This window comes from Methylobacterium sp. E-041 (assembly GCF_022829665.1).
GTDB lineage: Bacteria > Pseudomonadota > Alphaproteobacteria > Rhizobiales > Beijerinckiaceae > Methylobacterium.
Map to the genome: position 1 here is coordinate 1 of NZ_JAKSYQ010000299.1, position 115,343 is coordinate 115,343.

95 protein-coding genes, 1 other RNA gene and 2 pseudogenes (1 of these 98 running past the window's edge) are annotated in these 115,343 nt (G+C 70.0%); 74 read left to right on the forward strand and 24 right to left on the reverse strand.

Annotation, left to right across the window (positions count from 1 at the left end; translation table 11 throughout):
* The 6 genes from MKK70_RS28100 to lpxB form a co-directional block, all read left to right on the forward strand.
* On the forward strand, positions 1-493 hold a 493-nt coding region (locus MKK70_RS28100), incomplete at its 5' end, for a BamA/TamA family outer membrane protein (protein WP_243951259.1).
* A 57-nt stretch (positions 494-550) separates the two neighbouring features.
* Positions 551-1,609: a UDP-3-O-(3-hydroxymyristoyl)glucosamine N-acyltransferase gene (gene lpxD / locus MKK70_RS28105; RefSeq protein WP_147728016.1), complete on the forward strand. Its 1,059-nt coding sequence runs from the start codon at positions 551-553 to the stop codon at positions 1,607-1,609.
* A gap of 134 nt (positions 1,610-1,743) precedes the next feature.
* Positions 1,744-2,208 (forward strand): 3-hydroxyacyl-ACP dehydratase FabZ, encoded by a 465-nt coding sequence (gene fabZ, locus MKK70_RS28110; protein WP_147728017.1) that lies wholly within the window; start codon positions 1,744-1,746, stop codon positions 2,206-2,208.
* Complete coding sequence (lpxA, locus tag MKK70_RS28115; protein ID WP_147728018.1) at positions 2,205-3,023, forward strand: acyl-ACP--UDP-N-acetylglucosamine O-acyltransferase; 819 nt, start codon at positions 2,205-2,207, stop codon at positions 3,021-3,023. The genes fabZ and lpxA overlap by 4 nt, the downstream gene beginning before the upstream one ends.
* An 8-nt stretch (positions 3,024-3,031) precedes the next feature.
* The gene (locus MKK70_RS28120; RefSeq protein ID WP_243933110.1) at positions 3,032-3,913 is read left to right on the forward strand and encodes an LpxI family protein; all 882 of its coding nucleotides are present in this window, start codon (positions 3,032-3,034) and stop codon (positions 3,911-3,913) included.
* A complete protein-coding gene (gene lpxB, locus MKK70_RS28125) occupies positions 3,910-5,058 on the forward strand; it encodes a lipid-A-disaccharide synthase (protein ID WP_147728522.1) in 1,149 nt (382 codons plus the stop codon). Before MKK70_RS28120 ends, lpxB begins: the two co-directional genes overlap by 4 nt.
* Before the next feature lie 214 nt (positions 5,059-5,272).
* Here lpxB and gltA read toward each other — a convergent pair whose 3' ends face one another.
* Positions 5,273-6,562 (reverse strand): citrate synthase, encoded by a 1,290-nt coding sequence (gltA, locus tag MKK70_RS28130; RefSeq protein WP_147844312.1) that lies wholly within the window; start codon positions 6,560-6,562, stop codon positions 5,273-5,275.
* 208 nt (positions 6,563-6,770) lie between these two features.
* Positions 6,771-8,198 (reverse strand): glutamate--tRNA ligase, encoded by a 1,428-nt coding sequence (gene gltX / locus MKK70_RS28135; RefSeq protein WP_243951260.1) that lies wholly within the window; start codon positions 8,196-8,198, stop codon positions 6,771-6,773.
* 249 nt (positions 8,199-8,447) lie between these two features.
* On the opposite strand from gltX, the pseudogene MKK70_RS28140 reads away from it, so the two are divergent.
* The 21 genes and pseudogenes from MKK70_RS28140 to MKK70_RS28240 all read left to right on the forward strand — a co-directional run.
* A pseudogene (locus MKK70_RS28140) lies at positions 8,448-9,329 on the forward strand (ComEC/Rec2 family competence protein); the annotation flags it as partial.
* Positions 9,330-9,778: 449 nt separating this feature from the next.
* Entirely contained in the window at positions 9,779-11,269 is a 1,491-nt protein-coding gene (locus tag MKK70_RS28145) for a helix-turn-helix transcriptional regulator (protein ID WP_243951262.1), read from the forward strand.
* A gap of 128 nt (positions 11,270-11,397) precedes the next feature.
* Complete coding sequence (locus MKK70_RS28150; RefSeq protein ID WP_243951263.1) at positions 11,398-11,583, forward strand: hypothetical protein; 186 nt, start codon at positions 11,398-11,400, stop codon at positions 11,581-11,583.
* Between the two features lie 90 nt (positions 11,584-11,673).
* Complete coding sequence (locus MKK70_RS28155; RefSeq protein ID WP_243951265.1) at positions 11,674-11,934, forward strand: GlsB/YeaQ/YmgE family stress response membrane protein; 261 nt, start codon at positions 11,674-11,676, stop codon at positions 11,932-11,934.
* Between the two features lie 53 nt (positions 11,935-11,987).
* A complete protein-coding gene (locus tag MKK70_RS28160) occupies positions 11,988-12,974 on the forward strand; it encodes a PhnA-like protein (RefSeq protein WP_243951267.1) in 987 nt (328 codons plus the stop codon).
* Complete coding sequence (locus tag MKK70_RS28165) at positions 12,971-13,477, forward strand: YsnF/AvaK domain-containing protein (protein WP_243951269.1); 507 nt, start codon at positions 12,971-12,973, stop codon at positions 13,475-13,477. Before MKK70_RS28160 ends, MKK70_RS28165 begins: the two co-directional genes overlap by 4 nt.
* A complete protein-coding gene (locus tag MKK70_RS28170; RefSeq protein WP_243951271.1) occupies positions 13,474-14,406 on the forward strand; it encodes a YsnF/AvaK domain-containing protein in 933 nt (310 codons plus the stop codon). Before MKK70_RS28165 ends, MKK70_RS28170 begins: the two co-directional genes overlap by 4 nt.
* A gap of 51 nt (positions 14,407-14,457) precedes the next feature.
* Positions 14,458-14,760, forward strand: coding sequence for a hypothetical protein (locus MKK70_RS28175; protein WP_243951273.1), 303 nt, complete (start codon positions 14,458-14,460; stop codon positions 14,758-14,760).
* Between the two features lie 51 nt (positions 14,761-14,811).
* Entirely contained in the window at positions 14,812-15,111 is a 300-nt protein-coding gene (locus MKK70_RS28180; protein ID WP_243951275.1) for a hypothetical protein, read from the forward strand.
* Between the two features lie 39 nt (positions 15,112-15,150).
* Positions 15,151-15,651 (forward strand): YidB family protein, encoded by a 501-nt coding sequence (locus tag MKK70_RS28185; RefSeq protein ID WP_243951277.1) that lies wholly within the window; start codon positions 15,151-15,153, stop codon positions 15,649-15,651.
* 97 nt (positions 15,652-15,748) lie between these two features.
* Positions 15,749-15,946, forward strand: coding sequence for a hypothetical protein (locus tag MKK70_RS28190; protein ID WP_243951278.1), 198 nt, complete (start codon positions 15,749-15,751; stop codon positions 15,944-15,946).
* 74 nt (positions 15,947-16,020) lie between these two features.
* Complete coding sequence (locus MKK70_RS28195; protein WP_243951280.1) at positions 16,021-16,383, forward strand: CsbD family protein; 363 nt, start codon at positions 16,021-16,023, stop codon at positions 16,381-16,383.
* 414 nt (positions 16,384-16,797) lie between these two features.
* Positions 16,798-17,970: a chromosome partitioning protein ParA gene (locus MKK70_RS28200; protein ID WP_243951282.1), complete on the forward strand. Its 1,173-nt coding sequence runs from the start codon at positions 16,798-16,800 to the stop codon at positions 17,968-17,970.
* Between the two features lie 292 nt (positions 17,971-18,262).
* Positions 18,263-19,261: an HWE histidine kinase domain-containing protein gene (locus MKK70_RS28205; RefSeq protein ID WP_279603837.1), complete on the forward strand. Its 999-nt coding sequence runs from the start codon at positions 18,263-18,265 to the stop codon at positions 19,259-19,261.
* A gap of 121 nt (positions 19,262-19,382) precedes the next feature.
* A complete protein-coding gene (locus tag MKK70_RS28210) occupies positions 19,383-22,022 on the forward strand; it encodes a PAS domain S-box protein (RefSeq protein ID WP_243951286.1) in 2,640 nt (879 codons plus the stop codon).
* A gap of 140 nt (positions 22,023-22,162) precedes the next feature.
* A complete protein-coding gene (locus MKK70_RS28215; RefSeq protein WP_243951288.1) occupies positions 22,163-22,303 on the forward strand; it encodes a hypothetical protein in 141 nt (46 codons plus the stop codon).
* Between the two features lie 107 nt (positions 22,304-22,410).
* Positions 22,411-22,758, forward strand: coding sequence for a DUF3140 domain-containing protein (locus MKK70_RS28220; protein ID WP_243951290.1), 348 nt, complete (start codon positions 22,411-22,413; stop codon positions 22,756-22,758).
* Positions 22,759-23,193: 435 nt separating this feature from the next.
* On the forward strand, positions 23,194-24,936 hold the full coding sequence (locus MKK70_RS28225; RefSeq protein WP_243951292.1) for an HWE histidine kinase domain-containing protein: 1,743 nt from the start codon (positions 23,194-23,196) through the stop codon (positions 24,934-24,936).
* Between the two features lie 196 nt (positions 24,937-25,132).
* Entirely contained in the window at positions 25,133-27,844 is a 2,712-nt protein-coding gene (locus tag MKK70_RS28230; protein WP_243951294.1) for a PAS domain-containing protein, read from the forward strand.
* 446 nt (positions 27,845-28,290) lie between these two features.
* The gene (locus MKK70_RS28235; protein ID WP_243951296.1) at positions 28,291-29,115 is read left to right on the forward strand and encodes a Crp/Fnr family transcriptional regulator; all 825 of its coding nucleotides are present in this window, start codon (positions 28,291-28,293) and stop codon (positions 29,113-29,115) included.
* Positions 29,112-32,393: a PAS domain S-box protein gene (locus MKK70_RS28240; protein ID WP_243951298.1), complete on the forward strand. Its 3,282-nt coding sequence runs from the start codon at positions 29,112-29,114 to the stop codon at positions 32,391-32,393. The genes MKK70_RS28235 and MKK70_RS28240 overlap by 4 nt, the downstream gene beginning before the upstream one ends.
* Positions 32,394-32,526: 133 nt before the next feature.
* On the opposite strand, the gene MKK70_RS28245 is transcribed toward MKK70_RS28240, so the two are convergent.
* Positions 32,527-34,581, reverse strand: coding sequence for a PAS domain-containing hybrid sensor histidine kinase/response regulator (locus MKK70_RS28245; RefSeq protein WP_243951300.1), 2,055 nt, complete (start codon positions 34,579-34,581; stop codon positions 32,527-32,529).
* Positions 34,578-36,071 carry an ATPase domain-containing protein gene (locus MKK70_RS28250; RefSeq protein WP_243951301.1) on the reverse strand — a complete coding sequence of 498 codons (1,494 nt, stop codon included), beginning with the start codon at positions 36,069-36,071 and terminating at the stop codon, positions 34,578-34,580. The genes MKK70_RS28245 and MKK70_RS28250 overlap by 4 nt, the downstream gene beginning before the upstream one ends.
* A gap of 591 nt (positions 36,072-36,662) precedes the next feature.
* Here MKK70_RS28250 and MKK70_RS28255 point away from each other — a divergent pair.
* On the forward strand, positions 36,663-39,134 hold the full coding sequence (locus MKK70_RS28255; protein ID WP_243951303.1) for a PAS domain-containing protein: 2,472 nt from the start codon (positions 36,663-36,665) through the stop codon (positions 39,132-39,134).
* 37 nt (positions 39,135-39,171) lie between these two features.
* On the opposite strand, the gene MKK70_RS28260 is transcribed toward MKK70_RS28255, so the two are convergent.
* Together MKK70_RS28260 and MKK70_RS28265 are read right to left on the reverse strand one after the other, a co-directional pair.
* A complete protein-coding gene (locus MKK70_RS28260) occupies positions 39,172-40,995 on the reverse strand; it encodes a PAS domain-containing sensor histidine kinase (RefSeq protein ID WP_243951304.1) in 1,824 nt (607 codons plus the stop codon).
* 475 nt (positions 40,996-41,470) lie between these two features.
* Positions 41,471-43,699 carry a CHASE3 domain-containing protein gene (locus tag MKK70_RS28265; RefSeq protein ID WP_243951306.1) on the reverse strand — a complete coding sequence of 743 codons (2,229 nt, stop codon included), beginning with the start codon at positions 43,697-43,699 and terminating at the stop codon, positions 41,471-41,473.
* 422 nt (positions 43,700-44,121) lie between these two features.
* Between MKK70_RS28265 and MKK70_RS28270 the strand changes: the two genes are divergently transcribed.
* The 4 genes from MKK70_RS28270 to MKK70_RS28285 all read left to right on the forward strand — a co-directional run bounded on the left by MKK70_RS28270 (position 44,122) and on the right by MKK70_RS28285 (position 47,572).
* Positions 44,122-45,105, forward strand: coding sequence for an alpha/beta hydrolase family protein (locus MKK70_RS28270; RefSeq protein ID WP_243951308.1), 984 nt, complete (start codon positions 44,122-44,124; stop codon positions 45,103-45,105).
* A 148-nt stretch (positions 45,106-45,253) separates the two neighbouring features.
* Positions 45,254-46,243, forward strand: coding sequence for a GGDEF domain-containing protein (locus MKK70_RS28275; protein WP_243951310.1), 990 nt, complete (start codon positions 45,254-45,256; stop codon positions 46,241-46,243).
* Positions 46,240-47,061 (forward strand): metallophosphoesterase, encoded by an 822-nt coding sequence (locus MKK70_RS28280; protein WP_243951312.1) that lies wholly within the window; start codon positions 46,240-46,242, stop codon positions 47,059-47,061. Before MKK70_RS28275 ends, MKK70_RS28280 begins: the two co-directional genes overlap by 4 nt.
* Positions 47,062-47,197: 136 nt before the next feature.
* Positions 47,198-47,572, forward strand: a complete 375-nt coding sequence (locus tag MKK70_RS28285; protein ID WP_243951313.1) for a toll/interleukin-1 receptor domain-containing protein — start codon at positions 47,198-47,200, stop codon at positions 47,570-47,572.
* A 5-nt stretch (positions 47,573-47,577) separates the two neighbouring features.
* Here MKK70_RS28285 and MKK70_RS28290 read toward each other — a convergent pair whose 3' ends face one another.
* From MKK70_RS28290 to MKK70_RS28300, 3 genes are all read right to left on the reverse strand, one after another.
* Positions 47,578-48,870 (reverse strand): flavin monoamine oxidase family protein, encoded by a 1,293-nt coding sequence (locus tag MKK70_RS28290; RefSeq protein WP_243951315.1) that lies wholly within the window; start codon positions 48,868-48,870, stop codon positions 47,578-47,580.
* A gap of 202 nt (positions 48,871-49,072) precedes the next feature.
* Entirely contained in the window at positions 49,073-49,543 is a 471-nt protein-coding gene (locus MKK70_RS28295; protein WP_243951317.1) for a regulator, read from the reverse strand.
* Positions 49,544-49,812: 269 nt separating this feature from the next.
* Positions 49,813-50,697 carry a LysR family transcriptional regulator gene (locus MKK70_RS28300; protein ID WP_243951319.1) on the reverse strand — a complete coding sequence of 295 codons (885 nt, stop codon included), beginning with the start codon at positions 50,695-50,697 and terminating at the stop codon, positions 49,813-49,815.
* A 138-nt stretch (positions 50,698-50,835) separates the two neighbouring features.
* Between MKK70_RS28300 and MKK70_RS28305 the strand changes: the two genes are divergently transcribed.
* Together MKK70_RS28305 and MKK70_RS28310 are read left to right on the forward strand one after the other, a co-directional pair.
* Entirely contained in the window at positions 50,836-51,588 is a 753-nt protein-coding gene (locus MKK70_RS28305) for an SDR family NAD(P)-dependent oxidoreductase (RefSeq protein WP_243951321.1), read from the forward strand.
* 65 nt (positions 51,589-51,653) lie between these two features.
* Complete coding sequence (locus tag MKK70_RS28310; RefSeq protein ID WP_243951323.1) at positions 51,654-52,643, forward strand: zinc-dependent alcohol dehydrogenase family protein; 990 nt, start codon at positions 51,654-51,656, stop codon at positions 52,641-52,643.
* Positions 52,644-53,027: 384 nt separating this feature from the next.
* On the opposite strand, the gene MKK70_RS28315 is transcribed toward MKK70_RS28310, so the two are convergent.
* Entirely contained in the window at positions 53,028-53,993 is a 966-nt protein-coding gene (locus MKK70_RS28315; protein ID WP_243951325.1) for a hypothetical protein, read from the reverse strand.
* A gap of 161 nt (positions 53,994-54,154) precedes the next feature.
* Here MKK70_RS28315 and MKK70_RS28320 point away from each other — a divergent pair, with 161 nt between their 5' ends.
* Entirely contained in the window at positions 54,155-55,264 is a 1,110-nt protein-coding gene (locus tag MKK70_RS28320; RefSeq protein WP_243951327.1) for a ComEC/Rec2 family competence protein, read from the forward strand.
* On the forward strand, positions 55,261-55,962 hold the full coding sequence (locus MKK70_RS28325) for a hypothetical protein (protein ID WP_243951329.1): 702 nt from the start codon (positions 55,261-55,263) through the stop codon (positions 55,960-55,962). The genes MKK70_RS28320 and MKK70_RS28325 overlap by 4 nt, the downstream gene beginning before the upstream one ends.
* Before the next feature lie 3 nt (positions 55,963-55,965).
* On the opposite strand, the gene MKK70_RS28330 is transcribed toward MKK70_RS28325, so the two are convergent.
* On the reverse strand, positions 55,966-56,661 hold the full coding sequence (locus tag MKK70_RS28330) for a DNA-binding protein (RefSeq protein ID WP_243951331.1): 696 nt from the start codon (positions 56,659-56,661) through the stop codon (positions 55,966-55,968).
* A gap of 285 nt (positions 56,662-56,946) precedes the next feature.
* Here MKK70_RS28330 and MKK70_RS28335 point away from each other — a divergent pair, with 285 nt between their 5' ends.
* From MKK70_RS28335 to MKK70_RS28370, 8 genes are all read left to right on the forward strand, one after another.
* Positions 56,947-57,498, forward strand: coding sequence for a metallophosphoesterase (locus tag MKK70_RS28335; RefSeq protein ID WP_243951333.1), 552 nt, complete (start codon positions 56,947-56,949; stop codon positions 57,496-57,498).
* Positions 57,499-57,638: 140 nt separating this feature from the next.
* Positions 57,639-58,064 carry a hypothetical protein gene (locus MKK70_RS28340; protein ID WP_243951335.1) on the forward strand — a complete coding sequence of 142 codons (426 nt, stop codon included), beginning with the start codon at positions 57,639-57,641 and terminating at the stop codon, positions 58,062-58,064.
* 390 nt (positions 58,065-58,454) lie between these two features.
* Entirely contained in the window at positions 58,455-58,724 is a 270-nt protein-coding gene (locus MKK70_RS28345) for a hypothetical protein (RefSeq protein WP_243951337.1), read from the forward strand.
* A 152-nt stretch (positions 58,725-58,876) separates the two neighbouring features.
* On the forward strand, positions 58,877-60,913 hold the full coding sequence (locus tag MKK70_RS28350) for an AAA family ATPase (protein WP_243951339.1): 2,037 nt from the start codon (positions 58,877-58,879) through the stop codon (positions 60,911-60,913).
* Positions 60,906-61,148, forward strand: coding sequence for a hypothetical protein (locus MKK70_RS28355; RefSeq protein ID WP_243951341.1), 243 nt, complete (start codon positions 60,906-60,908; stop codon positions 61,146-61,148). The genes MKK70_RS28350 and MKK70_RS28355 overlap by 8 nt, the downstream gene beginning before the upstream one ends.
* Complete coding sequence (locus MKK70_RS28360) at positions 61,145-61,399, forward strand: hypothetical protein (protein ID WP_243951343.1); 255 nt, start codon at positions 61,145-61,147, stop codon at positions 61,397-61,399. The genes MKK70_RS28355 and MKK70_RS28360 overlap by 4 nt, the downstream gene beginning before the upstream one ends.
* A 324-nt stretch (positions 61,400-61,723) precedes the next feature.
* Positions 61,724-62,617 carry a recombinase family protein gene (locus tag MKK70_RS28365; RefSeq protein ID WP_243951345.1) on the forward strand — a complete coding sequence of 298 codons (894 nt, stop codon included), beginning with the start codon at positions 61,724-61,726 and terminating at the stop codon, positions 62,615-62,617.
* A 200-nt stretch (positions 62,618-62,817) separates the two neighbouring features.
* On the forward strand, positions 62,818-64,923 hold the full coding sequence (locus MKK70_RS28370) for a recombinase family protein (protein WP_243951347.1): 2,106 nt from the start codon (positions 62,818-62,820) through the stop codon (positions 64,921-64,923).
* On the opposite strand, the gene MKK70_RS28375 is transcribed toward MKK70_RS28370, so the two are convergent.
* Positions 64,901-65,395: a hypothetical protein gene (locus tag MKK70_RS28375; protein ID WP_243951349.1), complete on the reverse strand. Its 495-nt coding sequence runs from the start codon at positions 65,393-65,395 to the stop codon at positions 64,901-64,903. The two genes, MKK70_RS28370 and MKK70_RS28375, sit on opposite strands and share 23 nt — an antisense overlap.
* A gap of 148 nt (positions 65,396-65,543) precedes the next feature.
* Between MKK70_RS28375 and MKK70_RS28380 the strand changes: the two genes are divergently transcribed.
* The gene (locus MKK70_RS28380) at positions 65,544-66,200 is read left to right on the forward strand and encodes a type II toxin-antitoxin system VapC family toxin (RefSeq protein WP_243951350.1); all 657 of its coding nucleotides are present in this window, start codon (positions 65,544-65,546) and stop codon (positions 66,198-66,200) included.
* Between the two features lie 221 nt (positions 66,201-66,421).
* Here the strand turns inward: MKK70_RS28380 and MKK70_RS28385 are convergent, their stop codons facing one another.
* Entirely contained in the window at positions 66,422-66,649 is a 228-nt protein-coding gene (locus MKK70_RS28385) for a hypothetical protein (protein WP_243951352.1), read from the reverse strand.
* Between the two features lie 365 nt (positions 66,650-67,014).
* The gene (locus MKK70_RS28390) at positions 67,015-68,646 is read right to left on the reverse strand and encodes a recombinase family protein (protein ID WP_243951354.1); all 1,632 of its coding nucleotides are present in this window, start codon (positions 68,644-68,646) and stop codon (positions 67,015-67,017) included.
* A 63-nt stretch (positions 68,647-68,709) separates the two neighbouring features.
* On the opposite strand from MKK70_RS28390, the pseudogene MKK70_RS28395 reads away from it, so the two are divergent.
* Positions 68,710-70,182: pseudogene (locus MKK70_RS28395) on the forward strand (ComEC/Rec2 family competence protein); the annotation flags it as partial.
* Here MKK70_RS28395 and lexA read toward each other — a convergent pair.
* On the reverse strand, positions 70,176-70,916 hold the full coding sequence (gene lexA, locus MKK70_RS28400; protein WP_243933128.1) for a transcriptional repressor LexA: 741 nt from the start codon (positions 70,914-70,916) through the stop codon (positions 70,176-70,178). The pseudogene MKK70_RS28395 and the gene lexA sit on opposite strands and share 7 nt — an antisense overlap.
* 171 nt (positions 70,917-71,087) lie before the next feature.
* Positions 71,088-72,026, reverse strand: a complete 939-nt coding sequence (locus tag MKK70_RS28405; RefSeq protein WP_243951356.1) for an NAD(P)-dependent oxidoreductase — start codon at positions 72,024-72,026, stop codon at positions 71,088-71,090.
* Positions 72,027-72,323: 297 nt separating this feature from the next.
* On the opposite strand from MKK70_RS28405, the gene MKK70_RS28410 reads away from it, so the two are divergent.
* The 3 genes from MKK70_RS28410 to MKK70_RS28420 all read left to right on the forward strand — a co-directional run bounded on the left by MKK70_RS28410 (position 72,324) and on the right by MKK70_RS28420 (position 74,122).
* Positions 72,324-72,707 (forward strand): response regulator, encoded by a 384-nt coding sequence (locus MKK70_RS28410; protein ID WP_147729619.1) that lies wholly within the window; start codon positions 72,324-72,326, stop codon positions 72,705-72,707.
* A 38-nt stretch (positions 72,708-72,745) separates the two neighbouring features.
* Positions 72,746-73,270 (forward strand): protein phosphatase CheZ, encoded by a 525-nt coding sequence (locus tag MKK70_RS28415; protein WP_243933132.1) that lies wholly within the window; start codon positions 72,746-72,748, stop codon positions 73,268-73,270.
* Positions 73,271-73,336: 66 nt separating this feature from the next.
* Complete coding sequence (locus MKK70_RS28420; protein ID WP_243951358.1) at positions 73,337-74,122, forward strand: creatininase family protein; 786 nt, start codon at positions 73,337-73,339, stop codon at positions 74,120-74,122.
* A gap of 53 nt (positions 74,123-74,175) precedes the next feature.
* Here MKK70_RS28420 and MKK70_RS28425 read toward each other — a convergent pair whose 3' ends face one another.
* The 6 genes from MKK70_RS28425 to MKK70_RS28455 all read right to left on the reverse strand — a co-directional run bounded on the left by MKK70_RS28425 (position 74,176) and on the right by MKK70_RS28455 (position 84,535).
* Positions 74,176-76,548, reverse strand: coding sequence for a PAS domain-containing sensor histidine kinase (locus MKK70_RS28425; RefSeq protein WP_243933136.1), 2,373 nt, complete (start codon positions 76,546-76,548; stop codon positions 74,176-74,178).
* Between the two features lie 172 nt (positions 76,549-76,720).
* On the reverse strand, positions 76,721-79,336 hold the full coding sequence (pepN, locus tag MKK70_RS28430) for an aminopeptidase N (RefSeq protein WP_243951360.1): 2,616 nt from the start codon (positions 79,334-79,336) through the stop codon (positions 76,721-76,723).
* A gap of 160 nt (positions 79,337-79,496) precedes the next feature.
* Complete coding sequence (locus MKK70_RS28435) at positions 79,497-81,587, reverse strand: family 2A encapsulin nanocompartment cargo protein cysteine desulfurase (protein ID WP_243951361.1); 2,091 nt, start codon at positions 81,585-81,587, stop codon at positions 79,497-79,499.
* Positions 81,574-82,965, reverse strand: coding sequence for a family 2B encapsulin nanocompartment shell protein (locus MKK70_RS30770; RefSeq protein WP_279603838.1), 1,392 nt, complete (start codon positions 82,963-82,965; stop codon positions 81,574-81,576). The genes MKK70_RS28435 and MKK70_RS30770 overlap by 14 nt, the downstream gene beginning before the upstream one ends.
* A 483-nt stretch (positions 82,966-83,448) precedes the next feature.
* Complete coding sequence (cysE, locus tag MKK70_RS28450; protein WP_187274774.1) at positions 83,449-84,309, reverse strand: serine O-acetyltransferase; 861 nt, start codon at positions 84,307-84,309, stop codon at positions 83,449-83,451.
* Between the two features lie 28 nt (positions 84,310-84,337).
* A complete protein-coding gene (locus MKK70_RS28455; protein WP_147727347.1) occupies positions 84,338-84,535 on the reverse strand; it encodes a hypothetical protein in 198 nt (65 codons plus the stop codon).
* Between the two features lie 257 nt (positions 84,536-84,792).
* Between MKK70_RS28455 and MKK70_RS28460 the strand changes: the two genes are divergently transcribed.
* The 11 genes from MKK70_RS28460 to murD all read left to right on the forward strand — a co-directional run bounded on the left by MKK70_RS28460 (position 84,793) and on the right by murD (position 96,715).
* Positions 84,793-85,218, forward strand: a complete 426-nt coding sequence (locus tag MKK70_RS28460; protein ID WP_243951363.1) for a YeeE/YedE family protein — start codon at positions 84,793-84,795, stop codon at positions 85,216-85,218.
* Complete coding sequence (locus MKK70_RS28465) at positions 85,215-85,667, forward strand: DUF6691 family protein (RefSeq protein ID WP_409568337.1); 453 nt, start codon at positions 85,215-85,217, stop codon at positions 85,665-85,667. The genes MKK70_RS28460 and MKK70_RS28465 overlap by 4 nt, the downstream gene beginning before the upstream one ends.
* Before the next feature lie 359 nt (positions 85,668-86,026).
* Positions 86,027-86,467 (forward strand): VOC family protein, encoded by a 441-nt coding sequence (locus MKK70_RS28470; protein ID WP_147727343.1) that lies wholly within the window; start codon positions 86,027-86,029, stop codon positions 86,465-86,467.
* A gap of 44 nt (positions 86,468-86,511) precedes the next feature.
* Positions 86,512-86,920: RNase P RNA component class A (rnpB, locus tag MKK70_RS28475), an RNA gene on the forward strand.
* A gap of 522 nt (positions 86,921-87,442) precedes the next feature.
* Positions 87,443-88,489: a 16S rRNA (cytosine(1402)-N(4))-methyltransferase RsmH gene (rsmH, locus tag MKK70_RS28480; RefSeq protein ID WP_147843480.1), complete on the forward strand. Its 1,047-nt coding sequence runs from the start codon at positions 87,443-87,445 to the stop codon at positions 88,487-88,489.
* Positions 88,486-88,902: a hypothetical protein gene (locus tag MKK70_RS28485; RefSeq protein WP_243951365.1), complete on the forward strand. Its 417-nt coding sequence runs from the start codon at positions 88,486-88,488 to the stop codon at positions 88,900-88,902. Before rsmH ends, MKK70_RS28485 begins: the two co-directional genes overlap by 4 nt.
* A gap of 5 nt (positions 88,903-88,907) precedes the next feature.
* Positions 88,908-90,824: a peptidoglycan D,D-transpeptidase FtsI family protein gene (locus tag MKK70_RS28490; protein WP_409566064.1), complete on the forward strand. Its 1,917-nt coding sequence runs from the start codon at positions 88,908-88,910 to the stop codon at positions 90,822-90,824.
* Complete coding sequence (locus MKK70_RS28495; RefSeq protein WP_243935752.1) at positions 90,821-92,284, forward strand: UDP-N-acetylmuramoyl-L-alanyl-D-glutamate--2,6-diaminopimelate ligase; 1,464 nt, start codon at positions 90,821-90,823, stop codon at positions 92,282-92,284. Before MKK70_RS28490 ends, MKK70_RS28495 begins: the two co-directional genes overlap by 4 nt.
* Before the next feature lie 208 nt (positions 92,285-92,492).
* Positions 92,493-93,959 carry a UDP-N-acetylmuramoylalanyl-D-glutamyl-2,6-diaminopimelate--D-alanyl-D-alanine ligase gene (locus MKK70_RS28500; protein ID WP_147844245.1) on the forward strand — a complete coding sequence of 489 codons (1,467 nt, stop codon included), beginning with the start codon at positions 92,493-92,495 and terminating at the stop codon, positions 93,957-93,959.
* An 89-nt stretch (positions 93,960-94,048) separates the two neighbouring features.
* Complete coding sequence (mraY, locus tag MKK70_RS28505; protein ID WP_147729392.1) at positions 94,049-95,134, forward strand: phospho-N-acetylmuramoyl-pentapeptide-transferase; 1,086 nt, start codon at positions 94,049-94,051, stop codon at positions 95,132-95,134.
* Between the two features lie 204 nt (positions 95,135-95,338).
* On the forward strand, positions 95,339-96,715 hold the full coding sequence (gene murD, locus MKK70_RS28510; protein WP_147844244.1) for a UDP-N-acetylmuramoyl-L-alanine--D-glutamate ligase: 1,377 nt from the start codon (positions 95,339-95,341) through the stop codon (positions 96,713-96,715).
* A 48-nt stretch (positions 96,716-96,763) separates the two neighbouring features.
* On the opposite strand, the gene MKK70_RS28515 is transcribed toward murD, so the two are convergent.
* Positions 96,764-98,239, reverse strand: a complete 1,476-nt coding sequence (locus MKK70_RS28515) for a PAS domain S-box protein (protein ID WP_243951366.1) — start codon at positions 98,237-98,239, stop codon at positions 96,764-96,766.
* 254 nt (positions 98,240-98,493) lie between these two features.
* Here MKK70_RS28515 and MKK70_RS28520 point away from each other — a divergent pair, with 254 nt between their 5' ends.
* The 13 genes from MKK70_RS28520 to MKK70_RS28580 all read left to right on the forward strand — a co-directional run bounded on the left by MKK70_RS28520 (position 98,494) and on the right by MKK70_RS28580 (position 113,685).
* A complete protein-coding gene (locus tag MKK70_RS28520; RefSeq protein ID WP_147727664.1) occupies positions 98,494-99,660 on the forward strand; it encodes an FtsW/RodA/SpoVE family cell cycle protein in 1,167 nt (388 codons plus the stop codon).
* Positions 99,657-100,766: an undecaprenyldiphospho-muramoylpentapeptide beta-N-acetylglucosaminyltransferase gene (gene murG, locus MKK70_RS28525; RefSeq protein ID WP_243951368.1), complete on the forward strand. Its 1,110-nt coding sequence runs from the start codon at positions 99,657-99,659 to the stop codon at positions 100,764-100,766. The genes MKK70_RS28520 and murG overlap by 4 nt, the downstream gene beginning before the upstream one ends.
* A gap of 52 nt (positions 100,767-100,818) precedes the next feature.
* Complete coding sequence (gene murC, locus MKK70_RS28530) at positions 100,819-102,225, forward strand: UDP-N-acetylmuramate--L-alanine ligase (protein WP_147727666.1); 1,407 nt, start codon at positions 100,819-100,821, stop codon at positions 102,223-102,225.
* Between the two features lie 6 nt (positions 102,226-102,231).
* The gene (locus MKK70_RS28535) at positions 102,232-102,771 is read left to right on the forward strand and encodes an endonuclease domain-containing protein (protein ID WP_243951370.1); all 540 of its coding nucleotides are present in this window, start codon (positions 102,232-102,234) and stop codon (positions 102,769-102,771) included.
* A complete protein-coding gene (gene murB, locus MKK70_RS28540) occupies positions 102,768-103,781 on the forward strand; it encodes a UDP-N-acetylmuramate dehydrogenase (RefSeq protein ID WP_243951372.1) in 1,014 nt (337 codons plus the stop codon). The genes MKK70_RS28535 and murB overlap by 4 nt, the downstream gene beginning before the upstream one ends.
* 104 nt (positions 103,782-103,885) lie before the next feature.
* The gene (locus MKK70_RS28545) at positions 103,886-104,809 is read left to right on the forward strand and encodes a D-alanine--D-alanine ligase (protein WP_147843728.1); all 924 of its coding nucleotides are present in this window, start codon (positions 103,886-103,888) and stop codon (positions 104,807-104,809) included.
* The gene (locus MKK70_RS28550) at positions 104,776-105,732 is read left to right on the forward strand and encodes a cell division protein FtsQ/DivIB (RefSeq protein WP_147858990.1); all 957 of its coding nucleotides are present in this window, start codon (positions 104,776-104,778) and stop codon (positions 105,730-105,732) included. Before MKK70_RS28545 ends, MKK70_RS28550 begins: the two co-directional genes overlap by 34 nt.
* Before the next feature lie 58 nt (positions 105,733-105,790).
* Positions 105,791-107,113 carry a cell division protein FtsA gene (gene ftsA / locus MKK70_RS28555; protein WP_147729212.1) on the forward strand — a complete coding sequence of 441 codons (1,323 nt, stop codon included), beginning with the start codon at positions 105,791-105,793 and terminating at the stop codon, positions 107,111-107,113.
* Between the two features lie 103 nt (positions 107,114-107,216).
* On the forward strand, positions 107,217-108,935 hold the full coding sequence (gene ftsZ, locus MKK70_RS28560; RefSeq protein WP_243933164.1) for a cell division protein FtsZ: 1,719 nt from the start codon (positions 107,217-107,219) through the stop codon (positions 108,933-108,935).
* 489 nt (positions 108,936-109,424) lie between these two features.
* Positions 109,425-110,372, forward strand: coding sequence for a UDP-3-O-acyl-N-acetylglucosamine deacetylase (gene lpxC, locus MKK70_RS28565; protein WP_147728110.1), 948 nt, complete (start codon positions 109,425-109,427; stop codon positions 110,370-110,372).
* A gap of 256 nt (positions 110,373-110,628) precedes the next feature.
* Positions 110,629-111,507, forward strand: coding sequence for an outer membrane protein assembly factor BamD (locus MKK70_RS28570; protein ID WP_147728111.1), 879 nt, complete (start codon positions 110,629-110,631; stop codon positions 111,505-111,507).
* A 176-nt stretch (positions 111,508-111,683) separates the two neighbouring features.
* Positions 111,684-113,357, forward strand: coding sequence for a DNA repair protein RecN (recN, locus tag MKK70_RS28575; protein WP_147843379.1), 1,674 nt, complete (start codon positions 111,684-111,686; stop codon positions 113,355-113,357).
* A 133-nt stretch (positions 113,358-113,490) separates the two neighbouring features.
* Positions 113,491-113,685 carry a hypothetical protein gene (locus tag MKK70_RS28580; RefSeq protein WP_147728113.1) on the forward strand — a complete coding sequence of 65 codons (195 nt, stop codon included), beginning with the start codon at positions 113,491-113,493 and terminating at the stop codon, positions 113,683-113,685.
* Positions 113,686-113,796: 111 nt separating this feature from the next.
* On the opposite strand, the gene MKK70_RS28585 is transcribed toward MKK70_RS28580, so the two are convergent.
* Positions 113,797-114,054, reverse strand: a complete 258-nt coding sequence (locus MKK70_RS28585) for a hypothetical protein (protein ID WP_147728114.1) — start codon at positions 114,052-114,054, stop codon at positions 113,797-113,799.
* Between the two features lie 291 nt (positions 114,055-114,345).
* On the opposite strand from MKK70_RS28585, the gene pstS reads away from it, so the two are divergent.
* Positions 114,346-115,343: the 5' portion of a phosphate ABC transporter substrate-binding protein PstS gene (gene pstS / locus MKK70_RS28590; RefSeq protein WP_147728115.1), read on the forward strand. The gene runs 43 nt beyond the window's last position; 998 of the gene's 1,041 nt are visible here — the first part of the coding sequence; the start codon lies at positions 114,346-114,348; its stop codon lies beyond the right edge, outside the window.

Here is a 115,343-nt window from a genome sequence, read left to right on the forward strand (position 1 = left end):
TCCCAACGGCATCGGCCCGCGCGACGTCGGCACCACCGACGCCCGCTCCAACGCCATCGGCGGCTCGACCTACGTCGGCGGCACCCTCGAGATCCAGTTCCCGCTCCCCTACGTGCCGCGCGATCTCGGCCTGAAGGGCGCGGTCTTCGCCGACGCCGGCACGCTGTTCGGCTATCACGGCCGCACCACGTTCGACGTGAACGGCGACAACTTCATCAACGGCACCGCGCCCGGCGGCGCGTGCAACTTCAACGCCTTCAATATCGGCGTCGAGCCGGAATGCGTGAACGTCCGCGACAAGGCCGTCATCCGCTCGTCGGTCGGCGCCTCGATCCTGTGGAACTCGCCGCTCGGCCCGATCCGCTTCGACTACGCCTACGCCCTGAGCAAGGACGAGGGTCTGAAGGTGTTCGTCCCGACGCTCGGCAAGTACGGCCACATCGGCGCGGACCAGACGCAGGCGTTCCGCTTCTCCGGCGGCTCGCGGTTCTGATCCGAGAAAAAAGGTCGCGCGCCGCCTCGGGTTTCCCGGGGAGGCGCGTTGTCGTGCATGCCTGATCCCGTCTTCTTCATCCCGCAGCCCGGTCTCACCCTCGGCCTCGTCGCCGAGGCGGCCGGCCTGCCCGTGCCCGAGGGCTTCGATCCGGCGCACCGGATCGACGGCGCCGCGCCGCTCGAGACCGCGGGGCCGCGCGACCTCGCCTACATGGACAACGCCCGCTACGGCGACGCGCTCGCCGCGACCCGGGCCGGCATCTGCCTCGTCGCCCCGCGCTTTTCCGCGCGCGTGCCCGCCGGCACCGCGAGCCTCGTCCTGCGCGATCCCTACCGCGTCTACGCGGTGCTGCTCGGCCGGCTGCACCCGGATGCGCTTCGCCCGGGCTCGCAGTTCGGCGCCCGCGGCATCGCGCCCGGCGCCCACGTCCACCCCGATGCGCGCCTCGAGGACGGCGTCACGGTCGATCCCGGCGCCGTCGTCGGCCCCGGCGCCGAGATCGGCGCGGGCACGGTGATCGGCCCCGGGGCCGGCATCGGACCCAACGTGCGGATCGGGCGGGACTGCGCGATCGGCGCCGGCGCCACCCTGAGCCATGCGCTCGTCGGCAACCGCGTCATCGTCCATCCCGGCGCCCGGATCGGCCAGGACGGGTTCGGCTTCCACATGGGGGCGACCCACCTCAAGGTGCCGCAGGTCGGCCGCGTCATCGTGCAGGACGACGTCGAGATCGGCGCCAACACCACGGTGGACCGCGGCGCCTCGCGCGACACGGTGATCGGCGAGGGCACCAAGATCGACAACCTCGTGCAGATCGCCCACAACGTGGTGATCGGCCGCCACTGCGTGATCGTCTCGGGCGTCGGCATCTCCGGCTCGACGACGCTCGAGGACTACGTCGTGCTCGGCGGGCAGGTCGGCGTCGTCGGCCATCTGCGCATCGGCCGCGGCTCGCAGATCGCCGGCTCCTCCAACGTCAACCGCGACGTGCCGCCCGGCAGCCGCTGGGGCGGCACGCCGGCCAAGCCGGTCCGCGCCTGGTTCCGCGAGCTGACGACGCTCGCCCGCCTGGCCGAGCGCTCGGGCCGGGACGAGCCGGCGGACAAGGGCTGATCGAAAGGGCCGATCGATCCGGCCCGTGCGCCCGCCGCGCTTGCGTCGGGGCGCCGTTTGGGTCGAAAGGACGGGGATCGGTGACGACGGGCGTGCGCGGATGCGCGGCGTCGAGGCGAGGATCGAAGAGATCGATGAGTGAGACGGCGCGTGAACTCGGCTCGGCCGACATCCAGAAGGTGCTCGAGCTGCTGCCGCACCGCTACCCGTTCCTGATGATCGACCGGATCATCGAGATCGACGGCGACGAGAGCTGCATCGGGATCAAGAACGTCACCGTCAACGAGCCGCAATTCACCGGGCATTTCCCGAACATGCCGGTGTTTCCCGGCGTGCTGCTGATCGAGGGCATGGCCCAGACGGCGGGCGCGATCTGCTGCCGGCACATCATGCAGAGCAACGTGCAGACCAAGCAGGTGTTCTTCATGACGATCGACAAGTGCAAGTTCCGCAAGCCGGTGGTGCCGGGCGACCAGGTCCGCTTCCACATGACGAAGACCAACCATCGCAAGACGATGTGGTGGTTCCGCGGAGAGGCGCGCGTCGACGGCGCCCTCGTGGCGGAGGCCGAGATCGGGGCCATGCTGGTGACGGCGTGAGCGCGCCCGCGATCCATCCGAGCGCGATCGTCGAGGACGGCGCCGAGATCGGCGACGGCTGCCGCATCGGCCCGTTCTGCCATGTCGGCCCGCAGGTGGTGCTCGGCGTCGATTGCGAGCTCGTCAGCCACGCGGTCGTCGCGGGCGACACCCGCATCGGCGCCCGCACCCGGATCTATCCCTTCGCCTCGATCGGCCACCCGCCGCAGGACCTGAAATACAAGGGCGAGCCCTCGACGCTGCGGATCGGCGCCGACTGCCTGATCCGCGAGGGCGTCACCATGAACCCCGGCACCGCGGGCGGCGGCCTGGAGACGGTGGTCGGCGACAAGTGCGCCTTCCTCGCCAACGCCCATGTCGGGCATGATTGCCACGTCGGCAGCGGGGTGATCTTCTCCAACAACGTCATGCTGGCCGGCCATTGCAGCGTCGGCGACTACGCTATTCTCGGCGGCGGCGCGGCGGTGATCCAGTTCGCCCGCGTCGGCGCGCACGCCTTCGTCGGCGGCCTGTCGGGGCTGGAGAACGACTGCATCCCCTACGGCATGGTGCTCGGCAACCGCGCCTACCTCGCCGGCCTCAACATCGTCGGCCTGCAGCGTCGGGGCTTCGCGCGCGAGGACATCCATGCGCTGCGCCGCGCCTACCGCCTGCTCTTCGCCCCCGAGGGGACGCTGATGGAGCGGGTCGAGGACGTGGCCTCGGAATTCGAGAGCCACCCGGCGGTGCGCGAGATCCTCGATTTCATCCGCGCCGGCGGCAAGCGCTCGATCTGCACGCCGCGCGAGACGGCGGCTTCCGGCGGCGGCGCCTGAGGCCGCCGATGTCGGCTCCTCGGCCCGCACGGCCGGACGCCAGGCTGGTGCTGGTCGCGGGCGCCGGGCGTCTGCCCGAGCAGGTCGCCCACTCCCTCGACCGTGCCGGCCGCGCCTTCAAGGTGCTGGCGCTGCGCGGGTTCACCGACCGCCCCTTGCGCGCGCGGGCCGACGCCACCGTCGACCTCCTCGATATCGGCGAGACCCTGCGCATCCTCGCGGGCTGGGGGCCGGCGACCATCGTGCCGGCCGGCGGCGTCGCCCGGCCGAGCCCGGCCGCGATCCTCAACGCTGCTGCCGCGTTCCGCAACCGGGTCGCCCTGCGCAATCTCGCCGATGGCGGCGACGACCGGCTGCTCCGCGGTGCCCTCGCGCTGCTCGAGGAGAACGGCCACACCGTGTGCGGCGTCCACGAGGTCGCCCCGGACCTGCTCAGCCCCGCCGGCCCGATCGGCCGCCACGCGCCGGACGCGGCCGGCGCGGCCTCGATCGCCACCGGCCGCGCGCTGCTGGCCGCCCTCTCGGCCTTCGATGTCGGCCAGGCGGTGGTGGTCGCGGCCGACCGCGTGCTCGCCGTCGAGGGCCCCGAGGGCACCGACCGCATGCTCGCCCGCGCCCGCACCGTCGGGCGCAAGCCGTGGGACCTCAGGCTCTGGGGCCGCGAGCGGGCGCTGCCCGCGACCGTGCTGGTGAAGTGCGCCAAGGACGACCAGGATCTCCGCATCGACCTGCCGGCGATCGGCCCGCGGACGGTCCGCAACGCGTCGGCCGCCGGCTGCGTCGGGCTCGCGGTCGAGGCCGGGCGCACGCTGCTGATCGACCGGGCGGAGACGATCGCCGAGGCCGACCGGCTCGGCCTCTTCCTGATCGGCATAGGGGTCGGCGCATGAAGATCTGGCTCGTCGCGGGCGAGGATTCCGGCGACCAGCTCGGCGCCAAGCTGATGGCGTCGCTGCACGAGGCCGCGGGCCGCCCGGTGACCTTCGGCGGCGTCGGCGGCGAGGCGATGACGGCGCGCGGCCTGACCTCGCTCTTCCCCCTCGATGACGTGGCGGTGATGGGCTACCTGCCGGTGCTGGCGCGGCTGCGCACGCTCCTGCGTCGCATTCGCCAGACGGTGGACGACGTGGTCGCCAACCGCCCGGACGTGCTCGTGATCATCGACAGCCCCGGCTTCACCCACGCGGTCGCCTCGCGGGTGCGCAAGCGTGCGCCCGAGATCCCGATCGTCGACTACGTCTCGCCGAGCGTGTGGGCGTGGCGGCCGTGGCGGGCGGCCTCGATGCGGGGCTTCGTCGACCACGTGCTCGCCCTGCTGCCGTTCGAGCCGGAGGCGCACCTGCGGCTCAACGGGCCGCCCTGCACCTATGTCGGGCATCCGCTGATCGAGCGGTTCTCCGAGCTGCGGCCGGACGCCGCCGACGCGGCGTCGCGGGAGGCCGTGCCGTGGCGCGTGGTGGTGCTGCCGGGCTCGCGCCGATCCGAGATCGAGCGGCTGATGCCGGTCTTCGGCCGCACCTTGGCGCGCATGGCGCGGGACGTCGGGCCGATCGAGGCGGTGCTGCCGGCGGTCACCCGTCATCGCGCCTTGATCGAGCGCATGGCCAAGGCCTGGAGCGCCCCCGTGCGCATCGTCGCGGGCGAGGCCGAGAAGTACGCCGCCTTCCGCCAGGCGCGGGCCGCGCTCGCCGCCTCCGGCACCGTGACGCTGGAGCTGGCGCTCGCCGGCGTGCCGATGGTGGTGGCCTACAAGGTCTCGCGTGTCGAGGAGGCGGTGGCCCGGCGCCTGATCCAGGTGCCGACGATCGTGCTGCCGAACCTGATCCTCGGCGAGAACGCGATGCCGGAATTCGTGCAGGCCGAGTGCACCGAGGACCGCCTCGCCACGGCGCTCGCCCCCCTGGTCACCGGCGGCGCCGCGCGGGACCGCCAGCTCGCGGCCCTGCAGCGCATCGACGGCCTGATGCGGCTGCCGGGCGACGAGGCCCCGAGCCGCAGCGCGGCGCGGGTGGTGCTGGCTGCGATCAGAACCTGAGGCTTCGGATCGTCGGGCTGCCGTCATTCCGGGGCGCCGCAGGCGAGCCCGGAATCCAGAGCCGCCGGCGATGCCTGCCGAAGGGCGGCCTGCGGTTCAGGATCCCGGGCTCTGCCTCGCAGCCCCGCAATGACGGGCGCGGGTCTTTGGCGACCGAGAGGCCCAGTGCGCCGCCGGCAGATCCATCATCTGCCGACGGCGCTCAAAAGGCGCCTCAGCCGCGGTCGTTGATGCCGACGTAGTCGCGCTTGGTCGGGCCGACGTAGAGCTGGCGCGGGCGACCGATCTTCTGCGAGGGGTCCTCGATCATCTCGGCCCACTGCGCGATCCAGCCGACGGTGCGTGCCACCGCGAACAACACCGTGAACATGTCGGTCGGGAAGCCCATCGCCTTGAGGGTGATGCCCGAGTAGAAATCGATGTTTGGGTAGAGCTTCTTCTCGATGAAGTACTCGTCCTTGAGCGCGATCTCCTCGAGCTTCATCGCGACCTCGAGCAGCGGGTCGTCGTGCTTGCCGAGCTCCTTCAGCACCTCGTGGGTGGTCTTCTGCATGATCCGCGCGCGCGGATCGTAGTTCTTGTAGACCCGGTGGCCGAAGCCCATCAGGCGGAAGGGATCGTTCTTGTCCTTGGCCTTGGCGACGTACTGGTCGACGCGGTCCGGCGTGCCGATCTCCATCAGCATCTTCAGCGCCGCCTCGTTGGCGCCGCCATGCGCCGGGCCCCACAGGCAGGCGACGCCGGCCGCGATGCAGGCGAACGGGTTCGCGCCGGAGGAGCCGGCGAGCCGCACCGTCGAGGTCGAGGCGTTCTGCTCGTGGTCGGCGTGCAGGATGAAGATCTTGTCCAGCGCCTTGGCGAAGATCGGGTTGATCTGGTACTCCTCGCACGGGACGGCATAGCACATCCGCAGGAAGTTCGAGGTGTAGTCGAGGTCGTTCTTCGGGTACACGAACGGCTGGCCGATCGAGTACTTGTAGGCCATCGCCGCCAGCGTCGGCATCTTGGCGATCATGCGCATCGACGCGATCATGCGCTGGCTCTCGTCCGTGATGTCGGTCGAGTCGTGGTAGAAGGCCGAGAGCGCGCCGACGGAGGCCACCATCACCGCCATCGGGTGGGCGTCGCGGCGGAAGCCGGTGAAGAACCGGTTCATCTGGTCGTGCACCATGGTGTGGCGCGTGACGCGGTAGTCGAAGTCGGCCTTCTGGCCCGGCGTCGGCAGCTCGCCGAACAACATCAGGTAGCAGGTCTCGAGGAAGTCGCCCTGCTCGGCGAGCTGCTCGATCGGGTAGCCGCGATAGAGCAGAACGCCCTCGTCGCCGTCGATGTAGGTGATCTTCGATTCGCACGAGGCGGTCGAGGTGAAGCCCGGATCGAAGGTGAAGGCGCCGGTCTGGGCGTAGAGCTTGCCGATGTCGACGACGTCGGGGCCGATCGTGCCGCTCTTGACGGGCAGAGAGATCTGCTTGCCGTCCACGGTGATGGTGCTGGCTGCGCTCATGGAACGTGGACCCTTTCCTGGCAACGAATCGAAGCCGGCCCAGGCTGCGCTCCGCGCCGCCCGGGACCCGAAGTCACCGGCATTTTGCTGCAGGTGCTCACAAGCCCATCGGGTTAGCGGATCGGCCGAGCGCCAGCAACGGGGCGGATGACAACCACGTCGAGACGCCAAGCGAAAACCGGGCCGCGCGTGCGCTGCGGCGGCGGTCTCAACCCTTCGTGATGCCGTCGCCGAGACGGGCGAGGCTCTCCGCGCGTCCCAGCACCGCCATCACGTCGAACAGCGGCGGCGAGGTCGTGCGCCCGGTCAGCGCCGCGCGCAGCGGCTGGGCGACCTGCCCGAGCTTCAGGCCGGCGGTCTCCGCGAAGTGCCGCACGGCCGCTTCCGTCGCGGCGGCGTTCCAGTCGGGCAGGGCTTCCAGCGCCGGCAGGATCGCGGCGAGCCGCCCGCGCGCCTCGTCGGTGAGGAGGGCGGAAGCCTTCTCGTCCGGCACCAGCGGCCGCGCGGCGGTGAGATAGTAGGCGCTGTCGAGCAGCTCGATCAGGGTCTTGGCCCGCTCCTTCAGCCCCGGCATCGCCGCGACGAGCTTTTCGCGAAGGGCCGGCGCGAGCGGTGCCGAGAGGCCGCGCTCCGGGCCGACGTTCGGCAGGATGCGCTCGATCGCGTCGACGAGGTCGGCGTCCGCCGCGCCGCGGATGTAGAGGCCGTTGAGGTTCTCGAGCTTGGCGAAGTCGAACCGCGCCGGCGAGCGGCCGATCGCCTTCAGGTCGAAGGCCGCCACCATCTCCTCGGTCGAGAACACCTCCTGGTCGCCGTGGCTCCAGCCGAGGCGGACGAGGTAGTTGCGGAGCGCGGCCGGCAGGTAGCCGAGGTCGCGGTAGGCGTCGACGCCGAGCGCGCCGTGGCGCTTGGACAGCTTGGCCCCGTCCGCCCCGTGGATCAGCGGGATGTGCGCCATCTTCGGCACCTCCCATCCGAGCGCCGAGAAGATCTGGCTCTGGCGCGCGGCGTTGGTGAGGTGGTCGTCGCCGCGGATCACCTGGGTGACGCCCATGTCGTGGTCGTCGACGACGACGGCGAGCATGTAGGTCGGGTTGCCGTCCGAGCGCAGCAGCACGAGGTCGTCGAGGTCGCGGTTGGCCCAGGTGACGCGGCCCTGCACCGCGTCGTCGACGATCGTTTCGCCCTCGCTCGGGGCGCGCAGCCGGATCACCGGCTTCACCCCGGCCGGTGCCTCGGACGGGTCGCGGTCGCGCCAGCGCCCGTCGTAGCGCAGCGGCTTGCCCGCCGCCCGGGCCTGCTCGCGCATCTGCGTCAGCTCCTCCGGCGTGGCGTAGCAGCGATAGGCGTTGCCCGAGGCGAGCAGGCTCTCGGCGACCTCGCGGTGGCGCTCGGCGCGGGCGTACTGGAACACCACGTCGCCGTCCCAATCGAGCCCGAGCCAGCTCATCCCGTCGAGGATCGCGTCGATTGCCCCTTGCGTCGAGCGCTCGCGGTCGGTGTCCTCGATGCGCAGCAGCATCCGGCCGCCCATCCGGCGGGCGTAGAGCCAGTTGAACAGCGCCGTGCGGGCGCCCCCGATATGGAGGTAGCCCGTGGGCGAGGGCGCGAAGCGCGTGACGACGGGTGACGACATCGGACGATGGATCTTCTGGTGACGGGGCTGAAGGAGCACCCTGAACGCGGCCGCGGCACGGATCGGCCGATCCGGTTGCGCGCGTCTAGATCGCTCTGCGACGGAGGGAAAGGCGGTTCGTCGTCCCCGACGACGCACGGAAGCTGGGGACCTGCGCCCGGACCCGGCCCGGACGGCTCTAGCACGCCCTCGCGGATGCGTTAAGAATCGGGTCGGCGCAGCCGTTTCGCGCCGACCGGTGTGCCGATCATGGCGCGGGACATCGCACGATCGACGGGACGGGCCGTCGCCACGTCGGCATCAGGCCGCTCCCTGTCGCCCGCCGTGCTCGGGCCGGCCGTGCGCGGCTGGGTCGTCGGCGGGCTCGCGATCGAGGCCGAGCGGCGGCGGCTGTTTCCCTGGCTCGCGGTCGCCTTCGGCGCCGGCATCCTCGCGTTCTTCACCGCCACCGACGGCATGCCCTCGCTCTGGGCGCCCCTCGTCGCGGCCGGCGCCTGCGCCGCGACCCTGCCGTTCCTCGGTGCCCGGCCCGCGGCGCTGGCCGTCGCCCTCGGGCTGATGGCGGCGCTCCTCGGCTTCGCGGCGAGCGCCCTGCGGGTCGCGCAGGTGGCGGCGCCGGTGCTGACCCGCACCATCATCGCGCCGCTCGAAGGCCTGATCGAATCGCTGGAGGAGCGTGAGGAGGGCGCCCGCCTGGTGGTGCGGGTCGCGAGCCTCGGCACGATGGCGGCGGCCGAGCGGCCGGTCCGGGTGCGCGTCTCGTTCAAGAAGGCGCCGCCGCTGCGGCCGGGCGACTTCATCGCCGCCACCGCCCGCCTGCTGCCGCCCCCCGAGGCGGCCCGCCCCGGCGGCTACGATTTCGCCCGCGACGCCTACTTCCGCGGGATCGGCGCGGTCGGCTCGCTCCTCGGCAAGATCGCGGTGAAGCCGCCGCCCGAGCCGGTGCCGTGGTCGCTCCGGCTCGCGGCCGCCGTGGACGATGCCCGCAACGCGCTGACCCGCAGGATCACCGACGCCAACGGCGGTCAGGCGGTCGCCGTCGCCGCCGCCCTGGTGACCGGCAAGCGCGGGTTGATCGCGCTGGCCACCAACGACACGCTGCGGGCGGCGGGGATCTACCACGTGATCACGAACTTGCGTGTCTGCCGGCATTTAGACGCCGTCAGGGCGATGTGCCACGGGCCAGGGCACGACGGCCTGGCCCGGGCGCGTGGAACTCCACCGCGGTGCCTTTCCGAATAGGCGTTCGTCCAGCTGCGGTCGAGTTCGGATCGGGTATCGGATGACGCTTCCCGCTACCTCGCATCGGAACGACCGCGGCCTCCTGCACCCGCCTGTCCTCGTCCGTCGAGGGCGGACCGTTCGTCATGCCCCAGCGCGAAGCGGTCGAGGGCTGAGTGACGGATCGCAGGGACCCCGGTCCTGGGTCATGCCCGGGGCGGGGGCAACGATCTTCCCGATGACACCGATGATGCCGACCGGCGATGTGCCGGGTATTGCCCGACGCATCGTTTGGGGCGTTGGCACCCATGCGTGGATGCGAGGCGGCCGTCGATGCCCTTCGAACGAGGCGAGCCATCATGACCCAGTTCGAGCAGCGGCAGATGGCGCAGGTCGTGGCAGGCCTCGCCGAGGGCGTGATCCTGATCGAGCCCGACCATACCATCGCCTACGCCAACGCCGCCGCCCTCGCGATGCATGGGGTCACCGAGCTCGGCGAGCTCGGCGCCACCGTCGCCGAGTACCGGACCAACTTCATCCTGCACTACCGCAACCATCGCGAGGTCGGACCGCTGCAGCATCCGGTCGAGCGCATCCTGGCCGGCGAGGCGTTTCGCGACGCGGTGGTCGAGATCCACCACTTCCGGGATCCCGCGAGGACGTGGACGCACCGGATGCGGGGCCTCGTGACGACGGACGATGCAGGCGCGCCGACCGGCCTTGCCCTGCTGATGCAGGACGCCAGCGACCATTACGAGGCCGAGGAGCGGTTCGAGTGCATGTTCGGGGCGAACCCCGCCCCGGCCGTGGTGTGCCGGTTGTCGGACCTGCGTTACGTCAAGGTCAACCAGGGCTTCGTCGAGCTCACCGGCTACGCCCGCGAACAGATCATCGGCCGGACCTTCACCGAGGTCGACCTTCTCGGCCAGGGCGAGCGCCGCGCCTCCGCGGTCGAGCACCTCCATGCCGGAACCACCATCCGCCAGCGGGAGGCGTGCCTCTCGGTGCCGTCCGACGCCGAGAAGTACGTCATCGTCGCCGGCCATCCCATCGAGATGCCGGGCGGCGAGCGCTGCATGCTGTTCACCTTCGCCGACCTGGAGGACCGACGGAAGGCCGAGGCCGAACTGCGGCTGAGCGAGGAGCGCTTCGCCAAGGCGTTCGAGCTCAGCCCGATCCCGACGGCGCTGTTGAGCTCCGACGCGAAGGTCCCGACCAGCGTCAACGAGGCCTACGCCGCAGCCTTCGGGAACGCCGCGGACGCCACTTCCGTGCCCTGGGCCGAGGAGGCGGAACGGACCCGCTTCAAGCGTGAGCTCCAGCGCTACGGCAGGGTCCGCGCCTTCGAGGGGCAGCTACGGACGCGCGACGGCGACGTGCTCGACTGCCTCGTCTCCGCCGAGAAGGTCACCGTCAACGGCGGCGAGGGGCTTCTCTGCGCCGTCCAGGACATCTCGTCGAGGAAACGGACCGAGACCGAACTCATCTCGGCCATCGAATCCGTCATGGCGGACGCGTCGTGGTTCAGCCACGGCGTCATCGAGAAGCTCGCGCTGCTGCGCAACCCTCCCAGGCCGGGCAAGCCGCAGGAGATGGCCGAGAGGCTCACGACCCGCGAGGGCGACATGCTGGAGGGCATCTGCCGCGGAGACACCGACGAGGAGATCTCCAAGGCGCTCGGGGTCTCGCTGAGCACGGTGCGCAACCACGTCGCGAGCCTGTACCGCAAGATCGGGGTCAACCGACGCAGCGCCGTGGTCGTCTGGGCCAGGGAGCGGGGGATCGGCGAGAAGACGTCGATTGAGCACTACGGTAAAAATGCAACGCGAAAACCGGGTCGAAAACACTAAGCGACCTAATCTGAAATACTTTTATGTAAATCTCCGGAACATCGCACCGATAGAAGTATTCGGTGGGTGTAGCTCTGCTCGATCCGGGCATCTCGAAGACGGCTAGGCCGGACGGAGAGGTGTGGGGGATGGACAAGGACCGGAAGGTTCTGTCGAGCGATCATGCCCGTGCTCTGATCAAGCAGGCCATCGGCATGATCTTCGGGGACGCCAAGGTCGAGGCGGAGGCCACGACCGAGATCGTCGCGATCAAGGCGCGGCACGCCACGACGAAGACCAAGGCCAATCAAACCCGCAGACCATCGAGGTCGTAGCGGCCGAACCAACTCGCCTTCGAGACCAATCCCAGCCCGCGCAGGCCCTGCGTCGGGACCCTTCCGCACGCCAAGTTAATGGAGCCCGCCATGTCCCTCCTCGCCTGGATCGTCCTCGGCCTGATCGCCGGCTTCATCGGCAGCAAGATCGTCAACAACACGGGGCAGGGCCTCGTCGTTGACATCCTGCTCGGCATCGTCGGCGCCGTCGTCGGCGGCTTCCTGTTCAACCAGTTCGGACAGCCCGGCGTGTCGGGGCTGAACCTCTACAGCATCCTCGTCGCCATCGTCGGCGCCGTGATCGTGCTGTGGCTCTACCACACCCTCATGGGCCGCCGCCGGGTCCTCTGACCCCGCGCCGCCCTTCGAGCTCCCCTTCCGAACCCAGACCCAGGAAAAGCACCATGGCCACCGTCAACGAGCCCACGCCCGCATCCCCCGGACGCCCGATACCGGACCGCACCGTCGTCGACCGGGACCTGCCCCGGACCACCCTGGTCACGCCGGCCGAGGACATGCGCACGATGATGCTGCACTCCGTCTCCTGGGGGGCGGTCCTGGCCGGAGCCACGGTGGCCCTGATATCGCAGGTCATCCTCAACATGCTCGGCCTCGGCATCGGCCTGTCGACGGTCGATCCGATGGGCGACGGCACCCCGGCGGCGAGCTCGCTCGGGATCGGCGCGGGCCTGTGGTTCGTGATCTCCGGCGTCCTTGCCGCGGCGGCAGGCGGCTACTTCGCCGGCAGGCTCTCGGGCAAGCCGTCGACCTCGACGGCCGGCTACCACGGCCTCCTCGCCTGGGCGGTCTCCACCCTCGTGGTTCTCTACATGCTGTCGTCGGCCGCCAGCGGCGTCGTCAGCGGCGCCCTCGGCACCGCCTCCTCGGCCATCGGTGGCGTCGGCAACGCGATGGGCGGCTCCGTCTCGACCCTGGCGCAGGCGGCAGCCCCGTCGCTGACCAAGGTCACCGACCCGTTCGCGAACATCGAGTCCGGCGTCCGCAACGGCACCGGTTCCGATCCGGCCGCGCTGAAGGACACCGCTGTGACCGCCATGCGCGCCGCCGTCTCGGGTGACGGCGCCCAGCAGGCCGCCGCGCAGGAGAAGGCCGCCGTGGCCCTCTCCAAGGCGCAGAACATCCCGGTCGAGCAGGCCCGGACCCAGGTCGCGCAGTACACCCAGCAGTTCAAGGAGACCGTCGCCTCGGCCAAGGAGCAGTCGAAGCAGATCGCCGACGCCACCGCGCGCCGTGTGTCCCAGGGCGCGCTGTTCGGGGCCCTCGCGCTGATCTTCGGGGCGCTCGCCTCCTTCTTCGCCGGCCGCGGTTCGGCCGTCGATCCGACCGTCACCCGCACCGCCCCGAACACCCTGACGCCGGGTCGGGCATGAGCGTCGGCGACCCCGCCGCGACCGAGCCCCACGGGCTCGGGACGCCCTCAGGCCCCGCGGCGGAGGTCGCCGTCGGCGAGGAGGCGGTCCTCCCGCTGATCGAGGAGACCGCGCGCATCGAAAAGCGTGCGGTCGAGACCGGGCGGGTCCGGGTCTCGACCCGGACCGAGACCATCGACCAGGTCCTGCGCGAGACCCTGCGCAGCGACATGGTCGGGGTGACCCGGGTGCCGGTCAACCGGACCCTCGCCGCGGGCGAGGCGCCCCCGGTGGTCAGGACGGAGGCCGGGGTGACCATCATCCCGGTGCTGGAAGAGATCCTCGTCGTCGAGAAGCGCCTCGTCCTGAAGGAGGAGGTGCACATCCGCCAGACCACGGCTGGCGAGGACGTCGAGATGCCGGTGACGCTGCGCAGGCAGCACGCCGTGATCGAACGCGTGTCCCCCGAGGGGCACGTCACGGAACAGGCCATCACGCACCCGTCACAGGAGCCGACATCATGACCCAGACCATCACCGCCATGTACGACACCCACCCCGAGGCGGTCGCCGCCCAGGGCAAGCTCGTCGCCCTCGGCATTCCCGCCGGCGCGATCAAGCTCATCTCCGGCACCCAGGCCGGCACGACCGGAACCACGACCAAGGCCGACGAAGGCATGTGGGGTTCGATCAAGGACTTCTTCATGCCGGAGGAGGACCGCCACGCCTACGGCGAGGGCCTGCACCGCGGCGGCACGATGCTGAGCGCCGAGGTCGACGACGCGCACGTCCACGCAGCCTCCGATATCCTGGAGGAGCATGGTTCGGTCGATCTCGACGAGCGCGAGGCCGCCTGGCGCAAGGAAGGCTGGAACGGTCGTGCGACCGGTTCCACCACCGGGACCGCCCCGGTTGCCGCCGCAGCCCTCGGCGAGGCTGCGATGTCATCCGGTCACGCCGCCACGACCCGCGACACCGGCCTGCACGCCGCCGGATCGTCCGAGGCCGTCTCCGCCCGCGGCACCGCCACCGGGACCGATTACATCCCCGTGGTCGAGGAGCGCCTCAACGTCGGCAAGCGCATGGTCGACGCCGGCCGGGTCCGGGTTCGGTCCTATGCCGTCGAGAAGGACGTCAGCGAGAACGTCACCCTCCACGACGAGACGGTGAGCGTCGACCGTCGCGTCGTCGACCGCGCCGTCACCCCGGGCGACATGGCTCTGTTCGAGGACAAGGTCATCGAGGCGACCGAGATGCGCGAGCAGGCGGTCGTGTCGAAGGACGCCCGCGTCGTCGGCGAGGTCGGCATCCGCAAGGATGCGGCCCAGCGCGTCGAGACCGTGACCGACAAGGTCCGCCACACCGAGGTCGAGGTCGAGGACGGTCGCGGCACCGTCAGCCGTACCGGAACCGCCGGCACCACCACGGAAACCACCCCGCGCAAGCCTCTCTGAAGCGATCACGTCCGGGACCGGTTCGAGCCGGTCCCGGCTCCGTACGATTCCATGTCCACCCTCAGCGAAAGCCCCGTCGCCGTGTCCAAGCTCAGCCACCTCGTCGCGTTCGCGGCCCTCGCATCGTCATGCGTTCCGCTCGGCGCGCAGGCACGGGAGGTGACCGGCTCCAGGGCATCGCTGAAGCCGTTCTGCTCGGCCGACTACGTCCGTCTCTGCGACGGCCTCGACCTGAACGGACCCGAGGTCGTCGCCTGCTTCCGCAGGAACGCCCGGGAGGTCTCGCCCGGCTGCCGGGCGGCCATCTCCGATTACGCCCAGACGGCACCCGAACGGTCCGCCGCCTCCCGGTAGCGGTTGCCTGCCTTCCCGGTCCGCCCCCGATCCGATCCCGTAGGAAACCCCATGAAGATCCTCACCAACCTGACCGTCGCGACGGCGATGACGCTCCTCGGCGCTGGCGTCGCCTCGGCCAAGCCCTGCGCCGTCGGGACCACCACGGACAGCACCGGCCAGAAGGGCTCGGCCGACGTTTCCTCAAAGGTCGACGGCGACGCGACCGCGAAGGTTTCGCCGGGCGCCAAGGCGGAATCCCCCGGGACGGTCGGGGCGATGAACAACGTCGGCTCGAATGCGGCGCCCTCGGCCAACGAGGCGAAGCCGCCCGAGGGCAAGGTGGTGAAGCCCGGCGACGACGATTGCTGATCGCCCCGACGACCCATCGCACCGGAATGGAGACATCCAATGAGTGACGGCTTCCCCTCGATGACGGCGCTGCTCGGCCTGTTGGCCGTGGCGAGCTTCCAGAACCGGGACAAGATCCAGGAGATGCTCGGCGGAGCCGGCCACGGTGGTCCCGCAAGCGCAGGCGCGCCCGCAGGACAGGGCGGCGCCGCGGGACAGGGTGGTATCGGCGGCCTCCTCGGTAATCTCGGAGGCGCCCTCGGGGGTGCCGGTGCCGGTGGCCTGCTCAGCGGCGGCCTTGGCCAGCTGGTCGACCGCTTCCGCGAGAACGGCCACGGCGAGGCGGCCGACTCCTGGGTGAACCACGGGCCGAACGCCGAGATGAAGCCCGATCACCTGAGGTCGGCCATCGGTCCCGACGTCCTCGATACGCTGTCGCGGCAGACCGGCCTCTCGCACGACGACCTGCTGTCAAGGCTCTCGCGCGAGCTGCCCTCCGCGGTCGACCGCTACACCCCCGACGGCAGGCTGCCGTCCTCGGTCGCCGGCATGCCGGGCTGAGGAACCAACCGGTCGATCCCGCAGGTATCGAAGCCGCGGAACCGACCGGCCACCACGTTCGCATCGGGGCCTGCAAGACCCGTCACGGGAGGGACAGATGTCAGGAAGCGCGCACGCCAGGGCCGCCGAACACCACGAGGCAGCGGCCAAGTCACACCAGAAGGCCGCCCGACACCTCGACGACGGCAATGAGGAGAAGGCCGCCAAGCACGCCTCGAAGGCCGACGACCGGGCGAAGAAGGCCAACCAAAGCTCGATCAAGGCGCGACCCAGGAAGGCCGTGTCGAAGAAGTAGCCAGCCCCATGGTGTCGGCCCGAAGCGCGCTTGCCGCGGGCCGGCCCAACCCTGAACCGAACGGAGATTGACCAATGGACGAGAACCGCATCACCGGCGCCGCCAAGGAACTCGGCGGCAAGGTCCAAGGCGCAGTCGGCGACGTCACCGGCGACCGCGAGACCCAGGCCAAGGGTACGGCCAACGAGGTCAAGGGCGCCGCCGAGAACCTCGTCGGCCAGGCCAAGGACGCCGTGCGCGACGTTGCCGGGCAGGCGGGCGACCTCGCCGACAAGGCGATCAACAGGGGCCGCGACGCATTTCCCGAGGCCGAGCGCGCCTACCGCCAGGGTGGCGATGCAGTCGCGCAGTATGCCAAGGAGTCCCCGCTGATGCTGGCGGCCATGGCCGGAGCCGTCGGATACTTGCTCGCCATGGTGATCCACGGCCGTCGCTGAACGGTCGCCGTCCGGGGCTAGGCTGACGATGGGCGTGGTCACCGACCGGGGACGAGACGATGGGATTCTCCGATGCCACCCCGGCGAACGCTGATCCATGACGGGTCGAACGAGGACCGCTGGTACCTATGCCGCGGCGGCGACCCAACCGATGTGTACGTCTTCCACGAGCCGAACGGGCCATCCGGCGGGAGACCGTCCCGCATCGAGCTCGCGGCTTTCCTCGCCGCGGCGAAGGGATCCCCCGAGCACCGGGCCCTCCTCGGTATGATCGGTTCCCTCGTGGGGACTGGTCGTGCCGATCTCGCATCGGGCAGTCCCACCCCCGAGCCGGGGGCCGCCGGTGCCGAACCGACCCCTGGCGAGGCTGCCTCGCCGATCTGATCCTTTCCCTCCAACGCCCGCGAGACCCCCATGGCCATCGACTACCGTTCCGAACTCCGCAGGCCGATCCCGTTCAGCCTCGCCGTCGTGGCGGCGGTCCTCCTGGTCTGGCTCGTCGTCGCCTCCATCGCCGGTGCCCGGCAGAGGACAGCGAGGGACCACCGCATCCAGGACTTGGAGACGCGGCAGGTCTCGCTGCAATCGGACCTCGATCAGCAAAGGGCGGCGGCGGGTACCCTCGACGGGCTCAAGGCGAGGATCGCATCGGCCCAGCAGCAGGAACGGGACGTCACCCAGGCCGCGGAACAGGCCAAGGCGACAGCCGTGAGCCTGGCGACGGAACAGCAGGCGGCCGAGCGCAAGGCAGGCGAGGCCAAGGCCACCGCGGAAGCCGAGACGACCAAGCTCACCGCGCTGCAGGCTCAGGTCACCCAGGCGGAGCAGAGGCTCGCGCCGATGAAGGAGGCCACCACCGCGGCCGAGCAGGCGGCGACCGCCCGGACCAAGGAACTGGCCGACGTCGGCCGCCGGCTGGAGGAGACGCGCCAGCAGGAGGCGAAGCTGCGGGCCGACATCGCCGCCATGTCCCAGGAGGCGACCGCCAAGACCGCGGACCTCGCCAAGGCCGAGGAGAGCCAGCAGAAGGCCCGCGACGGTTCCGCGGCCGCGCAGAAGGACCTCGCCGATGCCCGCACCGCCACCGAGCAGGCGACGAGGCGGAAGGCCGAACTGGATCAGGCAATCGCCGGCCTGACGGCGAGCCGCGAGAAGCTGACGAGCGACGTCTCCCAGGCCGGCCAACAGGTGCAGCAGGCCAAGGATAGCTTGGCGGCGGCCCAGAAGGAGCTGGCCACGGCGCAGTCCGAGCGGGACCGGGTCATCTCCGAGCGGAGCCAGGCCGAGCAGGCGGTCCAGAAGCTGGCAGCCGACCGCGACGGTGCGGCCTCGGGGGTGGAGGCGCTGCAGAGGAAGCAGGCCGACGCCCAGGCGCAGTTGGCGACCCTGACCGAGACGGTGGCCACCCGGAACAAGGAGATGGCCGCCCTTGAGGACCGTCTCGGGACGACCCGGCAGGAGCTTGCCGCGACCCAGGCCAAGCTCGCCGAGGCGCGACAGCAGCTCTCGGACCAGCCTCCGGCCATGACGGTGCATCCTGCCCAGGTCCAGCCGACGGCTCCTACCGTCGCACCAAAATCGGAGTGAGCTTCCAGATGTCAGCCTGTGTCTGAAGCATCATCGGAGTCTGTCTTCCGCTAGAAGAGTTCGTCCATCACACGGGACTTGGACGGTCCCGTGTGATGGACGATCCCAAGGCATCGAGCGCGCCCGCGCGACCTATCTAGCTGCGGGCCAGGATGGGCGCGACACTTGCGACGGGACTGAAACCGACTCGACCATCGTAGGTTCTCTCCCTGTCGGCGGGATCGAGGATTGCATTCGCTCCGGACGGTGGGTCACCGGATTTCGGTGCCCCCGGGCAAGGGGTGCAACGGCGTTGCGTGACGAAAACGGGTCGGGCGGGATCGACCTGAGGCTGCTGAAGGCCGCCGTGGAGGCGACCGGAGAGGCCATCCTGATCACCACGGCCGAGCTCGACGAGCCTGGACCACGTATCGAGTACGCCAACGCCGCCTTCGTGCGCCTGAGCGGTTACCCGCTGGACGAGGTCATTGGCCGGAGCCCGCGTTTCCTGCAGGGGCCAAGGACCGAACGCAGCGAGCTCGACCGGGCACGTGCATCGCTCGACGCCGGTGAGGCATTCCAAGGCGAGACGCTGAACTACCGTAAGGATGGCTCGACCTACATGGTCGAGTGGCTGATCACGCCCGTCCGGGAGAGCGATGGACGGATCACCCACTGGGTCTCGGCCCAGCGCGACGTCACCGAACGCCGGGCCTTCGAGGACCGCCAGGCGATGATGGTGCGCGAGCTCCACCACCGCGTGAAGAACACCCTGGCGACCGTCCAGGCCGTCCTGAACGCAACCATGCGGTCGTCGGTGACGATGGCGGAGTTCGGCCGGGCCTTCACCGGCCGCATCGTCTCCCTCGCCCGGACCCACGCGCTCATCACCGAGGATCAGGCGCAGGTCGCCTCGTTCGAGGGCCTTCTGAGGGCCGAGCTCGATCCCTACAACGAGAACGGTCGCATCACCCTTCGGGGACCGACGGTGAGGCTGGCGTCCGAGCTCGCCGTGCCAATCGGCATGGCACTGCACGAGCTGACCACCAACGCGCTTCGTCATGGAGCCCTGGCCCATCAGGATGGCCGGGTCACGGTGACGTGGACTGTCGAGGATCGTGCGGACGCCAAGCATCTGTCATGGGTCTGGAACGAGCACGACGGGCCGCCGCCTTCGCTGCCGACCCGTGAAGGCTTCGGCATGAGGCTGATCAACAAAATCCTCGCTGCGCAGACCGGTGCCGAGGTCGATGTCGAGGCGGACGCCGACGGGCTTCGGATCAGCATCGGGATACCGCTGCGGAGCCCCTGATGGTGTTCCACACGGCCGACAGATACAAAAACCTCTATGTGATTGCCCGTGGCAGTGGAATCTTCCTTGACCGGAACGATTCCGGTCGCCTGAGCCTAACCTTCCCATGGATCGCGCAACGATGAGCGACGAGGAGGTCGAACGCCTACACGCCCTCGGCCGCTACCGGCTGCTGGACACGCCGCGAGAGCAGGACTTCGACGAGATCGCCGAGGCCGCCGCCGAACTTTGCGAAACGCCCATCGCGGTGGTCAACCTCGTCGGCGACGGGCGCCAGTTCTTCAAGGCCGAGGTCGGCCTGGGCGTTCGCGAGACGCCACTTGAGACGTCCTTCTGCCGCCAGGCCCTCCTCCACGAGGAATTCCTCGTCGTCCCGGACGCGAGCCGCGACCCGCGCTTCGAGGGCAATCCGCTCGTCACGGGCGATCCCGGCCTACGCTTCTATGCGGGAGCCCTGCTGAGAACCGCCGAGGGCCAGCCCATCGGCACGGTCTGCGTCCTCGACACCAAGCCGCACGACCTGACCGAACGTCAGCGCAGGGGCCTTATGCGCCTCGCCCGACAGACCATGGCGCACATGGAGCTTCGCCGCGCGCTTCGCGAACAGGCCGAGCAGCGCCTCCTCCACGAGCGCATCCTCGACAGCGCCACGGACTACGCCATCGTGGCGACCGATCCCGAGGGACGCGTCACGCGCTGGAACAACGGCGCCGAGCGCATCCTCGGGTGGACGGAAGCCGAGATGCTGGGCCGGCCGGTCGATGCGTTCTTCACGCCCGAGGATCGTACGGGCGGACGGCCAGAGACCGGGATGCGCCTGGCGAGGGAGACCGGCAGCGCCCCCGACGAGCGCTGGCACCTGCGCAAGGACGGCACCCGGTTCTGGGCCAACGGCGAGACGATGCCGTTGAGGTCGGACGGCGGCGAGCTTCTCGGCTTCCTCAAGATCCTCCGGGACCGCACCGGGGAGCGCGAGGCCGGGGCTGCACTGCAGGCCAGCGAATTGCGCTACCGCTCGCTCGTCGAGGTCAGCCCGCAGGTGGTCTGGTTCGCCGACGCCGACGGGGACGTCACCTACTGCAACGCCTACTGGTACGACTACACCGGCCTGCCGGCCGGCGAGACCGGCGAGGCCAGCTGGATGGGCGTGATCCACCCCGACCACCGCGAGGCGACCCGCGAGGCATGGATCGCGGCGGCGGGAAGGGGGAGGCCCTACGAGGTCGAGTTCCCGCTGCGCCGGGCAGACGGCGAGTACCGTTGGTTCCTTTCCCGCGCCCATCCCATCCGGGACGAGGACGGAACCCTTCGCAGCTGGATCGGCACCTCGCTCGACATCCATGACCGCAGGCAGGCGGAAGAGGATTTGCGTCGGGCGCGGGAGCAATTGCGTCTGGCCGTCGACGCGACGGGCACGGGCATCTTCGACTACGACCTCGTCGCCGATGTCCTGAACTGGGATATTCGCACCCGCTCGTTCTTCGGCCTGGGCCCGAACGAGACGGTCAACCTTGAGGTCTACCTCGCCCGTCTGCATCCCGACGACCGCGACCGATGCGACCAGGCCGTCGAGGCCGCGCTCGATCCGACTGGCAGCGGCACCTACGACATCACGTACCGCACCATCGATCCGGAAAGCGGGATCGAGCGCTGGGTGTCCGCCAGGGGCCAGACGCTGTTCGAAGGCGACCGACCGATGCGCCTCATCGGCACGGCGCGCGACGTCACCGAGGGCCGGAAGGCGGAGCAGGTCCTGCGGGAGACCGAGGAACGCTACCGCTTGGCCGCACGCGCGACCAACGATGCGATCTGGGATTGGGACCTGACCACCAATCACGTTCTCTGGAACGAGGCGCTCCAGGTCGCCCACGGGCACCCGCCGGAGACGGTCGAGCCCACCGGCGACTGGTGGATCGACCATATCCATCCCGACGACCGAGCCAGCATCAGTGCCTCGATCCACGCGGTCATCGACCGGATCGGCACGACTTGGACCGACGAGTACCGCTTCCGCCGGGCCGACGGCTCCTACGCCGACATCCTCGACCGCGGCTACGTCATCCGAAACGATCAGGGACGTGCCGTACGGATGATCGGAGCGATGTTCGACATCAGCGAACGCAAGCGTGCCGAGGAGCACCAGCGCCTGCTGACCGGCGAGCTCCAGCACCGGGTCAAGAACACCCTCGCCATGGTCCAGGCGATTGCCAGCCAGACGTTCCGCAACGCCGTCGACATCGAGTCCGCCCGCGAGGCGTTCTCCGCCCGCCTGATCTCGCTCGGGCGGGCGCACGATATCCTGACCCAATCCAGCTGGACCCAGGCACCCATCGCCGACGTCGTGGACGGAGCGCTGACCGTTCACCGGGGAGAGGCGTCGTCGCGCATTCGGTCGAGCGGTCCGAACGTGGCCCTCTCCGCCAAGGCGGCCCTCGCGCTGGCTCTCGCGCTGCACGAGCTCGCCACCAACGCGGCCAAGTATGGCGCACTGTCCAACGAGGTCGGCACGGTCGACCTCCGCTGGCACGTCGTCCACCAGGGCGACGCACCGCGTTTCTGCCTGACCTGGTCCGAGCAGGGCGGTCCGCCGATCCTGGCGCAGCCGACGCGCCGGGGCTTCGGCTCGCGGTTGATCGAACGCAGCTTCGCGGCCGAGGTCGGGGGCGAGGTCAGGCTGACCTATGCGCCGACCGGCCTGACCTGCCGTCTGGAGGCGTCCCTGGCCTCCATGCAGGAAGCGGGCGACGAGGCGGCGGCCTGACTGCAACGGCCGGGGCGGGTTAGGCGTCCGCGCTTCGTTTCCTTCCGCGGCCTCCTCGAAGTCAGATCGCCGCGTCGGGATACTCTTCCGGAACGGGGTAAGACCCAGGGCATTGGCCCGACGATCCGACGGAGGAGACCATGACGGAGAAGAAGGGCCACGGCAGCGAGACGGCCAAGAAGGCCAACGCCAAGGCGAGCCACGAGGGCAAATCGAACCCGCGCACCTCTTCCTCGGCACAGGCCGAATTGGGCAAGAAGGGCGGCAAGTCCAAGTCCTAAGCGCCGCGACGACCGAGCCTGACACAACGTCCGACTGGGCCTGTGCCCGGGGCCAAACTCTACGCTGGTGCAGTTTCCGACACCGCCCATCAACCAGGAGACAAGCGATGGCCAAGGAAGATCACGAGGCGACCTACAAGGAGTTCAAGGAGGTCGTGAACATGACGGCCTCGGCATTGGATAAGTTTCTGAAGGGCGAGGACAGCCAGTCGGTCGGCCAGAAGAAGGACGGCGGCGAGGCCACAGGCCACCAGGAGGGCCGACGCATCGTCGAGATGCTGAACACGAAGAAGTCCGACCTGTCGGACGACGATTACGCACACATGCGCAAGGTCGTCGGCTACGTCCATCGCCATCTCAAGCAAGGCGGTCCGAAGGACAAGGACGAGGTGCGGGAGTCGCCCTGGCGGCTGTCGCTGATGAACTGGGGGCATGACCCGATGAAGGAGGCCTGAGACCCGACGATCAGGCAACGGAACCACCCCCGGGCCGAGCCGTCGGTCCGGTCGTTGTGACCGACAGCGGAGTTTCAGCCCAAAAAGCGGGTAGCTTGGACCCTCACGATAGGAAATTCCTGCCCAAGCGCACATCCCCCAATTTTGGGAGGAAAAGTGACGGCGTCATCGCGGGATGCTTCTCAGTGCGGTGTGACGATCAGCGGGCCGCCCCCACGGTGCGGCTCGCCTGCATTTCGATACTTCCATTCCGGCCTACCTTTGGGCGCTGATTTTTTGGAAATCGAGTGGCGGCAGGAACCGGCGAGATGGACGTAACCTGATGTCCGCCTACGGATCGGGCGGGTCACCGTAGCCGTTCAGAGGAGCCGGCCTAGTTAGGTGACCGTGTCCCGGAGCGCGACGGGGGTAACTAGGCTCAGGACGAAGCCATCGATGTCATTGACGAAGCGGATCGTCGGCCTGGTCGTGCTGGCGTTGATCCCGGCATTGGCCGTCCAGGGCTACAACGAGTACGCGCTTCGTACCGCCCGCGCCGAGGCGGTCCGAAACGAGGCGATGCGTGCGGCCCGGAGCGTGGCCGCCGACCTGGGGCAGTTCGGCCGCGGGGCGCGGCAGGTTCTCGGCATCCTCGCCGGCCTGTCCGAGATACGCGGCAAAGATGCACGGGCCTGTACGGCGTACCTCGCTACCCTCGTCAACCAGGTACCCGGGTCCTTCTTCTTCGGCGTCGCCGACGCGGACGGGCGCATCCGCTGCAACACCCTCGGGACCCCCGTCGGGGCCTACACGGTGGCCGACCGGTCCTACTTCCAGGACGCAATGCGCACCGGCGGGTTCGCCATCGGGACGGTCGTGTCCGGGCGGGTCACCGGCCGGCCGACGATCCAGTTCGCGCAAGCCATCGCGGACGACGACGGCGACGGTCGGCCCGACGGCATCGTGATCACCAGCATCGATCTGTCCTACCTGGCGTCGAGGCAGGCCACCGCCGGGCTACCGCCCGAGGCCGCGCTGACGGTCGCGGACCGACAGGGCACGATCCTGCTCCGGCTACCGGACCATGAAGCCTGGGCGGGCAAGCCGCTTCCCCCAAACCTATGGAAGGGGCTGACGGACCATCGTGGCAAGGTCGCCGACCTGCCCGGCCTGCTCGGCGACACGCGCATCACGGCGGTGACCGGGGCATCGCCCGAGGACCTGGACTCAGTCACGGTGGCGGTGGGCCTGTCTCCCGCCAGGGCGTTCGCCGACATCGACGCTGCGACCCGGCGCGGTGTCGTACTCATCGGCCTCGGTGCGATCCTGGCGGTCGCGGCCGCACTCATGGCCGGACGTGCCTTCATCCGCAGGCCCGTGCGGCGACTGCTCGCGGCAGCCAGCGCATGGCGCGCCGGGGAGTTGGGCGCGCGCACTGGGATCACCGGGACCGGAGAGTTCGGTCAGCTCGGCGAGGCGTTCGACGCCATGGCCGCCTCGCTGCAGAGGCACGAGGGAGAGTTGCGCGACGAGGTCGCCCGCAGCCACGTCATGCAGGAAAGGCAGACGATGATGCTGCACGAGCTGAACCATCGCGTCCGCAACACACTGACCACCGTGCAGTCGCTGGCGCGGCAGACCCGCTGCGACGACGATAGGGGCGAGCGGCTGGAGGGACGCATCCTCTCCCTGTCCAAGACCCACGACCTGCTCTCGCGTGACGACTGGGGCGGCGCCTCGTTGCGCACCGTCCTGGAGAACGAGCTCGCACCCTTCCGGGACGATCAGGCCCATCGCTTCGGCCTGCAGGGTGCCGACATCGACCTGTTGCCGCGCTACGTCCTGGCGCTCGGGATGACGGTGCACGAGCTCACGACCAACGCGGCCAAGTACGGGGCGCTCTCGACCGAGGCGGGGCGGGTGGACGTCGCCTGGAACGTGATCGTCGCCGAGAGCGGCGCGAGGCGGCTCGCGATGGAGTGGCGGGAGAGCGGGGGGCCGGCTGTGCAGGAGCCGAGCAAGCGCGGCTTCGGCACCCGCCTCATCACGGGCGGGGTCAGCCGAGAGCTCGGCGGCAGCGTCCGGCTCGACTTCGCCGCCGAGGGACTGCGCTGCTCCCTCGACGTTCCCCTCGACGGGCCGGACCGCTTCACATCGTTCAGCGAGGTCGCCGGCACGCGACCGTTCGGCACGGCATGAACGACCGAGGGCCTCTCCATCGAGCGGCGACGTCCTGTCGGCAGACCCCGTGAGGCGTCGAGGCGGGACGGACCCCTGGAATACCATTGAAGGCCGAAGCGAATGGGAGCAGACCGCTCCGACGCCGGCACGGACCCGGAATGGCAGCAAGAGGAACGGTGGACGAGGAATGTTCGGACGGGGCGATCAGGTGGAAATGCGTCGGCGGGCCGAACTCGCCAGCTACGCCATCCTCGATACGCCTACCGAATCCGGGTTCGACGACATCGTGAGGGTGGCGTCCGAGGTCTGCGGCATGCCGGTGTCGCTGATCTCGCTCCTCGACGGCGACCGCCAGTGGTTCAAGGCCGAGACCGGCTTCGGGCAGAGCGAGACGCCCCTATCCCAGTCGATCTGCGCCTACGCCGTGCAGCAGGACGATGTCTTCGAGATCGAGGACCTGACGCAGGACGCCCGCACTTCGGACAACGCACTGGTGACCGGAGGCCCCCGGGTCCGCTTCTACGCAGGCGCCCCGTTGAGGACCCCGGACGGCGTGGCCCTCGGTGCGCTGTGCGTCCTCGACACCAAGCCGAACAAGCTCACGCCCTCGCAGGCGTTCGTGCTGCGAACCCTGGCGCACCAGGTTGTGACGACCCTGGAACTGCGGCGTTCGCTCCGGCTGCGCAAGGAGGGCGACCGGCGCAACAAGGCCATTCTGGAGAGCGCGGTCGACTACGCCATCGTCTCGATGGACCTGAACGGCATGGTGACGAGCTGGTCCCCCGGCGCCGAGCTGATCCTCGGCTGGTCCGAGGCCGAGATGCGCGGCCGGCCGGCGCGTGTGTTCTTCACGGACGAGGACGTCGCGAACGGCGTGCCCGAACAGGAGATGGCCTCCGCCCTGATGCAGGGTCGCGGCACCGACGAGCGCTGGCACCTGCGAAGGGACGGCGGCCTGTTCTGGGCCAACGGCGAGATGATGCCGCTGCGGGACGAGGAAGGCCGCCACGAGGGCTTCCTCAAGATCCTTCGGGACCGGACGGAGCAGCGTGACGCCGCCGCGAAGGAGCAGGCCGACGCCGCCTTCATGCGAGGCGTGCTGGCCTCCTCGGCCGACTGCATCAAGGTGCTCGATCCCGACGCCAGGCTGACCTTCATGAACGAGGGCGGTCTCGCCGTGATGGAGGCGGAGGACTTCAACCAGGTCAAGGGCTGCGACTGGACCGGGTTCTGGCATGGGCAGGCTCGGGCCGACGCCAAGTCAGCGTTCTGGGAGGCCCTGTCGGGTGGCACCGGCCACTTCCAGGCCCAGGCCGACACCCTCAAGGGTACGCCGAAGTGGTGGGACGTGCAGGTGACGCCGATCCGGGGGGCCGACGGTCGACCCGAGCGGCTGTTGGTGGTGTCGCGCGACATCACCCGGCAGCGGGCCTCCGAGCAGTTGGTCGCGGACAGCGAGAAGCGCTGGCGCGGCCTGTTCGAGGGCATGCAGGAAGGCTTCTTCAGCGGGGAGATCATCCGCGACGCGGAGGGTCGGCCATTCGATTACCGGTTCGTCGAGATCAACCCGGCCTTCGCCGCGCAGTCTGGCCTACCCGTCGAGACGGTGGGCCGCACGATCCGCGAGTTCATCCCGGACATCCCCAACTGGCCGATAGAGACCTACGCACGGGTGGTGGACACCGGTACGCCCGAGGTGTTCGAGATTTCGGTGTCCGAGCTCGGACGCGTGTTCGAGGTGCGCGCCTACCGCGAGACCGAACGGCGCTTCGCGGCGATGTTCATCGACGTGTCCGACCGCAAGCGCGCCGACATGAGGCGGACGGCCCTCGTCGAACTCGGCGACCGGCTGCGCAATACGAGTGATGCGACGGAGATCGCGCGCGTGGCGGCCGAGATCCTCGGCCGGACGCTGGGCCTGTCCCATGCCGGATACGGGACGGTCGACCATGACAGGGAGACCATCGCCATCGGCGAGGGATGGACCGCCGCGGGGATACCCGGCATCGGCGGGGTGCACGGCTTCCGGGACTACGGCACCTACATCGACGCCCTGAAAAACGGCCATGCCGTGATCATCGACGATGTCGCCGAGGATCGCCGGACCGCCTCGGATGCCGGTGCCCTCGCAGCCATCCACGTGCGTTCGCTGCTCAACCTGCCGCTCATGGAGCACGGTCGGTTCATCGCCCTGCTCTATGCCGTGAAGGATACCCCGTACGTCTGGAAGCCCGAGGAAATCAGCTTCGCCAACAACATCGCTGACCGGACCCGCGCGGCCCTGGCCCGGATCGAGGCGGAGGAGCGGCAACGGACGCTGAACCTCGAACTCAGCCACCGCATGAAGAACATGCTGGCCATGGTTCAGTCCATCGCCACCCAGACCATGCGCACGGCCACCGACCTCGATGCGGCCAAGGAGGTCTTGGCCGGTCGGCTGATCGCGCTGAGCAAGTCGCACGACCTGCTGCTCGGCGGCACGGTCGGCTCCGCACCCATCGGGACCCTGATCGAGAGCGCCCTCCAGTCCCACGAGGAAACTCCGAGTCGCTTCGTCCTGGAAGGACCGACCTTCACCGTCGGGTCCAAGGCGGCGATGTCGCTGTCGCTGATGCTGCACGAGCTCGCGACAAACGCGGCCAAGTACGGGGCCCTCTCGACAGTGGGGGGCAAGGTGTCGGTCGCATGGAAACTCGGTGACCACGGCGGCGAGCCGCATTGCAGCCTGCGATGGTCGGAAACGGGCGGACCCGCCGTGGCACCCCCCACCCGCACCGGATTTGGATCGAGGCTGATCGGGCGCGGCTTGGCCGGCAGCTTCGGGGGCGAGGTCGACCTGTCATACCCAGTCGGAGGCGTGGTCTGCACTATCCAAGCCCCGCTTCGGGGCCTGCAGGCAGAGGACGCGCCGCCGATGGGTCACTGACGCTTCGACGCGGATCTTGGTTCGGCCGAACCCACATCGGGGTCGAGCGAACGCAAGGCAGCTTCGAGGACTTGCGACGGAGGCCGGATGGGCAACGCATCGTACATGGCGCGAAGCATGCGCCCCAGATGTCGCTCGATCACGTTCCGGCCCGTGACGTAGCGCCATGCCCCGTCGGGACGCGCCGCGGATCGTTCGCCTTGACCGTCCGACATGGAGCGTCCTGGATCGTCGCCTATCCAAAAAAACCAATCGAGACGCGTCGACGGCATGGCCGTGTAGAAGCGCCAAGGAGCCGGCAGGTTCCGGCCAGGTTGCGCATCGATGCCACGTCCCGCCGGGGCGGGGGATGTCGCTTTCGGTGGATTGTCGGATTGTGGGTCTAGGCAGGGCGTGCCATTCAGGCATCGAATGAGCGGCGACGTCCGCCGCGGCGTCCCCATCCCATGCCGAGCGAACCCACTCACCCGTACGAGGGCAACCTGCTGCTCGCCGCGCTTGCGCGGGAGGATATCGCGTTGCTTGCGCCCCACCTCGTCCGGCACGAGCACGCCCGTGGCGACGTCCTCTTCCGTGTCGACGAGGACGTCTCCCATGTGACCTTCCCGCTCGACCGGACCGTCACGACGCTGGTCGTGCCACTCGGAGGGGAGCGCACCGTCGAGACCGCCACCGTCGGGCACGAGGGCGCCGTCGGCGGCGTCGTCAGCCACGGGTACCTGCCCGCCTTCACCCAGTGCGTGGTGCTCGTGGGTGGCGCGGTCCTGCGGATGGATGCGGAACGGCTCCGCGAGGCGAAGCGCGCCTCCCCGACGGTGAACGACCTCTTCGTCCGCTACGCCGACTGCCTCCTCGCCCAGGTCCTGCAATCGGTGGCCTGCAACGCCGCCCACCCGATCCAGCAGAGGGTGCTGCGCTGGCTGCTCGGATTGCAGGACCGGATCGGGACGGACGCCCTCCCGGTCACCCAGGTCGCACTCGCCGGCATGCTCGGGATCGGGCGCACCTACATCACGGGCGTGCTGTCCGACCTGCAGGAGCAGGGCCTGATCCATGTCGGCCGCGGCCGCATCCACATGCTCGACCGTGCGCGGACCGAAGCCGCGTGCTGCGGCTGCCATGCCCGGGTCCGCCGGCACTTCCGAACCGTGCTCGGGGCGATCTATGCGCCCGACGGCGAGATCGTCGCCGTCGAGGCGACCGAGCCCGGCACCGAACCCAAGCCCCGGCCGGACGCGATCCAGCCCGACCTGCGCGAGACATCCCGATGAGCGCTCCGGCAACGATTCCGACCGAGGTCGCCGCCACTTCCCGGATCGATGCGCTCGACGCCCTCGGCATCCTCGATACGCCGCCCGAGCGGGGGTTCGACGACATCGTCGCCCTGGCCTGCGAGATGTTCGACGCCCCGGTCGCCCTGGTCAGCCTGGTGTCCGGCGACCGGCAGTGGTTCAAGGCCCGCGTCGGGTTCGAGCCGTGCCAGACGACCCTCGACCAGTCGGTCTGCGCCCATGCGCTCGGTCAGCCCGACATCCTCGTCATCCCCGACCTGACCAGGGACCCCCGCACGCTGGGCAATCCTCTGGTCACCGGGGCGCCGTACCTGCGCTTCTACGCCGGAGCCCCCCTCGAAGGCGCGAACGGCGAGCGAATCGGGACGCTCTGCGTGATCGATCACGCTCCGCGCCCCGAAGGATTGAGCGCACGGCAGCGGAAGAGCCTCAAGCGGCTTGCCGGCCAGGTGATGGCCCAGATCGAGCTTCGCGGCGCCCTCGGCCAACGCGATGCCGTGCTCGCCGCGCAGAGGACGACGGTGACGCAGCACGAGGCACTGCTGGCGTCCCAGGAGGCCGTCGTCGGTTCCGGCGGTGACCTCAACCATGTCCTCGACGCCGTGGTCGCCGGCGCGATGCGGGCGCTCCCCGGGGCCGAGGGCGGCGTCATCGAGATGCGGGAGGGTGACGAGGTCGTCTACCGGAGCGGCGGCGGCAACCTCGCCCGGCACGTCGGCCTGCGTCTTCCCGTCAATGGCAGCCTCGCCGGGGCCTGCCTGTCCTCGGGTCGCGCGAGGGTGGTCCCGGATGTCCTCGACGACCCGGACGTGAGGCGCGACCTGATCGGCCACCTGGCGCTTCGCTCCTGCATCCTCGTGCCGGTGCTGCGCGCAGGTGAGCGCATCGGGGTGCTCAAGCTCCAGTCGAGCAAGGTCGGAGCCTTCACCGAAGGCGACGTCGAGATCCTCCGCCTGTTCGCAGGCACCGTCGCAGCCGGCCTGTCGCAGGTCGGCGAGGCCGACGCACGCCGCGTCGCCCAGGCCAACGAAGGGCGCTACAGGGCCGTCTTCGAGAGCGCCATCGACTACGCCATCGTGGTCATGGATCTCGACGGCCAGGTCACCGACTGGAACGCCGGCGCCAGCCGTATCCTCGGGTGGACGCCCGGCGAGATGTGCGGTCAGCCCGCCGACATGTTCTTCACGCCCGAGGACCGCGAGGCCGACATCCCCGGGCAGGAGATGAGGGCGGCCTTGGAGACCGGCCGCGGCGTCGACGAGCGCTGGCACATCCGCAAGGACGGCGAGCGCTTCTGGGCCAACGGCGAGATGATGGTCCTGCGCGACGATGGCGGCGAGGCCATCGGCTTCGTCAAGATGCTGCGGGACCGGACGGAGCAGCGGCTTTCGGCCGAGGCGCTCCAGACCCAGAGCGACCTGCTGCAAACCATCACCGACCATCTCGGGCAGGCCGTCCTCCAGATGGACGTGGACGGAACGGTGACTTTCGCCAATCCCGCGGCCGAGACGATGTTCGGCTGGGAGGCGGACGACCTCGTCGGGCGCAACCTGCACGAGACCTTGCACCACCACCATCCGGACGGTCGTCCATTTCCCGCGGTGGACTGCGACTTCGTCGATGCCCTGCGGGATGGTCGGAGCATGCGGGACCGCGAAGACGTGTTCTTCCGTCGCGACGGTACGCCCATCCAGGTCCTGGCGACGAACGCGCCCGTGCTCACGGACGGAGCGGTGAAGAGCGCGGTCCTGACGGTGAGCGACATCACGGCACGGAAGGCGGCCGAGCGTGCGTTGGCCGAGAGCGAGGCGCGCTGGCGCGGCCTGTTCGAGGGCATGCAGGAGGGCTTCTTCCTGGGCGAGCTCGTCCGCGACGATACCAGCCGGGCGGTCGATTATCTCTACCTGGAGATCAACCCGGCCTTCGCCGAGCAGTCCGGTCTCCCCCGGGAAGCGGTCGGGCGCACGATCCGAAGCTTCGTCCCCGATATCGACCAGGATGTGATCGACCGTTACGCCCAAGTGGTCGACACCGGCGAGCCCATGCTGTTCGAGGTCGAGGTCCCCGGTCTGAACCGATGCTTCGAGGTCCGGGCGAACAAGGAGACGGGCGACCGCTTCGCCTGCCTCTTCCTCGACGTCACGGCCCGTCACCAGAACGAGGCACGCCAGGCCGCCCTGATCGAGCTCGGCGACCGCCTCAGGGACCTGAGCGACCGCCCCTGCATCGCCGCCGTCGCCGCCGAGATCGCCGGGCGCACCCTCGGGCTCAGCCATGCCGGATACGGCGCCGCGGACGCCGACCGCGAGACCATCACCATCGAGCGCGACTGGTCGGCCCCGGGGCTCGGGGCGATCCCGCGCGAGCATCGCTTCCGCGACTACGGCTCTTACATCGAGGAGCTCAAGCGCGGCGAGACCGTCGTCATCGACGACGTGACCACTGACCCGCGCTCCTCCGGGGAGGCGGCGTCGCTGGTGTCGATCCAGGCCACCTCGCTGGTGAATATCCCGCTGATGGAGCACGGTCGCCTCGTGGCGCTGTTCTTCATGCTATGCGATCACGCCCGGACCTGGAGCGCCGAGGAGATCGGCTTCCTGCGCAACGTCGCCGACCGTACCCGCGCCGCCATCGCCCGGTCCGAGGCGGAGGCCCGACAGGATCTGCTCAACCACGAGCTCAGCCATCGGATGAAGAACCTGCTCGCCATGGTCCAGGCCATCGCGGTGCAGAGTACCCGGGGCGCCAAGGACGTCGAGACCGTGCGCGAGGTGCTCGAAAGCCGGCTGATCGCCCTCGGGCGGGCCCACGAGATCCTGCTCGGCGGCGCCGCCGACCGCGCCGGCATCGCGTCCGTGATCCGGGGTGGCGTCGGCGTCCACGACGCGGGTGGCGGCCGCTTCCGCTACGCCGGTCCGGACGTGGAGATCTCCGGGGACGCGGCCCTCGCCCTGGCGCTGATGCTGCACGAGCTCTCGACCAACGCCGCCAAGTACGGCGCCCTGTCCGTCCCCGAGGGGCATGTCGACCTGTCCTGGTCGCTGTCGGACGGGGGCGACGAGCCCTGCCTGCGCATCGAGTGGCGCGAAATCGAAGGCCCCAAGGTCGTGCCCCCATCGCGGAAGGGGTTCGGGTCGCGGCTGATAGAGCGGGGCATCACCGGGCAGGTCGGGGGCACCCTGACGCTGGACTACGCTCCGAGCGGGGTCACCTGCACCCTCGAAGCGCCGCTCCGGGACTTTCGAAAAGGCATCTGAACCGAAGCTGACATGGGCGCTCCGAGCCCATCGACTGAGCCGGCGGGACGTGCTCATGTCGCCCGGGCCTCGGATAGATGGGTTCGTAACGCCGGGTCCTACGGACGGACGGGAGCGGTCGGGTTCGCCGGGATCAATCCGCCCGCCCGCTCAGCACGAGACGCAGGGAACGGGCGAGTTCGTCGCGTCGATAGGGCTTGTTCAAGACGGTGAGCTCACCCTTTCCGATGACCTGGCCCTCGTCGAGGTTGGCCACGTACCCGGATGTCAGCAGGACCTTCAGGCCCGGACGCAGCCGCTGCGCCTCGACCGCCAATTGCGACCCGTTCATGCCGCCGGGCATCACCACGTCCGAGAACAGGATGTCGATGCGTTCCACGCCCTTGAGGTGCTCAAGCGCCTGCGCGGCGTTGCGGGCGATCACGACCCGGTAGTGGAGTTCCTCCAAGCTTTCGACGGCCATGCCCAGGACCTGCTCGTCGTCCTCGACCAGGAGGACGGTGTCACCGACACCGGCGCGTCGGAGCGGCAACAGGTTCGAGGCGCCCGCCCCCGTCTCCTCGCCGGCTGGATCGGCGGACCGGGGGATGCGGATTCTGAACGTCGTCCCGGCGCCGAGCGTGGAGTCGATGTCGACGTAGCCGCCCGCGCTCCGAGTGAAGCCGTAGACCTGGCTCAGGCCGAGACCGGTGCCCTTGCCGACCTCCTTGGTGGTGAAGAACGGCTCGAACACCCGCGCCAGGGTCTCCGGGGGGATGCCGCTTCCGGTGTCGGAGACGGATATCTCGACGTAGTCGCCCGGCGGCACGCCCCTGTCGGCCACCGATGCGGTATCAAGGCGGACGTTCCGGCTGGTCAGCGCGATGCGGGCGTTGCGGCCGCTGCCTTCCATGGCATCTCGGGCGTTGACCACGAGGTTCAGCACCGCGGCCTCGAACTGGGCCGGATCGATGCGGATCGGGTCAATGGCCGGATCGAGGTCGAAGGCGAACTCGACGGCCCCGCCCGCGGCCCGCTCGGCCAGCGGCTTGAAATCGAGGAGCAGGCGGTTCGGGTTGAGGGTCTGGGGCCGGAGCATCTGCCGCCTGGAGAAGGCGAGAAGCTGCTGGGTGAGTTGTTCGCCGCGCCGGGCGGCCCCCATCGCGGCCTCGGCCAGGCGCTTCACCCGCTCGACGTTGTCCGGCTTGCGGATCATCATGTCCAGGCCGCCGACGATCACGGTCAGCAGGTTGTTGAAATCGTGCGCCACACCTCCGGTCAATTGCCCGATGGCCTCCATCTTCTGGGCCTGGCGCAGGGCGTCCTCGGTCACGCGCTGGTCGGTCCGGTCCAGCACGATGCCGGCCATGCGAACGGGGGAGCCGTCGCCGCCATATTCGGCACGGCCCTTGGCGGCGATCCAGCGGATCGCGCCGTCCGGTCGCCTGATGCGGCATTCGACGTCGAGGATGCCGGTCTTCAGCGCCTGTTCGAAGGCCGCCTCCAAAACAGGGCGATCCTCGGGGATGGTATGGCCAAAGAAGTCGGTTTTGCCCCATGATGGGACTGGTTGGTCGTAACCGAAGATCGCGTCGTGGCGACCGGACCGACGCGCCGTGTCGTGCCTCAGGTCCAGGTCCCACGATCCCATGCCGGCGGAATCGAGGGCGAAGGCCAAGGTCTCGCGTGCGGCCTCGACCTCGCGGGTGCGTTCCTCGACGCGGCGCTCCAGGGTCTCGTTGGCGACCCGGAGTTTCTCCTGCGCCTGCTCCCGTTCGAGGATGTGCCCGCGGGCCTGGTACTGGCGCCGCCGGACCCGGAGCGCCGAAGCGACCGCGCTGGCGAGCGTCTCGGCATTGATGGGCCGTTCGAGCAGGACGACGTTGCCGAGCCGCTCGATGGTGGCCGCGGCGCGAGCCGGCCGACGCCCTGCCTGACGCGTCGCCAGCAGTATGAACGGGAAGTCCGACCATGGCGGCTGCCCGTCGATCCAGGCGTCGAGGGCCGTCGTGTCGGCATCCGCCAGGGCCTCCTCGGTCACGACGGCGGCGGCGGCGCCGTTCGTCAGGTCCGCGATCCAACCGGCGGCATCCGGGCACACCGCGACGGGCGTGCCGGACCGGTCCAGCAATCGCTGGATGACCTCCGCGTCACGCCCACGCGGCGCCAGGACCAGAATGCGGTCCTCGACCTCTAAAGAGGCCGTCACGCCGAAGGCCCGGCGGTCACACTCGCACCGTCCAGCATGGCGACCTTGCCGCCGTAGGCGGGCAACCCGGTGAGCACCCCCTGGAAGTCGTCCAGTGCCTCGCCGACCTGAAGCCCGGCGGTGGATATCCGCAACTCGCGGATGCTGCGCTCGTGCGCGTTGACCCGGCTCTTGACCACCGAGAGGGCGGTCCGCACCGAGCCCTGAGCCTCGAAGTACCGGAACAGCAGGATGCCGTCGCTGAGGTAGCTGAGGTCGATGTCGGACCGTACGTCGCCGATCACGCCGTGCTGCCCCAGCACGAGCAGGGTCGTGGCGCCCTTCTGGTTCAGGTAGCTCAGCAACTCGTGCATTTGAAGGATGAGGTATTGCTCGCCCGGCATCGCGTGGATGTACGCGTTGAGGCTATCGAGGACCACGAAGGTGGAGCGGTGCGTCTCGACCGCCTCCCGGACCTGGCAGGCGAACTCGCCGGGCGCGAGTTCGGCGGGATCGATCTGCTTGATCGTCAGGGAGCCGTTCGCGAGGTGCGGTCGCAGGTCCATGCCCAGCTGGGCCGAGCGCGCGAGCAGCGTCGCCTTGCCCTCGTCGAACAGGAAGTACGTCGCCTTGTCGCCGCGCTCCAGGGCGGTGAGCAGGCAGCGGATGGCGGTGGTGGTCTTGCCGACGCCCGCCGGCCCCATCAGCAGGGTGTTGGTCCCGGGAACGAGGCCGCCACCCGTCAGGAGGTCGAGTTCGGCGGACCCGGTCGATGCGGGCGTCGCGTCGAACTCCGCCCCGTGCTCGGTCGCGACGAGGCGCGGGAACACGTTCATGCCACCGGTGTCGAGGGTCATGTCGTGGAACCCGCCGCGGAACTTCTTGCCGCGCATCTTCACTACTGCGAGGCGTCGACGCTCGGCGCCGAACTCGCGCCTAACCTGTTCCACGACGATGACGCCGTGGGCGATGCTGTGGAGCTGGACGTCTGCAGTGTTGTCGTCGAGCATCAGCACTGTGCAGCGGCGGTTCGCGAAGAACTGCTTCAGGGCAAGGATCTGGCGCCGGTAGCGGAGCGGATTCTGGGCGAGGAGCCTGAGCTCGGACAGGCTGTCGAACACCACGAGGGACGGCTTCAGGGCGTCGACGCGCTCCATGACCTCGCGCACGGTCTCGCCGAGCTCAACCTCGGAGGGATGTAGGATCGACTGTTCGCTCTCGGGATCGAGCCCGAGCTCGTTGACGAGTTCGTAGACCTCGATCCCGTCCAGGCTCCAGCCGTGGGACGCCGCGCCCGCCTGGAGTTCGTCGGCGCTCTCCGACAACGTGACGTAGAGACCTTTCTCCCCGCGGGCGACGCCCTCCAGCAGGAACTGAAGCGACAGGGTGGTCTTGCCGGTCCCGGGCGTCCCCTCGACCAGGTAGAGGCGATGGGGCGTGAGTCCGCCGCCAAGGACGTCGTCGAGGCCGGCGATGCCGGTTGGGACGGGGTTCGGGCTGAGTGCGGACATGGACACCGTGATGCGGGGAAGGCGCATCCGGCGACGGCCCGGAACGGGGTCGGATCAGTGCCCTCGGGAGACGATACGTCTTCCGCCAACGCGGTATCGCCCGGGAGGGTCCGTGGGGATCCACAGCCGTTCGCCCAGGCGAAGAATTTCCACCGGACCGTCGACCATCGGGCAAGTGGCCCGCGCATGGACCATGGGATGATTTCATGGACCCGCGGCGACACCTCGATGGTCGAGCTTCATCGATCTCGGTTCTTTTCGTAGGGCCGAACCTGTGACCTTTCGGCCCAGGTAGATCTGGGGCGGCCGAACGACCCGGGATGTAGGCAGCCTCCCTGACCCGATGTTAATGGCCATCCAAGGGTGCCGTCCCGTAAACGTACGTCCGACAGGGGAATGCCGGATTGAAGCCAACGAACGACGCGTTGCCCGGGCCTGATCTGACCGCTTCTCGGCAGGCCCGGAGCTGGATGCCGCGTTCCAGGTCCCGCCACCCGTCGCCCGAGGCCCGCATGATCACCGCCCTGTCGTCGAGATCTCCGTTACGCCCGATGTCGGGCCTGCCGCTTGCGGCTCTTTGGTCCTGACGCGGTGAGCGACGCCCTGGCCTTCCTGGCGGGCGGCGGTGAGGCCGCCCGCATGATCCGCGAGCGCGACTGGACCGGCCATCCGCTCGGGATGCCCGAAACGTGGTCGGAGGGCTTCCGCATCGCGCTCAGCCTGGTTCTGACCTCGCCGGAGTCGATGATCCTGACATGGGGGCCGGACCTCCACTTCTTCTTCAACGATACCTACTTCCCCCTGCTCGGACCACGCCTGGAATGGGCGATGGGCGAGCGCTTCGACGTGGTCTGGGCCGACGCCTGGGAGCAGGCCAAGCCGATCATCGACGACGCCTTCGCCGGCCGCAGCCGACGCTTCGACGACCTGCCGTGGAAGCTCGGCACGGACCGGGGCGAGGCCGACACCTGGTTCTCGTTCTCCTATTCCCGCGTGCTCGACGGGGCCGGGCGCGTCGCCGGCCTCTTCATCTTCACCAACGAGACCACCGCGCGGGTGCTCGGCGACCGGGCGCTTCGCGAGAGCGAGGAGCACTATCGCCAGACGGTCGAGCTCAACCCGCAGGTGCCATGGACCTGCGACCCAGCCGGCAACATCACGTCGTACTCAAACCGTTGGCTCGAACTGACGGGCCAGGCGCCGGGTGAGCCGGACGGGGCCGGCTGGCTCAAGGCACTGCACCCGGACGACATCCCCGCGACCCTCGACGCGTTCGGCTCGGCGCTGGCCTCCGGCGAGCCCGTGGACGTGGACTATCGCCTGCGCATGGCGGCAACCGGCGAGCATCGCTGGATGCGTGCCCGCGCACGGCCGCGCCGCAACGAGGGCGGCGGCATCGTGCGCTGGTACGGGGTCGTCGAGGACGTCCACGACAGGAAGCTCGCCGAGGCCGCCCTTCGCGAGATGAACGAGACGCTGGAGCGGCGGGTGGAGGAGGCGCTCCTGCAGCGCAAGCTATGGTCCGAGGTGTTCGAGACCACCGACGCCCTTGTCGGCGCACTCGACGCCGACTTCCGGCTCCTGGCCGCCAACCGGGCCTGGATCGAGGGGTTCGAGGCGTTCTCAGGCATCCGGCCCCGGGTCGGCGACCGCATCCTCGACCATCTGGCGCATCGGCCCGGGTTGCTGGATCCCGTGCGGGAGATTTGGGGACGCGCACTGGCCGGCGAGGAGTTCACGCTCGTCGAGGCGTTCGGCGATCCCGACAGCGAGCGTCCGTACTACGAGATCAAGTTCACGACCCTGCGGGATCCGGAGGGACGCCGGATCGGCGCCTTCCAGTACGTCCAGGACGTGACCCAACGGCTGCGCGACCAGGATCGGCTGGCCAAGGCCGAGGAGGCGCTGCGCCAGTCGCAGAAGCTGGAGGCGGTCGGGCAACTGACGGGAGGCGTGGCGCATGACTTCAACAACCTGCTGACCATCATCCGCTCGTCGGTCGACTTCCTGCGCCGTCCCGACCTCTCCGAGGAGCGCCGCACCCGCTACATGGACGCGGTCTCCGACACCGTCGACCGGGCCGCGAAGCTGACGGGGCAGCTCCTCGCCTTCGCGAGGCGCCAGACCCTCAAGCCGCAGGTGTTCGACGTCGGCAGGCAGGTGGCGGCCGTGGCCGACATGCTGGACACCGTCACCGGTGCGCGCATCCGGGTGGTCACCGAGGTGCCGGACGCACCCTGCTACGTGAAGGCCGACCTCAGCCAGTTCGAGACCGCACTGATCAACATGGCGGTCAACGCGCGCGACGCGATGGACAGCGAGGGAACTCTGACGCTGCGCCTGGTCTGCGCCTGCCGGCTTCCGGACATCCGTGGCCATGCCGGGTCCGCCGGACCGTTCGCGGCGGTGTCGCTCACCGACACGGGAAGCGGCATCGCGCCCGATCAGGTCGCGCGCATCTTCGAGCCGTTCTTCACTACTAAGGAGGTCGGCAAGGGCACCGGCCTTGGGCTTAGCCAGGTCTTCGGGTTCGCCAAGCAGTCGGGCGGCGACGTCGACGTGGAAAGCACGCCTGGGCAAGGGACCACCTTCACCCTCTACCTGCCGGAGAGCGAGGCCATCGCGTCCGACGCGCCTGATCCCCAGCGCGGTGACGAGACCTTCCAGACGGGCGACGGCCAACGTGTGCTGGTCGTGGAGGACAACGTCGAGGTCGGGCGCTTCGCCACCCAGATCCTGGAGGATTGCGGCTACCGGACCACGTGGGCGGCCAACGCGGAGGAGGCGCTCGACAGGCTCGGTCCGGACGGTTCCGGGTTCGACGCGGTGTTCTCCGACGTGGTCATGCCGGGCATGGGCGGCATCGCGCTGGCGAGGCTGTTGCAGCGGCGGTTGCCTGGCCTGCCCGTGCTGCTGGCATCGGGCTACAGCCACGTCCTCGCCCAGGACGGGCTGGAGGGATTCGAGTTGCTGCATAAGCCGTACTCGGCCGATCAGCTTTCGCGCATCCTGGGAACGCTCATGGCGCGCCAGGCGGGTGCGCCCGGCATGGGACGGACGTAGGCGCGACCGGGACCCATGGTTGGCCGGAGCGTCGCCCTCAATGGCCCTTGAGGGCGACCCGCAACACGGCTTCCAGGTCCGAGACGCCGAACGGCTTCCTCAGCAGGACGGCCGAGGCGCCGACGGCGTCCTCGATGGCCGCGGTCTCGGAATATCCGCTCGCGAAGATGATCGGGAGGTCAGGTCGCCGTGTCCGGACGATCTCGGCCAGGCGGGCGCCGTTCATCCCCGGCATCGCGAAATCGACCAGCATGAGATCAGGATCGGCCCCATCCAGCACCGCGAGGCCGTGTTCCGCATCCCTCGCGGCCATCACCTCGAAGCCGAGGGTCTCAAGCGAGGTCAACAGGAACAGCCGCACGTCATCGTCGTCGTCGACGACAAGGACCTTCCTGGTGTCATAGACGGCGGCGGGAGCCTGATCGGGCCGGACTGGCTCGACCTCGGTTGCGGTGCGCACGAGCGGCAGCGCCATGACGACGGTCGTGCCGCGGGGTAGGCGTCGCTCGATCCTGGCCGTGCCGCCGGCCTGCGTGGCCATCGCGTAGACTTGGCTGAGCCCGAGACCGGTGCCCTTGCCCACGCCCTTGGTGGTGTAGAACGGCTCGAAGGCGCGTGCCGCGACGTCCGCCGGCATGCCCGTGCCGGTGTCCGAGACGCTGATCTCGACGTAGGCACCCGCCTTCAGGCTCGGATCCGCGCCGACCGTGCGTTCGGCGACCGCGATGGTGAGGTCGCCGCCCTCGGGCATGGCGTCGCGCGCGTTGATGGCCAGGTTCAGCAGCGCCATCTCAAGCTGCGTCGGGTCCGCGATCACGCCGAGGCCCGGGCGAACCTCGTCGACGGCCACGCGGACGAGTGGCCCCGCCGAGCTCAGCAGGATCTCGTGCATCCCGGCGATCAGGCCGGTCATGTCCGTGGGCCGCAGTTCGAGCTTCTGGGCGCGCGAGAAGGCCAGCAGCTGCGCCGTGAGCTTGGCGCCGCGCTCCGTCGCCTGCAGCCCGTTCCGGGCCAGACGTGCGACGCGTTCGGGGTCGTCGGGCCTCCGCAGGATGAGATCGAGGCTGCCGTGGGCGGCCTGGAGCAGGTTGTTGAAATCGTGCGCCAGCCCACCGGTGAGCTGGCCGACCGCCTCCATCTTGTGGCCTTGCCGCAGGACCTCCTCGCGCCGCAGGTCCTCGGTGATGTCCCGCCCGACCGTGTAGAAGCTGCCGCTCGCGGCGTCGGCCTCGGGCACGGCCGACCAGGCGAACGCGATGGGCGTGCCGTCGGCCTTGAGAAGCCTGACGTGGAACTGATGGACGGCCTTGCCGCCCATGATCGCGGCGACGACGTCCCCGGTGGCCGCGAGGTCGTCGGGATGGATGATCTCCGCGAACGGCCGGGCCAGCAGCTCCTCGTTCGAACGCCCGAGTTGGCGCGACCAGGCCGGGTTGATCGAGGTGAGGTAGCCGTCGAAGGTCGCCACGCCGAACAGGTCCCGGCTCATCTCGAACAAACGGTCGCGCTCCCGCTTCGCCTCCACGACCTGTCGTCGCTCGGTGGTTATCCGTGCCGTCGTCTCGGTGCAGGCGCAAAAAAGGCCAGCGACGCCACCGTTCTCGTCGGGCAGCGGCGTGTACGAGAAGGCGAAATGGGTCTCCTCGGGGTAGCCGTTCCGGTGCAGGGTGAGCACGAGGTCATCCATGTGGACAGGTTCGCCTGCGAACACGCGGTCCATGAGCGATCCGACGGCGTCGATCACCTCAGGCCATGTCTCGAAGAACGGCCGCGCGAAACCCGCCGGGTGCCGGGGGCCGAGCATCGCCGAGTATCCGTCGTTGTAGAGCAGGATGCGCTGCGGACCCCAGGCGATGAACATGGGTTGGCCCGAGTTCATCATCACCCGCACGAGGGTCGTCAGGGCCGGGGGGCAACCACCGGTCGGACCCAGCGGGGTACCGGCCCAATCCTGTCCGCGAAGGAGCCTCCCTGTCTCGCCGCCGCCAGGGAAAAGTCCGTGCATCGAGGGTGGCGACGAAGCGCTCATGGAAAGCGTCGCCCGGCGCCGCGCCGGACATGGCACGTGGGATAATGATTCCTGGTTCCGTACTTCCCGAACCTCCCAGTCACGCCACGAAGCCTGTGGTCACCGCTCTGCACTCCGAATCCTCGTGTCCCTCAACCGTGTCCCGGTCGGGTCATCAGCGTCAATCTAGACCGATCCCAACCGTTCCGGCACGGCGATGGCGAAACAAGGGAGCGCTAAGGCACCGCCTCACAAGTCACCTGGTCGTCACACCGATGGACTTCACCAGGGATCCAACCGCCGCGCACCAGGATTTCGTTTCGCCCGTCTAGGCGTCCCGACGCGGTCGCAGTTCCACGACGTTGGGCCCGTCGTTCGCGGACTTCGCCGAGGAGCCGAGAACCTCGGCGACCTTGCGCGCGAGTTGCTCTCGCTTGAACGGCTTGCCGATGAGGTGGACCCCGTCGTCGAGGCGTCCGTGGTGGACGATGGAGTTCTCCGTGTAGCCGGACATGAAGATCACCTTCACCTCCGGGCGGATCGCGGCGATGCTCTCCGATAGATCACGTCCGCGCACCTTGCCGGGCAAAACCACGTCGGTCAGCAGCAGATCGACCTTCGAAGCGTGGAGCCCGAACATCCGCAGGCCCTCCTCGCCGTCGGCCGCCTCCAGTACCCGGTAGCCGAGGTCGGAGAGGATCGCACAGGCGATCTCGCGCACCGCCGCCTCGTCCTCGACCACCAGCACCGTTGCCGATCCTCGCGGCAGGTCGATGGGGGCGGACGTGCGGGTCGCGACAGCCTCGACGGCCTTCATGGCGCGCGGCAGGTAGATCTTCACCGTCGTGCCCTGGCCGGGCTCGGAGTAGACCTTCACGTGCCCACCGGACTGCTTGACGAACCCGAACACCATGGCGAGGCCCAAGCCCGTGCCCTTGCCGTCCGGCTTGGTCGTGAAGAACGGTTCGAACACCCGCGCCACGACCTCGCGCGTCATGCCGTGGCCGGTGTCGGAGACCGCCACCATGGCGTAGTCGCCTGGCGTCACCTCGATATTGTCGCTGGCGTACGCCTCGTCCAGCACCTTGTTGCCGAGCTCGATGGTGAGGCGGCCACCCCCCGGCATCGCGTCGCGGGCGTTCAGGGCGAGGTTGAGGACGGCGCTCTCCAACTGCGCCGGGTCTGCCATTGCGGGCCAGAGCCCTGCAGTCTCGACGTAGCGCACGTCGATGTGCTCGCCGAGCGTGCGGCGCAGGAGCGGCACGAGGTCGGGCATGGTGGCGGCTAGGTCGATGGCGGCCGGGGCCAGCGGCTGCTTCCTGGCGAAGGCCAGAAGCTGGCCGGTCAGCGTCGCCCCGCGCTGGGCCGCCCAGGCCGCGCGCTCGATGCGCTGCTGCAGCTTGGGGTCGTCGCTTATCTTGGCGCGCACGAACTCAAGGTTCCCGACGATGACCTGCAGCAGGTTGTTGAAGTCGTGCGCGATGCCCCCGGTCAACTGCCCGATGGCCTGCATTTTCTGGGCTTCCCGAAGGACGCCCTCGGCCTGGACGCGCTTGGTCATGTCGGAAAGGGTCAGCACGAACCCGCCGTCCGGCATCGGGGTGCGCCGGATCTCAAGGTGGTGGCTGTCGGCGCGCTCGCGCTCGTAGGTGACCGCCTCGCCGGGCCTTTGACTGCCGTGCCGGACCTGGTCCTCGGTTTCCAGAGCCGGTCGGCCCGGCTCTGCCGTGTGCTCGACGAAGGCGGCGTAGGTGGTGCCCGGCCGCACCATCGCCTTAGGCAGGTCGAGAAGGACCTGGAAACAATGATTCCAGTTCTTGAGCTTCTGGTCGGGTCCGAAGACGCCTACGCCCTGGCTGAGGCTGTCGAGGGTGGTGCGCAGGCGCAGGACGAGATCGCCATGGGTGATCTCCGCTTTGTGGGACCGCGACCATGCTTGGTTCAGGAGGCGTGCCGCGGCCAACAGGATGAGGATGGCGAGCCCGGAGCCGCCGATGACCATCCAGCGCACCCATCCGGCGCGGGCGTCGTTCTGGGCGACGCGTTCGGCGAGCAGCTTCTCCTCGTCCGCGAGCATCGCCGCAAGGGATGTCTCCGCATCCCTCATGTACGCCTTGCCGGCATCCGAGTTGACGATGCGCAGGGCCGTCTCCAGACCGGAATCCCGGCGGGCCTGCACTGTCTGGGCGAGCTCCTCCAGCTTGTGCTGGATGACGGGGGCGAGGTCGCGCAATCGTTGCTGCTGGACCGGATTGTCGGCGGTAAGCTTCTGCATCTCGCCCTGAAGCACGCCGATGCTGTCGCGGGCGGCGTCGTAGGGCGCGAGGTATTCGTCCTTGCCGGTCAGGACGTAGCCACGCTGGCCGGTCTCGGCGTCGCGCAGGGCGATGGCGAGGTCTTTCAGCGTGCCGAGGACGTCGTAGCTGTGCTGCGACCACTGCCGCGCGTCACGGGAGGCGTTGAGCCGCTCCCAGGTCATAGCGCCGACGAGGGCGAGGATGGCCAGCAGGACCGCAAGGATCAGGACGTTGGCGCGGGCGACGAGGTGCTTGGTCATGCCGTCCTTCCCCGTTCGCCGCCCATGGCCACCGACAGGGACCCGGACCTCGAACCCGGTCAAATGACCTCGGGGAAGGCGGGCGCTCGGAAGCCTACGCGTCGTTCATAGCACAGGGCCTAGCGATTGGATGGGAATTACGAGCTTGGGAAAACGTCGGGCAATGATGTCTCCGAACTCGCGGGGCTGAGCGTAGACGAACGTTCGATGTCGGTCGCGGACCAAGGCTGCCACCGTAATCGAGAGGCTCGCGCGTCCGCCTACCGGGGGATGCCCAACGATGGACACAAGGCTCCGGCGTGATCGGCTTGCGTTCCGAGATCCGTGAGACGTCCATGACTACCGTCGCCGACGTTACCCCACGCTCGAACGCCCTTCCGGGACCGAGAACCCGTTGCCTCAGCCGGCGCCTGTTCGGTGCGATGGCCCTGGCGGCGGGTGCAGGGGGCTGGCTCCCGTCCGTGCCGGCAGAGGCGCTGCCGGCGTCCGCCGAGGCACGGTTCATCGACTTCGAGTGGGTCGACCCGTCACGTGACCGAAAGGTACCGGCGCGCCTTTACTGGCCGGCCGGCTCGACCCGGGGGCCGGTCCCGCTGATCGTCTTCTCCCATGGCCTCGGCGGCTCGCGGAAGGGCTACAGCTACCTCGGCGAGGGATGGTCGGCGCAAGGAACCGCCAGCCTGCACATCCAGCATGTCGGCAGCGACCAGACGCTGTGGGAGGGCAACCCGATCCTGCTTCTCGACCGCCTCGACGGCGCGGCGGACGAGCGCGAGGCCATCGAGCGGACGCGGGACGTGAGCTTCGGCCTCGACCGCCTGCTCAGTCGCGAGAATCCCTTCCATGCCGCCATCGACCGGAAACGCATCGTCGCGGCCGGTCACTCCTACGGGGCGAACACCACCCTGATCCTCACCGGCGCCCAGGTGATCCGTGACGGGAAGCCAATCGGATACCGGGACCCGCGCTTCACGGCGAGCATCGTGATCTCGGCCCCGCCCTTCTACGGCGAGACCGACCTCGCGGCGGTTCTGGCAATGGTCGACGTTCCCACCCTTCACGTGACCACGACAGAGGACACGATCCGCATTCCCGGCAGGTTCTCGCCGGTCCAGGATCGCATCGACGTCTTCAACGCCATTCCCACGGAGAAAAAGGCCCTCGTCGTGTTCCAGGGCGGTTCGCACAGCGTCTTCACCGACAGGTCCCTCAGGAACGGCGGGCCGCTGAACCCCCTGGTCAAGCGTGCGACGATGGAAGCTGGCTTGGCGTTCCTCGATCTCGTGCATCGCTCCGATCCCGCTCCGATGGATCATTGGAGCGTCACTTGGAAGCCGATCCTGGCCGCGGCACCGGTACCTTTCCTGGTTCCTGCAAGGCATGCGGACCGTCGACGTCGCACCTGATGTCCGTGCTGGGTCCTTCGCCCGTGACCTGGTTGACGTCGCGGCGAGCTATCGTCCGGCCCAGGGTAATCTTAGGAGATAGACCTCACAGTCGCCTTCGGAAGGCAATTCCAACTTGGGATAGGCCAGCCTGAGAGACTTCGGCCTGATGATCCCCTCCATCCATCCACGAGACCTCATCGACCGACTCGACGCCGTTTCGTGCAGGGCGACTTGGACCATACTGGCGGCCTCGTGCTTTGCCTTCGTCGTCTTCGATTGGCTCGTCCCGGAGGTGGGAACGGGGCCCCTGTACATTCCGCTGATCGCACTGGCCGGTTGGCGGCTTGGCGCCAGGGCGGCATGTGCCGTCGCATTCGTCGCCGCCTTCCTCAACATCCTCCCCCTCCATGGGGTCGACGCCGGCATGTCCGCCATCGGGGCGGTGGCGCGGGGCATGGTGCGGCTCGGGGCCTACGCCTTCGTCACGGCCACCGTCTGCGGCCTGCGGCGGGTCCACGACCGTGAGAGGTACGCGGCGCGGCACGATGCGCTGACAGGTGCCCTCAACCGCTTATCGTTCGAGGAGCATGCCCGCCATGTCCTGGAACGATGCGCAGCGGACGGTACGGTGACGGTGCTTGCCCTCGCAGACATCGACGGCTTCAAGTCCGTCAACGACACGTTCGGGCACGCGGAAGGCGACGCAGTCCTTCGCAGGTTCGCCGAGGCCGGCATGGCGGCAATCGGTGAACGCGACCGTTTCGGACGGCTGGGGGGCGACGAATTCGTCCTGCTGCTGCAGGCGAGGACCGTTGCGGCCGCCGAGAGCCGGATCGCGACCGTCCATCGCCGCCTCTGCGACGGGCTGAAGGGATCGCCCCATACCATCGGCGTTAGCCTGGGGGCGCTCGTCGTACGGCTGGGGGCGAACCTGGAATGGCCCGAGGCCGTCCGCGAGGCCGACCGCCTCATGTACGTCGCGAAGCGCGCCGGGACGGGCGGTTTCCAGATCGGGACGTTCGCGGAAACCACCGTGTCGGCGATGCCCTCGTCCCGGGCATCATCCACGTCCACCGAGGGGACCAGCGAGGACCGATCCGCAATTGACCCGATCCGCGCATGGATCCCGGGCCTTGCCTCGGAGACCGCCGCGTGACCGCTCCGATGCCTCGCCTGTGGGTGTTCTCCGACCTGCATCAGGACTGTCCGGAGAACGCCTGGGACCCCGTCGTCCATGCGCCGGCTAGCGGCTTCGACGTAGCCGTCGTCGCCGGGGACGTTCACATGCCGTTGCTGAGGGCCCTGGAATGGCTCAGCGAGCGCCTGCCCGGTTTGCCGTTGGTCTACGTCCCCGGCAACCATGACTTTTGGTGGGACCGCGGGGAGGAGCGCTACACCATCCAGGACCAGATCGAGCGGGGTCGCGAACGGGCGGGAACCCTCGGCATCCACCTGTTGATGGACGATGCCTGCTTGATCGGCGGCGCCCGCTTCCTGGGCGGGACGCTCTGGACGGACTTCCGCCTCGGATCCTTCGGACTCACGCACGCCTTCCGTTCCGCGCAGGGTCGCGACGGCATGGTCGATTACCGCCGCATCCGGACCGGCCGACGTTCCCGTGACCGGATCGAGCCGGATGAGGTGTTCGCCATGTACCGGGCGTCCCACGCCTTCCTCGACGCCGAACTCGCCCGCCCACACGACGGCCCGACCGTGGTCGTGACCCACCATGCGCCGCATCCCGACAGCCTGCCGTCGCGGTATGCCCACCTCGCCTGGTGCGATGCCTCCGACCTGACGGACCTGATCGAGCGGCATGCACCTGGACTCTGGGTCCACGGGCATGTTCACCGCCACGCCGATTACCTGGTCGGACGAACGCGCATCGTCTGCAATGCACGAGGACATATCGACGAGAGTTCCGGTTTCCTGGCCGATATGGTCATCGACCTGCACTGCCCTCCGATTGCGTAGCGATCTAAGGGTGCCGTCACGTCGCGGGGGCATGGCGGCGTCGTGGCTATCCGCCTGTCGTTCCTAGGCTTTCAATGGAACAAAACGGCATCGAGGCGCCTATCCCTGGACCTTGGCCGCCAGTCACGGAGGCTTCATGGCCGCCCGAAATCCCGTTCGATCCGGGAAGCCGCCCGCAGGTCGCCGGACCGCTGCACCCCGCAAGGCCGCCACGCGGCCGTCGACGCTCGCGCGGACAGCCGCCCCGGGCAAGCCCGAGGTGCGGATCTTCGTCTCCTACAGCCATGTCGACGCCAACGAGCGCGCCAGGCTTGAGACCCACCTCGCCCCGCTGAGGCGGGACAACGTCACGACCTGGTTCGATGGCGACCTGAACGCCGGGGACGCGTTGGATGCGAACATCGCCCGTGAACTCAAGAAGGCGCACATCTTCGTCGCCCTGCTGAGCCCGAGCTACCTCAACAGCCACTATTGCTGGTTGCTGGTCAATGCGTTGCGGTACCGGGAATGAGGTCGCTACCCGACCGCTCGCGCTCCCGCCGCGGCGGGTGGGCCTAGCCGTCCGAGGCCAAGCCTGTCCACCAACGCCGCCATCGCCTCGTCGGCGGCCCTCTGCCCGCTATCGTGGGCCCCGTGGGCAGTCGTGAAATCGAACGGGTGCGTCGCCTCGCCCGCGAAGAAGAGGCGATCCTCGAAGGGGCGGGCCAGCTGTGCCCGTGCCTGGGATCGGCCCGGCAAGGCGCAGCTATACGCGCCGCCGATGGACGCCATCCGGCTCCAGGACGTCGCAGCGAGCGGCCGGATCGCCGACGCCACGTCGCTGCCGAACAGGGCGGCCAACTCCGCCGAGACGAAGGCGAACCCGGCTGCCGGGCCCTCTTCCTCGACGATGCGGGCCCCGTCACCCCCGAGGAACGCCTCGATCACCGGCCACCCGTTCGGGCGGATGGAATAGGCGGCGGCCCTTGAGTCGTGGAGGTTGCCGTAGGCATGCGAGTCCGGCTCGAACGCGGCGTCACGCACGATCTCCAGGAACAGCTTCTCGTTGCGGCCGAGCGGCAGGCCGGCGGCAGCCTCGCGCCAGGGTTCGGTCCCAGCGGGAAGACGGATCGCGTCGCCGGCCAGGACCGCGGTCGAGACCGTGAGGATGGCGGCCCCGGCGCGGACGATGCCGGCGCGGGTGGTGACGGCGACGCCGTCCGCCGTCAGGTCGATCCGCTCGGCTGGGGTGGCGAGGCGCAACGTCGTCGAGGACGGCAGGCTGGCGGCGACCAGCGTGCCGTAGCCGAGCGGCAGGTGCCAGTTCCGGCCCGACGACGCATCGTCGTAGGCCAGGTAGTCGGCGGCGGAGATCTGCTCGGGCGCAACGCCGCTCATGAAGCCGGCGATGGCCCGCACGTAGGCGTTAGAGGTGCCGCCTGGCTCAAGGGCATCGCTTGCCCGGTCGCTGCCCGCCGCCACGGCGCGGAGCCGCTCCTCCCAGTCGCCGAACGCTTCCTGCGCCGCTTCCTGGGCGTCCTCGTCCTGGGTAATGCCGGGGTGCGCCTTCGACCACGGCGGCTCGCCGCGGTCGACCGGGAAGCCCGACGCCTCGGCGATGCCGACCCATGCGTTGCGGTCGCCCGAGTGGAGCCATTCGCAGCCGAGGTCGAGCGAATAGCCTCCCAGGTCCTGCGTGTAGGCGCGGCCTCCGAGGCGCGACGACGACTCAAGCAGCAAGGCCGATGCGCCATGGACCGCAAGCCGCCGCGCCGCCCCGATACCGGCGGCGCCTCCCCCTACGATGATGACGTCGAACCCATTGCCCATGGCCCAAAGGTGAGGTCGACCGACATGCCTTCCAAGGTTCGTGCGGCAGTCGCACAGCACCGGAGCCGGATTTGATCTTCGGACATGCCGTACCGACTTTGCGTCTCGGAACCGGCCGGCATTGTGCATCAGTCCGTCCGCCATGACGGTCAGGACCGGGCGAACGCCGGGGATGCCAAACGGCGCGCCGGCATCGCAATATTTAGGCGGCCCTGGCGGTCACCTTCGCGTAGGTCCCCGTCGCGACCTGCTCTTCGAGCTGTGCCTTGAAGTCGGCGATGCCGAGGACCTGGACGGGATCGCCGGAGTCGTCGAGGAACTCGTAGAGCGCGTCCTCGATGTTGCGGTTGCTGAAGAACACGATGGCGTCCTCGTCGCCGCCGCCCTCCATGTGAGGGTCGCCGTTCGCCACGCCCGAGACGTAGCTGCCCGTTGGGCGCGTCTCCTTATGCGTGCCGTCCTCGCGGTAGAAACGGAGCTCGCCCTGCATCACGAGCGTCACGTACGGGCTCTTGTGCCGGTGCAGCATCACCTTCTGGTTCGCCGCGAACTTGAACACGACGTCGACGATGCGGTTCTCCTCGTCGACCTTGTAGACGAAGAACGCGATGTGCGGCAGCCAATCCAGCGTCCGCCAGGTGATGTTGCTCTCGTCGAACATGGGCTTCGGCATCCCGTTTCCTTCCGTTGTCCCCTCCGGCCGCTCATGGGCGGCGCACGGCTTTCCGCCGCATCGGATGGTTTGACCTGGGGGCAACGTCCCGCACGACGGATCGATGCGGCGGCCCTTCCGGTCAAGCGAACCTGCCGCATGAAGTAGTAGGTAAAGGCGGACATTCAGACCGCGTGTCGGATGACCGCCAGCACCGTGACGAGCGTGCCGACCGACCGTCGAAAGCCGACCCTTCTCGGGTCCGCACTCAGCTCAATCCAGCCGTGGCGTCAGATCCTCATGCGGTCGATCAGGACCCTGAGACCGCCGGAGACATGCCTCCGGCTCGGGTAGTAGAGGAACAGGTCGCCCTTCACGGGGCACCACGCCTCCAGGCATAAGCCCAGGGTCCCGGCATCGAGGAACGGCCTGGCGCGATCCTCCCAGACGTAGGCGAGACCGCCTCCCTTGGCGGCGACCTCGATCATCAGTTGCTGGTCGTCGAGGGTGATCGGGCCGTCGACCTCGACCTCGATGGCCTCGCCGTCCCGTTCGAACCGCCAGTTGAACATCTTGCCGCTGGGGAAGCGGTACCGGATGCCGATGTGGCGGGCGAGGTCGCGCGGGTGCTCCGGGCGAGAGTTCCTGCTCAGGTATTCCGGCGAGCCCACCACGACGAGACGCTGCACCGGCCCGATCCGGACGGCGACCATGTCCCGGGACAGCACCTCGCCGAACCGGATGCCGGCATCGAAACCTTCCTCGACGATGTCGACCAGGCTGTCGGTGGCCACGACGTCGAGGTTCAGACCTGGGTTCTCCGCGATCAGCGGGACCATGACGTCGCGCAGCAGGAAAGGGGCAATCGAGGTCGGCAGGTTGATCCTGACGGTGCCGAACGGGGTCTCCCGGAAGGTGTTCAGGCTCTCCTGCGCCCTCGCGATCTGCTCGAAGGCGGGTGCGAGCTCGGCGAGAAAGCGTTCGCCCGCATCGGTCAGGGCGACGGACCGGGTCGTGCGCTGGAGCAGCCGAACGCCGATGCGCTCCTCAAGGCTGCGGATGGCGTGGCTGACCGCGGAGGAAGCGACGCCGCGCTCCGTTGCGGCCTTCCGGAAGCTGCGATGCCTGGCGACCGCCAGGAAGGTCGACATCTCACCGAGTTCGCTCGCGCGCATTGTTCTATCTCATTCAGCACCGCGCGCAGTAACTAACAGCTTATCGCAACAGTCGCCCACCCGTAGGTTCAGGTCAGCAGCCGATCCCCGATCCGTGGGAATGGCATCGGCGATGGCCGGCATCGGCGGGGAACGATCATGGACCTTGGATTGAACGGCAAGACGGCAGTGGTGACCGGCGCGAGCCAAGGGCTGGGAAGGGCCATCGCCAAGACCCTGGCGGCCGAGGGTGTACGGGTGTTCGCGACCGCCCGGGACAAGGACTTGCTGGCGAGCCTCGTCGCGGAGGTGGTGGACGCCGGCGGCATCGCCCCGGTCACCTTCGAGCAGGACTTCGTTGCCTTCGACGGGCCGGGACGGATCGCGGAGGCGGCGCTGTCGGCGCTCGGCCACGTCGACGTCCTCGTCAACAACGCCGGCGGGAGCCGTCCAATGGCCATCGACGCCCCCGAGGAGCAGTGGGTCGAGGGTATGACCCTGAATTTCGACCGTCACCGGCAACTCACCCAGGCCCTCCTGCCGAACTTCCTCAGCCTCAAGGCGGGATCGATCATCAGCATCTCGGGCAACCTGGAGCCGGAGGTGGTGAACGCGGCGATGGTGGCGAAGGCAGGCCTGGTGGTCTGGTCCAAGGGGCTCTCGGAGCAGCTCGGCCCGCACGGCGTGACCGTGAACTGCGTCCAGCCCGGCCTCATCGATACGGCCCAGATCCGCCGGCTCTACCCCGGCGACGAGCGGCGCAAGTTCGCGGAACGGGAGATCGCCCTGCGGGACTTCGGGAAGCCGGAGGACGTGGCCAACGCGGTCACCTTCCTGGCCTCCCCGAAGGCCGGATACGTCACCGGCATCGTCCTCACGGTCGATGGCGGCATGCGGCGGTATTCCTTCTGACACTCCGGCGTCACCCGGACCGCTTCAGGCGGTCGTTCATCCCATCCCAGGACAAGGAACAGCCCATGTCGCGCATCGTACGATTCCATGAGATCGGTGGTCCCGAGGTCCTCAAGGTCGAGGATGTCGAGGTGCCCGCTCCCAAGGCCGGCGAGGTCCAGATCCGGGTGAAGGCCATGGGTCTGAACCGCGCCGAGGTCATGTTCCGGACCGGCCAGTACGTCACCCAGCCGACCTTTCCCGCCACCACCGGCTACGAGGCCGCGGGCCTCGTGGAGAGGATCGGCCCCGGCGTCGAAGGCTTCTCGGTCGGCGACAAGGTCAGCGTCGTGCCCTGCTTCGTGCTGGGCGAATACGGCCTGCACGGCGAGCTGGTGAACGCCCCGGCCTTCGGCGTGGTCAGGCACCCGCAGAGCCTGTCGTGGGAGGACGCCGCCGCGACCTGGATGATGTTCGTCACGGCCTACGGCGCCCTGGTCGACATCGCCAGGATGCAAAAGGGCGACGTGGTGCTGATCCGGGCGGCCTCGTCCAGCGTGGGGCTCGCTGCCATCCAGATCGTCAACATGCTCGGCGGCGTTTCGGTCGCGCTCACGCGGGGTAGCTCGAAGCGGGAGACGCTCCTCGCGGCGGGGGCCCAGCACGTCATCGCCACGTCCGAGCAGGACCTCGTCGCCGAGGTCAGGAGGATCACCGAGGGCAAGGGCGCCCGCATTGCCTTCGACCCGGTCGGCGGGCCCGAGGTCCCGAAGATCCTCGATGCGCTCTCGCACCTCGGCATCTTCTTCCAGTACGGCGCGCTCGACGTCGCCGACGTGCCGGTGCCGGTCCTGTCACTCCTCGGGAAGAACCTCACCATCCGGGGCTACCAGCTTTTCGAGATCACCACGGACCCGGAGCGGCTGGAGCGGGCCAAGGCGTTCATCGTTGAGGGGTTGGCCTCGGGCGCGCTGAGGCCCGTCATCGCGCGGACCTTCAAGCTCGATGAGATCGTGGAGGCGACCCGCTTCATGGAGAGCAACGAGCAGGTCGGGAAGATCGTGGTCACCGTCTGACCGACCGACGCTGAACCAAACAGCGGATACGGCCTCCTACCAGCGAGGCCGTATCGCTCGAAACCCGAACGCCCGGTACGGGTCGTCGTGATCGCCGCCACTCCGTTTCGTGCCAGTTCGCCCAGGCCCGGAAAGGTCCCGGCCCATCGACAAGCACATGGTTTACGAAACGTTGATTCCGACAGCGGGCATAGGGAAGCGCTTCCCGTTGCCCGCTGCCCTCAGAGTCGCGAATCCCCACGATGACAGAACACCTCGGATACAGGCATGACGCCCATCGCAGCCCGGCGGAGCCTTCGCCAACGCTTACCTACCCGACGACTGGGTGGGGTCCGACATAGGCAAGGGAAGCCCTGAGGGCGTGCCGTCCGGGACGTAACCACGTCAGGAGAGGAGGGCGCCGACCCCGGAGACGATACCGCTCGCGATGACGCCGCCGCCGGCGCGCATGCCCAGGTCCTTGATGACCGCGAGCGCCTTTCCGACCTTCTTCCCGTCGGGGTTCGCCTTGCCCGCCTCGGCCTGCGCCTCCGCGACGACCTCACGCATCTCGTCCCTGACCGAGGACGGCAGATGTGCGATCAGGCCACTCGTCTCGGCCAGGAAATCACGGACCTTCCTGACGTCCATGCCGCCGTCGGACGTCTGGTTCGCGGCAATCGTGTTCGTGCCGCCGGAGACGTTGCCGGCGACGCCGATGGACTGGTTCTGGGCGATGAAGTTCTGGGTCACGCTGTAAGCCTCCGTCCGCTCCGATGCGGTGAACATGGTGCCGTCGCCGAGGACGCCGGCGCTCTCAAGCGCAATCGTCCAGTCGAGGATCAGCCGACGGACCTGCGACAGTGACCGCCAGGCATCGATGTTCTGGATGCGGAACCTCGTGTGGAAGGTCATCCTGCTGTCGAACTCGGCGAGCGTCACCGGACCCGCGGACATCGTGAGGAACCCGGCCTTCGACATGACCAAGAGCTCCTCCAGGTCGTAGACCGATTGCATCATCGGGATCGGAGGCGCGCCACCCTCGTGGATGAGGGGGCGCCACCCATGCACCGGGTTGAGGAACTCGTGACGCCCCGGGACCCAGCGGTAGTCGGGCAGGTCCTCGACCGCGGCGTAGCCGTCCGTCTCCCTGTCGAGCCAGTCCGGCACGCCGGGCAACGAAAGCCTCCGAGCCGCGATCCGCGCGCGGCTCAGGATACTGGCCAACGGCACGTTCCGATCCTGGGCCTCGGACTGGATCCTGAGGATGATCGATTGATGCACGGCTGCGGTACCACCGGCTTGAGGATGTGCCGCCGCATCGCGTCCCGGGGCACGGTCTCGAACGAGGCGTCGCAACGCGACGATCATTGCACGCGTCCAGGGTTCGATCACGGGGTAAGCTTAAGGAACAAAACGGGTTCAGAAGCCTTAACCCAAACATTCGGCTGAGGTTGTCATCGGCCAAGGACTTTATGTGGAAAGCTTTCAAGCCGAGGCATCGAGCGGTCGACGGTCGTCGGGGATAGCCGATGAAGTGCGAGATCGAGTTCCTGCCGGTAGGCGATGCATCGAAGGCCGGTGACGCCATCGTCATCCGGTACGGCGAGCCCCACGACTACAAGCTGATGCTGGTCGACGGCGGGCATGCCACGACCGGCGATCAGATCGTCGGCCATCTCAGGCGGTTCTTCGGGCCCGGTCCGGTCCTGGAGCACGTCGTCCTGACCCATGCCGACGGCGATCACGCCTCCGGCCTGCGCACGGTCTTCGAGCAGATCCCGGTTCTAAACCTATGGATGCACGCCCCCTGGCTCCATGCCGCCGAGGCGTTGCCGCTGTTCGCGAACAAGTTGACGACCGGCGAAAGTCTTACCCGACGGATCAAGGGCGAGTACGACATCGTCTCGGACATCTACGACCTCGCCGATAGGCGGGGGTGCGCCATACGCCCAGCCTTCGCAGGCAGTGACATCGGACCCTTCCGCGTTCTGTCGCCGGACCTATGGACCTACCTCCATCTGCTGCCCCAGTTCGAAAAGACGCCGGACCCCGACCAGCCTGCCATCGAGCGCCAGGGCCTATGGATCGGCAAGTCCAGCCCGGCGACCCGCCTGTTCGAGTCGGTGAAGGCGTCCCTGCAGAGCTGGACGACCGAAACCTGGGACAGGGAGCGTCTCAGGGACGGCGGCATCACCAGCGCCAGCAACGAGTCGAGCGTCGTCCTGTACGGCTCATTCGAGGGTGGCCCGGTCCTGCTGACGGGCGATGCCGGCGATCGCGGGCTGGGATGGGCGGCGGAAGCAGCCGTTCGGATGGGCCTTCCTCTCCAGGGCTTCCAGATGGTGCAGGTTCCTCATCACGGCAGCCGCAGGAATTCCGGTCCGACCATGCTGAACCGCATCCTCGGCCCAATCCAACCCCATCACGCCCCGACGCGGTTCTACGCCTACGTTTCGGCCCCGACCGACGACAGCAAGCATCCGCGCAACATCGTGCTCAACGCCTTCGCCCGCCGCGGTGGCTACGTCATCGCCACGCAGGGCTCGTCCAAGGTCCATTGGGGCGGCTTCCCGGTCCGGCCCGGTTACACCGCGGCCGCCCAGGTCCCGTTCTTCGACCGCGTGGAGGAGTACACGTGAGCAAGGGGTCGACGTCCAAAGCCCTGAAGGACGCGAACCGGCCGAAGCTCTGGACGACCATCGCCGCGAACGTCGCCGTCCTCTATGCCTTCTCGCAGTACGAGGCCGTGTCGGCCGCCGGTCTCAAGGGCGTGGTCGCGGGCGCCACCAGCCTCGTCCCGCTGTCGTTGGCCCTCATCCTCACCACCGTCGCCAACGGCCTGCTGAGCGACGACATCAAGACCCGGCTGGTCTTCCTGCGTTGGAAGCATGCATTGCCCGGCCATCGGGCGTTCAGCGTGTTCGCCGTCTCCGATCCCCGCATCGACCTCGACGGCCTGAAAAAGCTGCTGGGCAAGGACTGGCCGACCGACCCCGTGGCCGAGAACCGGATGTGGTACCGGCTCTTCAAGGACAGCGAGAACGACCCGGCGGTCCTCTACAGCCACGGCGAGTATCTCTTCACCCGCGACTATACGGGGTTCGCCGCGATGTGCCTGATCGGGCTGGGCGCGGCCGCGGCCTTCATGATCGAGCCGCCCACGGTCCTGATGGCCTATCTCGGCTGCCTGCTGCTGCAGTTCCTCGTGGTCCGGCACACCGCGGCCACCTACGGCGAGCGCTTCGTCTGCACGGTGCTCGCCAGGAAGGCGGCAAGACCCCTCAAGCAGCCCGCTTCGACGACGAGGCGCGATCCGAAACCCGGGAAGGCGACCTGACGTTCACCCGGCCTTGCGGACCAGGGTGCCGTCCGGAGCCACCTCGAAATACTTTCCGTGCTTCTTCCGGCCAAGCATCTTCTTCTTCAGGGTGTCCTCGTCGAGCGGCTCCTTGTGCAGCCTCGCCCCGCGAAGCACCGACTCCCGCATGCCTGCGAGGATCTCGTCCAGCGGCCGCGATCCGCCGACCGGCATCGTCTCCGCCACCTCGACCATGACCCGGTCCCAGAACTCCTCCGCACGTATCCGGTCCAGGCGCCTCCGCATCTGCTCGTTCTCGGCCCGCAGCTTCAGCACCTCGGCCGCCTCCCGTGCCAGACGGATGTTCTCCTCCCTTAGGAAATCGCATTCCGTCAGCGCGTCGTCGCGGATCTCGTCGTTGGCCCGGAGCCTGGCCTCCAGTTTCCTGCGGTCGTTCTCCAGGAGCTTCGCCTGGCTCGCCTGCGCGGCCTCGACGACCGCCCGCGTGAACGCCACGAGCTCGCCCTGCACCGCCTCCGGCAGGTCGTTCACCACCAGCCGCGGCCGGTAGTCCCGATCCGACTTCCACTCGCGCAGGATCGGCCCGACAATCCGGTTGGTGCCGCCGTTCGGCAGCGCGGCGATCAGGTTGCGCAGGCTCACGCGCTTCCGGGCGGCGAGCAGCTTGTCGCACGCCCGGTAGATCATCGCCTCGTAGATCGCGTCCTTGCCCGCCATCGCCCGCACTCCCTCTCGACAAGAGGATGTGGCCAACATGGTTAATGATTCTGAAAGGTGGGGACGCAGGCACGGGGAAGCGCGTCCCGGTGCCCGCTGCCCTCGGAGTCGCGAATCCCGGCCCCCGAGCCCTGTGGATCCGAGGGTTCGGCCTTGCCTATCGGCACCGGCCAGGCCACGGTCGCCAACCTTCTCGGAGACCCACGATGATACGCGCGCGCCAGCACCCGACCGACTGACCCCGAGGTGCCGCCACGCGTGACGCCTCGTTCCCACGAGGCTCCCGTGTCACGCCAACTCTTCGTCTCCGATACCCATTTCGGCCACGCCGCGATCCTCTCGGACCGCATGCCGTTCCGCCGCCCCTTCGCGTCCATCCAGGAGCATGACGAGGCCCTGGTCGCCAACTGGAACGCCGCCGTCCGCCCCGGGGACACGGTCTGGCACCTCGGCGACTTCTCCTTCAGCTGCACCGAACAGCGTGCCCGCGCGATCTTCGAACGCCTCAACGGAAAGCGGTTCCTGGTCCGGGGCAACCACGACCGCATCGGATCGCGGATGCCGTGGGACGGACCCGTCGTCGACGTCGCGCACGTGAGGGTTCCGGAACCATCGGGGCACGTCCAGGGAATCTGGCTCAGCCACTACGCCCACCGCGTCTGGCCCCGGATGAACTACGGCGAGCTCCACCTGTACGGACATTCGCACGGCAGCCTACCGGGGACGGCGGCCAGCACCGATGTCGGCGTCGACTGCTTCGGCTTCAGGCCCGTCACCCTCGACGAGATCCGCGTGCGCCTCGCGGAGAACGCCCAGGCCGCCAACGGCGTGCCGTAGGCGCCACCGTTGGCCGGCCGTCGGGTAATCGGATCGAAATGCCTTCCGTCCAGGCTGTCGGCATGGCCAGTTTCCGCACCGTCCGCCTCACCACGATGATGCATCCCCTCGGGCCCGACCTGAGGACGGTGCCCGTTCCCATGGTGCTGCAGGTCCGCTCCCTCAGGGATGCCGACGAGCTCGAACGGCACCCGATCTGGATCGCCGCGGACCTGACCCCGTTCGGACGGAAGTTGCCTCGGTCCCGCAACTTCAAGGCCCGCGAGATCCGCCATCCCGGCGAGACCGAGGCCAGCGCACTGATCGTCACGTTCGCGGCCAAAGGAGAGGCGAGGCAAAGGAAGCAGCAGGTGATGCCCGGGCGCCCGATCTGGGAGGACCAGATGAGCTTCATCGTCCAACCCGGCAAACCCGGCATCACCTGGCAGGGCGGCGTCGAGCCGGCCACCCAAAGCTACATCGACCACCTCGTCTGCCCCGACGAGTACGGACCGAACCGGCAACTGAAGCCGCTGACCCAGGAAGAGCTCGACGAATATCGCGAGCGGGCCGCCCACGTCGGCTGAGGCATGCACCCGACCGCCTCGATGCGCGCCGATCCCCGGACCCGTTAACCACGCGACCGTGCAGGGGTTGGAGGTCGCTTGGCGCGAACGGCGAAAACTAGCCTGGACTTGGGGGTATCTTCCCCAGGATCCACAACCCCAAGCAGATCGACCACCCTTCGGCGGTCCTCAATCGAATCCCAGGCTTGACGCCCAGGTTTAGGGATTCAAAGTAAACGACATCGGCGAAAGCGTTTCCGCCCGCCGCCCGAAACGAGACCGAACGTGCCCCTGGCCCGCCTCATACGGAAACCCCGCCTGCCCATGCGCAGCGCCGCGTTTCCCACCCCGTCCACCGCCACGGCCTGACCGGCGCGCAATCGCGCCCGGCGGCCCGCGTCCGAGGCCGCCATGCCCGATCCCGACCACGAAACCCGCACGTCCGACGACCTGGTGGGCGTCCTCTTCAGGCGCCTCCACCTGATGCGCGACATGTCAGAGGCCGCCTTCCGCGCCGCCGTCGAAGGGGCCCTCGTCGCCCTCGGGCGCGCCGCCCACGACGAGGCCGAGGCCCGCGCCCGCCGCCTCGACGACCGTACCGGTTCGAGGCCCACCGACGTCACCGTCACGGCATGGGGCCAACGCCGGCCCGAGACCGAGTCCTTCGACGTCGACCGCTGACCCGATCCCAAGAGGACCCGCCATGACCACGCTCTCGATACCGCGCCCGGCCGGCCAGCCCAAACGCCCGCCGTGCCGACCCCTCCCGACCATCCCGAAAACCCATCCCAGGGGCTGACCGGCGCACAACGCGGCGGCCCGACGAGGCCGCCATGACCGAGAAGACATCGACCAGGAAGACATCGAACAAGCCTTCGACGCCCCAAGGCACGCTCAAGGCCCACGCGAAGCGGATCGCGCACGAGGCCGACCATCACGGCCACTACCCACCCGAACCGCCGGCCCCCGACGAACTCGTCGCCTTCACCCGGGTGTCCACGCTGATCGCGGTCACCATGCTGCAGGTCACGCTGTCGATGCGGGACATCCGCCTCCTCGCCGGGCAGCGCAACGTCGGCATGACCGTCGCCGTCCCGGACGCGTCATGGGTGACGCCCGTCACACGGGCACTGTCCAAGACACGACCGTGGGCCGATACCTACAAGAGGTCGGGCGGGTCAAAGGTCTCGGACAAGCCGGAAAACGGGAGCGACGCGGCCGGAGAAGCCCTGTCCGGCGGTTCGAGCATCCTCGGCGTCTCCACCGACCCGGTCCGCTACCTGCCCGCCGCCCTGGTCTCCTCCGCCGACGTCAGGATCGTCCTCGACGCCCCTAGCCTCCGGGTGATCCGGAAGGTCATCCGCCTCGTCACGGGGCAGAGACGGGTCGGACGGATGGGGCCCGACATCGTGCAGGGCCTCTCGGCCGACGAGATCGCGGCCTGCATCCGCAGGGACGACACCGCGCGATCCTGCGTCCGCCGGCTGGAGGCGGCCTCGCGGTCCAAGCGCGCCCCCGTCGCGGACCTCGCCGACGTGCCGCTCCTCCAGGATTGCCACGGCTACGGCGAGGCCGGCGCGTGGGGCCTGCGGCTCGTCTCAGCAATCGAGGACGTGCGCGCCGGCAGGAGAAGCCTGAGTTCCGTCGAGGACAAGAACATCGTGCTGTCCGGCGAAGCCGGCGTCGGCAAGACGACCTTCGCCCGAAGTCTTGCCAAGTCGTTGCAAATGCCTCTTTTGGCAACGAGCGTCTCGTCCTGGTTCTCCCAGACCAACGGATACCTCAACGACATCTGCCGCAAGATCGACGAGGTCTTCCAGCAGGCCGCATCCCAAGGTGCCGTACTGCTTTTGGACGAATGCGATAGTATTCCTAACCGTGCGACCTGCGATCCACGTCACCGTGAATACTGGGTTTCATTGGTGTCACATCTACTTATGACTTTAGACGGTGCAGTATCCGGCGCCGCATCAAAGATCATCGTCATCGGCGCCACCAATTTCCCCGAGAGGCTCGACGAGGCGCTGGTCCGCCCGGGTCGCCTGAACAGGATCGTCCACATCGGGCGGCCGGACGACGCGGCCCTCGCGGGCATCATGCGCCAGCACCTCAAGGACGACCTCTCCGGAGAGGACCTCGGGCCGCTTGCGGCCATCGGATCGGGCGCCACCGGGGCCCAGGCCGCGGGGTGGGTGAGGGGGGCCAGGATGGCGGCGGCGGCCGCGGGCCGTCGCATGGTCGCGGACGACCTGCTGTCCGAGATCGCCCCGCCCGAGACGCGGTCGCACGAGTCGATCTTGGCGACCGCCCGCCACGAGGCGGCGCATTGCGTCTCGGTCGAGGGTCTCTCGGTCGGAACCATCCACAGCGTCAGCATCGTCGCGCAGGGCCCCTTCGCGGGCAAGACGCTGTCCAGGCTCAGGGACGCCACCTCCCTCGGGGCGGCCGAACTGGACGCGCTCGTCGTGTCCACCCTCTGCGGCCGGGCGGCCGACGAGCACTGGGGCAAGGCCACGTCCGGGGCGGCGGGAGGGCCCGCATCCGACCTCGCGGCCGCCACGGCGCTCGTCGCGGGCAAGCACGGCTCCTACGGCCTCGGAACCAGCCTGGTCTACCGCGGTGACCGCCGCCAGGCCCTCGCCCTGTTGGACGATCCGGCCTTCCTCAGGATCGTGCATTCCGACCTCGACGCATTGTACGCCCGCGCCCGGGAATTCGTCAGGACGCACGAGGCCGCCATCGACGCCGTCGCGGCCCGGCTGGTCGTGCGGCGGGTGCTCGGGGGCGATGCCGTCCGGTCGATCATCGCCGCCCATCCTCCGGCCCGCACCCTCGGCAACCCCGACCGCCTGGGAGGCATCCATGCATAACGAGACCGACGCGCGCATCGGAAGGGTCGTCGCCGACCTTCTGGCCCTGACCCGCCTCCTGGCCCCCGAGGACCTCCACGACCTGCTGGGTTCCATCTCCGTCGAGATGGAAACCGCCATGGAGCTCGTCCTCGAAACCCAACACCGCCCGAGGCTGGGCGGGACCGTGGTGTCCTTCCCCGGCCCGACCATCCGGCACCGCCCATCGAACCCGCCCACGGAGCCCCTGACATGACCAAGGACCGCGAAAACCTCGACCCCGACCTTTTGGCGCTGGCCAGGGCGCTCGGCCGCTACCAGGCGCAGCTCGACCTCCGGCAGGCATTGGCCGACGCCCCCGCCGAGCCCGGCCCGGACGAGGCCGAACACGGCACGTGGGTGCCGAGTCGTCGAACGTCGAGGCCCGGCGAGATCGAGATGGGATGCTTGGCTCACAAGATGAGCCCGAATCAAAGCCGGACATATCAGAGCCGCTCGATTCTATAGATAGCCTGGACTCGAACCAGAGACTTCGCGCTTCGCTTGTGGAGTCCTCCCGGATTTGGGATCCACATGGTGCCTCACGACGAGGCGTCACCCACCGCAAGGTCATTCCGATGTTCACCCGGACCTTCGCCGCCGTCGCGCGGCCCTCGATGACAAAAGCCTAGGCCGGCGCGGCCTTTTCCTGGCCCGGCTCCGCCCATGCGGACGCCCCGACGCCGGCCCGATCCTCCGAACACCCATCGCAACCCTGGCCGCCCCGACGGGCGCGGCCGGCCGACCGCGCATGCCCAAGGGGCGCCGGCGGCCCATTCGGAGCATCCCCACATGGAACACATCAAGAAGACCATCGCCGTCGCCTACCTCAGGGCCCAGGGCGATCAGCACGAGGCGTCCATCGAGCGCCAGCTTTCGGCCTGCGAGACCCAAACCACGCTGCTCGGGCTGACGCTCGGCAACGTCTACGCCGACCAGGGCGGCGCCGCGACCGTCGCCGGCCGCGAGGCGCTCGCCGGGCTTCTCCGCGATGCGGAGCGCGGGGAGTTCGGCGTACTCGTCATCGAGCACCCGGACCGCCTTTCCCGCAACCTCGACGACCTCGCCGCACTGGTCACGTCCCTGTCCCGGTACGGCGTCGAGATCATGCAGGTCGGATGGGGAAGGATCACCCTCCGCGACGTCTGCTTCCAAGGGATGGGGGAGCACGAGAGACGGCGGATCGCGGCGAAGCGGACCAGCTTCGGGCTGCACCCGGCCGCGCGGGGCAGGCTCGTCTCGGGCCGGTACTGCTACGGCTACCGCCTGGGCCCTGGCAACCCGGGGGAGCGGGTCATCGTACCCGAGCAGGCCGCGGTCATCCGTGAAGCCTTCGAACTGCGCCTGGGCAAGCTGAGCCCGAACCGGATCGCCGACGTCCTGAGCGCCAGGAAGGACGCCCTCAGGACGTGGAACGGGCGGGGCGTCGAAAGGGTGCTGCGGACCGAGATGTACAGCGGCATGATCGTCTACGGACGCACGGCCCGGGTGCGGGACGTGGACACCGGGCTGATCCGGATCGTGCCCCGCCCCCAACGGGAATGGGTGCTCTACCCCGTCGAGCACCTGACCATCGTCGCCCGCGCCACCTGGGAGGCGGTGCAGGCCATGTTCGGGATCGGGCCCCGGGTCCCGGCGGAGCCGACGCCCGCCACCGACCCGGAATCGGGCCCCGCGATCCGGTGACGGCGAGAGCGGGGCCGGCGTGACGCCGGCCCCGTGCATCCCCCGTCGGGCGGCGGGGAGACCTTAGGCCGGCGCGGCGGGGCACCCGGGCGCCGGCCCGACCACCGAAACCCATCCCCGAACCCTCGACCGGCCCTCTCGGCCGGCCGGCCGACCGCGTGCGCTCGACGGGCGACGGAGGCCGCACAGGAACCCGTGCCATGGATCAGATGAACGAGAACGGCGCCGCCTTGCCGGCCAGGACGTTCGGCACCCGGCTGTCGAACCGCACCCGCAGGCGCAGGGAGGGGGCCGACCTCACCAAGTGCGTGATCTACGCCCGCTACAGCACGACCGAGCAGACGGAGGTGAGCATCGAGCGCCAGGTGGAGGTGTGCAACGGGTACGCCCGCGACAGGGGGCTCACGGTCGAGGCCGTCTTCGTCGACCGGGCCAAGAGCGGTGCCTACGCGGTCGGCCGGGTCGGCCTCGAAAACATGGTCAAGGGCGCCAAGGCGGGCAAGTTCGGGGTGCTGCTCATCGAGAACGGCGACCGGCTCGCGCGCGACCTCGGCATCCTCAGCACGACCTACAAGCAACTGGCGAACATGGGCGTGGAGATGCACCAGCCCGGGCGCGGACGCTTGTCCCTACAGGACATCGCGTTCCAAGGACTGATGGGCGACGAGCAGCGCCGCATCATGGGCGAACGGTCGCAATACGCCCGCAACGTCATGGCCCGGGAAGGGCGCGTGCCCGCCGGCGCGAGCCTCGGCTACGACCGCGTCCCCGGCCAGCCCGGCGTCCTCGTCGTCAACGAGGCCCAGGCCGACGTGGTGCGCAGGATGTACGACATGCGCCTCCAGGGGCTCAGCATCACGACCATCTGCACCATCCTGGCCTCCGAGGGCTTCGTCTATCCCAAGAGCGGGAGGCTGAGCCACCACGGCGTGATGGCGACGCTGCAGCGCGAGATCTACGCGGGCCTCATCGTCTACGGCCGTCACCACACCCAGAAGGACCGCGATACCGGCAAGGTCACCGTCTCGGTGAGGGATCCCGAGCACTGGATCACCGTGGAGGCGCCGGAACTGAGGATCGTCGAGCAAGGGGTGTGGGAGAAGGTCCAGGCGCTTGGACAAGCCCAACGGCGCGGGCACCGGCCCGAGCGGGCCGTGGCGGAAGGGTCCTCCTTCATGCTGACCGGGCTGGTCCCGTGTCCGGGATGCGACCGGACGCTCGCGGTCGCCGGTGGGCAGCACGAGATGGTGCGTTACGGCTGCCTCGGACACATCAGGCACGGCACCTGCGCGTACGACAAGACGGTGAATGTCCAGAAGCTTGAGCGGGTCGTCCTGGGCCTGGTCTGCGAACGTCTGGACGAACCGGGCTTCGTCGACGCCTACCTCGACGCCTACAACGAGGAAAACGCACGGGCCGAACTCCAGCATGTCGCAAGCCGCACCACGCTGGAGCGCCAGGTCACCCAACTCAACAACAAGCTGCTGGCGACCTTCGACGATGCCTACACCAAGGGCTTCAGGGGCACGACCCTCGCCAAGGTCCGCGCCAACGTCGAGGAGGACCTGGAAAAGGCGGAGGTGGCCCTGGCCGCCCTGCCGCGACGGCCCCACCCCGCGACGGTCGACCGAGCCAAGGTCGCATCGCTCCGGGCCACCATCGAGACGGTCCGGGCCCGTGCGCCCTTCAGGCCCGTCGACGAGGCCGGCAAGGTCCTCGTCGCCTCCGTCCGCGAGATCGTCGAGCGGATCGACGTCGACGTCACCGGACGCGGCCTGTTCGACGTGGCGGTGAGGCTCCGGGTCGCGCCGCTCGCCGACACGCCCATCCTCGATACCGGGCGCCTCGGCAGCGTCGTCCTGAGGGGGGGCTACGACGGGGCCGACGGTCGGTACCAGAACTCGCTGCGCGCCGCCGCCGACCGCGAGCGGCAGGCCAAGGGGGAGTTCAGCCTGACGGAGGGGGACCGGTCGGCCATCGAGGACTTCCTGTCCGGCCAGCGCTTCAGGGGCGGGATCGCGCGCGCCCGCAACAGGTTCGCGGTCATCGAGGCCATGCTCTTCGTCGTGAAGACCGGTGCGCCCTGGCACAGCCTGCACGGGGACGGTAGACCCATGAAGCTCTACACGTGGGCGCTGATCCTCGACGACCGGGGATTATGGGACGGCATCGCCAGGCTGCTCGCCGAACGCGATCCCGTGCGGTACGGACACCTGCCGGGGCATCCGCGTCTCCTGTCCAGGCGTAAGTTCCGCATCGGAACGGCGAAGGCGGATGCAAGCGTCACGGCCGAGGCTTGTCGATGAGCCGGAACTTCCCATCCACGCTCTCGACGAACCGGCGGCGGCGCGCGCGCTTGTACAGGGCGTCGTAGACCTGTTCGGGGGAGAGCTCCCTGCGATGGCTGTGGAGGGCGTGGATCGCCGCGGCCGTCAGCGGGCGCCCCTCGCGCTCTATGATGCGGACGGCCTCGTCGACCACCTCTCCCCAGTAATGGCGGGCCCATGAGAGGGCACTCCGCCCGTTCGAGGGCCGATCTGGAAGAGGGAGGCCCGACGGTGGGAGGTCCGCCCTTTCCGCCATGGGCAGGATGAAGGCGGGCGGCCCGCCCGCCCCGCCTGGGGCGACCTCGTCGAGCGCCCCGAGGAGCTTCGCGCAGCTCGCGGCGTAATCCTCGACCAGCGCACGTCGCCGTCCAAGCTCGTGCACCTCTCGGTCGATCCTGTCGATCTCGGCCTTCGCCGCCGCCAGGTCACGCTCCAGCAAGTCCTTGTCCATACCGGATCGATCCCGTCGAGTCGTGTGGACGACCTCCCAAGATGAGAGGTCGACGCTGGATTCGATGGGCGTTGGCCTAGACTCTGTCAACCGCCCACGCTAACCCTCCCATTACCGCCCATCGGGCAAATGAGAGGTCCAGCCGACAATGATGCTGTTCAAGCGCGCGCCCGTACCCAGGATGATCGCGTTGCCCGCCCAAGGCGGGTTCCTGATCGACACCTGCACGTTCAGCAGCATCAGGAAGCCCGGTCCGAACCAGTCGGCGCTGCGGCAATGGTACGCGAGCCTGGACCGGGGACAGCGCATCCTGCCCGATTGCATCAACGGCGAAATGCTTTTCGGCGTCCTCCATGCGGAGGAGCGGAAGATGCTAAAGTTGGCGAGGAGCCTTCGGCGCGACCTCACCATCACCCAGGGCGAGGCACGCATAGTCAGGGCCTCGTTGCCCGTCCAGGAAGAGTTCCACCGCCTTCGGGCAAAGCCCGCGCTCAAGAACTTCTGGATCACGCAGCCCAACCAGAAGCTGCCGTCCTCGGGCGGTGACGTCATGCTGGCGGCGTTCTCCCGCGTGACGGGCTTCCCCATCGCCTCGGACAACGAGCGCGATTTCCTCGCCATCCACCGAGTGGCGCCCTTGCCCGGCCTGTACCTCCCCGTCGCCGGAAGGTGGGCCGAGCTCGGGCGTGAGCTCCCGGCCGGATACGCAGCGGCCCGACAGGTTCGGGATCGGCCGGAGCGGTTTCTGATCAAGTGGGTTCGTCGCCTGATGCGGCGAATGGCTTGGCGGCTCCGGTTGGGCTGACGCCATCGCGGAGACGCGCGATGGCGTCCAAACCGCGAATGGCCGTTGCCACTCTAACCTCCAAGCGGGCGGTTGGACGACGCGACGGCATCGACCACCCGCTCAACGATATCCCGACCGAAGGGACGCCTTCTTCGCCCCTCTCTCGGGGCGATCAACGAACCGGTCGGCAGGCGCCGCGTGAACAACGCCGCCCCGACTCGGTGCGAGGGGATGAGCCCCTAGTGCTGCTCGCCGCGGGATAGGCTCTCGAACCGCTCCGCCGCCTCACGGGCCAGGGCGGGCGCCTGTCCCAGGTTGGCCGCGTCGAGCTTCGCGTAGCACGTGACGACGATCAGCGAGCCGTCGTCGAGCTGGACGTTAAGCCCGAGCGTCGTGGTCGCCGCCTCGCGGCAGAGGGCGACCGCGTCCATCCCGGCCAACTCGGATTCCTTGTAGATCCCGTTCATCTCTTACTCCCGTTACTTGAACACAGTCCGGCGCGCGGATGCACGCCAGGGCTCCCTCAGGCGTGTCTTAGCAGGGATCCCGCCAAAGCAACCTGCATTTCGTACGATAACTCGCCGACGTAGTAAGTCCGCTGTTGATTGGTCAAGCAACATCGAACGTTCTACTTCGGCGAATTGGGATTGAGAGCGGAAACGTCCGGGTTGATATGATCCACAGGAGAACGTGATGTCGGGCGGCAGCTTCAGTTCCCCTTGGTGGGCCACTCGCCGATGCTCTCCATGAACTCGCGGTACCATTCCGCCCTGCGATGCTCCTCAGCCTTGCTCATCTTCGGGTGGAGGCCGAGGAAGCCTCCGGCCCAGGGTCACCACCGTCCAGCCTCGAAGATGAATCCGTCGCGGAACAGGTGCTCCGAGCCGTCGACGGTGGTGATCCGCACGTGCCCGTCCGGCTCGCACTTCATCGACGTCACCGTCTCCCTGATGGTCTGCCGGATGCGGGCACGGGCCGCGAACTTTTCCGCGGGCGACGCATCCCGCATGTTCAGTTCGAAGAGGTGGATCACGGCGGCCTTGCGCTCGTCATCGCGTCCCGACGCCCTGAGGACCCGCAGCGTCGCCGCTGCCGTGGCCATCTCGGCCTCGACGCGCCCAAGCTCGGCCTCGATTCGGGCGAGGGGAGCCGCCGAGAACCGCGAACCCTTGCCGACGCCCTGCACGATGGCCTCGCCCTCGGCCTGGAGCGCGTCGCGCTTGGCCACGGCCGCCTTCAGGCGGCCTTCGAGGTGCTGCGCCTCGGTCCTGGCGCCGGCGGCGAGGTCGACCTTGACCAGCCAGCTCAGGACGGCGTCCTCGGTCTCACGGTAGGGGATGCGGAAGGCGTTGGTGCACGCGCCGCCCCGCTCCGAGGAGCAGCGCAGGACCGGCGTCGACCGCGGCCCGCGATCCCGGTAGTTCATCGGCGCGTTGCAGACCGCGCAGGTGGCCACGGTCCCGAACAGGTTCGTCACGACCGTGCCGATGGGGCCGCCGCTGTTCGGCGCCTTGCCGAGCCGGCGCTTGATCGCGACCGCGCGCGACCGCTCCCACAGGTCCTCGTCGACGACCCTCGGGAAGTAGTCCTCGATGACCGGCCCGTCGGGCACGCGCTTCGCCACCGTGATGCCGCCCTTCTCGACGTATTCGAGCCGGTGGGGTTGGAAGCGCCCGATCAGCGCCTCGTTGTCGGTGACCTTCTGGACGGTGCCCCCATGCCAGCAGCGCCCGTGTCCCCACGTCGGCTCGCCCCGCGCGTTGAGGATGCGCGCGATCCGGTCGCGGCCCCATTCCTCCGCCAGGTATCCGAGGATCTCCCGCACCACGGCGACGCGCGCGTCGTTCGGCACGAAGGCTCCGTCGACCAGCGTCAGCCAGGAGGGACAACGGCTCGACAGCTTGCGTTCGCCGACCTTGCGACGCTTCTCGACCCAGGTCTGCCTGAGCCTCTTGGACTTCACGAGGGATTCCTCATGGGCTCTGGTCAGCGACATGATCGAGATGATGAACTGCATGGGATGGGCGTCTTCGCGATACTCCTGGCTGTCGGCCAGCGAGACCACGACGATCCCGGCGTTCACGATCTGGAGCAGCATCGCCTGGGCGCGGGAGACCTGCTGCCTGGTCATCCGGTCCAGGCTCTCGACGAGGAGGTACGAGCCCCTGGCGATCCGTCCCGCGTCCACCTCGGCCATGAAGGCGGCGAGCTTGCCCTGGCCGCCGGGTGCCGCGTTCGCATTGGTGAAGCCCGAGACCCCGATGTCGTGCAGCACCAGACGGGTGTCGAGCGTGAGGTGGGTGTTCACCGCCAGATAGTCGTCCCGCAGCATGATCTGCCGGCGGAAGCCGTCGCGGTAGGTCTTGCTGTCCGCCTTGTTCGCCTGCCGCTTCGAACTCAGGCGAAGGTAGGAGTAGGCGATTGCCGGGTCCGGCGCGCCCAGCCGGGGGTTGTTGTGGAACATGACCGCCCAGGCTTTCTTCAGAGGTCTCCCGCCGTACCCATATGCCGGCAGACTGGCAAGATCGTCGTCTCGATCTCAGGGCTCCACACGGTGCTGGCCGCCGGGGTCGTGTTCTGGCTCGTCCGTGCCGGCCTCGCCCTGGTGCCGTTCCTGGCGCTGGCCTGGCCGATCAAGAAGATCGCCGCGGCGCTGGCGATGGTCGGGGTCACCGCCTACTGCGTCTTCTCCGGCTGGGACATCGCGGCCGAGCGTTCCCTCGTGATGACCCTGATCATGCTCGGGGCGATCCTGGTCGATCGCCCGGCGCTCAGCATGCGCAACCTCGCTCTCGCCGCGCTCATCGCGCTCTCGCACGAGCCGGAAGGCTTGCTCGGCCCGAGCTTCCAGATGTCGTTCGGGGCGGTGGCCGGCCTCATCGCCTGCGCCCGCCTGATCGATGGAGGGATGTTCCGCCGCGACGGGGCCGGGCGGATCGGCCGGCTGATCGCGCTGTCGCTGACGACGGTGGTCGGCACACTCGGCACGACGCTCGTGGCGCAGGTCGCGACCGCGCCCTTCGCCACCTACCACTTCCAGACCGTCCAACCCTACGGGCTGATCGGCAACGCGCTCACCCTGCCGCTGGTCTCGCTCGCGGTGATGCCGGCGGCGGTGCTGGGCATCGTCGCCTACCCGTTCGCCCTCGACCAGCCGGTCTGGTGGCTGATGGGACTGGCGGTGCGCGGCATGCTGACCATCTCCGGCTGGATCCAGGGGCTCGGGCGCGCCAACGTCGTGGTCCCGGCCTTCGGCACCGCCGCGCTCGGGTGCCTCGCCGCGGGGCTGCTGCTCGCGACGCTCCCGGTCTCGCGCCTTCGCTGGCTCGCCCTGCCGCCGGCGCTGCTCGGGCTCGGCCTAGCGACGATGCCGGCCCGCTACGACATCTACGTCGACCGCCAGGGCAGCGGGGCGGCGGTGCGCCGCGCCGACGGCAGCCTCGTCGCCCTCGGGCGCCCGTCGAACTTCGTGCTGGAGCAGTGGCTGAAGGCCGACGGCGACGGCAGGCCGGGCGCGCAGGCGACGGGCGGTCCCGCCTGCGATCGGATCGGATGCACGCTTCGGTTGGCCGACGGGCGCGCGGTGGCGCTTCTGAAGGATCGCCGCGGCTTCGCGCAGGATTGCGCCAAGGCCTCGGTGCTGATCACGGCGCTCGCCGCACCGCCGGGCTGCGCCGCCGCCCTCGTCATCGATCGCGCCTACCTCGCCAGCCACGGCGCCGCGGCGATCCGCGTCGAGCCGAATGGCTTCATTCTGGCCGACACGCATGAGCCGGGACGGACGCTGCCGTGGCGCCCCGCGATGGTCCGTCCCCCGCCCCAGGGAACGGATGACGCGGCAGCGGGCGGATCGTCGCCCGCGGCCGAGCCCAAGCCGAAGGACGTCCCGTTCCAGGGCATGGCCGCCCCGCCCCCCCGGGCGGAGGAGGCCGACCCGGCACCCGACGATCCGACCGCGGACGGCCCGAACCCGGAGATGCCGGGCGAGACCCTTCAGTAACGGCGCACGAGGCTGACCAGGCGGCCCTGGATCTGCACCCGATCCGGCCCGAGCACGCGGGTCTCGTAGGCCGGGTTCGCCGCTTCGAGCGCGATCGAGGAGCCGCGACGGCGCAGCCGCTTCAGCGTCGCCTCCTCGTCGTCGATCAGCGCCACGATGATGTCGCCGGTGTTGGCGGTGTCCTGCTTGCGGATGACCACGAGGTCGCCGTCGAGGATGCCCGCCTCGACCATCGAGTCGCCGCGGACCTCCAGGGCGTAGTGCTCGCCGCCGGCCAGGAAGTCCGGCGACATGGTGATCGCGTGGCTCTGGTTCTGGATCGCCGAGATCGGCGTGCCGGCCGCGATCCGGCCCATCACCGGGATCGACACCGCGCGACCGCTGTCGTCGACCATCTGCGTCGTGGAAGGACGCGGCGGCACGGCCTTCGAGCGCCCGCCCTCGACCACGCTCGGGGTGAACCGGCGCGGCGCGGCGGGAGCTGCCGGCACCGGGGCGGGCGCGCTGGAGCGGCCGGCGCCGTCGGGCATGCGCAGCACCTCGATCGCCCGAGCCCGATTCGGAAGCCGGCGCAGGAAGCCGCGCTCCTCCAGGGCGGTGATCAGCCGGTGGATGCCGGATTTCGACTTGAGATCGAGGGCATCCTTCATCTCGTCGAACGACGGCGGAACACCGTCCTCGCGCATCCGCTCGTCGATGAATCGCAGGAGATCCAGCTGTTTACGGGTCAGCATCGGCGCGGCTCGCAAGAATGCGCGGCCACACGAAGGTTGAGCCGCAGAAACAAAACACGAACACGTTAAACGTTCGTCAAGTGTTCCGCAAGGGTTCTCATCGGCCCATCCGACCGGTGCGTCGAATTTCGTCGCGCGCCGAGCCCCTTTTCGATCGCTGCGCTGCGGGGCTCAGCCCTCGAGGCTGCGGCGCACGGCGCGGGCGGTGACCGCCGAGACGCGCACGTTCGATTCCCGCGTCACGCCGGCGATGTGCGGGGTCAGGATGAGGTTCGGCACGTCGATCAGCGCCGCGCCGCCCGCGGCGTCCACGGGCTCCTGGGCGAACACGTCGAGCGCCGCCCCGCCGAGGTGCCCGGACCGAAGCGCCGCGGCGACCGCGGCCTCGTCCACGACGCCCCCGCGGGCGGCGTTGATCAGGATCGCGCCCGGCCGCATCCGGGCGATCGCCGCCGGCCCGATCATGTCGCGCGTCGCCTCGGTCAGCGGCACGTGCAGCGAGAGCACGTCGCTCGTTGCGACCAGCGCGTCAAGGGTTAGGCTCTCCACCGCGCCGTGCGCCGGGCGCCACGCGGCGTCGTCGGGCGCAAGGTGCGGGTCGAAGGCGGCGACGGTCATGTCGAGGGCCGCCGCACGGCGGGCGGTCTCGCGGGCGATCGCGCCGAAGCCGACGAGGCCGAGGCGCTTGCCGGCGATCTCGCGTCCCATCAGCGCGTTGCGCGGCCACGCGCCCGCGGCGACCTGCGCGCTCGCGCCGTAGGCGCCGCGCAGCAGCAGCAACGCGGTGCCGATCACGTACTCGGCCACCGCGCCGTCGTTGGCGCCGGTCGCGGGATGGACCGCGATCCCGCGGGCGGCGCAGGCGGCCAGATCGATGTTGTTGAGCCCGACGCCGAGGCGGCCCACCACCCTGAGGTCGGGTGCCGCCGCGAGCAGGCCCGCGCGCACCTGCGTGCGGTTGCGGACGATCAGCCCGGACGCGCCCGCGAGCGCCGCGCGCAGGGCGTCCGGCCGGTCGACCAGGGTCGGATCGTAGAGCGGCTCGAACCCCGCGAGCTCCGCCGCGATCGCGGCCTCGTCCATGAACTCGCTGATGACGACCTTGCGCATGGGGCGGCGATCCTTCTCCGCGGCCGGGCCGGTGCCGGCGGGCTGCCCGCTCTGCCGCGGCGTCCGGGCGACGTCGCGGCTGGGGGCATCGTCATCACGCAGCCGAGCGCGTCGGTAAAGGCGGCCGCGCCGCCTATCCGAGTGGGTGCGCCGATCGCAGCGCGATTAACCGCTTCGCAATGCCGCCCGGCGTAAGGTCCCGGGCATGAGGTGCGACCAGCGACAGCGCCTCCCGACATTGCGTGACCGACGCCGACGGCCGAGCCGGCGATTCGGAGACACCGGAGCAGTTTGACCATGGCCCTCGATCTCAGCATGCCGATCCTGGTCGTCGACGACTACCAGACGATGGTTCGCATCATCCGCAACCTGCTCAAGCAGCTCGGCTTCGAGGAGGTCGACGACGCCTCCGACGGCACGGCCGCGCTGGCGCGCCTCAAGGGCCGCAAGTACGGCCTCGTGATCTCCGACTGGAACATGGAGCCGATGACCGGCTACGAGCTGCTTCGCCACGTCCGCGCCGACGAGGGCCTGCGCACCACGCCGTTCATCATGGTCACCGCCGAGTCGAAGACCGAGAACGTCATCGCCGCCAAGAAGGCCGGCGTGAACAACTACATCGTCAAGCCGTTCAACGCCGCGACCCTGAAGAGCAAGATCGAGGCGGTCTGCGGCGCCTGACCGACCTTTCGGGGCCGACACGCGGAGGAATGCTGACGATGGGTTTGCAAAGACCGCTCGGCGCGACGATCAACCCGGCGACCATGGTGTCCGAGTTGATCGAGATCGCGGACTACATCGCCCACGTGCGCGACGAGATCGCGGCCCTGCGCGCCAACGAGCTGACGCACGACCGCATCCCGATGGCGCACGAGGAGCTCGGCAACGTCCTCGCCGCGACCGCCGGCGCCACCAACACCATCATGGAGGCGGCCGAGTCGATGCTGGCGCTCCCGGACGGGCCGGAATACCGCGCCGCGGTCGAGAGCGGCATCGGCACGATCTTCGAGGCCTGCGCCTTCCAGGACATCACCGGCCAGCGGATCGGCAAGGTGGTCGCCGCCCTGCAGCAGTTCGAGCTGCGGCTCGCGCGCTTCGCCAGCGCGGTGCGGGCGCGGGACGCCGCCGGACAGGACCCGGCCGAGGCCGAGCGCAACGAGCGCGCCCAGCGCCTGCTCCTCAACGGCCCGCAGCCGAACGGCCCGGCGACGGCGCAGGACGACATCGACGCCCTGTTCGCCTGAACCTCGACGGGAAGGGGCCGGCTCCGCTAGAGCGTTGCGCCTGACGTCGGGGCATCGGGGGACAGCATGGCGGCACGGCTCTGGTCCGACCTGACCACGCGCGAGGTCTCCGGGCGCGGCATGGGCCGCACGGTCGCGGTGCTGCCGGTGGCCGCGATCGAGCAGCACGGCCCGCACCTGCCGCTCTGCACCGACGTGGCGATCATGGAGGGCTACCTCGCGCGCGCCCGCGCCCTGGTGCCGGCCGATCTCGACGTGCTGGTGCTGCCGGTGCAGTCGGTCGGCAAGTCCGACGAGCACGACGCCTTTCCCGGTACCCTCTCGCTCACCACCGCGACCGCGCTCGCCGCCTGGACCGAGATCGGTGCCGGCGTGCACCGGGCCGGCTGCAACCGGCTGGTGATCGTCACCTCGCACGGCGGCAACAGCGCGCTGATCGACCTCGTGGCCGGCGATCTGCGCGCCCGCTTCGGCATGGTCGCGGTGACGACCGCCTGGGCGCGGTTCGGCTATCCGGAGGGATGCTTTCCCGACGACGAGATCGTCCACGGCATCCATGCCGGCGGGATCGAGACGGCGCTGATGCTGGCGCTTCGGCCCGACCTGGTTCGGCGCGAGGCGATCGCCGACTTTCCCTCGCGCACCCGTGCGATGGCGGGCGCCTTCACGCACCTGCGCGCCGGGCGTCCCGCCGCCTTCGCCTGGAAGGCCGGCGACCTCCATCCGTCGGGCGCGATCGGCGATGCCCGGCTCGGCACCGCCGAGGCGGGCGAGGCCGCCCTCGACCACGGCGCGCGGGCGTTCGTGGCGCTCCTGCACGACGTAGCGCGCTTCGACCTTTCGGGCGGGTAGCCTCGACGTCGCATCGATTCGGGATCGGAGCCGGGCTTCGCCCCGGCTCCCTGTCAGGCGCCGGCCGGCTGCGGCTGCCGCGCGCTCGCCCCAGACGCCTCGCGGAGCGCCGCGACGGTCTGCTGCCCGGCATCCTCCGCGGCCACCGTCGCGAGGTGCTCGCTGGTCGGGCGGGGCAGGCGCACCAGGACGATGGTGCCGACGGTCTCCTCCGAGCGGATGCGCAGGGAGCCGCCGTGCAGCTCGGCCATGGAGCGGGCGATGGCGAGGCCGAGGCCGGAGCCCTTGTGGCTGCGGGTGAGGTTGGTCTCGACCTGCGAGAACGGCGCGCCGAGCCTGGCAAGCGCCGCCTTCGGGATGCCGATCCCGGTATCCTCGATGAACAGGTGGGCGTGGTCGCCGGCTGGGCGGGCGCGCACCGCGATCCGGCCGTTGGCGGGCGTGAACTTCACGGCGTTCTGCAGCAGGTTGACCAGGATCTGCTGCAGGGCGCGCTCGTCGGCGAGCAGCGCGAGGCCGGGATACAGGTCGACGGCGACGTGGAGGTTCTTCTGCCGGGCCGGCTCGGACACGAGCTTGAGCGCGTTGGAGACCGCCGCCGCGACGGCGATCTCGCGGCGCGCGAGCCGGACGCGGTGCGACTCGATCCGCGACATGTGGAGGATGTCGTCGATCATCGAGAGCAGGTAGTCGCCGCTGGCGCGGATGTCGGCGCAATACTCGCCGTAGCGCGCCGAGCCGAGGGGGCCGTAGAGCTCGCTCGCCATCAGCTCCGCGAAGCCGATGATCGCGTTGAGCGGCGTGCGCAGCTCGTGGCTCATGTTGGCCAGGAACTCGGATTTCGCCTGGTTGGCCGATTCCGCCGCCGCCTTCTGGTCGAGGTAGCGCTCGGCTAGGTCGGCGAGCTGCTGCGTCTGCAATTCCAGCGTGCGGCGCGAGCGCTTGAGATCCTTGACCGTCTCGATCAGCTCGCGTTCCGAGGCGACGAGCTGTTCCTGGTGCCGCTTCAGGTTGGTGATGTCGGTGCCGACCGAGACGTAGCCGCCGTCCTTGGTCCGCCGCTCGCTGATCTGCAGCCAGCGGCCGTCGGTGAGCTCCGCCTCGAAGGTGCGGGCGGTCGCGCTCGCGGTGTCGGTCTCGGGCATCTCGCGCCGGATCTGCGGAAGCACGCCGCGGCCCATCACCTCGTCGTAGCGACGGCCGACCTGCGCATCCTCGGGGCTCAGCGCGTGGAGGTGGCGGAACTTGGAATTGCACAGGACGAGGCGGTTGCTCGTGTCCCAGATCACGAACGCCTCGGAGATCGCCTCGACGGCGTCGCGCAGGCGCATGTCGTTGGTGGCGCTGGCCTCGGCGAGGTGCTGCTGCTCGGTGACGTCGACGGCGATGCCGACGAGGTGGCGGCCGCCGTCGGTCACGTCCGGCACCACCTCGGCACGGGTGCGCAGCCAGATGTAGGCGCCGTTCGCGCCGCGCATGCGGAACGCGTGGTCCACCGCGGTCTGGCTCGCGGCGAGCCCGCGGGCGAGGCTGTAGAGGTCGCCGTCGTCCGGGTGGACCAGGGCGTTGACGTCGCCGAACGACAGGAACTCGCGCTCGCGGCGGTAGCCGAGCAGCGCGTACATCGAATCCGACCAGTAGATCTGCCCGCGCGGGATGTCCCAGTCCCACAGGCCGCAGGCGCCGCGGCCGAGGGCGGTGTCGAGGCGCTGGCGGATCTGCTCGCAGACCTTGTCGATCGCCTTCGCCCGGCGGCTCTGGAGCCCGTAGGCGAGGCCGACCCCGACGATGACGAGGGCGGCCGCCGCGACGAGGATGGCCTGATGCCGGGCGCGGCCCGTCCAGGTCGCGGTCAGCGCCTCGACCGACTGCATCACCGCGATCCGGTCCTGGCCGTCGGGCAGGCGCCGCATCGCCGCGAACACCGTGTCGCCGCCGGCCAGCGCCAGGCGCATCACGCCGGCGCGCTCGCCCAGCGTCGAGAGCGCCTCCGCCTCGCCGAGCACGGTCTGGAGCGTCTCGGCGCCCGCGGGCAGCGGCGGGCGGGCCGCGACGATGCGCTCGCCGCGCGCCACGATCAGCACCCGGCGCCCGGCCGGGAGCGCGCCGGCGGGGAACAGGTCGGCGAGGCTCGCCTGGGCCGCCTCGTCGCTGCCGACGCGGCCGGCCAGCGCCCCCGCCGAGAGGCGGGTGAAGGTCTCGAGGTCGGCGCTCGCGGCGGCGAGCAGCTCGTCGCGCTGGTTCTGGAGGTGGAGCGCGGTCAGCCCCGCCAGGCAGGCGAGGAAGGTCGCCAGCAGGGCCGGCACCGCGTAGCGCAGCCACGCCTCGGCCTGGACGAAACGCGCGGCCGGAGCCCGCGTCGGCCAGTGGATGCCGAGAATCGTATCCGCACGCGCGGAGAAGGAAGCGGAATCCGCCTCCGGCATGGTCGACCTCGTGACATGAAAGCGTCCGGGCCGTGCTGCGCCGGCCTCGAATCTGAATTCAGTTCATCACTTTCCCGGGTGATTTGTCCACGGCTTTTTTCCGGCCGAGCTTGACTCCCGGCCGCATCTACCGACTCGGATTCGGCGGAGAATCGTCAATGTTAAACGATGGTTAACCGGCTTCGAGGGTGCGGGCGGCGATGTCGGCCACGTCCCGCGAAAGCGCGGGGATCGCCTTGATCCGGTTGAGGATTTCGGCGGCCTTTTCCCGCCGCGAAATTTCCCATCGGCGCCACGGGGAAAAGGCGGTGAGGAGGCGCGCGGCGAGCTGCGGATTGATCCGGTCGAGCGCTTCGATGCGCTCGGCCACCAGGGCGAACCCGGTTCCGTCGGCCCGCGCGAACTGGGTCGGGTTTCCGAGCGCGAAGCTGGCGATCAGCGCCCGCACCCGATTCGGGTTGGTCATGGCGAAGGCCGGGTGCTCGGCGAGCCCGGCGATCCGCGCCCGCGTGCCGTCCTCGGGGATCATCGCCTGGATCGCGAACCACTTGTCGAGGACGAGCGGCTCGTCGGCATAGGTGCTGCCGAAGGCGGCGAGCGCCGCCTCGCGGGCGTCCCCCGGGATCGCCGCGATCACGCCGAGGGCGGCGAGGCGGTCGGTCATGTTGCGGGCCTCGCGCAGCTGGGCGAGGGCGCCCTCGGTCCCCGCCGCGGGATCGGCCGCCGCGATCAGGTCGAGGCAGGCGTTGGCGAGCGACCGGCGGCCGGCCGAGGCCGCATCCGGGCTGTAGGCGGTCTCGTGCGACGGCCGCAGCGCCGACATCAGCCCGTCGAGGCGCGGGCGCAGCCGCGTTCCGAGGACCGCCCGAAGGGCGGTGCGGGCGGCGTGGATCGCATCCGGGTCGATGTCGGCGGCGATCTCGCTGGCGGCCTCGCCCTCGCCGGGAAGCGCCAGGACCAGGGTGGCGAAGGCCGGGTCGGCCAGGGCCTCGCCGTCGAGGAAGGCCCCGAGCGCATCGGCGAAGGCCTCGGCCGCCCCCGGCGCCGCCGGTCCGAGGATCAGGCGCATCGCGATGCCCTGCGCCGCCTGCCAGCGGTTGAACGGGTCGGTGTCGTGGCGGAGCAGGGTGAGGCGCTCGGCGTCGGTCAGGTCGAGGTCAAGCCGCACCGGGGCCGAGAAGCCGCGCAGCAGCGAGGGGACGGGCGGCTCGGCGACGTTCTCGAACGCCACCGTCGCGGTCTCGGCGTCGAGGACGAAGACGCCGCCGGCGACCGCGGCCGACGTCGTCCCGGCGAGCGGGCCGGCCGTGCCGACGAGGCCGAGCGCCACCGGAATCACCAGCGGCGGGCCGGCCGCCTCCAGGCTCTGGCGGAAACCGAGCGTGCAGCGCCGGGACGCCGCGTCGTAGGCGCGGGTCACGGCGAGCGTCGGCGTGCCGGGGCGCTCGTACCAGCGCGCGAAGGCCGTGAGGTCGCGTCCCGTCACCGCGGCGAAGGCCGCCAGGAAGTCCTCGACGGTGGCCGCCGTGCCGTCGTTGTCGGCGAAGTACCGGTCCATGCCGGCCCGGAAGGCGTCGGCCCCGATCAGCGTGCGCAGCATCCGCACGATCTCGGCGCCCTTGTCGTAGACGGTCGCCGTGTAGAAGTTGTTGATCTCGGCATAGGCCCCCGGCCGGACCGGGTGCCGGAGCGGGCCGGCATCCTCGGGGAACTGCCGCGCGCGCAGGTTGCGGACCTCGCCGATGCGGTGGACGGCGCGCGAGCGCATGTCCGCGCAGAATTCCTGGTCGCGGAAGACCGTCAGGCCCTCCTTCAGGCAGAGCTGGAACCAATCGCGGCAGGTGACGCGGTTGCCCGACCAGTTGTGGAAGTACTCGTGCGCGATGATGCGCTCGATCGCGGCGTAATCGCCGTCGGTCGCGGTCTCGAGCGAGGCCAGGACGTACTTGTCGTTGAACAGATTGAGGCCCTTGTTCTCCATCGCGCCCATGTTGAAGTCCGACACGGCGACGACGTTGAACACGTCGAGGTCGTAGGCGCGCCCGAAGGTCGCCTCGTCCCAGGCCATCGAGCGGATCACCGCGTCGAGGGCGTAGGCGGCGCGCGGCGCCTTGCCGGGCTCGACGTAGACCGCGACCGCGACGGCCCGGCCCTCCATCGTGGTGAAGTCCTGCGCGACCCGGTCGAGGGCGCCGCCGACGAGGGCGAACAGGTAGGCGGCCTTCGGGTGCGGGTCGTGCCACACGGAAAAGTGCCGTCCGGTGCCGGGCACGTCGCCGGCCTCCACCGGGTTGCCGTTGCCGAGCAGCACCGGGGCCTCCGCGCGCTCGGCCTCGATCCGGGTGGTGTAGACCGCCATCACGTCGGGCCGGTCGAGGAAGTAGGTGATCCGGCGGAAGCCGTCGGCCTCGCACTGGGTGCAGTAGACGCCGTTCGAGCGGTAGAGCCCCATCAGCTTGGTGTTGGCGGTCGGGTCCACCCGCGTCGCGATCGTCAGCTCGAACGGCCCCTGCGGCGGCGCGTGCAGCGTCAGCCCGGCCGGGCTCGCCGCGTAGGCGTCGGCGGCGAGCGGCACGCCGTCGAGCTCCAGCCCCTCCAGGACGAGGTCGTCGCCGTCGAGCACCAGGGGGACGCCGGTGCGGCCGGCCGGGTTCGGGCGCAGCGCGAGCCTCGCCGTGATCCGCGTGTCGTGCGGCGCCAGCCGCACGTCGAGGTCGACGCGGTCGATCAGGAAGTCGCTCGGTCGGTAGTCCTGAAGCCGGATCTGGACGGGCGTGTCGGTTCGCATGCGGGGCCTCGCTCGGCTGGCCGGAAGTCGGGACCGTTCTGGTCCCGCCGCCGCCGCGGTGCAACGGCGATGCCCGCCGGCCGATCGACAAACGGGAAGGCCCGATGCCGCGGCGACGGCATCGGGCCTTCGTTCGTGCCGACGATCCTTCCGAACGCCGCTACCGCGGCAGGCGGTGAAGGGCCTTGAGGAACACGTCCACGTCCGCGCGGGTGTTGTAAAAGGCGAGCGAGGCGCGGATCGACTGGTCGACGCCGAAGCGGCGCAGGGCCGGCAGGGCGCAATGGTGCCCGGAGCGCACGGCGACGCCGTGGCGGTCGAGGTGGTGGGCCACCGCCTCGTTCGTCTGTCCCTCGATCACGAAGGACATCACGCTCGCCTTCTCGCGGGCGGTGCCGATCAGGCGCAGGCCCCTGATGTCGGCGAGGCCGGCCTGCGCATAGTCCAGCAGGTCGTGCTCGTAGGCCGCGATCGCCGGCAGGCCGACGCTCTCGAGATAGTCGAGCGCCGCGCCGAGGCCCACGGCGCCGGCGATGTCCGGCGTGCCCGCCTCGAACTTTTCCGGCGCGCCCTTGTAGACGGTCTTCGTGAAGGTGACGTCCTCGATCATGTGGCCGCCGCCCTGCCACGGCGGCATCGCCGCGAGGAGGTGCGTCTTGCCGTAGAGCGCGCCGATGCCGGTCGGCCCGAAGACCTTGTGGCCCGAGAACACCACGAAGTCGGCGTCGAGCGACTGCACGTCGATCGGGATGTGCGGGGTCGACTGGGCCGCATCGACCAGCACCGGCACGCCGTAGGCGTGGGCGAGGGCGATGATCTCGCGGACCGGGTTCACCGTGCCGAGCGCGTTGGCGACATGGGTCACCGAGACGATCTTGGTCCGGCCCGACAGCAGGGCGGCGTACTGCTCGAAAATGATCTCGCCGCGATCGTTGACCGGGATCACCCGCAGGGTCGCGCCGGTGGCCTGGCTGAGCAGCTGCCAGGGCACGATGTTGGCGTGGTGCTCGATCGTCGAGACGATGATCTCGTCGCCCGGGCCGATATTGGCCCGGCCGTACGAGTTCGCGACGAGGTTGATCGCCTCCGTCGTGCCGCGCAGGAAGACGATGTCGTCCTTCGAGGGCGCGTTGAGGAAGCGGCGCACCTTCTCGCGGCCGCCCTCGAACAGGTCGGTGGAGCGCGCGGCCAGCGTGTGCGCGGCCCGGTGGATGTTCGAGTTGTGGCGGGCGTAGAACTCGGAGGTCGCGTCGATGACCGATTGCGGCTTGTGCGTGGTCGCCGCGTTGTCGAGCCAGACCAGGGGGTGCCCGTTCACGCTCTGGTGCAAGGCCGGGAAGTCCTTGCGGATGTGCTCGACGTCGAAGGGCGCGCCCGCCGGGCTCGACCGGGTCGAGGTCGCGCGCGGGGCCGGCCCGTCGTGGCGCGCGGGCTCGACGCGGGGCGTGGCGTGCGGCCTCGACGCGCGCGAGCCCCCGGTCAGGAAGTAGTAGTCGCCCGACGAGAACGGCTCGTCGGGGCCGGGCTCGACCGTGCGCACGGGATCGCCCGAGAGCCGGCCGGTGCGCCGGAAGTTCTCCTGGGCGACGTCGACCCCGCGCTTCGACGGGTCCGCCGGAACGAGGGACGGCGCGATCGCGTGGGCGAAGGCGTTGGCCCGCGGATGATCCTTCGCGACGGTCCGGTGCAGGTCGCCGCCGCCGGGGAGGAAGGCGGCGACGTCGGCCACGCTCGGCACGAAGAATTCCGGCAGGCCGTGCCGCGTGGACGGAACGCCGCGCTGCGCCGCGCGCGGGTCGGCGAGCGGGTGGACCGAGGGGATCGTCGTGACGTCGAGGAGGCCGGCGCTCGTCGGCGCGGGCGTCCCGCCGAACGGGTTGGCGGCCGACGGCCCGGTCAGGTAGGGAAGCCCGACGCTCGGGCCGCCGACGTTGCGCGCGCCGAGGGCGGCGGCGTCGGGCTGGACGCCCGACGAGGGGCCCGACGGCACCGAGGGGGTGCCGATCGCGGCACCCGGGAGCGACGGCTGCCCGGGGGCCTGGGGAAGGGTCTCCAGGCCTTGGGGACGCTGCGGCGACGCCGGTACGGCGGGGGCGAGCGGGGCGGAGGCCGCGTTGCCCTGGCCGTAGATCTCGCGGGCGAGGCGCCCGACGAGATCGGCATGGGCGAGGGAGCCGGCGGCATCGCCCGTCGCGCCCGTGGGGATGCCGATGGCGGAGATGCCCAAGACGCCGGCCTCAGGCGTAGTCATGGTAGTTGCCGAGCAGCACGTTATCGAGGCGGGCGATCGCGTCCTCGACCAGCACCGCGGCCGAGAAGTAGCGGGTGACGAGGTGCGAGGCGATCGAGTGGTCGTTGGTGCCCATGTAGCGCACCGACAGGCCCGGCTCGATCTCGCCGGTGACGCCCGACTTCTGCAGGCCGACGACGCCCTGCTCGCTCTCGCCGACGCGCAAGAGCAGGATCGAGGTGGTCTGGGCGCCGGTCGCCGGGTCGGTGTCGATCGGCAGCTTGTCGCTCGGCACCAGCGGCACGCCGCGCCAGGTCAGGAAGGGCGCGCCGAACAGGTGCACCACGACCGGCGGCACGCCGCGGCGGGTGGCCTCGCGGCCGAAGGCGGCGATGGCGCGGGGATGCGCCACGAAGGAGGCGGGCTTCTTCCAGACCAGGGTCAGAAGCTCGTCGAGATCGTCGGGCGTCGGCGGGCCGGAGCGCGTCGGGATGCGCTGGCGGCCGCCGACCTCGTTGAGCAGGCCGAACTCGGAGTTGTTGAGCAGCTCCCACTCCTCGCGCTCCTTCACGGCATCCACCGTCAGGCGGATCTGCTCGCGGAGCTGATCGATCTCGTTCGAGTAGAGATCGGTGACGCGGGTGTGGGTGTTGAGGATCGTCTGGATCGTCGAAAGGTGATACTCGCGCGGATCGATCTCGTAGTCGACGAAGGTCGTCGGCAGGCGCGGGGCGCCGGTGTGGACGGCCAGTAGCTCGATGCCCTGCTCGCCGTGGCTGTTGGTGTGCCCCTTCAGGCGGTCGCGCTCCTCGACGTACTGCGCGATGCGGTTCTTGACCGCGTCGTCGTCGAGGGCCGCGCGGTCGAGGGTGAGCAGGGTCACCGCCGAGAGCGCCTTGACGGCGGGCGCGGGCTGGCTGCCGCCGACCAGGGTCTCGTCGCCGAAGAAGTCGCCGCGGGTGGCGAGACCCGAGCGCAGCCGGTTCTTGTAGGGGCCGGACAGCGAGAGCTCGACGGTGCCGTCGGCGACGATCGTCAGGCTTCGGTCGCCCGCGCCGCCCTCCGAGATCGTCTCGCCGGCATTGTGCCGGCTCTCGGTGAACCGGTCCGCCAGCGCGGCCAGCTCGGCATCGCCGAGGCGGCTGAACGGCGGCACCGCGCGCAGCGAGGCGGGGCTGATCGCGCGGCCCTTGCCGTCCGAGGCGAGGTCGATGCGGCCGGGCTTGGCCAGCACCACGGCGCGACGGTTCACGCGGTAGACGCCGCCGTCGACGTCGACGAAGGGCAGCAGCCGCAGGAGCCAACGCGGGGTGTTGGCGAGGTTCTGGACCGACGTGACGGTCGCGGTCGATAGATTGCGTGCTGCGGATGTGCCCACGCTCTGCCCTTGTCCGCTCATCGTTCGTCGTCCCCGCTTGATTGTCGTTCGAGCCCGGGCACGTTGCTGTGCCGGCATGATGTATCGGCCGCAGCCACCCCGCATGAAGGGATGGCGCGTTCGGATGAAGCATCGAATGCTTGACGTCCACCCGCGACGACCTACGTCGCGTCTTGGAACGTTCGTGGTCTAGCCTCGGCCGCGATGCGCGGTCAATAGAACGATTTTCTCAAGTTGCGATGTCTTGCAGAAATGCCGGCTATTGAATGCTGGCATGCTGAATTACGGTGCCGTGCAGTCGTGTTTCTGGAGAATGTACTTCTCCAAATGCCTCGTCCGGCGCGATGAAGGGCAAGCTCGTCCCACCGTCCGCTCGACCGTTCCGACGCCCGCGCGGGACGAGCGACCGTTCCCGTCGCCGAGACGAGCGAGACGAGCGAGACGGCGCAGCCGCCGGCGCCTCCGATCGTGGCCGCGAGCCGGCCGCCTTCGCATCGGCCCGTGTCAGATCCCGTCCCCGAAGAACTGGTCCATGCTCTGGGCCGGCTCCTCGCTGCGCGGCAGCTTCGAAACCACGCGCGCCGGCACCCCGGCGACCGTGGTGTGGGCCGGCACGTCGTGCAGCACGACCGCGGCCGCCGCGACGCGGGCGCCCTCGCCGACGCGGATGTTGCCGAGCACCTTGGCGCCGACGCTCAGCAGCACCCCGCGCTCGATCTTGGGATGGCGGTCGCCGCTCTCCTTGCCGTTGCCGCCGAGCGTCACGGATTGCAGGATCGAGACGTCGTCGGCGATCACCGTGGTCTCGCCGATCACCACCCCGGTGGCGTGATCGATGAACACGCCGGAGCCGATGCGCGCCGCCGGGTGGATGTCGGCGCCGAACACTTCCGAGATCCGGCTCTGCACGTGCAGCGCCAGCGTCGCCCGGCCCTGGTGCCAGAGCCAGTGCGCCACCCGGTAGCCCTCCAGCGCCGCCAGGCCCTTGTAGAACAGGAACGGGTCGAGATAGCGCCGGCAGGTCGGGTCGCGCTCGCGGATGGCGACGAGGTCGCGCACCGCGTGGGCGCCGGCATGCGGGTCGGCCTCGAAGGCGGCGAGGCAAAGGTCGCGCATCGCCAGCCGCGACAGGTCGCCGTCGCCGAGACGGTGCGCGAGCCGGTAGGCGAAGGCCTGCGCGATGCTGCGCTGGTCGAGGACGGTCGCCTGGATGATGCCGGCATAGAGCGGCTCCTCCACCAGCGCCGCCTCGGCCTCGGCGCGGACCTCCGCCCAGACCGCGTCGACGCTCGTGCTGCGGCTCGTCGTCCGCAGCGGCGCCTGCGGCAGGGAGGAGCGCGCCTCGAGGATGGCTCCGAGGCTCATGCGGCGACCCGCGAGCGGATCGGCATCCTCACGCCGTCCGCTTCTCGAAGAGATCCGGCAGGTAGCGATGCAGGGTCTCGTGGCCGTCGAACTTGACGTCGAGGGTGACCCGGGCCGCCTGCGCCTCGTCGTGCGTCTCGACCACGCGACCGAGGGCGTGGCGCCAGATGCCGAGCGCTTCGGCGACGTCGAGCCGAGCGAACACGACCTGATCGCCCTCGGCGATCGCGGCGGCCGCGCCGGTGCGATGCGCCCCCGCCCGCGGCGAACGAACCGGGGTCGGCGGCGCGAGGACGTCGTTGTCCTCCCAGGCGTCGAATTCGGAGATGCTTTGCGTCGCGGAAGCTCTGTCCAGCAGCATGATTCTTCCGTTAAGTTATTGACTTGATTGAATAATTGGTGATCCTGCGGGGGATTGCAAGTCTTGTTTCCGGCGACCCCGCGCGATACGCCGGCCGCCGCACGCGAAGGAGGACCGCCCGCATGACCAGCATCGATCTGTCCGCGCTCGCCGGCGGAGCGCTGATCGGCCTCTCGGTGGCGCTGCTGCTGCTGCTGAACGGCCGCATCGCCGGCATCAGCGGCCTCGTCGCCGGCCTCGGCACCGACCGGGGCGAGCGCCGGCGGGTGGATGCCGCCTTCGTCGCCGGCTTGCTAATCGGGCCGCCGGCCTTCGCCTGGCTCTCCGGCGCGTGGCCGGAGATGCGGATCGTCGCCTCGCTGCCGGCGCTCGTCGTCGCGGGCCTGCTCGTCGGGTTCGGCACGCGGCTCGGCTCGGGCTGCACCAGCGGCCACGGCGTCGCCGGCCTTGCCCGTCTGTCGCCGCGCTCGCTCGTGGCGGTGCTCACCTTCCTGTCGGCCGGGATGGCGACGGTGGCGGCGACGCGCGCCTTCGGGGGGGCGTGGTGATCGGCCTCCGGCGCCTGCTGGCGGGGCTCGCGGCGGGCGTGATCTTCGGGGTCGGCCTGTCCGTGTCCGGCATGCTCGACCCGGTGCGGGTCCGCGGCTTCCTCGACGTCACGGGAGCCTGGGACCCGAGCCTGATGTTCGTGCTCGGCGGCGCGGTCGCCGTCTCGGCGCTCGGCTATCGCCTGTCCCGCCGGCTGCCGCGGCCGATCCTCGCCGACGCCTTCCAGATCCCGACGAACCGCCGGATCGACGCGGCCCTCGTCGGCGGGTCGGCCGTGTTCGGGATCGGCTGGGGGCTCTCCGGCTTCTGCCCCGGGCCGGCGGTCGCGGCCCTCTCGACCGGGAGGCTGCCCGTCGCCGTCTTCGTCGCGGCGATGCTGGTCGGGATGGCCGCCCACCGCTTCGCGACGGCGCCGGGATCGAGAGCCGCCGCGGGTCCGACTCGATAAGATTCCGGCGCCCGCACGCCCGCCGGACGATCGCGCCGCCAAGCCCGGACGCCGCCCGGACGGGATCCTGTGCGAAGCCGCCCCGAGGACGAAGAACGTCGCCGACGGGGCGGAGATCGACGGGGCTCTTCCCTCGAAGCCCTGCGGCCCGACGGGGATGCCGCCGCGTCGGGCGACGCGATCCAGGCGCGTGTCGCGATTCGCGACCGCGCCGACGGGTACGGCCTACCGGCCGCCCGATCGGGCGCTAGCTACCGCGGCGACCCGCCCGGCGCCGCGACCTTCGTCGGCTGCGCCGGGCGTCCCGCAGATCCGGCCGGGGAGGCGGGACGCCGCTCCGGCCCAACAGGATGCCGCCTATGGAATATTTGCACACGATGGTGCGCGTCGCCGATCTCGACACGGCGCTCGCGTTCTACGTCGACACCTTCGGATTGCAGGAGGTGCGCCGCATCGACAACGAGAAGGGCCGCTTCACGCTGGTCTTCCTCGCCGCCCCCGGCGACGCGGCCCGCGCCGAGACCACCAAGTCGCCCCTGGTGGAACTGACCTACAACTGGGACCCGGAGACCTATTCCGGCGGGCGCAACTTCGGGCACCTGGCCTATCAGGTCGACGACATCTACGCCTTCTGCGCCCGGCTGAAGGACAAGGGCGTCACCATCAACCGGCCGCCGCGCGACGGCCACATGGCCTTCGTGAAGTCGCCGGACGGCATCTCGATCGAGATCCTGCAGAAGGGCGGCGCGAAGGAGCCGCAGGAGCCGTGGGCCTCGATGGAGAACACCGGCAGCTGGTAGCCCGCTTGACCCGGGCGGCCGATCCGGCCCACATCCGCGCCGGATCAGTCGGCCGGGCGGCCGCTCCGGGCGTCAGCCCGGGGAGGAAAGTCCGGGCTCCATGGAGAGACGGTGCCGGATAACGTCCGGCGGGGGCGACCCCAGGGACAGTGCCACAGAGAGCAGACCGCCCCGGGCCGCGAGGTCGCGGGGTCAGGGTGAAAGGGTGCGGTAAGAGCGCACCGCGGACGCGGCAACGCGGACGGCACGGCAAACCCCACCGGGAGCAAGACCGAATAGGGGCGGCGCGCCTCGCCTCGCGAGAGGCAGAGACAGGCCCGCTCTCCAGGCCAGTCGCCCGGGTTGGTTGCTTGAGGCGGTCGGCAACGATCGTCCCAGAGGAATGGCCGCCACGTCCGGGTGCCTCGCGGCATCCGGGCCCTACAGAACCCGGCTTACAGGCCGGCTGATCCGCTCGTTCCCGGCCCGGCGCGTCGTCGGGAACCCCGGCTAAGCCGTTGACGGATCGTGCCGATCCTCGGGCGGCTGCGGGATCGTGGGGAATATATGCCCGCGCTGGTCGAAGCTGTGCGAAGCTTTCGCCGGCTGCCGCTTTCACGTCGTCACTACAGTCGTTGATCGCAGCCCGAACCTCGGCCGACGCGACGAAAAATTGACCGTCGGTTAACCTTGTCGAGGTCAGATCGGACGTCCGCGATGCGGGTCTTCGCTTGCGTTGACGATCGTCAGAGGCCCATGGTACCCGCCAACATCTCGTCAACGGTGACTTCCGGATCGACGGACGCGCCCCGCGCCCAAGCGGGGATCGCCCGTGTGCGGGCCTTTGGCCGCCGCATCACCGGGACCGCCCAAACCGACCGCGCCGCGACGCAGCGGCCGGGTGCAGGCAGCCATGAGCCGAACCGTTCCCCCCGTCCACGGCGGGCTGCCTCGGCCGCGCGCGGCCCGGCGAACCTCCGCAGGCGGGGTGCCCCGATGACGCGCAAGCCCCTGGAGCCGGCCGGCGGACCGCACGTTCCGGTGCTGCTCGACGAGGTGCTGGCCGCCCTCGACCTGTGCGGGGCCGGGCTTGCGGTCGACGGCACCTTCGGCGCCGGCGGCTACACCCGCGCGATGCTCGCCGCCGATCCCGACCTGCGCGTGATCGGCATCGACCGCGACCCGTCGGCGATCGCCGGCGGCGCCGGGCTCGTCGCCGCCGCGAACGGGCGGCTCACCCTGGTTCCCGGACGGTTCGGCGCCCTCGACGCCCACCTCGCTGAGCTCGGCGAGGCGCAGGCCGATCGGATCGTGCTCGATATCGGCGTGTCGTCGATGCAGATCGACCAGCCCGAGCGCGGCTTCTCGTTCCGCAACGACGGCCCGCTCGACATGCGGATGGCCGCCACCGGCCTCAGCGCCGCCGACCTCGTCAACGAGGCCGAGGAGGCGGAGCTCGCCGACATCATCTACCATTACGGCGAGGAGCGGCGCTCGCGCGCGGTGGCCCGCACCATCATCGAGGCGCGCCGGCGCGGCCGGATCGAGACCACGGCGCAGCTCGCCGACCTCGTCGCCGGCGTCGTCCGCACCGAGCCCGGCAGCGGCATCCATCCGGCGACGCGCACGTTCCAGGGCCTGCGCATCGCGGTCAACGACGAGCTCGGGGAGCTGGTCCAGGCGCTGCACGCGGCCGAGCGGATGCTCGGGCCGGGCGGGCGGCTCGCGGTGGTGACCTTCCACTCGCTCGAGGACCGCATCGTCAAGCAGTTCTTCTCCGCCCGCAGCGGCCGCGCGGTCCAGGCCTCGCGCCACATGCCGAGCGCGCTGCCCGGCGGCGAGCCCGCCGCCGCCAAGAGCTTCAAGCCGGTGACCAAGGGACCGGTGCTGCCCTCCGATTCCGAGACCGCGCGCAACCCGCGCGCGCGCTCGGCCAAGCTGCGGGCCGCCGAGCGCACGGATGCACCCGTGCCGGCGCCGCTCGCCGCGATCCAGGCGCTCGCCGCGCTTCCCGAAGCCCCGCGCGGAGGCGCACGCCGGTGATCCGCCTGCTCAACCTGCTCGCCGTCGCCGGCCTCGTCGCCTCGGCGATCTACGCCTACTCGATCAAGTACGACACGCTCTACCAGGGCGGTCAGGTCTCGAAGCTGAAGAGCGGCCTGCATGCCGAGCGGCAGGCCATCGCCGTGCTGCGCGCCGAGTGGCAGCTCCTGACCCGGCCGGACCGGCTGCAGGCGGCGGTGGAGAAGCACCTCGCCCTGGAGCCGATCGGCACCAGCCATCTCGGGCGCCTCGCCGACCTGCCGGCCCGGCCCGAGCGCGGCGACGAGATCGGCCGCCTGCTCGCGGCCACCGCGACGCCGAAGGAGAAGGGGCCGGCCTCCGAGCCCCGCACCACCGGATCGATCACCCACACCGTCGTCACGACCCGCACGCCGAACGCGGCCTCGAGGTAGTCCCCGTGTCCCAAGACGCTCACGACGCCGCACCCGAAGACGCCGCCCGCGATCCGCAGGCCGCCGACCCGCACGCGCTGCCCGACGACGCGGCCGGGCACGATCACGCCGAGCCCGAGCTTGAATCCGCGCCGCGTTCCCACGCCGTCGAGGAGCCGGTGCTCGAGACCGAGCCGCGGGTCCATCCCGGGATGCGCCTGTTCCGGGCGATGTTCCGCCTCGCGATCGAGCGCTCCTACACCCGCGTCGCGCTGGTCGGCCTCGCGTTCCTGGCGGTGTTCGGCGCGATCAGCGTGCGGCTCCTGTCGATCGCGATCTTCGGCGCGCCGCCGAGCCAGGAGCACCGGGTGGCGGCCGCCGCCACCACCGCGATCCGGCCCGACATCATCGACCGCAACGGCGAGATCCTCGCCACCGACATCCGCACCGTCTCGGTCTTCGCCGAGCCCGGCAACATCTACGACAAGGACGAGGCGGTCGAGCTGCTTACCGCCGTCCTGCCCGAGCTGAACGCCACGGAGCTGCGCGCCAAGCTCACCCAGAAGCCGGGCAAGAAGGGCGTCGGCTTCGTCTGGGTGAAGCGCGAGCTGACGCCGAAGCAGCAGGCCGAAGTCCACCGGCTCGGCATCCCCGGCATCGGCTTCCTGCCCGACCACAAGCGCGTCTACCCGAACGGGGTCGCCGCCGCCCACATCATCGGCGCGACGAACCTCGACAACATCGGCATCGCCGGGATGGAGAAGTACATCGACAACCAGGGCAACAAGGCCCTGAACGAGTTCGGCTTCGTCGCCAAGCAGACCGACCTCAAGCCGATCCAGCTCTCGGTCGACCTGCGCGCGCAGTTCGCGGTGCGCGACGAGCTGGCCAAGGGCATCGAGCACTTCAAGGCCAAGGCCGGCGCCTCGATGATCCTCGACGTCCAGACCGGCGAGGTGATCGCGCTGGTCTCGATGCCGGACTTCGACCCGAACAACCCGGTCGACGCCCTGTCCGACGACAAGATCAACCGCATGAACGTCGGCGTCTACGAGATGGGCTCGACCTTCAAGGCGATGACCCTCGCGATGGCGCTCGAATCGGGCAAGTACAACGTCAACTCGACCTTCGACACCCGCGGCGGCGTGCTGAGCTGGGGCCGCCAGAAGATCCACGAGTATCACGGCACCAACCGCGTCATCACCATGCCGGAGGTGTTCACCCACTCGTCCAACATCGGCTCGGCCAAGATGGCGCTCGGCGTCGGCGTGCCCGGCCACAAGGCGTTCCTCAAGAAGATGGGCCTGCTCGACCGGATGCGGACCGAGCTGCCCGAGTCGGCCATGCCGATCATCCCGCCGCGCTGGACCGAGATCAACACCATCACCATCGCCTTCGGCCACGGCCTCGCGGTGGCGCCGATCCAGGCGACGGCGGCGGTGGCGGCGATCGCCAACGGCGGCTTCCTGATGACGCCGACCTTCCTCAAGACCGACGTCAAGGAGGCGATGGCGAAGGCGACGCAGGTGCTGAGCCCGCAGACCAGCGAGGCGATGCGCTTCATCATGCGGCTCAACGCGACCGAAGGCTCGGCCAAGAAGGCGGCGATCCCGTACTACTTCGTCGGCGGCAAGACCGGCACCGCCGAGAAGGTGATCGGCGGGCGCTACAACAAGAACCGCCTGTTCACGACCTTCATGGCGGCCGCCCCGATGGACAAGCCGAAATACCTGTTCGTGACCATCATGGACGAGCCGCAGGGCCTGCCGGAGAGCGGCGGCTACGCCACCGCCGCCTGGAACTCCGGCGTCGTCACCGGCAAGGTGATCGAGCGCGTCGCGCCGATCCTCGGCCTGCCGCCGCAATTCGAGCCGCCGGCCAAGCCCTTCCCGCTGATGGTCAAGCTCAACGCCTACCACGCCAGCATGGTCGGCGGCCCGTGAGCGCGCCGACCCTGGGCACCCTGTTCCCGGATGCGGGAACGGGCGAAGCCGGCCGCCTGGTGGCCGGGCTGACCGCCGACAGCCGCAACGTGGTGCCGGGCGGCGTCTTCGTCGCGGTGCCGGGGACCCGGGCCGACGGGCGGCTGTTCGCGGCCAAGGCCGCGGCGGCCGGCGCCGTCGCCGTGGTCGGGGAGGGCGACCGTCCCGCCGACCTGCCGCGGGATTGCGCCTGGATCGCCGTGGCGGATGCCCGCCGGGCGCTCGCGCTCGCCGCCGCGCGCCTGTCGGGCCGCCAGCCCGAGACCATCGTCACGGTGACCGGCACCGCCGGCAAGAGCTCGGTCGCCGACTTCGTCCGCCAGATCCTGTCGCGGATCGGGCGGGAATCGGCGAGCCTCGGCACCGTCGGCATCGTCACCAACCGCGGCGCCGCCTACGGCTCGCTGACCACGCCCGATCCGGTGACCCTGCACCAGACCCTGGCGCGGCTCGCCGACGACGGCATCACCGACCTCGCGATGGAGGCCTCCTCGCACGGCATCGAGCAGCGCCGCCTCGACGGCGTGCGGCTGGCCGCCGCCGGTTTCACCAATCTCGGGCGCGACCACCTCGACTACCATGCGACGGTCGAGGACTACCTCGCCGCCAAGCTCCGCCTGTTCGCGACCCTGCTGCCGGCGGGCGCGCCCGCCATCGTCAACGCCGACGGCGCCTATGCGGACCGGGTGATCGCCGCCGCGACCGAAGCCGGCCACGCCATCCGCACAACCGGCCGCGCCGGCTCCGACATCCGCCTCCTTGATGCCCGGACCGAGGGCTTCGCGCAGGTGCTCGACCTCGACGGCCGCCACGGCCGACGCCGGATCCGGCTGCCGCTGGTCGGCGGGTTCCAGGTCGAGAACGCGCTCGTCGCCGCCGGCCTCGCGCTCGCCACGCCCGCCGGCGCCGCCGACCCCGACGGCGTGTTCGCGAGCCTGGAGCACCTCACCGGCGTGCCCGGCCGCATGGAGCGCATCGGCGAGGTCAACGGCGCGCTCTGCCTCGTCGACTACGCCCACAAGCCGGAAGCCCTGGAGGGCGTCCTCGTCGCGTTGCGCCCCTTCGCCACCGGGCGCCTCGTCGTGGTCTTCGGCTGCGGCGGCGACCGCGACCGCGGCAAGCGCCCGATCATGGGCGCCATCGCCGCGCGGCTGGCCGATACGGTGATCGTCACCGACGACAATCCCCGCTCCGAGGACCCGGCCGCGATCCGCGCCGCCATCCTCGCCGAGGCGCCGGGCGCCGGCGAGATCGGCGACCGCGCCGAGGCGATCCGCACGGCCGTGCGCGGGCTCGGGCCCGGCGACGTGCTGGTGGTGGCCGGCAAGGGTCACGAAACCGGCCAGATCGTGGGCGACCGGGTGCTGCCGTTCTCGGACCACGCAGTGCTGCGGGCGGCGATCGATGGGGATCTGCGATGAGCGCCGTTCCCGTGAAACACGACGACTGCCGCACGTCTCCCTCCCCCCTCTGCGGGGGAGGGTGGCCCGCGAAGCGGGTCGGGAGAGGGGAGCGACATCTCCGGACAACTCGCTCCCCTCTCCCGACCCTCGCTGACGCGAGGCCCACCCTCCCCCGCGAAGGGGGGAGGGAAGATGCGTTGCACCGTCGCGCTCGACCGGAGGCCGCATGAGCCCGAACGCCAAACCGCTCTGGACGGCGGCCGAACTCGCGGCCGCCACCGGGGGAACGCTCCAGGGCGAGCGCGGCGCCGTCACCGGCGCTTCGATCGACACCCGCACGCTGCAGCCGGGCGACCTGTTCTTCGCGATCCGGGGCGAGGCTCGCGACGGGCACGACTTCGTCCGCGCGGCGCTCGACAAGGGCGCGGGCGCGGCGGTGGTCGCCGCCGACCGCGCCGCGTCGTTCGACGGACCCGTCCTGGCCGTGCCGGGGGAGGGCCCCGATCCGGTCCTCGACGCGATGACGCGCCTCGGCCGCGCGGCCCGCGCCCGCACCGCGGCCCAGGTCGTGGCCGTGACCGGCTCGGTCGGCAAGACCGGCACCAAGGAGGCCCTGCGCCACGTGCTGTCGGCGCAAGGGGAGACCCACGCCTCCGTCGCCTCCTACAACAACCACTGGGGCGTGCCGCTGACGCTGGCGCGGATGCCGGCCGAGAGCCGCTTCAGCGTGTTCGAGATCGGCATGAACCACCCGCGGGAGATCGTGCCGCTCGTCGCGCAGGTCCGCCCGGAGGTGGCCCTCGTCACCACCGTCGAGCCGGTCCACATCGAGCACTTCGCCTCGCTGTCGGCGATCGCCGACGCCAAGGGCGAGATCTTCTCGGGCCTCGCGCCCGGCGGCGTCGCGGTGCTCAACCGCGACAACCCGAGCTTCGCCCGCCTCCACGCCCATGCCCTCGCCTCGTCGGCCGGGCGCATCGTCACCTTCGGCGAGCACGAGGAGGCCGACGTGCGGGCGCGCCGGATCGTGCTGCGCCCCGACCTCTCGGTGGTCGACGCGGTGGTGATGGGCCAGCCGGTGACCTACCAGCTCGGCACCCCCGGCCGGCACACCGCGATGAACTCGCTCGGCGTGATGGCGGTGATCCACAGCCTCGGCGCCGACCTCGCGCGCGCCGCCCTGTCGCTCGCGGCCCTGCGGCCGCCGGTCGGGCGCGGCGAGCGCACCGCGCTCCAGCTTCGCGACGGCGAGGCCTTCCTCGTCGACGAGAGCTACAACGCCAACCCGGCCTCCGTGCGCGCCGCGCTCTCGACGCTGGCGGCGATCGAGACCGGTCCGCGCGGGCGCCGCATCGCCGTTCTCGGCGACATGCTGGAGCTCGGGGCGGCCGCGGACGCGCACCACCGCGACCTCGCCGGCGCCGTCGCCGACCACGGCGTCGACCTCGTCTTCACCGCCGGCGCCCTGATGGGCCACCTGTTCGAGGCGCTGCCGGTCGCGCGCCGGGGCATCGCGGCCGCCGCCTCGGCCGACCTCGTCGAGCCGCTGGCCGCGATCCTGCGGCCGGGCGACGCCGTGATGGTCAAGGGCTCGAACAGTATTCGCATGGGTCGGATTGTCGAGGCGCTCAAAGCCCGCTACGCGAACCCCCCGGCGCGCCACGACGCGTCGGCCCTGTCCGCCGGGCCGTGACCGGCACCTGATCGTCCGCCGAGGCCCCGGGACCGTTCGCGTCCCGCCGGCGCCCTTTCTTCGTGTGAGCCAAGCCGCCGAGCCCCCGGATGCTGTATCTCCTGTCGGACCTGAGCGGCACGCTCTCGGCCCTCAACGTCTTCCGCTACATCACCTTCCGGACGGGAGGCGCGCTGTTCACGGCGGGCCTGTTCGTGTTCTGGTTCGGGCCGCTGATCATCTCGCTGCTGCGTCTGCGCCAGGGCAAGGGCCAGCCGATCCGCGAGGACGGGCCGCAGACCCACCTGCTGACCAAGCGCGGCACGCCGACCATGGGCGGCCTGATGATCCTGGCCGGCGCCATCGTCGCGATCCTGCTCTGGGCCAACCCGCGCAACCACTACGTCTGGATCACCCTCACGGTGACGCTGGGCTTCGGCGCGATCGGCTTCTACGACGACTACCTCAAGGTGACGAAGCAGTCGCACAAGGGCTTCTCGGGCAAGCTCCGCCTCGGGCTCGAGGCCCTGATCGCGATCACGGCCTGCTACGCGATCTCGTACTTCTCGCCGTCCACGCTGCAGAACCAGCTCGCCTTCCCGGTGTTCAAGGACGCGCTGCTGAATCTCGGCTGGTTCTACGTGCTGTTCGGCGGCTTCGTCATCGTCGGCGCGGGCAACGCGGTGAACATGACCGACGGCCTCGACGGGCTCGCCATCGTCCCCGTGATGATCGCCTGCGGCACCTTCGGCGTCATCGCCTACCTCGTTGGCAACTCCTTCACCGCGAGCTACCTCCAGGTGAACTACGTGCGCGACACCGGCGAGCTCGCGGTGGTGGCTGGCGCGGTGATCGGGGCGGGGCTCGGCTTCCTGTGGTTCAACGCGCCGCCGGCGCAGATCTTCATGGGCGACACCGGCTCGCTCGCTCTGGGCGGCCTCCTCGGCGTCGTCGCGGTGGCCACCAAGCACGAGATCGTCCTGGCGATCGTCGGCGGCCTGTTCGTCCTCGAGATCATGTCGGTGATCATCCAGGTCGCGTCGTTCAAGCTCACGGGCAAGCGCGTCTTCCGCATGGCGCCGATCCATCACCACTTCGAGCAGAAGGGCTGGAAGGAGCCGCAGGTCGTGATCCGGTTCTGGATCATCGCCGTCATCCTGGCGCTCGCCGGCCTGGCGACGCTCAAGCTGCGGTGAGCTGTGGTAGACTTTGCGCAACCGACGCTTGTTCCACCCCCGCCCTCATCCTGAGATGCGCACGCGAAGCGGGCGCCTCGAAGGAGTCCTCCAGCGACCGCCATGTGTTCTGGAGGTCGCCTTCGAGGCTCGCCGACGCGGGCACCCCAGGATGAGGGGGGAGGGGCGGGACAACCCCGATTGCCGACCTGTTCCGAGTTTCCGATGACCCCAGCCACAACCTACGCCGGCCGCGCTGTCGCTCTGTTCGGGCTCGGCGCCTCCGGCCTCGCCACCGCGCTCGCCCTGAAGGAAGGCGGCGCCCGCGTGATCGCCATGGACGACAACGCCGAGGGCGTCGCCAGGGCCGCCGCCCAGGGGATCGAGACCGCGGACCTGCGCGCGGCCGACTGGTCGGGCTTCGCGGCGCTGATCCTCTCGCCCGGCGTGCCGCTGACCCATCCGGTGCCGCACTGGACGGTCGCGCTCGCCAAGGCGGCCGGCATCGAGATCGTCGGCGACATCGAGCTGTTCTGCCGGGAGCGGCGCGCGGTCGCGCCGGGCGCGCCGTTCGTCGCGATCACCGGCACCAACGGCAAGTCGACCACCACGGCGCTGATCGCGCACATCCTGCGCGCGGCCGGGCGCGACGTGCAGATGGGCGGCAACATCGGCACCGCGATCCTGTCGCTGGCGCCCCCGGCGCCCGACCGCATCCACGTCGTCGAGCTGTCCTCGTTCCAGATCGACCTGACGCCCTCGCTCGATCCGAGCGTCGGCGTGCTCCTCAACATCACCCCCGATCACCTCGACCGCCACGGCACCTTCGCGCAATACGCCGCGATCAAGGAGCGGCTGATCCAGGGCTCGGACCGCGCGGTCGTCGGCGTCGACGACGGGCCGAGCCGCGCCATCGCGGACCGGTTCGCGGAACGGGGCGGCGACCGGCTCACCCGCATCCACGTGCCCCGCGACGCGGCGCTCACCGCCGACGCCGTCACCGTCCGCGACGGGGTGATCGCGGACCGTGATGGTGCGCCGATCGCCGACGTGTCCGCGATCCGGTCGCTGCGCGGCGCGCACAACTGGCAGAACGCGGCCGTGGCGGTCGCGGTCGCCCGCGCGCTCGAGCTCTCGCCCGACGACATCCAGGCCGGGCTCGCGAGCTTTCCCGGCCTGCCGCACCGGATGGAGGAGGTCCGGGTCCACGGCGGCGTGCTGTTCGTCAACGATTCCAAGGCGACCAACGCCGATTCCACCGAGAAGGCGCTCACCGCCTTCCGCGACATCCACTGGATCCTCGGCGGCAAGGCGAAGGACGGCGGCATCTTCCCGCTGGTCCCGTATTTCGAGCGCATCGCGCACGCCTACCTGATCGGCGCCGCCTCCGACGCCTTCGCCGCGACGCTGGAAGGCGCCGTGCCCTACACCCGCTGCGAGACCCTGGACGTCGCCGTCCGGGCGGCGGCAGAGGGCGCGGCGGCCTCGGGCGCGCCCGAGCCGGTGGTGCTGCTCTCGCCGGCCTGCGCCTCCTACGACCAGTTCCGCAGCTTCGAGCAGCGCGGCGACGTGTTTCGCGAGCTGGTGCGCGCGCTGCCCTGAACGGCCGGACGCCGGCGCCGGCGGGCGAGCCCCGCGCCGGACGTCTCCCTACCGGGCGAGCACGCGAGCCGCTTCGCGCGTCGTCGCCACCGCGACGGAGACCTCCGTCACCGAGCCCGAGATCGTGCTGATGTTGGCCGTGATCGCCGCGACGGCCTGGGCCGCGGCCTGCATGCTCTGCGACAGGTCGCGCGTGACGATGCTCTGCTCCTCGACCGCGCTCGCCGTCGCGACGACGTTCTCGCGCATGATGTCGACCGAGCCGCTGATCGAATCGAGGGCGCCGACCACCTCGCTCGACAGGCCCTGCAGGCCGTTGATCTCGGCGCCGATCTGCTCCGTCGCACGGGCGGCCTGGTTGGCGAGGTTCTTGACCTCGCTCGCGACGACCGCGAAGCCGCGTCCGGCTTCTCCGGCACGCGCCGCCTCGATGGTGGCGTTGAGCGCGAGCAGGTTGATCTGCGCGGCGATCGACTGGATCAGCCCGACGATGCCGCTCATCGACCCGGCAGCCTCCGAGAGGCGCTGGGTGAACCCGCCGGCCGCCTGGACCCGCTCGAAGGCGGCGTCGGTCGCGCCGCGCGAATATCCCATGCTCTGGGAGATCTCGGCGACGGAGGCGGCCAGTTCCTCCGCCGCCGCCGCCATCGTCGCCACGTTGCCCGACGTCGTCTCCGCGGCCGCGAATGCCGCGCCCGACCCGTCCGCCGAGCGGGTAATCGCCTGGTCGATCTCGGAGAAGTTGCGCTCGATCAGCCTGCGGAGGTTGGCCAGCAGCATGACCTGATCGGTGATGTCGGTGGCGAGCTTCACGACCTTGTAGGGGCGGTTCGAGGCGTCGAAGATCGGGTTGTAGGTCGCCTGGATCCAGACCTCGCGGCCGCCCTTCGCGATGCGCTTGTACTGCGCCGCCTGGTACTCGCCGCGCTTCAGCGCCGCCCAGAACGCCGCGTAGTCCGCGCTCTGCCCGTAGGCCGGCTCGACGAACATGCTGTGCGGGCGGCCGCGGACCTCGGAGAGGTCGTAGCCCACCACGGCGAGGAAGTTCGCGTTGGCCTCGAGGATGGTGCCGTCGAGATCGAAGGCGATCACCCCTTGCGCCTTGTCGATCGCCGCGATCTGGCCGGCCCGGTCGGCATCCTCGGCCTTCTGCCGCGTGATGTCGGTGGCGAACTTCACCACCTTGTAGGGCTTGCCGTCACGCCCGATCATCGGGTTGTAGGAGGCCTCGATCCAGATGTCGCGGCCGCCCTTCGCCATCCGCCGGAACTGGCCCGCGCTGAACGCGCCGCTGCGGAGACGATCCCAGAACGCCTTGTACTCCGCCGAGTCCCGGTACTGCGGATCGACCAGCATCGCATGCGGCTGCCCGACCAGCTCGGGCAGGCTGTAGCCCACAGCTGCGAGAAAATTCGCGTTGGCGTGGAGGATGCGGCCCGAGAGGTCGAACTCGATCACCCCCTGCACCCGGTCGAGGGCGGCAAGCTTGGCGGCGGCTTCGACAGTCTTGCGTGCAGCGAACATGGGCGGATCGTCCCGGCGCGGCATCTTCGCAATGCGATGCCGAAGTGAACACAATCCAAGATTGCGTTTTTGCTGTTAAGATTTCGTATTCGGTCGACCGTGGCGCGACCGATCGGCGAGGAGGCGCCGGGGGTTGGCGGGACGGGCGGCGGCTCCGGCGCGGTTTCGCAAGGATGCGTTTACCATTCGCGGACAGGATCGCTCTCGACCGTCGCGTGCCCCTGCGCGACCGCTCGCAAGGCCGTCGCACGCCCATGATCTCCCGCGCGGAACGCACGCCCCTGACCGACTGGTGGTGGACGGTCGACCGCGGCCTGCTCGCGGCGCTCGCCGCCCTGATGGTCGCCGGCCTCGTCTTCCTGATGGGCGGCGGGCCGCCGGTGGCCGAGCGCATCGGCCTGCCGACCTTCTACTTTCTCAACCGCCAGGCGATGTACCTCGCGCCGACGATCCTGCTGATCTGCGCGGTCTCGTTCCTGAGCTTGCGCGGCATCCGCCGGCTGGCGCTCGGCACCTGGCTCGCGGGCGTCGCGCTGTGCCTCCTCGCCGGCAAGTTCGGGCCGGAGATCAAGGGCGCCCACCGCTGGATCCAGTTCGGCTCGTTCGGCCTGCAGCCCTCGGAGTTCGTCAAGCCCGCCTTCGTCGTGGTCGCCGCCTGGGCGTTCTCGGAGGGCGCGCAGCGCCGCGACATGCCGGGCGGCTTCCTTGCGATCCTGCTCCTGCCGATCACCATCGTCCCGCTGCTGCTGCAGCCCGATTTCGGGCAGACGATGCTGATCACGCTGGTGTGGTGCGCGCTGTTCTTCGTCGCCGGCCTGCACCTGATCTGGGTGGCGGTGCTCGGCGTGCTCGGCCTGACCGGGGTGTTCGCCGCCTACACCTTCTTCCACCACGTCCGCGAGCGCTTCAACCGCTTCCTCGACAAGGATTCGGGCGACAGCTTCCAGACCTTCTGGTCGCAGGAATCGTTCCGCTCCGGCGGATGGTTCGGCACCGGCCCGGGGGAGGGGATCGCCAAGCGCCACCTGCCCGACGCCCATACCGACTTCATCTTCTCGGTGACCGGCGAGGAGTTCGGCGTGCTGGTCTGCCTCTGCCTCGTCGCTTTGTTCGCCTACATCGTGCTGCGCGGGCTCAAGCTCGCGCGCCGCACCGACGACACCTTCTCGAGGCTCGCCATCACCGGTCTGATCACGCTCTTCGGCCTCCAGGCCTGCATCAACATGGCGGTGAACACCCAGCTCATGCCGGCCAAGGGCATGACGCTGCCGTTCGTCTCCTACGGCGGCTCGTCGCTGATCTCGCTCGCGCTCGGCATGGGCTTCCTCGTGGCGCTCACCCGCAAGCGCCCGCGCACCACGATGCTGAGCCAGAAGCCGCCCGGCACCGCGCCGGCCACCGTCGCCGGAGTCATGCGGTGACGGTGTTCACGCCGACCATCCTGCTCTGCGCCGGCGGCACCGGCGGCCACCTGTTCCCGGCCGAGAGCCTCGCCCACGCGCTGCGGGCGCGAGGCATCCGCGTGGTGCTCGCCACCGACGCGCGGGTCGACTCGATCAGCGGCGGCTTCCCGGCCTCCGAGATCGTCACCATCACCTCGGCGACCCCGTCCGGCCGCTCGATGCTGCGCCGGGCCGGCGCGGTGCTGACGCTGGGCCGCGGCTTCGCGGAGGCGGCCAAGACGGTCAAGCGCATCAACCCGGCGGCGATCGTCGGCTTCGGCGGCTACCCGACCGTGCCGCCGATGCTCGCCGGCCAGATCCTGCGCGTGCCGACGATCATCCACGAGCAGAACGCGGTGATGGGGCGGGCCAACGCCTTCCTGGCGCGCGGCGCCCGCACCATCGCCACCGGCTTCAAGGAGGTCCGCGGCGTCCCCGACAAGGCGCGTGCCCCCCGCGTCCACACCGGCAACCCGTTGCGCCCGGCGGTGATCGAGGCCGCGAAGGTCGCCTATCCGCGGCTCGGGCCGGCGGACGCCCTGCACCTCCTCGTCTTCGGCGGAAGCCAGGGCGCGCGGGTGATGGGCGAGGTCGTGCCGAAAGCCCTGGCGCAGCTTCCGGCCGACCTGCGGGCCCGCCTCCACCTCGTGCAGCAGGTCCGCCCCGAGGACCTGACGGCGGTGCAGAACGACTACCTCGCCATGGGGCTCGCCGGCATCGAGGCGGCGCCGTTCTTCAAGGACCTGCCGGGGCGGATGGCGGCGAGCCACCTCGTGGTCGCCCGCTCGGGCGCCTCGACGGTCTCGGAGCTCGCCGCCATCGGCCGGCCGTCGATCCTGGTGCCGCTGCCCGGGGCGCTCGACCAGGACCAGGCCGCCAACGCCGCGACGCTGGCCAAGATCGGCGCGGCCCTGGCCGTCGCGCAGACCGCGTTCACGCCGGACCGGCTCACCGCGGAGCTGGTCGACGCGTTCGCGAATCCCGAGAAATTGACCGCGGCGGCGCAAGCCGCGAAAAGCGCCGGCATCCACGACGCCGCCGAGCGGCTCGCCGCGGTGGTCGTCGACACGGCCGCCCGCACCTGATTCTTCCGGGACGCATGCCTCCGCGCAGTCCCGTCATCGAACGGTTCCTCCCATGAAGCTGCCCGACAAGCTCGGTCCCATCCACTTCATCGGCATCGGCGGCATCGGCATGTCCGGCATCGCCGAGGTGATGCACAACCTCGGCTACACGGTGCAGGGCTCCGACGCCTCGGACAACGCCAACGTGCGGCGGCTGGCCGACAAGGGCATGAGGACCTTCGTCGGCCATGCCGCCGCCAACGTCGAGAATGCCGGCCTCGTGGTCGTCTCGACCGCGATCCAGCGCGACAACCCCGAGTTGATGGCCGCGCGCGAGGCCCGGCTGCCGGTGGTGCGCCGGGCCGAGATGCTGGCCGAGCTGATGCGCTTCAAGTCCTGCGTCGCCATCGCCGGCACCCACGGCAAGACCACGACGACCTCCCTCGTCGCGACGCTGCTCGACGCCGGCAACATGGACCCGACGGTGATCAACGGCGGCATCATCAACGCCTACGGCACCAACGCCCGCATGGGCGAGGGCGAATGGATGGTGGTGGAGGCCGACGAATCCGACGGCACCTTCCTGAAGCTGCCGGCCGACGTCGCCATCGTCACCAACATCGACCCGGAGCATCTCGACCATTTTGGCTCGTTCGACGCGGTCAAGGACGCCTTCCGGCGCTTCATCGACAACATCCCGTTCTACGGCTTCGCGGTGATGTGCATCGACCATCCCGTCGTCCAGGACCTCGTCGGCCACATCGAGGACCGCCGCATCATCACCTACGGCGAGAACCCACAGGCCGACGTGCGCCTCATCGACGTGGACCTGCGCGGCGGTCAGAGCCGCTTCCGCGTGATGATCCGCGACCGGCGTCCGGGCTTCCGCATGGAGATGGAGGACCTCGTCCTGCCGATGCCGGGCAAGCACAACGCGCTCAATGCCACCGCGGCGCTGGCCGTCGCGCACGAGCTCGGCGTGCCGGCGGACGCGATCCGCAAGGCGCTGGCCGGGTTCGGCGGCGTCAAGCGCCGCTTCACCCGCACCGGCGAATGGAACGGCGCCCAGATCTTCGACGATTACGGGCACCATCCGGTGGAGATCAAGGCGGTGCTCAAGGCCGCCCGCGCCTCCACCGACGCGAAGGTGATCGCGATCGTGCAGCCGCACCGCTACTCGCGCCTCGCCTCGCTGTTCGACGATTTCTGCACCTGCTTCAACGATGCCGACACGGTCATCGTCGCCCCCGTCTACGCGGCGGGCGAGGCGCCGATCGAGGGCATCGACCGCGACGGCCTCGTCGCCGGCCTGCGCTCCCGCGGTCACCGCGACGCGCAGGCGCTCGAGCGCCCGGAAGACCTCGCCGGGATCGTGGCCGCGCACGCGACCGAGGGCGACTACGTCGTCTGCCTCGGCGCCGGCAACATCACGCAATGGGCCTACGCGCTGCCGGCGGAGCTGGCGGCGTTCAAGGGGTGAGCTCGAATGAGCCCGGCCGACAGCGAGCGCACGGCATTTCGGCGGCGCCTTCGGCAGGGGCAGACCGAGGCCGAACGGACGCTGTGGTATCGCTTGCGCGATCGGCGGCTGGCCGGGTTCAAGTTCGTTCGGCAGGAGAGCATCGGCCGCTACGTGGCCGATTTCTGCTGCTGTGAGCCGAAGCTGATCATCGAGATCGATGGCAGCCAGCACGCCGACAATGCCTACGACCGCGCTCGCGATGCATGGCTGGCCGATCTGGGCTACCGCGTCCTGCGGTTTTGGAACGCGGAGATCATGAGCAGCCCGTCAGTCGTTCTCGATACGATCTTCAGCGCGCTCCCCCCCTCTCCCCGCACGCGGGGAGAGGGCCGCGACGACCTCGTCGTCGGCGTGGCTAGCCCGAAGGGCGATGGTGAGGGGACGTCGCCGGACGCACCCGTCCTGACCCCGCCCCCGCACCCTCGGCTGCCGCCTCGCTTCGTCGACGACGGGGTCGACGAAGCCCTCTCCCCGCGTGCGGGGAGAGAGGGAGCGAACCGATGACCGCCTTCCCCGACATCACGCCGGCGATCCGCGCCGCCGCGCCGGCCCTGCGGGGGCGGCTGCTGGTGAACGCGGCGTTGTCCGACCTGACCTGGTTCCGCGTCGGCGGCCCGGCGCAGGTGCTGTTCACGCCGGCCGACGAGGAGGATCTCGCCCACCTCCTGGCCGGTCTCGATCCCGAGATCCCGGTGACGGTGATCGGGCTCGGCTCGAACCTGATCGTGCGCGACGGCGGCATTCCCGGCGTGACGATCCGGCTCGGCGGCAAGGCGTTCGGAGCGGTGGAGGTCGACGGCGACCGCCTGCAGGCCGGCACCGCCGTGCCCGACATGCGCCTGGCGAAGGCGGCGGCCGAAGCGTCGCTCGACGGGCTCGCCTTCTTCCGCGGCATCCCGGGCTCGGTCGGCGGCGCCCTGCGCATGAACGCCGGCGCCCATGGCGGCGAGACCACCGACGTGCTCCTCGAGGCGCGCGGGGTCGACCGGCGCGGTGCGCTCCGCCGCTTCGGCCATGCCGAGATGGGCTTCACCTACCGCCATGCGGCGGCGCCCGACGACGTGATCTTCACGAGCGCCCTGTTCCGCGGCCGCCCCGGCGAGCGCGCGGCGATCGAGGCGGAGATGGCGCGGGTGACCGCGGCGCGGGAAGCTGCGCAGCCGATCCGCGAGCGCACCGGCGGCTCGACCTTCAAGAACCCGCCGGGCAGCAAGGCGTGGCAGCTCGTCGATGCCGCCGGCTGCCGCGGCCTGACGCGGGGCGGCGCGCAGGTCTCAGAGATGCATTGCAACTTCCTGATCAATCGCGACGGCGCCACGGCCGCCGACATCGAGGGCTTGGGCGAGGAGGTGCGCCGGCGGGTGCGCGAGACCAGCGGGGTCGAGCTGCACTGGGAGATCAAGCGGATCGGAATCTCCGTCGACAGATCGACGCCTACGCTGACCGGCGATCCGTTCGGCACCTTTTCCGAGTGGGCAGGTCCTGAAGACGGCAAGGCCTATCGTGACCTCTGACCCCTAGTCCGCGTTCGCAAACAGCGTGGGCTGGGCAGAGGCTATCTGAACACGGGCGCCGGCCGCCCGTTCGTCCCCCTTCGACACGCGCCCCGGAGCCCTCCATGTCCAAGCACGTCGCCGTCCTGATGGGCGGCACCTCCTCCGAGCGCGAGGTCTCGCTAAATTCGGGCACCGCCTGCGCCGACGCGCTGGAGGGAGAGGGCTATCGCGTCACCCGCGTCGACGTTGGGGCCGACATCGCATCGGTGCTGACCGAGCTTCGGCCCGATGCGGCCTTCAACGCGCTGCACGGGCCGGCGGGCGAGGACGGCACGATCCAGGGCCTGCTCGAGATCCTGCGCATTCCCTACACGCATTCGGGTGTGCTCGCTTCCGCGCTCGCCATGCACAAGGAGCGGGCCAAGGTGGTGATGCGGGCAGCCGGCGTCAGCGTCCCGGAAGGGCTGGTCGTTAACCGGCATGATGCCGCGAAGTCACACCCGATCGCCCCGCCCTACGTCGTCAAGCCGGTCTCCGAAGGCTCCTCGATGGGCGTGATCATCGTCCGCGACGGGCGCTCGCATCCGCCGCAGATCCTGGCCTCGGACGAATGGGCGTTCGGGGAGGAAGTCCTTGTGGAGACTTACGTTGCGGGCCGTGAGCTCACCTGCGCGGTGATGGGCGACCGGGCCCTCGGCGTGATCGAGATCAAGGCCGCCTCGGGGGGGTGGTACGACTACGACGCGAAGTACGCGCCGGGAGGCTCGATCCACGTCCTGCCGGCCGAACTTAAACCAAATGTTTACCAGCGTGTCCAAGAGTTGTCGTTAACGGCGCATCAAGCACTGGGCTGCCGGGGCGTCAGCCGTGCCGACCTTCGCTACGACGACACACCGGGTGGAACCGGTGCTCTCGTCGTCCTGGAGGTCAACACGCAACCCGGCATGACCCAGACCAGCCTTGTGCCGGACATGGCCGCCCATGCTGGGTATCGTTTCGGTGAGTTCGTGCGATGGATGGTGGAGGACGCGTCTCTGGGCCGCTGAGCCCCGCTGGGTTTCCCGGCGCGACCGGTCCAGCCGCGCGCCTCGTCGGCGGCGTCCTCGCCCGGCTTCCGCGCTTCCTGCGCCGGTCCGACTCGATGCGCCGCGGCCGGCCCGGGCCGTCGATGGCCGAGCGCCTGCCGCGCGGCATCGGCGCCCTCGGCCTCAGCACGGCCTTCGGGGCGCTGGCGCTCGCCGGCTTCGTCGCCAGCGGCCGCTACGACGCCTTCGTCATCGAGAACGGCCGCCCCCTCGACATCCTCGCCCGCGTCGCCGGCTTCGGCGTCGAGCGCGTCACCATCTCGGGCATCTCGCGGATGTACGAGCGCGAGGTGCTCGCCGCCGCCGGCATCGACTGGCGCTCGTCCGTGCCCTTCCTCGACGTCGCCGAGGTGCGCGCCCGCCTGCTCCGGGTGCCGCTGATCGCCTCCGTCTCGGTGCGCAAGATCTATCCCCGCGAGATCGTCATCAACCAGGTCGAGCGCGAGCCCGCCGCCCTGTGGCAGATGAACGGCGAGATCAGCGTCATCGCCGCCGACGGCACGATCATCGATACGATGCGCGACGACCGCTACGCGAGCCTGCCGCTGGTCGTCGGCGACGACGCCAACACCAAGCTCGGCGAGTACCTCGCCCTGGTCGCCGCGGCCGGCCCGCTCGCCGACCGCATCCGCGCCGGCACCTACGTCTCCGGCCGGCGCTGGACCCTGAAGCTCGACGGCGTCGACATCCGCCTGCCGGAAATCGAGCCCGGAGCCGCGCTGGCCCGGCTGGTCGAGCTCGAGCGCGCCAACCGCCTGCTGGAGAAGGACATCATCGCGGTCGATCTGCGGATGCCCGACCGGGTCGTGGTCCGCCTCACCGAGGAGGCCGCGGCCGCCCGGGCCGAGGCGCAGAAGAAGACGAAGAAGGGGACCGCGACGTGAGCGCAGTCCGGTCCACCCGCCGCCCCGCCCGTTCCCCGTCCTTCGTCGGTAAGCGCTGATGCATTCCCAACACGGCCTGACGCCCCGCCTGAAGCCGCTCTCGGCGCGCCGCAGCACCACGCTGTCGGTGCTCGACATCGGCACCAGCAAGGTCGTCTGCCTCATCGCCGAGCTGCAGCCGGCCGAAGCCCTCACCACGCTGAAGGGCCGGACGCACCTCGCCCGCATCATCGGCATCGGCCACCAGCGCTCGCACGGGCTGAAGGGCGGCGCGATCGTCGACCTCGAGGCCGCCGAGGGCGCGATCCGCCAGGCGGTGCACGCCGCCGAGCGGATGGCCAAGGTCGAGGTCCAGTCGGTCATCGTCAACATGAGCGGCGGGCGCCTCGCCTCGCAGCATTTCCAGGCGCGGGTCAACGTCCGCACCGGCACCGTCACCGGCGCCGACGTGGAGCGCGTGCTGGAGACCGCGAGCGCCCACGGCGTCAGCCCCGGCCGCGCCGTGCTGCACGCGCTGCCGACCGGCTACGCCCTCGACGGCCAGGGCGCGGTGATCGACCCCTCGGGGATGATCGGCGAGGCGCTCGGGGTCGACCTCCACGTCGTCACGGCGGAAGCCGCGGCCGCCCGCAACGTCATGCTCGCGATCGAGCACTGCCATCTCGGCGTCGAGGCGGTGATCGCGACCCCCTACGCCGCCGGCCTCTCGGCGCTGGTCGACGACGAGGCCGAGATGGGCGTCTGCGTCGTCGACATGGGCGGCGGCACCACGAGCTTCGGCGTGTTCTCCGGGGGGCATCTCGTCCACACCGACGCGATCGCGGTCGGCGGCCACCACGTCACCATGGACATCGCCCGCGGGCTCTCGACCCGGGTCGCGGCGGCCGAGCGGCTGAAGACGCTCTACGGCTCGGCCATCGCCACCCCGTCGGACGAGCGCGACATGATCGCCGTCCACGGCGTCGGCGAGGACGAGGGCGAGACCCCGAACCACGTTCCGCGCTCGCAGCTGGTGCGGATCATCAAGCCGCGCGTCGAGGAGGTGGTCGAGCTCGTCCGCGACCGCCTGCGCGCGGCCGGCTTCGCCGCCCAGGCGGGGCGCCGGGTCGTGCTCACGGGCGGCGCGAGCCAGCTCGTCGGCCTGCCCGAGGTCACCCGCCGGGTGATGCAGGGCCAGGTCCGGATCGGGCGCCCGCTCGGCATCCGCGGCCTGCCCGAGGCGGCCAAGGGTCCGGCCTTCTCGGCCGCGGTCGGCCTGCTGGTCTACCCGCAGGTGGCGCATGCCGAGCACTTCGAGCCGCGGGGGCAGCGTGCCTTCGCCGGCACCGGCACCGACGGTTACATCGGCCGCGTCTACGAGTGGCTGAAGCAGGGTTTCTAGGCGTTTTCCCGGGCGCCCTCTCGCGCCCGGCCTCGACGAATCGGCGCTTCCTCCACGGAGGCGCTCCGGACAACGCGTTAAAGGTCACGAAGGGCTCGACACCATGGCCATCTCTCTCCAGGCGCCTGACATCCGCGAACTCAAGCCCCGCATCACCGTGTTCGGTGTCGGCGGCGCCGGCGGCAACGCCGTCAACAACATGATCGAGTCGGGTCTGCTCGGCTGCGAGTTCGTCGTGGCCAACACCGACGCCCAGGCGCTGACCTCGTCGAAGGCCGAGCGCGTGATCCAGATGGGGCTGGGCGTGACGCAGGGCCTCGGCGCCGGCTCCCACCCCGAGGTCGGCTCGGCCGCCGCCGACGAGGTGATCGACGAGATCCGCGACCAGCTCTCGGGCGCGCACATGTGCTTCATCACCGCCGGCATGGGCGGCGGCACCGGCACCGGCGCGGCCCCCGTCATCGCCCGCGCCGCCCGCGACATGGGCATCCTCACCGTCGGCGTCGTGACGAAGCCGTTCCAGTTCGAGGGCCTGCGCCGCATGCGCACGGCGGAAGCCGGCATCCAGGAGCTGCAGGCGGCCGTCGACACGCTGATCGTGATCCCGAACCAGAACCTGTTCCGGGTCGCCAACGAGAAGACCACCTTCGCCGACGCCTTCGCGATGGCCGACCAAGTGCTCTACTCGGGCGTCGCCTGCATTACCGACCTGATGGTCAAGGAAGGCCTGATCAACCTCGACTTCGCCGACGTGCGCGCGATCATGCGCGGCATGGGTAAGGCGATGATGGGCACCGGCGAGGCGTCCGGCGAGAAGCGCGCCAGCCGCGCGGCCGAGGCCGCGATCGCCAACCCGCTCCTCGACGACGTCTCGATGAAGGGCGCCCGCGGCCTGCTGATCTCGATCACCGGCGGCGCCGACCTGACCCTGTACGAGCTCGACGAGGCCGCCACCCGCATCCGCGAGGAGGTCGACCAGGAAGCCAACATCATCCTCGGCGCGACCTTCGACGAGAGCCTCGACGGCATCATCCGCGTCTCGGTCGTCGCCACCGGGATCGAGCCGGCGCTGATCTCGGCCAACTCGCCGAACAACAAGGAGATCGCCGAGACCGAGCAGCGCATCGCCGAGGTCGCCGAGCGCCTGCGCTCCGAGGCCCGCTCGCGCGCCGCCCAGAACGCCCCGAGCTTTCGCGCCGCGGCCGAGCCGGCCGTGACGCAGGCTCAGCCGGCCCCCGTCCAGCCCGCGCGCCCGGCCCCCGAGCCGGTGCAGCACGCCGAGCCCCGCATCGAGGCGGCTCCGGTGATGCGCGACGATATCATGCTGACCCAGTCCCAGCCCCGCGCCGCCGCCCCGTTCGTGCCGGCCCCGGCGCCGGCCCCCGAGCCGGTCGCCCAGCACCATGCCGGCCCGTTCATGCCGCCGCGCCCGGCAGCTCCCGTCGCCGCCCCGCTCGCCCGCGCCCCGCGGATGCCGCAGATCCACGAGCTGCCGCCGATCGCCCAGACCCAGATCGCCGCCAGCCGCGGCGAGCCGGTCGACAACCAGGGCGACACCAAGCGCACCAGCCTGCTCCGCCGCCTCGCGACCGTCGGCTTCGGCGGCCGCCGCGAGGAAGCCGAGCCGGCGCCGGCGCCCCGCGCCCAGCCGCAGGTCCAGGCCCCGATGCCGCCGGCCCCGCGGGTCCAGGCTCCGGTCGCCCCGACCTACCGCCCGGCGCAGGGCAACCTCGACGCGCAGGGCCGCATGGCGCCCCAGCCGCGGATGATGGACGACGACCAGCTCGAGATCCCGGCCTTCCTCCGCCGGCAGGCCAACTGATCCGACGCTCACCGAGACCCCGCGGGCGAAGGCCCGCGGGACTTATTCGCGCGATTCGCCGCCCGGCCGGGATGCCGCCCGGGCGCCTGTCGCACCGCAGCATGGATCCGCCGCTCCGCGAGGGCCGGCGGGTTCTTTCGTCGTTCCGGGCGCCGTTTCCGGTCCCGTCGCGCGGCCTCGGACCCGGTCATGGTGCCTCGAAGACACAGCGCGCCGCGGTTGTAGAGGGCTTGTTAACCATTCGTTAACATGTTGCACTGGAACGATATTCCCGAGATCGCGGCGCAAGCGTGTCTGTAACACAGCGTAAGAAAGCGTGATTTGGCCGTGCTGTGCGCCGCAGCTATAAAAATCTCGGACCAACGAATAGCGGCGCGGTTTTCGGACCGACGCCGCACGCAGGGGCTTCAAGCAGCGGACGGATCGGAAGGCGTCGTCACCACGCGAAATGCGGGGTGGCGTGGCCGGATCGCGGCCGAGGGCTAAGGAATGCGGACGAACCAACAAACAACCCTCAAGGGCGCGACCGTGCTGAGCGGCATCGGCGTCCATTCCGGAAACCCGGTTGCGATCACGCTGCGCCCGGCTTCCGCGAACCACGGCATCGCTTTCCTCCGCACCGGAATGGCCTCCGGCAACGACCGTCTGATCAAGGCCCACCACGCCTGCGTTTCCGCGACCGAGCTCTGCACCGTGATCGGCGACGTCGAATCCGGTGCGGTCGCCACGATCGAGCACCTGATGTCCGCCTTCTACGGCCTGGGCGTCGACAACGCGCTGGTCGAGATCGACGGACCGGAAATGCCGATCCTCGACGGAAGCGCGCTCCCCTTCGTCAAGGCGATCGACGCGGTCGGCATCGCGCAGACCGGCACCGCCCGCCGCTGGATCAAGGTGCTGCGCCACGTCCGCATCGAGGCGGGCACCGCCTTCGCCGAGCTGCGCCCGATCGACCGGGGCTTCCGCCTCGACGTCGAGATCGATTTCGAAAGCCCGGTGATCGGCCGCTCGCGCAAGGCGATGGACCTCACCGCCGCCGCCTACCGCCGCGAGATCGCCCCCGCCCGCACCTTCGGCATGATGAAGGACGTGGAGCGCTACTGGAAGGCGGGCTTCGCCCTCGGCGCCTCCCTCGAGAACACCGTCGCTGTCGGCGAGACCGACGTGGTCAACCCGGAAGGCCTGCGCTTCGCCGACGAGTTCGTCCGGCACAAGTTCCTCGACGCGGTCGGCGACCTCGCGCTCGCCGGGCTGCCGCTCCAGGGCGCCTACCGCTCCTATTGCGGCGGTCACCGCATGAACGTCGGCATCCTCGAAGCCCTGTTCGCCGACCGTGCGAACTACGCGATCGTCGAGGCCCAGGGCACCCGCCGCGAGACCGCGCTCGCCGAGTTCGGCGCCGGCCTCGGCATCGCCGCCTTCGCCGGCGACCTCTGAGATCTCTCCGGCAAACCGCCTGCCGCCCGCGGGCGATGTGGCCTGCAAGACACAGCCGCCCGCCGATCTGCGGGGGCGTGGAACCGCCGCTTTCATGCCCGAATCTGGCGCCACGGTGAATCGTCCGTGAAGAGCGCGGCAGTCCGGGATGCGGTGGCACCTCGGACCCGGTAGAGTGCCGGCGCCGACACGACGTCATGATGGCTCAACGGCGCGCTGCGACGCAGGACGCGCCCGTTCGGGGGAAGAACCGCCAATGCCTGTCACCCTTCGGACCCGCGGAGCGGCGGCGGCCGTGCTCATCACCGCCTTCGGCCTCGGTCTTGGCGGCTGCGACGCGCTCGACCCGACCAACCTGTTCGCCGACAAGTACAAGCCCGAGGTCGTGCAGGATACGCCGGCCGACAAGCTCTACAGCGAAGGCTTGGCAAAGATGGAAGACAGCGACTACGAGGGCGCCGTCAAGAAGTTCGACTCGCTCGACAAGCAGTACGCCTATTCCGACTGGTCGCGCCGCGCGCTGCTGATGACGGCCTACGCGAACTACGAGGGCCAGAAGTACGACGATGCGATCACCGCCTCGAAGCGCTACCTGCAGCGGCACCCGGCGAGCAAGGACGCGGCCTACGCCCAGTACCTGATGGCGATGTCGCAGTACAAGCAAATCCCCGACGTCACCCGCGACCAGGACCGGTCCGAGAAGGCGCTCGTCGCCCTGCAGGAGCTCGTCCAGAAGTATCCGACCTCGGAATACTCGACCGACGCCAAGGCCAAGATCCAGATCACCCGCGACCAGCTCGCCGGCAAGGAGATGGAGGTCGGGCGCTACTACCTCGAGCGCCGCAACTTCCCTGCCGCGATCAACCGCTTCCGCGACGTGGTGAGCAAGTATCAGACGACGCGTCACGCCGAGGAGGCGCTGGAGCGGCTGACCGAGGCCTACATGGCGCTCGGCATCACCGCCGAGGCGCAGAACTCGGCCGCCGTGCTCGGGCACAACTTCCCCGACAGTCCCTGGTACAAGGACGCGCACGCCCTCCTGCAGAACGGCGGCCTCGAGCCGCGCGAGGAGAAGAGCTCGTTCCTCAGCAAGATCTACTCCTCGGTGATGGGCCGCACGGCCGCCGCCCAGTAGGCCGCCCGCGCATCACGACCGGACGCGACTCGCGGGCGGGGCTTCGGCTCCGCCCGTTTCGCATTTCGGGGGTGCGGTCGGCCCGGCATCGGCCTACATGACGGCTTCGTATTTCCCTTAAGTTTGGGTTGCCCGGCCGGACGACGGCCGGCGCCCCGGAGGCTCGAAGGCGCGGCATGCTGGTGCAGCTCGCGATCCGCGACATCGTCCTGATCGACCGGCTCGACCTGAACTTCTCCGGCGGGCTCAGCGTGCTCACCGGCGAGACCGGCGCGGGCAAGTCGATCCTGCTCGACGCGTTCAGCCTGGCGCTGGGCGGGCGCGGCGACGGCTCCCTCGTGCGCCACGGCGAGGCGCAGGGCGGCATCACCGCGGTGTTCGACGTCGGCCTCGACCATCCCGCCCGGCGGATCGCCGCGGAATCGGAGATCGACACCGAGGGCGACCTGATCCTGCGGCGCACGCAGATGGCCGACGGGCGCACCCGCGCCTTCGTCAACGACCAGCCCGTCGGCGTGCAGGTTCTGCGCGCGATCGGCGCGGCCCTGGTCGAGATCCATGGCCAGCACGACGACCGCGCGCTCGCCGACGTCACCACGCACCGCGCCATCCTCGACGCCTTCGGCGGCCTGAGCGGCCCGCTCGACGCGGTCGCGAAAGCGGCCAAGACCGTCCGGGTCGCCCGCACGACGCTGGCCGAGCATCGCGCCCGCGTGGAGACCGCGCGCCGGGAAGCCGACTTCCTGCGCCACGCGGTCGAGGAGCTGGCAGCCCTCGATCCGAAGCCCGGCGAGGAGGCGACCCTGGCCGAGCGCCGCACCGTGATGCAGCAGAGCGAGAAGGTCGCGCGCGAGCTGAACGACGCGCTCGCCGCCGTCGGCGGCTCGCATTCGAGCGTGCCGCAGCTCTCCTCGGCGATCCGCAAGCTCGAGCGCCGGGCGGCGCAGCTGCCGGCGCTTGTCGAGCCCTGCGTCGCGGCGCTCGACGCCGCCCTCGTCGCCCTCGACGAGGCCCGCGCCGTCCTCGACGCGGCGGTGGCCGAGGCCGAGTTCGACCCGCGCGAGCTGGAGCGGGTCGAGGAGCGGCTGTTCGCCCTGCGCGCGGCCTCGCGCAAGTACGACGTCGCCGCCGACGACCTCGCCGCCCTGCGCGAGCGCTACGAGGCGGACGTCGCCGCGATCGATGCCGGCGAGGAGGCGCTCGCCGGCCTGGAGGCGACGCTGCAAACGGCCGAATCGGCCTACGCCAAGGCCTCCGAGAAGCTCAGCGCGGGGCGTCGGCGCGCGGCGAAGGCGCTCGACGCCGCCGTGCAGGCCGAGCTGCCCCCGCTGAAGCTCGAGCGCGCCCGGTTCATCACCGAGATCGTCACCGATCCCGAATCGCGCGACGCCGCCGGCATCGACCGGGTCGCGTTCTGGGCGCAGACCAATCCCGGCACCAAGGCCGGCCCGATGATGAAGGTGGCGTCCGGCGGCGAGCTGTCCCGCTTCATGCTCGCCCTCAAGGTGGTGCTCGCCGACAAGGGCTCGGCGCCGACGCTGATCTTCGACGAGATCGACACCGGCGTGGGCGGCGCGGTCGCCGACGCGATCGGCGCGCGGCTGGCGCGGCTGTCGCAGGACGTGCAGGTGGTGGCGGTGACGCACGCGCCCCAGGTCGCGGCGCGCGCCGGCACGCATTTCCTGATCGCCAAGGACGCGGTGAAGGGGGCTGGCCGCGTCGCCACCCGCGTCGCCTCGCTCCCCGTCGCGGCCCGCCGCGAGGAGATCGCCCGCATGCTCGCCGGCGCCACCGTCACCGACGAGGCCCGCGCCGCCGCCGCCCGCCTGCTCGAAGGCGCGGCGGTCTAGGATCGGATACCGATGAGCGCGCAGAACGGTCGGTTAAGGTTAATCCCTCCTTAACCATCCGGACCGACACTGTTGGGATCCGGTGGCGAAACCGATTCGCGGACGCCGGCGCTTCCATGTTCCGGGGGGGACCATGCATCAGGCTGCAGCCAAGTTCGAAGTCCTCGCGTCGCATCGCAACGGCGCCAGCGTCGACACCCATCATCTCGGCCAGACCCTGCGCACCGTCTACGAGGGCAGCGTCGACAAGCAGCCGATCCCCGATTCCCAGGTCGACCTCCTGCTGCGCATGCGCCAGAAGGAGCGCGACCGCCGCCGCAGCGCCTGAGGCTGGGAGGCCGCCCGCACGCGGCTCGCCGCCGGGGACGACCCGTCCATCGTGGGGCGGAGTGGCGAGGTTCGCCCGATCGCCGCGAGCGCGGGACCCAGCCGAGTCAGGCTACCAGCGGCGGGCGCCCGGGCGACGCTGGTATTCGGCCGCGCGGATGCGCGTCAGCACCCGGTCGAGGCTCATCAGCATCGACGCCTCGTCGGCGCGGGCCCGCTCGGCCTCGCCCGGCTCCGTGCTGAAGTTCTGCCGTGCCTTCGCCAGCGCCAGGTCGCGCTCCAGGGCCTCGCGCTCGGCGTGGAGCGCCTGGTAGGCGTGGTCGTCGGGGAGCGGCGCACGCGTCGGCGCAGCAGGCGAATCGTGGGACACGGGATCGACCTTCCGATCCGGCGAGCCGCGGCGGGATGCTCGCGACAGGGCCCGGATCGCAATGAGAACGCGCCAACACCGTAAAGCGTGCCATCGCCACAGCATTCGCCGTCCGCGTTCGCGCTCGCCTCAAGCCCTGGTTGCGCCGTGTCATGCGGCTGTCATCTGCATGCCCTAACGGCGGCGGTGTCGAGCGATGCGGCCGCGGCCGCCGGGTCGCCGGGTGGCCCGCGCCAATGCGAACGCGCGGATCGCGCTGCCCGGCACGCTCGACGGATGACGGAGATCGATGTGAAACCCTTCACCTACGCGCTCGCCCTCGGCCTCGCGACGGCGCAGCTCGCCTTTCCGGCGCTCGCCGCCGACATCACCGGCGCCGGTGCGACCTTCCCGTTCCCGGTCTATTCCAAGTGGGCGGAAGCCTACCGCAAGGACAGCGGCACCGGCCTGAACTACCAGTCGATCGGCTCTGGCGGCGGCATCAAGCAGATCCAGGCCAAGACGGTCGATTTCGGCGCCACCGACGCGCCGCTGAAGGGCCCCGCCCTGGAGAAGGACGGCCTCGTCCAGTTCCCGACCGTGATGGGCGGCGTCGTCGCCGTCGTGAACATCCCCGGCGTCGAGCCGGGCAAGCTCAAGCTCACCGGCGACGTGATCGCCGACATCTACGCCAACAAGATCACCAAGTGGTCGGACCCGAAGATCGCCGCGCTCAACGAGGGGCTGAAGCTCCCCGACGCGAACATTACCCCGGTCTACCGCTCGGACGCCTCGGGCACGACGAACATCTTCACCACCTATCTCAGCCAGGTCTCCGAGGGCTGGAAGAAGGAGTTCGGCGCCGCCACCACCGTGAGCTGGCCCGCCGGCCAGGGCGGAAAGGGCAACGAGGGCGTTACCGCCACCGTCAAGCAGGTCCCGAACGCCATCGGCTACGTCGAGTCGGCCTACGCCAAGCAGAACAAGCTCAGCTACGCGCTGATCCGCAACAAGGCCGGCAAGTTCCCGCAGCCGGACGACAAGGCGTTCCAGGCGGCCGCCGCCAGCGCCGACTGGAAGAGCGCGCCCGGCTTCGGCATCACGCTCACCGACCAGGCCGGCGACGACGCCTGGCCGATCACGGCGGCGACCTTCATCCTCGTCCACAAGGAGGCCGCCGATCCGGCCAAGTCCGCCGACGTGCTGAAGTTCTTCGACTGGGCCTACAAGAACGGCGACAAGCTCGCCTCCGACCTCGACTACGTGCCGCTGCCGGACGCCGTCGTCGGCCTGATCCACGAGGAGTGGAA

Bases quoted from the DNA above. Each gene is read 5' to 3' on its own strand.
- MKK70_RS28340 (WP_243951335.1), top strand. From the start codon at position 57,639: ATGGTGCTGCAGGTCCGCTCCCTCAGGGATGCCGACGAGCTCGAACGG.
- gltX (WP_243951260.1), bottom strand. From the start codon at position 8,198: ATGTCGTCACCCGTCGTCACGCGCTTCGCGCCCTCGCCCACGGGCTAC.
- MKK70_RS28310 (WP_243951323.1), top strand. From the start codon at position 51,654: ATGTCGCGCATCGTACGATTCCATGAGATCGGTGGTCCCGAGGTCCTC.
- MKK70_RS28165 (WP_243951269.1), top strand. From the start codon at position 12,971: ATGAGCGTCGGCGACCCCGCCGCGACCGAGCCCCACGGGCTCGGGACG.
- MKK70_RS28170 (WP_243951271.1), top strand. From the start codon at position 13,474: ATGACCCAGACCATCACCGCCATGTACGACACCCACCCCGAGGCGGTC.
- MKK70_RS28215 (WP_243951288.1), top strand. From the start codon at position 22,163: ATGACGGAGAAGAAGGGCCACGGCAGCGAGACGGCCAAGAAGGCCAAC.
- MKK70_RS28520 (WP_147727664.1), top strand. From the start codon at position 98,494: ATGATCTCCCGCGCGGAACGCACGCCCCTGACCGACTGGTGGTGGACG.
- MKK70_RS28120 (WP_243933110.1), top strand. From the start codon at position 3,032: ATGTCGGCTCCTCGGCCCGCACGGCCGGACGCCAGGCTGGTGCTGGTC.
- MKK70_RS28515 (WP_243951366.1), bottom strand. From the start codon at position 98,239: ATGTTCGCTGCACGCAAGACTGTCGAAGCCGCCGCCAAGCTTGCCGCC.
- MKK70_RS28240 (WP_243951298.1), top strand. From the start codon at position 29,112: ATGAGCGCTCCGGCAACGATTCCGACCGAGGTCGCCGCCACTTCCCGG.
- MKK70_RS28290 (WP_243951315.1), bottom strand. From the start codon at position 48,870: ATGGGCAATGGGTTCGACGTCATCATCGTAGGGGGAGGCGCCGCCGGT.
- MKK70_RS28420 (WP_243951358.1), top strand. From the start codon at position 73,337: ATGGCGGCACGGCTCTGGTCCGACCTGACCACGCGCGAGGTCTCCGGG.
- MKK70_RS28415 (WP_243933132.1), top strand. From the start codon at position 72,746: ATGGGTTTGCAAAGACCGCTCGGCGCGACGATCAACCCGGCGACCATG.
- fabZ (WP_147728017.1), top strand. From the start codon at position 1,744: ATGAGTGAGACGGCGCGTGAACTCGGCTCGGCCGACATCCAGAAGGTG.
- murD (WP_147844244.1), top strand. From the start codon at position 95,339: ATGACCCCAGCCACAACCTACGCCGGCCGCGCTGTCGCTCTGTTCGGG.
- MKK70_RS28160 (WP_243951267.1), top strand. From the start codon at position 11,988: ATGGCCACCGTCAACGAGCCCACGCCCGCATCCCCCGGACGCCCGATA.
- MKK70_RS28405 (WP_243951356.1), bottom strand. From the start codon at position 72,026: ATGCGCAAGGTCGTCATCAGCGAGTTCATGGACGAGGCCGCGATCGCG.
- MKK70_RS28365 (WP_243951345.1), top strand. From the start codon at position 61,724: ATGGAACACATCAAGAAGACCATCGCCGTCGCCTACCTCAGGGCCCAG.
- MKK70_RS28500 (WP_147844245.1), top strand. From the start codon at position 92,493: ATGAGCCCGAACGCCAAACCGCTCTGGACGGCGGCCGAACTCGCGGCC.
- MKK70_RS28385 (WP_243951352.1), bottom strand. From the start codon at position 66,649: ATGAACGGGATCTACAAGGAATCCGAGTTGGCCGGGATGGACGCGGTC.
- lpxD (WP_147728016.1), top strand. From the start codon at position 551: ATGCCTGATCCCGTCTTCTTCATCCCGCAGCCCGGTCTCACCCTCGGC.
- MKK70_RS28375 (WP_243951349.1), bottom strand. From the start codon at position 65,395: ATGGACAAGGACTTGCTGGAGCGTGACCTGGCGGCGGCGAAGGCCGAG.
- gltA (WP_147844312.1), bottom strand. From the start codon at position 6,562: ATGAGCGCAGCCAGCACCATCACCGTGGACGGCAAGCAGATCTCTCTG.
- MKK70_RS28350 (WP_243951339.1), top strand. From the start codon at position 58,877: ATGACCGAGAAGACATCGACCAGGAAGACATCGAACAAGCCTTCGACG.
- MKK70_RS28320 (WP_243951327.1), top strand. From the start codon at position 54,155: ATGAAGTGCGAGATCGAGTTCCTGCCGGTAGGCGATGCATCGAAGGCC.
- MKK70_RS28235 (WP_243951296.1), top strand. From the start codon at position 28,291: ATGCCGAGCGAACCCACTCACCCGTACGAGGGCAACCTGCTGCTCGCC.
- recN (WP_147843379.1), top strand. From the start codon at position 111,684: ATGCTGGTGCAGCTCGCGATCCGCGACATCGTCCTGATCGACCGGCTC.
- MKK70_RS28270 (WP_243951308.1), top strand. From the start codon at position 44,122: ATGGCCCTGGCGGCGGGTGCAGGGGGCTGGCTCCCGTCCGTGCCGGCA.
- MKK70_RS28225 (WP_243951292.1), top strand. From the start codon at position 23,194: ATGTCATTGACGAAGCGGATCGTCGGCCTGGTCGTGCTGGCGTTGATC.
- MKK70_RS28275 (WP_243951310.1), top strand. From the start codon at position 45,254: ATGATCCCCTCCATCCATCCACGAGACCTCATCGACCGACTCGACGCC.
- MKK70_RS28580 (WP_147728113.1), top strand. From the start codon at position 113,491: ATGCATCAGGCTGCAGCCAAGTTCGAAGTCCTCGCGTCGCATCGCAAC.
- MKK70_RS28300 (WP_243951319.1), bottom strand. From the start codon at position 50,697: ATGCGCGCGAGCGAACTCGGTGAGATGTCGACCTTCCTGGCGGTCGCC.
- ftsZ (WP_243933164.1), top strand. From the start codon at position 107,217: ATGGCCATCTCTCTCCAGGCGCCTGACATCCGCGAACTCAAGCCCCGC.
- MKK70_RS28360 (WP_243951343.1), top strand. From the start codon at position 61,145: ATGACCAAGGACCGCGAAAACCTCGACCCCGACCTTTTGGCGCTGGCC.
- MKK70_RS28145 (WP_243951262.1), top strand. From the start codon at position 9,779: ATGACCCAGTTCGAGCAGCGGCAGATGGCGCAGGTCGTGGCAGGCCTC.
- rsmH (WP_147843480.1), top strand. From the start codon at position 87,443: ATGACGCGCAAGCCCCTGGAGCCGGCCGGCGGACCGCACGTTCCGGTG.
- MKK70_RS28345 (WP_243951337.1), top strand. From the start codon at position 58,455: ATGCCCGATCCCGACCACGAAACCCGCACGTCCGACGACCTGGTGGGC.
- MKK70_RS28570 (WP_147728111.1), top strand. From the start codon at position 110,629: ATGCCTGTCACCCTTCGGACCCGCGGAGCGGCGGCGGCCGTGCTCATC.
- murB (WP_243951372.1), top strand. From the start codon at position 102,768: ATGACCGCCTTCCCCGACATCACGCCGGCGATCCGCGCCGCCGCGCCG.
- murC (WP_147727666.1), top strand. From the start codon at position 100,819: ATGAAGCTGCCCGACAAGCTCGGTCCCATCCACTTCATCGGCATCGGC.
- MKK70_RS28545 (WP_147843728.1), top strand. From the start codon at position 103,886: ATGTCCAAGCACGTCGCCGTCCTGATGGGCGGCACCTCCTCCGAGCGC.
- MKK70_RS28355 (WP_243951341.1), top strand. From the start codon at position 60,906: ATGCATAACGAGACCGACGCGCGCATCGGAAGGGTCGTCGCCGACCTT.
- MKK70_RS28370 (WP_243951347.1), top strand. From the start codon at position 62,818: ATGGATCAGATGAACGAGAACGGCGCCGCCTTGCCGGCCAGGACGTTC.
- MKK70_RS28150 (WP_243951263.1), top strand. From the start codon at position 11,398: ATGGACAAGGACCGGAAGGTTCTGTCGAGCGATCATGCCCGTGCTCTG.
- MKK70_RS28410 (WP_147729619.1), top strand. From the start codon at position 72,324: ATGGCCCTCGATCTCAGCATGCCGATCCTGGTCGTCGACGACTACCAG.
- MKK70_RS28200 (WP_243951282.1), top strand. From the start codon at position 16,798: ATGGCCATCGACTACCGTTCCGAACTCCGCAGGCCGATCCCGTTCAGC.
- MKK70_RS28380 (WP_243951350.1), top strand. From the start codon at position 65,544: ATGATGCTGTTCAAGCGCGCGCCCGTACCCAGGATGATCGCGTTGCCC.
- MKK70_RS28535 (WP_243951370.1), top strand. From the start codon at position 102,232: ATGAGCCCGGCCGACAGCGAGCGCACGGCATTTCGGCGGCGCCTTCGG.
- MKK70_RS28180 (WP_243951275.1), top strand. From the start codon at position 14,812: ATGAAGATCCTCACCAACCTGACCGTCGCGACGGCGATGACGCTCCTC.
- MKK70_RS28295 (WP_243951317.1), bottom strand. From the start codon at position 49,543: ATGCCGAAGCCCATGTTCGACGAGAGCAACATCACCTGGCGGACGCTG.
- MKK70_RS28250 (WP_243951301.1), bottom strand. From the start codon at position 36,071: ATGTCCGCACTCAGCCCGAACCCCGTCCCAACCGGCATCGCCGGCCTC.
- MKK70_RS28435 (WP_243951361.1), bottom strand. From the start codon at position 81,587: ATGACTACGCCTGAGGCCGGCGTCTTGGGCATCTCCGCCATCGGCATC.
- MKK70_RS30770 (WP_279603838.1), bottom strand. From the start codon at position 82,965: ATGAGCGGACAAGGGCAGAGCGTGGGCACATCCGCAGCACGCAATCTA.
- MKK70_RS28185 (WP_243951277.1), top strand. From the start codon at position 15,151: ATGAGTGACGGCTTCCCCTCGATGACGGCGCTGCTCGGCCTGTTGGCC.
- lpxB (WP_147728522.1), top strand. From the start codon at position 3,910: ATGAAGATCTGGCTCGTCGCGGGCGAGGATTCCGGCGACCAGCTCGGC.
- MKK70_RS28550 (WP_147858990.1), top strand. From the start codon at position 104,776: ATGGATGGTGGAGGACGCGTCTCTGGGCCGCTGAGCCCCGCTGGGTTT.
- MKK70_RS28210 (WP_243951286.1), top strand. From the start codon at position 19,383: ATGAGCGACGAGGAGGTCGAACGCCTACACGCCCTCGGCCGCTACCGG.
- MKK70_RS28330 (WP_243951331.1), bottom strand. From the start codon at position 56,661: ATGGCGGGCAAGGACGCGATCTACGAGGCGATGATCTACCGGGCGTGC.
- MKK70_RS28230 (WP_243951294.1), top strand. From the start codon at position 25,133: ATGCGTCGGCGGGCCGAACTCGCCAGCTACGCCATCCTCGATACGCCT.
- MKK70_RS28425 (WP_243933136.1), bottom strand. From the start codon at position 76,548: ATGCCGGAGGCGGATTCCGCTTCCTTCTCCGCGCGTGCGGATACGATT.
- cysE (WP_187274774.1), bottom strand. From the start codon at position 84,309: ATGAGCCTCGGAGCCATCCTCGAGGCGCGCTCCTCCCTGCCGCAGGCG.
- MKK70_RS28195 (WP_243951280.1), top strand. From the start codon at position 16,021: ATGGACGAGAACCGCATCACCGGCGCCGCCAAGGAACTCGGCGGCAAG.
- MKK70_RS28175 (WP_243951273.1), top strand. From the start codon at position 14,458: ATGTCCACCCTCAGCGAAAGCCCCGTCGCCGTGTCCAAGCTCAGCCAC.
- ftsA (WP_147729212.1), top strand. From the start codon at position 105,791: ATGCATTCCCAACACGGCCTGACGCCCCGCCTGAAGCCGCTCTCGGCG.
- MKK70_RS28390 (WP_243951354.1), bottom strand. From the start codon at position 68,646: ATGTTCCACAACAACCCCCGGCTGGGCGCGCCGGACCCGGCAATCGCC.
- MKK70_RS28190 (WP_243951278.1), top strand. From the start codon at position 15,749: ATGTCAGGAAGCGCGCACGCCAGGGCCGCCGAACACCACGAGGCAGCG.
- mraY (WP_147729392.1), top strand. From the start codon at position 94,049: ATGCTGTATCTCCTGTCGGACCTGAGCGGCACGCTCTCGGCCCTCAAC.
- MKK70_RS28285 (WP_243951313.1), top strand. From the start codon at position 47,198: ATGGCCGCCCGAAATCCCGTTCGATCCGGGAAGCCGCCCGCAGGTCGC.
- MKK70_RS28260 (WP_243951304.1), bottom strand. From the start codon at position 40,995: ATGTTCATCGCCTGGGGTCCGCAGCGCATCCTGCTCTACAACGACGGA.
- lexA (WP_243933128.1), bottom strand. From the start codon at position 70,916: ATGCTGACCCGTAAACAGCTGGATCTCCTGCGATTCATCGACGAGCGG.
- MKK70_RS28470 (WP_147727343.1), top strand. From the start codon at position 86,027: ATGGAATATTTGCACACGATGGTGCGCGTCGCCGATCTCGACACGGCG.
- MKK70_RS28265 (WP_243951306.1), bottom strand. From the start codon at position 43,699: ATGACCAAGCACCTCGTCGCCCGCGCCAACGTCCTGATCCTTGCGGTC.
- MKK70_RS28305 (WP_243951321.1), top strand. From the start codon at position 50,836: ATGGACCTTGGATTGAACGGCAAGACGGCAGTGGTGACCGGCGCGAGC.
- MKK70_RS28460 (WP_243951363.1), top strand. From the start codon at position 84,793: ATGACCAGCATCGATCTGTCCGCGCTCGCCGGCGGAGCGCTGATCGGC.
- lpxC (WP_147728110.1), top strand. From the start codon at position 109,425: ATGCGGACGAACCAACAAACAACCCTCAAGGGCGCGACCGTGCTGAGC.
- MKK70_RS28315 (WP_243951325.1), bottom strand. From the start codon at position 53,993: ATGATCGTCGCGTTGCGACGCCTCGTTCGAGACCGTGCCCCGGGACGC.
- MKK70_RS28155 (WP_243951265.1), top strand. From the start codon at position 11,674: ATGTCCCTCCTCGCCTGGATCGTCCTCGGCCTGATCGCCGGCTTCATC.
- pepN (WP_243951360.1), bottom strand. From the start codon at position 79,336: ATGCGAACCGACACGCCCGTCCAGATCCGGCTTCAGGACTACCGACCG.
- MKK70_RS28220 (WP_243951290.1), top strand. From the start codon at position 22,411: ATGGCCAAGGAAGATCACGAGGCGACCTACAAGGAGTTCAAGGAGGTC.